65 protein-coding genes and 2 tRNA genes are annotated in these 85,789 nt (G+C 61.0%); 42 read left to right on the top strand and 25 right to left on the bottom strand.

What is annotated here, in order from left to right; all coding sequences use genetic code 11:
* Positions 1–130: 130 nt before the first annotated feature.
* From ACM64M_RS12325 to hflK, 3 genes are all read right to left on the bottom strand, one after another.
* Positions 131–1,663: a Do family serine endopeptidase gene (locus ACM64M_RS12325; protein WP_416228997.1), complete on the bottom strand. Its 1,533-nt coding sequence runs from the start codon at positions 1,661–1,663 to the stop codon at positions 131–133.
* Positions 1,664–1,815: 152 nt separating this feature from the next.
* Positions 1,816–2,658 carry a protease modulator HflC gene (gene hflC / locus ACM64M_RS12320; RefSeq protein WP_416228996.1) on the bottom strand — a complete coding sequence of 281 codons (843 nt, stop codon included), beginning with the start codon at positions 2,656–2,658 and terminating at the stop codon, positions 1,816–1,818.
* 1 nt (position 2,659) lies between these two features.
* The gene (hflK, locus tag ACM64M_RS12315; protein ID WP_416228995.1) at positions 2,660–3,820 is read right to left on the bottom strand and encodes a protease modulator HflK; all 1,161 of its coding nucleotides are present in this window, start codon (positions 3,818–3,820) and stop codon (positions 2,660–2,662) included.
* 81 nt (positions 3,821–3,901) lie between these two features.
* Here hflK and ACM64M_RS12310 point away from each other — a divergent pair, with 81 nt between their 5' ends.
* The 4 genes from ACM64M_RS12310 to ACM64M_RS12295 all read left to right on the top strand — a co-directional run bounded on the left by ACM64M_RS12310 (position 3,902) and on the right by ACM64M_RS12295 (position 9,882).
* Positions 3,902–4,903, top strand: coding sequence for an Mrp/NBP35 family ATP-binding protein (locus ACM64M_RS12310; RefSeq protein ID WP_416228994.1), 1,002 nt, complete (start codon positions 3,902–3,904; stop codon positions 4,901–4,903).
* 4 nt (positions 4,904–4,907) lie between these two features.
* The gene (locus ACM64M_RS12305) at positions 4,908–7,193 is read left to right on the top strand and encodes a molybdopterin cofactor-binding domain-containing protein (protein ID WP_416228993.1); all 2,286 of its coding nucleotides are present in this window, start codon (positions 4,908–4,910) and stop codon (positions 7,191–7,193) included.
* 79 nt (positions 7,194–7,272) lie between these two features.
* A complete protein-coding gene (hemH, locus tag ACM64M_RS12300; RefSeq protein ID WP_416228992.1) occupies positions 7,273–8,322 on the top strand; it encodes a ferrochelatase in 1,050 nt (349 codons plus the stop codon).
* A 150-nt stretch (positions 8,323–8,472) separates the two neighbouring features.
* Positions 8,473–9,882, top strand: coding sequence for a cytochrome P450 (locus tag ACM64M_RS12295; protein WP_416228999.1), 1,410 nt, complete (start codon positions 8,473–8,475; stop codon positions 9,880–9,882).
* Positions 9,883–9,922: 40 nt separating this feature from the next.
* On the opposite strand, the gene ACM64M_RS12290 is transcribed toward ACM64M_RS12295, so the two are convergent.
* A complete protein-coding gene (locus ACM64M_RS12290; protein ID WP_416228991.1) occupies positions 9,923–10,093 on the bottom strand; it encodes a DUF1674 domain-containing protein in 171 nt (56 codons plus the stop codon).
* A 61-nt stretch (positions 10,094–10,154) separates the two neighbouring features.
* On the opposite strand from ACM64M_RS12290, the gene ACM64M_RS12285 reads away from it, so the two are divergent.
* The gene (locus tag ACM64M_RS12285; protein ID WP_416228990.1) at positions 10,155–11,411 is read left to right on the top strand and encodes an RsmB/NOP family class I SAM-dependent RNA methyltransferase; all 1,257 of its coding nucleotides are present in this window, start codon (positions 10,155–10,157) and stop codon (positions 11,409–11,411) included.
* A 48-nt stretch (positions 11,412–11,459) separates the two neighbouring features.
* Positions 11,460–11,708 (top strand): hypothetical protein, encoded by a 249-nt coding sequence (locus tag ACM64M_RS12280; protein ID WP_416228989.1) that lies wholly within the window; start codon positions 11,460–11,462, stop codon positions 11,706–11,708.
* Between the two features lie 573 nt (positions 11,709–12,281).
* Here the strand turns inward: ACM64M_RS12280 and msrA are convergent.
* Entirely contained in the window at positions 12,282–12,827 is a 546-nt protein-coding gene (gene msrA, locus ACM64M_RS12275; RefSeq protein WP_416228988.1) for a peptide-methionine (S)-S-oxide reductase MsrA, read from the bottom strand.
* Positions 12,828–12,964: 137 nt separating this feature from the next.
* On the opposite strand from msrA, the gene ACM64M_RS12270 reads away from it, so the two are divergent.
* The 4 genes from ACM64M_RS12270 to ACM64M_RS12255 all read left to right on the top strand — a co-directional run bounded on the left by ACM64M_RS12270 (position 12,965) and on the right by ACM64M_RS12255 (position 15,363).
* The gene (locus ACM64M_RS12270) at positions 12,965–13,831 is read left to right on the top strand and encodes a class I SAM-dependent methyltransferase (RefSeq protein ID WP_416228987.1); all 867 of its coding nucleotides are present in this window, start codon (positions 12,965–12,967) and stop codon (positions 13,829–13,831) included.
* 17 nt (positions 13,832–13,848) lie between these two features.
* Positions 13,849–14,724: an N-carbamoylputrescine amidase gene (aguB, locus tag ACM64M_RS12265; RefSeq protein WP_416228986.1), complete on the top strand. Its 876-nt coding sequence runs from the start codon at positions 13,849–13,851 to the stop codon at positions 14,722–14,724.
* A 5-nt stretch (positions 14,725–14,729) separates the two neighbouring features.
* Positions 14,730–15,245, top strand: a complete 516-nt coding sequence (gene folK, locus ACM64M_RS12260) for a 2-amino-4-hydroxy-6-hydroxymethyldihydropteridine diphosphokinase (RefSeq protein ID WP_416228985.1) — start codon at positions 14,730–14,732, stop codon at positions 15,243–15,245.
* Between the two features lie 42 nt (positions 15,246–15,287).
* A tRNA-Lys gene (locus ACM64M_RS12255) sits at positions 15,288–15,363 on the top strand.
* A 28-nt stretch (positions 15,364–15,391) separates the two neighbouring features.
* On the opposite strand, the gene ACM64M_RS12250 is transcribed toward ACM64M_RS12255, so the two are convergent.
* Together ACM64M_RS12250 and ACM64M_RS12245 are read right to left on the bottom strand one after the other, a co-directional pair.
* On the bottom strand, positions 15,392–16,513 hold the full coding sequence (locus ACM64M_RS12250) for an endonuclease/exonuclease/phosphatase family protein (protein ID WP_416228984.1): 1,122 nt from the start codon (positions 16,511–16,513) through the stop codon (positions 15,392–15,394).
* 93 nt (positions 16,514–16,606) lie between these two features.
* Positions 16,607–17,314: a queuosine precursor transporter gene (locus ACM64M_RS12245; RefSeq protein WP_416228983.1), complete on the bottom strand. Its 708-nt coding sequence runs from the start codon at positions 17,312–17,314 to the stop codon at positions 16,607–16,609.
* Positions 17,315–17,515: 201 nt separating this feature from the next.
* Between ACM64M_RS12245 and ACM64M_RS12240 the strand changes: the two genes are divergently transcribed.
* The 3 genes from ACM64M_RS12240 to ACM64M_RS12230 all read left to right on the top strand — a co-directional run bounded on the left by ACM64M_RS12240 (position 17,516) and on the right by ACM64M_RS12230 (position 23,681).
* The gene (locus ACM64M_RS12240) at positions 17,516–18,997 is read left to right on the top strand and encodes a NupC/NupG family nucleoside CNT transporter (RefSeq protein ID WP_416228998.1); all 1,482 of its coding nucleotides are present in this window, start codon (positions 17,516–17,518) and stop codon (positions 18,995–18,997) included.
* A 42-nt stretch (positions 18,998–19,039) separates the two neighbouring features.
* The gene (locus ACM64M_RS12235; protein WP_416228982.1) at positions 19,040–19,972 is read left to right on the top strand and encodes an isopenicillin N synthase family dioxygenase; all 933 of its coding nucleotides are present in this window, start codon (positions 19,040–19,042) and stop codon (positions 19,970–19,972) included.
* A gap of 304 nt (positions 19,973–20,276) precedes the next feature.
* Positions 20,277–23,681 carry a carboxypeptidase regulatory-like domain-containing protein gene (locus ACM64M_RS12230; protein ID WP_416228981.1) on the top strand — a complete coding sequence of 1,135 codons (3,405 nt, stop codon included), beginning with the start codon at positions 20,277–20,279 and terminating at the stop codon, positions 23,679–23,681.
* An 82-nt stretch (positions 23,682–23,763) separates the two neighbouring features.
* Here the strand turns inward: ACM64M_RS12230 and ACM64M_RS12225 are convergent, their stop codons facing one another.
* Positions 23,764–26,721, bottom strand: coding sequence for an ATP-binding protein (locus ACM64M_RS12225; RefSeq protein ID WP_416228980.1), 2,958 nt, complete (start codon positions 26,719–26,721; stop codon positions 23,764–23,766).
* Positions 26,722–26,831: 110 nt separating this feature from the next.
* Between ACM64M_RS12225 and ACM64M_RS12220 the strand changes: the two genes are divergently transcribed.
* The 3 genes from ACM64M_RS12220 to ACM64M_RS12210 all read left to right on the top strand — a co-directional run bounded on the left by ACM64M_RS12220 (position 26,832) and on the right by ACM64M_RS12210 (position 29,488).
* A complete protein-coding gene (locus ACM64M_RS12220) occupies positions 26,832–27,554 on the top strand; it encodes a hypothetical protein (protein WP_416228979.1) in 723 nt (240 codons plus the stop codon).
* Positions 27,555–27,632: 78 nt separating this feature from the next.
* Positions 27,633–28,682 (top strand): mannose-1-phosphate guanylyltransferase, encoded by a 1,050-nt coding sequence (locus tag ACM64M_RS12215; protein WP_416228978.1) that lies wholly within the window; start codon positions 27,633–27,635, stop codon positions 28,680–28,682.
* Between the two features lie 29 nt (positions 28,683–28,711).
* The gene (locus tag ACM64M_RS12210; RefSeq protein WP_416228977.1) at positions 28,712–29,488 is read left to right on the top strand and encodes a class I mannose-6-phosphate isomerase; all 777 of its coding nucleotides are present in this window, start codon (positions 28,712–28,714) and stop codon (positions 29,486–29,488) included.
* Between the two features lie 3 nt (positions 29,489–29,491).
* Here ACM64M_RS12210 and ACM64M_RS12205 read toward each other — a convergent pair whose 3' ends face one another.
* The 3 genes from ACM64M_RS12205 to ACM64M_RS12195 are packed head-to-tail and all read right to left on the bottom strand — an operon-like array spanning position 29,492 to position 31,860.
* Positions 29,492–29,794 (bottom strand): polyhydroxyalkanoic acid system family protein, encoded by a 303-nt coding sequence (locus ACM64M_RS12205; protein ID WP_416228976.1) that lies wholly within the window; start codon positions 29,792–29,794, stop codon positions 29,492–29,494.
* A 2-nt stretch (positions 29,795–29,796) separates the two neighbouring features.
* Positions 29,797–30,618, bottom strand: coding sequence for a hypothetical protein (locus ACM64M_RS12200; protein WP_416228975.1), 822 nt, complete (start codon positions 30,616–30,618; stop codon positions 29,797–29,799).
* Between the two features lie 9 nt (positions 30,619–30,627).
* A complete protein-coding gene (locus ACM64M_RS12195) occupies positions 30,628–31,860 on the bottom strand; it encodes a toxic anion resistance protein (protein ID WP_416228974.1) in 1,233 nt (410 codons plus the stop codon).
* Between the two features lie 247 nt (positions 31,861–32,107).
* Here ACM64M_RS12195 and ACM64M_RS12190 point away from each other — a divergent pair, with 247 nt between their 5' ends.
* Together ACM64M_RS12190 and ACM64M_RS12185 are read left to right on the top strand one after the other, a co-directional pair.
* Positions 32,108–33,673: a DUF389 domain-containing protein gene (locus ACM64M_RS12190; protein ID WP_416228973.1), complete on the top strand. Its 1,566-nt coding sequence runs from the start codon at positions 32,108–32,110 to the stop codon at positions 33,671–33,673.
* Positions 33,674–33,697: 24 nt separating this feature from the next.
* Entirely contained in the window at positions 33,698–34,123 is a 426-nt protein-coding gene (locus ACM64M_RS12185) for a PaaI family thioesterase (protein WP_416228972.1), read from the top strand.
* Here the strand turns inward: ACM64M_RS12185 and ACM64M_RS12180 are convergent.
* Entirely contained in the window at positions 34,120–35,871 is a 1,752-nt protein-coding gene (locus tag ACM64M_RS12180) for a fatty acyl-AMP ligase (RefSeq protein ID WP_416228971.1), read from the bottom strand. The two genes, ACM64M_RS12185 and ACM64M_RS12180, sit on opposite strands and share 4 nt — an antisense overlap.
* Positions 35,872–36,002: 131 nt before the next feature.
* Here ACM64M_RS12180 and ACM64M_RS12175 point away from each other — a divergent pair, with 131 nt between their 5' ends.
* Genes ACM64M_RS12175 through ACM64M_RS12160 form a run of 4 tightly spaced genes read left to right on the top strand, consistent with a single transcriptional unit; the run spans position 36,003 to position 38,275 of the window.
* The gene (locus ACM64M_RS12175; RefSeq protein WP_416228970.1) at positions 36,003–36,737 is read left to right on the top strand and encodes a regulatory protein RecX; all 735 of its coding nucleotides are present in this window, start codon (positions 36,003–36,005) and stop codon (positions 36,735–36,737) included.
* Entirely contained in the window at positions 36,722–37,264 is a 543-nt protein-coding gene (locus tag ACM64M_RS12170; protein WP_416228969.1) for a DUF192 domain-containing protein, read from the top strand. Before ACM64M_RS12175 ends, ACM64M_RS12170 begins: the two co-directional genes overlap by 16 nt.
* A 59-nt stretch (positions 37,265–37,323) precedes the next feature.
* Positions 37,324–37,746, top strand: coding sequence for an NADH:ubiquinone oxidoreductase subunit NDUFA12 (locus ACM64M_RS12165; RefSeq protein ID WP_416228968.1), 423 nt, complete (start codon positions 37,324–37,326; stop codon positions 37,744–37,746).
* Between the two features lie 25 nt (positions 37,747–37,771).
* A complete protein-coding gene (locus ACM64M_RS12160) occupies positions 37,772–38,275 on the top strand; it encodes a DUF2155 domain-containing protein (protein ID WP_416228967.1) in 504 nt (167 codons plus the stop codon).
* Here the strand turns inward: ACM64M_RS12160 and aat are convergent.
* A complete protein-coding gene (aat, locus tag ACM64M_RS12155) occupies positions 38,224–38,928 on the bottom strand; it encodes a leucyl/phenylalanyl-tRNA--protein transferase (protein WP_416228966.1) in 705 nt (234 codons plus the stop codon). The genes ACM64M_RS12160 and aat overlap by 52 nt on opposite strands.
* 108 nt (positions 38,929–39,036) lie before the next feature.
* On the opposite strand from aat, the gene ACM64M_RS12150 reads away from it, so the two are divergent.
* A tRNA-Trp gene (locus ACM64M_RS12150) sits at positions 39,037–39,112 on the top strand.
* Positions 39,113–39,312: 200 nt separating this feature from the next.
* Positions 39,313–39,462, top strand: coding sequence for a hypothetical protein (locus ACM64M_RS12145; protein WP_416228965.1), 150 nt, complete (start codon positions 39,313–39,315; stop codon positions 39,460–39,462).
* A 42-nt stretch (positions 39,463–39,504) separates the two neighbouring features.
* Here ACM64M_RS12145 and ACM64M_RS12140 read toward each other — a convergent pair whose 3' ends face one another.
* Positions 39,505–41,043: an alanine/glycine:cation symporter family protein gene (locus tag ACM64M_RS12140; RefSeq protein WP_416228964.1), complete on the bottom strand. Its 1,539-nt coding sequence runs from the start codon at positions 41,041–41,043 to the stop codon at positions 39,505–39,507.
* Between the two features lie 265 nt (positions 41,044–41,308).
* Between ACM64M_RS12140 and secE the strand changes: the two genes are divergently transcribed.
* From secE to rplA, 5 genes are all read left to right on the top strand, one after another.
* Positions 41,309–41,533, top strand: a complete 225-nt coding sequence (secE, locus tag ACM64M_RS12135) for a preprotein translocase subunit SecE (protein ID WP_416228963.1) — start codon at positions 41,309–41,311, stop codon at positions 41,531–41,533.
* 66 nt (positions 41,534–41,599) lie between these two features.
* Complete coding sequence (gene nusG / locus ACM64M_RS12130) at positions 41,600–42,136, top strand: transcription termination/antitermination protein NusG (RefSeq protein ID WP_416228962.1); 537 nt, start codon at positions 41,600–41,602, stop codon at positions 42,134–42,136.
* Between the two features lie 76 nt (positions 42,137–42,212).
* On the top strand, positions 42,213–44,228 hold the full coding sequence (locus tag ACM64M_RS12125; RefSeq protein ID WP_416228961.1) for a tetratricopeptide repeat protein: 2,016 nt from the start codon (positions 42,213–42,215) through the stop codon (positions 44,226–44,228).
* A gap of 171 nt (positions 44,229–44,399) precedes the next feature.
* Positions 44,400–44,831, top strand: a complete 432-nt coding sequence (rplK, locus tag ACM64M_RS12120) for a 50S ribosomal protein L11 (RefSeq protein ID WP_416228960.1) — start codon at positions 44,400–44,402, stop codon at positions 44,829–44,831.
* Positions 44,832–44,835: 4 nt separating this feature from the next.
* Positions 44,836–45,528, top strand: a complete 693-nt coding sequence (gene rplA / locus ACM64M_RS12115) for a 50S ribosomal protein L1 (protein ID WP_416228959.1) — start codon at positions 44,836–44,838, stop codon at positions 45,526–45,528.
* An 83-nt stretch (positions 45,529–45,611) separates the two neighbouring features.
* On the opposite strand, the gene ACM64M_RS12110 is transcribed toward rplA, so the two are convergent.
* Both ACM64M_RS12110 and ACM64M_RS12105 read right to left on the bottom strand, forming a co-directional pair.
* Positions 45,612–46,388, bottom strand: coding sequence for a competence/damage-inducible protein A (locus ACM64M_RS12110; protein ID WP_416228958.1), 777 nt, complete (start codon positions 46,386–46,388; stop codon positions 45,612–45,614).
* 149 nt (positions 46,389–46,537) lie between these two features.
* Positions 46,538–48,046 (bottom strand): flavin-containing monooxygenase, encoded by a 1,509-nt coding sequence (locus ACM64M_RS12105; protein ID WP_416228957.1) that lies wholly within the window; start codon positions 48,044–48,046, stop codon positions 46,538–46,540.
* 115 nt (positions 48,047–48,161) lie between these two features.
* Here ACM64M_RS12105 and ACM64M_RS12100 point away from each other — a divergent pair, with 115 nt between their 5' ends.
* Together ACM64M_RS12100 and ACM64M_RS12095 are read left to right on the top strand one after the other, a co-directional pair.
* Entirely contained in the window at positions 48,162–50,207 is a 2,046-nt protein-coding gene (locus ACM64M_RS12100; RefSeq protein WP_416228956.1) for a TonB-dependent receptor plug domain-containing protein, read from the top strand.
* Between the two features lie 231 nt (positions 50,208–50,438).
* Positions 50,439–52,997 carry a TonB-dependent receptor gene (locus ACM64M_RS12095; RefSeq protein WP_416228955.1) on the top strand — a complete coding sequence of 853 codons (2,559 nt, stop codon included), beginning with the start codon at positions 50,439–50,441 and terminating at the stop codon, positions 52,995–52,997.
* 265 nt (positions 52,998–53,262) lie between these two features.
* Here ACM64M_RS12095 and ACM64M_RS12090 read toward each other — a convergent pair whose 3' ends face one another.
* Complete coding sequence (locus ACM64M_RS12090) at positions 53,263–54,426, bottom strand: acyl-CoA dehydrogenase family protein (protein WP_416228954.1); 1,164 nt, start codon at positions 54,424–54,426, stop codon at positions 53,263–53,265.
* A 1-nt stretch (position 54,427) separates the two neighbouring features.
* Complete coding sequence (locus ACM64M_RS12085; RefSeq protein WP_416228953.1) at positions 54,428–55,201, bottom strand: crotonase/enoyl-CoA hydratase family protein; 774 nt, start codon at positions 55,199–55,201, stop codon at positions 54,428–54,430.
* Between the two features lie 128 nt (positions 55,202–55,329).
* Here ACM64M_RS12085 and ACM64M_RS12080 point away from each other — a divergent pair, with 128 nt between their 5' ends.
* From ACM64M_RS12080 to ACM64M_RS12065, 4 genes are all read left to right on the top strand, one after another.
* Positions 55,330–56,598 (top strand): acetyl-CoA C-acetyltransferase, encoded by a 1,269-nt coding sequence (locus tag ACM64M_RS12080; RefSeq protein ID WP_416228952.1) that lies wholly within the window; start codon positions 55,330–55,332, stop codon positions 56,596–56,598.
* Positions 56,591–58,123: an acetyl-CoA acetyltransferase gene (locus ACM64M_RS12075; RefSeq protein WP_416228951.1), complete on the top strand. Its 1,533-nt coding sequence runs from the start codon at positions 56,591–56,593 to the stop codon at positions 58,121–58,123. The genes ACM64M_RS12080 and ACM64M_RS12075 overlap by 8 nt, the downstream gene beginning before the upstream one ends.
* Positions 58,124–58,422: 299 nt before the next feature.
* On the top strand, positions 58,423–59,541 hold the full coding sequence (gene hppD / locus ACM64M_RS12070; protein WP_416228950.1) for a 4-hydroxyphenylpyruvate dioxygenase: 1,119 nt from the start codon (positions 58,423–58,425) through the stop codon (positions 59,539–59,541).
* Positions 59,538–60,098 (top strand): VOC family protein, encoded by a 561-nt coding sequence (locus tag ACM64M_RS12065; protein ID WP_416228949.1) that lies wholly within the window; start codon positions 59,538–59,540, stop codon positions 60,096–60,098. The genes hppD and ACM64M_RS12065 overlap by 4 nt, the downstream gene beginning before the upstream one ends.
* 78 nt (positions 60,099–60,176) lie before the next feature.
* Here the strand turns inward: ACM64M_RS12065 and ACM64M_RS12060 are convergent, their stop codons facing one another.
* Positions 60,177–63,473, bottom strand: a complete 3,297-nt coding sequence (locus ACM64M_RS12060) for a TonB-dependent receptor domain-containing protein (RefSeq protein ID WP_416228948.1) — start codon at positions 63,471–63,473, stop codon at positions 60,177–60,179.
* 301 nt (positions 63,474–63,774) lie between these two features.
* Here ACM64M_RS12060 and ACM64M_RS12055 point away from each other — a divergent pair, with 301 nt between their 5' ends.
* Positions 63,775–66,411 (top strand): M14 family zinc carboxypeptidase, encoded by a 2,637-nt coding sequence (locus tag ACM64M_RS12055; protein ID WP_416228947.1) that lies wholly within the window; start codon positions 63,775–63,777, stop codon positions 66,409–66,411.
* Between the two features lie 8 nt (positions 66,412–66,419).
* Here the strand turns inward: ACM64M_RS12055 and ACM64M_RS12050 are convergent, their stop codons facing one another.
* From ACM64M_RS12050 to ACM64M_RS12025, 6 genes are all read right to left on the bottom strand, one after another.
* Positions 66,420–67,061: an isochorismatase family protein gene (locus ACM64M_RS12050; RefSeq protein WP_416228946.1), complete on the bottom strand. Its 642-nt coding sequence runs from the start codon at positions 67,059–67,061 to the stop codon at positions 66,420–66,422.
* Positions 67,061–68,242, bottom strand: coding sequence for a CaiB/BaiF CoA transferase family protein (locus tag ACM64M_RS12045; RefSeq protein WP_416228945.1), 1,182 nt, complete (start codon positions 68,240–68,242; stop codon positions 67,061–67,063). Before ACM64M_RS12045 ends, ACM64M_RS12050 begins: the two co-directional genes overlap by 1 nt.
* A complete protein-coding gene (locus tag ACM64M_RS12040) occupies positions 68,239–70,125 on the bottom strand; it encodes a hydantoinase B/oxoprolinase family protein (RefSeq protein WP_416228944.1) in 1,887 nt (628 codons plus the stop codon). Before ACM64M_RS12040 ends, ACM64M_RS12045 begins: the two co-directional genes overlap by 4 nt.
* A 4-nt stretch (positions 70,126–70,129) precedes the next feature.
* Positions 70,130–72,187 (bottom strand): hydantoinase/oxoprolinase family protein, encoded by a 2,058-nt coding sequence (locus ACM64M_RS12035; protein WP_416228943.1) that lies wholly within the window; start codon positions 72,185–72,187, stop codon positions 70,130–70,132.
* 16 nt (positions 72,188–72,203) lie between these two features.
* Positions 72,204–73,127, bottom strand: a complete 924-nt coding sequence (locus ACM64M_RS12030) for a hydroxymethylglutaryl-CoA lyase (RefSeq protein WP_416228942.1) — start codon at positions 73,125–73,127, stop codon at positions 72,204–72,206.
* 90 nt (positions 73,128–73,217) lie between these two features.
* Positions 73,218–73,880: a GntR family transcriptional regulator gene (locus tag ACM64M_RS12025; protein ID WP_416228941.1), complete on the bottom strand. Its 663-nt coding sequence runs from the start codon at positions 73,878–73,880 to the stop codon at positions 73,218–73,220.
* A 190-nt stretch (positions 73,881–74,070) separates the two neighbouring features.
* Here ACM64M_RS12025 and ACM64M_RS12020 point away from each other — a divergent pair, with 190 nt between their 5' ends.
* From ACM64M_RS12020 to ACM64M_RS11995, 6 genes are all read left to right on the top strand, one after another.
* Positions 74,071–74,823, top strand: a complete 753-nt coding sequence (locus tag ACM64M_RS12020) for an aspartate/glutamate racemase family protein (protein WP_416228940.1) — start codon at positions 74,071–74,073, stop codon at positions 74,821–74,823.
* Positions 74,823–75,269 carry a nuclear transport factor 2 family protein gene (locus ACM64M_RS12015; protein ID WP_416228939.1) on the top strand — a complete coding sequence of 149 codons (447 nt, stop codon included), beginning with the start codon at positions 74,823–74,825 and terminating at the stop codon, positions 75,267–75,269. Before ACM64M_RS12020 ends, ACM64M_RS12015 begins: the two co-directional genes overlap by 1 nt.
* Positions 75,269–75,691 carry a nuclear transport factor 2 family protein gene (locus ACM64M_RS12010; RefSeq protein ID WP_416228938.1) on the top strand — a complete coding sequence of 141 codons (423 nt, stop codon included), beginning with the start codon at positions 75,269–75,271 and terminating at the stop codon, positions 75,689–75,691. The genes ACM64M_RS12015 and ACM64M_RS12010 overlap by 1 nt, the downstream gene beginning before the upstream one ends.
* A 48-nt stretch (positions 75,692–75,739) precedes the next feature.
* The gene (locus tag ACM64M_RS12005; protein WP_416228937.1) at positions 75,740–78,268 is read left to right on the top strand and encodes a TonB-dependent receptor; all 2,529 of its coding nucleotides are present in this window, start codon (positions 75,740–75,742) and stop codon (positions 78,266–78,268) included.
* Positions 78,269–78,491: 223 nt separating this feature from the next.
* Entirely contained in the window at positions 78,492–79,829 is a 1,338-nt protein-coding gene (locus tag ACM64M_RS12000) for a tetratricopeptide repeat protein (RefSeq protein ID WP_416228936.1), read from the top strand.
* Between the two features lie 143 nt (positions 79,830–79,972).
* Positions 79,973–85,519, top strand: a complete 5,547-nt coding sequence (locus tag ACM64M_RS11995) for an autotransporter domain-containing protein (RefSeq protein WP_416228935.1) — start codon at positions 79,973–79,975, stop codon at positions 85,517–85,519.
* Positions 85,520–85,789: the final 270 nt, after the last annotated feature.

Genomic DNA, 85,789 nt, shown 5'->3' with positions numbered 1-85,789 from the left:
AAAATCCCGGCCCCCCCCCCCCCCCCCCCCCCCGCCCGCGTTTAATTTTCCGCTTTGCCTGCGGCGACAAAAAAACGCCCCCGGGCGCTGGGCGCGCGGGGGGCCTTTGCATGGCTTGGATGCTAACCGATCAGCGCAGCCGTACCGGGACAACGCGCGGCGGTGCGCCGCGCCGCTGAATCCTCAGCAGCACAGCGTCGCGGCCATCTGACTCGGCAGCGGTGATCTGTTCGCGCAGCCCTTCGATCGTGCTGACTTCCTGATAATTGGCCGACAGGATGATGTCACCGCGGCGCAGGCCCTTGCGGCCCGCGTCAGAGTTGGGATCGACCACGCCGATGACCAGCCCGGTCGTTTCTGCAGCAACGCCCAGACTCCGCGCGATCTGCGGGGTCAAGGTCAGCACCTGAAGCCCCAGTTTTTCGGCGATCATCGCGTCCGATTCTTCGGGCGCAACCGGCTCCTCGGCGTCGGGGTCAAAGGTCTGTTGTTGCTGCGCCAGTTCAGCTTCGCTCGGACGCTTGCCCAAAGTGGCGTTGAACGACACCCGGCGGCCATCGCGGATGGCGATGATCGGAACGCTTTCCCCCGGTGCGATATTGGCGACGAGGAACGAGACGGTCTGCTCGGCAGTGACATCCTGACCGTTGACGTTGACGATGATGTCGCCTGCACGCAGGCCGGCCAGCTGAGCCGCGCTGTCATCCTGAACCGATTGCACCATTTCGCCGCGATTGTGCGGCAGACCCAGCGAATCGGCGAGGTCATCATTCATCGGTTCCAGGCTCACGCCCAGAAAGCCGCGCTCGATCTCCTGACCTTCGCGCAATTGCGCCACGATGGGCGCGGCAATTTCTGCGGGGATCGCAAAGCCGATGCCGACGCTGCCGCCCGATGGCGAGAAGATCGCGTTGTTGATACCGATTACATTGCCGCGCATGTCGAACAAGGGACCGCCCGAATTGCCGCGATTGATGCTGGCGTCGGTCTGAATATAGCGGTCATAGGCGCCGCCCTGCCCGGTGTTGCGATAGACCGCCGAAACGATGCCCGAGGTTACCGTGCCGCCCAGCCCAAAGGGGTTGCCGATGGCAACCACCCATTCGCCGACGCGGGTCTGGCTCGAATCGCCAAATTCGACAAAGGGAAATGTCCGGTCCGATTTGATCTTGAGCACCGCCAGGTCCGACTGCGCATCGGCCCCGACCAGGTCGGCTTCATATTCGGTGCCATCGGGCATGGTGATGGTGATTTCTTCGAGCGTCGCGCGATTATCAGGCGACACCACGTGATTGTTGGTCACCACAAAACCATCGGCGCTGATGATAAAGCCCGAACCCAGCGACTGCGCTTCGCGGCGCTCCGGTTGATTGCTGCCGCCGCCGCGGCGGTTGAACAATTCGGCGAACGGTGTGCCCGCAAACGGGTTGCGTTCCACCTCAATCGATTGGCGCGTGGCGATGTTGACCACGGCGGGCTGCAATTGCTGGGTCAGATCGGCAAAGCTTGCCGGAGCGCCCGCGACCGGGACGACCCGGTTCATCACATTATCGTCGTTCTGTGCCACCTGCGCCCCTGCGGGATAGCCAGTCATCAGCGAAACCGCTGCGCCGCCCACCAAAAGCGCGCTCGTCAGTCCATAAACATACCGCACGTTGTTCACGTCCTCTCGTTCCTTTCCTTGCCGGACGCGGCTTTGTTCGCGCCCGAAGATGTTCCAGTTACGCCCCCACTTTGGCCCCAGACGCACTTAACGTTGATTGAACACAAGTGTAATCGGTAGCGCTGTATGGGCTGTTGGTCGGCAAAGCTGCATCATTGCCCGTTGAACTGGTTGAAATATTCATTGTCCGCATCGAGCACGAGCGAGCTTGACCCCTGCCCGTCGATGAAGGTCGAACGATAGCTTTGCATGGCGCGATAGAAATCATAAAATTGCGCGTCCTTGCCGTAAGCATCGGCATAGGTCTTGGCGGCATCGGCGTCGGCTTCGGCGCGAATGATCTGCGCGTTCTTGCGGCCCTGTGCGCGGATGGTTTCGGCCTGTTCCTGTCGGTCCGAAATCATCCGGGTAAAGGCTGCCTCCAGCGGAGTTCCTTCGGGCAGGTCTGCTGCCTTGATCCGCACATCGATGATCTGCGCCCCATATTCGCGCGCCTGCGCGTCAAGCTTGTCACGGATATTGGTCATCGCGCTCCCGCGTTCTGCGGTCAGCAAACTGGCAAAGGTGCGGCGGCCCAATTCCTGACGCAGGACCGAGGTCAGGATCGGCGATAGCTGCGATACCAGACGCTGTTCATCGCCTGCACGTTCCACCATGGTCACGGGCTGTATGATACGGAAACGGGCAAAGGCATTGACCTCCAGCCGCTGTTGATCGCTGGTCAGAACTTGCTGATTGTCCATGTCGAGATCGAGCACGCGGCGTTCGACCATCTGCACCCGGTCAACAAAGGGAATGCGCCACCAGAAACCCGCCCCGGTCGCCCCGAATGGGTCGTCGGGCGTGTAGATGTTGACGATAGAATGCGGCTCACCCGTGCGGATAATCACCGCCTGCTTGGTTTCCGGCGTCACAAACAGGGTCGAGGCAAGGCCAACCAGCAGCACACCCGCAAGCACGATGGCCAGGCGGTATTGGTTCCAGACATTCTGCATTTTACTGCCCTCCCTGTGCGGGTGCGGTTACAGGCGCGACCGGTCGGCTGCGCTCCACTTCGCGTAAGGGGATATATGGGGTCACGCCATTGGCGTCGATCACGGTCTTGTCGGTGTTGGATAGCACCGCTTCCATGGTTTCGTAATAAAGCCGTCGGCGGGTGACCTCGGGCGCAAGGCGATATTCCACGTATATCTGGTTAAACGCGGCTGCGTCCCCTTCTGCCAGAGCCAGTTTCTGCTGCGCATAGCGGCGGGCGCGGTTAAGCTCACGCTCTGCATCCTGCTGCGCGGCAAGCACGTCATTAAACGCATCGATCACGCTTTCGGGTGGGTCGGTCTTGTCGATTTCAACGCCCTCGACGTTGATTCCCGCTCCGTAACCATCAAGAATACTTTGCATTCGCGAGCGGACATTTTGTTCGATGTCGCCTCGGCCTTCACCGCCGATAACCGTATCGAGCGTCTTTTCCGCAACCGAACTGCGCATCGCGGTTTCAGCCGATTCGCGCACCGTCTCGATCGGATCAGCAAGCTGAAACTGAAACTGAGTCAGATCCTTGATGTTCCAGCGGATCGAATAGCTGAGATCGACAAGGTTCTGATCGCCGGTCAGGATGAGTTTGGTCGGCACTTCTTCGGTGCGAACCTCGATCACATTTTCTTTTTCGACGATGCTGATTGGATAGGGATAGGACCAATTGGTGCCCGGACCAAAGGTGCCGACATATTTTCCGCCAAACCGGGTCACGACCGCTTCTTCGCCCGGTTGAACGAAATGGACGCTGCTGATCAAAACCCAGACCGCGGCCAATCCGGCGAAAAACACAGGCATCCAGCTGCCGCCGCCGGGCCGTTCGGGCAGGCGGAATGTTGGACCGCCACCGCCGCCGCCCGCGCGGCGCGGGCCTTCGGGGCCGCGATTCTTGAAAATGTCTTCGATGCTGGCCGAGCGCCGCCCGCCGGGCTTTTTGCTGCTGCCTGATGAACCGCCGCCCGGCAGCCACGGATTGCGCGGTCCGTCAGAGCCGCTCCCCCCGCTGTCATCGGCATCGCCGCCGTCAGAGCCGTCCGAGCCGCCGCCTCCGCTTGCAGGTTTGCCCCAGGGATTTTTCTTGCCAGCCATCGCCAGCCCGAGATTGTGTCTAAAACCGTCCAACATTCGCATGTCATCCTTATAGGAATGCAATTTGCGGAAAAACAGGGGTTGGCGCGGGGAAATTGATGCTAGAGGCTGCGCGGCATGAACAACAGCGACAATTCCAATCCCGATCCCGCCGCCGCTGAGGCGCTGATCCGGTCCCGGCTTCCGGTCGAAATCCATGGCCGGCTGCGCTCCGCACGTATTACTGAACGGCGCGCGGTGGTGGTGGCCGAAGCGGGTGATCTGGGGGCCAAGGCGCGTCAGGAACTCGAAGGTTTGATCGAAACCGCGCTGATCGACCTTACGGAGGTCGATGAGGTGCGCGTCGCGTTGATCGCGGATCGCAGGCGGCGGATGATTATTGCGGTGGGTTCGGGCAAGGGCGGGGTGGGCAAATCGACACTCACCACCAATCTCGCCGTCGCTTTGGCGCGGTTGGGACGCAAGGTGGGAGTGATCGACGGCGATATCTATGGCCCGTCACAGCCGCGCCTGCTGGCGACCGAACGCATGAAGCCGATGAGCGAGGATGGCAAGCTGGTGCCGGTTGACAGCCCGCATGGGGTCAAGCTGCTGTCGATGGGCAATGTCGTCGCTCCCGGCAAAGCGCTGGCGTGGCGCGGACCAATGGCGGGCAAGGCGCTGGGTCAGTTGGTCGATGCGCATTGGGACGACACCGAATTGCTGCTGATCGACCTGCCGCCGGGCACAGGCGATGTGCAGATTTCCATGATGGCCGATAGCAAGCCCGATGGCGCGGTGCTGGTTTCCACGCCGCAGGATCTCGCCTTGCTTGATGCGGCGCGCGCCGGGCAATTGTTCGAAGACGGCGATGTGCCGATTATCGGGCTTGTCGAAAACATGGCCGGGTACGCCTGTCCGCACTGCGGCGAGATCAGCGATCCCTTCGGACAGGGCGGGGTGGAAAAATTCGCCGAAGCGCTTGAGATCCCGTTTCTTGGCCGCGTCCCGCTGACGATGGAAACCCGCATTGCGGGCGATGCCGGACAGCCGCCTGCTGCGGGTGATGGGGAGGCAGCCGCGCCCTTCCATGCGATTGCCGAAAAGCTTGATCGGTGGATCAAGACCGGAAAGCTCTGAAGCGATGCAGGTCACGCGCAGGGGTCTGGTCACCGGAGCGGCGCTGGGCGGCGGGTTGTTTGTCGCCTGGTGGTTTCTGCCGCGCAATTATCCCAATCCGCTGGAACCGGCCAGCGGTGAATATGCGTTTGATGCATGGATCAAGATTGCCGAAGATTCGGTGATCACAGTGGCGGTGCCGCAGCTTGAAATGGGGCAAGGGATCACAACACTGTTGCCGCAGATCATCGCGCAGGAACTGGGGGCAGACTGGCGGCAGATCGCAGTCGAGCCCGCGCCGATCGCGGCGGCCTATCCCAATGTGCCGCTGGCCCGGCGCTGGTCTGAACTGTGGGAGCCGCTGGGCAGTGGGCTGTCACAAACCACCGATGAGTTGCTGGCGCAGCGGTTTGCCACCGCCGGGCGGTTCACCGCGACCGCCGATGGAACCTCGCTGGCCGCCTATGAAGCGCCTTGCCGCGAAGCCGCCGCCGCCGCGCGCGCCATGTTGGCGGCGGAGGCGGCATCGCGCTGGAACACATCATGGGAGGAATGCGAGGTCGCAGGCGGCATCGTGAGCTGGGGCGATCAGTCGGCAACCTTTGGCGAACTGGCCGCCGGGGCTGCGGAGCGTGATCCGCCCGACCCGCCGCCGCTGCGCACCGAAACGCCCGGCGCTGATCCCAGTGCTTCTCCAGCGGTTGGTGCCAGCGATCCGCCACCCGATTTTCCGCGCATCGACCTTCCGTCAAAGGTCGATGGCAGCTTCACCTTCGCCAGCGACGTACGCCTGCCCGGGATGGTCTATGCCGCGATCCGCCACGGGCCAAGCACCGGTAGCGAACTGACCGGTTTCAACGAAGCGGGTGCAGCCAATATTCGCGGTATCGTTGGCGCGGTAAAAACCCGCCGCTGGCTAGCGGTGGCGGCCACGACATGGTGGAGCGCGGAGCGGGCATTGGATGCCATGGCCCCGCAATTCACCGCCAGCTTTCCAGTTAACAGCGACGATATCGACGCGCGGATGGATACGTTGCTGACCGCCGGGGATAGCTTCAAGATCGCCGAAACCGGCTTTGGCGAAGCGGCGATGACCCGCGTCGACATTGCCCGGCGATACGAGATTGAACCGGCCCATGCCGCGCCTCTGGAAACCGCCAGCGCGGCGGCGCGGTATTCGGACGGGCGGCTGGAATTGTGGATAGCCTCGCAGGCCCCCGAACAAGCTCGCGCCGCGGCGGCAAAGGCGGTGGGGCTGAGCACCGAGGACGTCGCGCTTTACCCCATGCCCGCAGGCGGCAGCTTTGACGCGCGGCTGGAACACGAACACGCGATCGAAATCGCGCATATCGCCAAATCTCTCGGCAAGCCGGTGCAGCTGACGTGGCGTCGGCGCGAAGAAATGATCGGGTCACGCCCGCGCCCGCCAGCCTATATGCTGCTCGGCGCGCAGCTGTCCCAAGGCGGCAATGGCGCGATCGACGCGCTCAAACTGCGTATCGCCACTCCGCCAGCGACGCATGAGTTTGGTCGCCGCCTGTTCGGCAATCTTACCCCATGGGCGGCGATCCGTGAAGCCTCAGGCCGAAGCGATGCGCTTGCCTGCGAAGGCGCGGTGCCGCCCTATGAACTTCCCAGCGTGACGGTTCGCCACATACCGGTCGAGACCGGGCAGCCCAGCGGCCGGGTACGCGGCAATGGGCATAGTCCGGCGGCCTTTGCGATCGAAAGCTTTATTGACGAGATCGCCGCGCTGGCGAACCGCGAACCCTTGTCGTTCCGGATGTCGATGCTGGGCAGCGATATTCGGCTGGCTGCCTGCCTGCAACGCGCCGCGTCGATGGCGCAGTGGGACGGCGGGGCCGATCAGAGCGGACAGGGGATCGCTTGCCACCGGATTGGCGATGCCGAATCCGGAGCGCGCATCGCTTGCGTCGCCACCGCGCGTCAGGGTGAAGGGGGTGTGCGGGTCACCCGGCTGTCGGCGGCGGTCGATATCGGGCGGATCATCAATCTCGATATTGCCCGCCAGCAGGTTGAGGGCGGCTTGCTGTTCGGGCTGGGCATCGCGCTTGGCAATGCGGTGCGGATGCGCGGCGGGCTGCCGACCAGTTTCGAATATGGCGACATGGGTTTGCCCACGCTGGCAGATTGCCCGGAAATTGAGGTCGACTTTATTCCAAGCACCGCCGCCCCCGCTGATCCCGGCGAGATCGGCGCAGTGATCGCACCGCCCGCGATTGCCAACGCGCTATTTTCCGCGACAGGCTTGCGGCTGCGGCGTCTGCCCCTACTTTCAGGCGGTCTATGACCCGGATCTCCACCTCTCGGACGGCCAATGTCCTGCGCGCCCGGGGGAGCTTCCGTGGATTTCGCGCGTTGAGCGCGCAATGACCTGGCAATCACAAAGCCTTCCAAGCGATCACCCGCCGGTAAACAGCGGATTGATTGGGGTGCTCATCATCAATCTGGGAACTCCCGATGCGCCCGACCCAGCGTCGGTGAAGCGTTACCTCAAACAATTTCTCTCCGATCGCCGGGTGATCGAGATTCCCGCGATTGCGTGGCAACCGATCCTGCGCGGGATCATCCTGAACACCCGCCCGCAGAAAAGTTCGGTCGCGTATACCAAGATCTGGACCAAACGCGGATCGCCGCTGGCGGATATCACGGCCAGTCAGGCCGAAGCGGTGGCAGCGCAAATCGGCGGCGGCGCGGCGGGAGCCAATGTGATCGTCGATTACGCCATGCGCTATGGCTCTCCGTCGATTGAGCAGCGATTGGGCGAATTGACGCAGAAAGGCTGCGACCGCATCCTGATTGCGCCGATGTATCCGCAATATTGCGCCGCCACCACAGCCACCGTGTTTGACGAGGTCGCGCGGGTGATGGGCGAAATGCGTTGGCAGCCGGCTCTGCGATTCTTGCCGCCCTATCACGACGACGATCTGTATCTCACCGCGCTTGCCGATGATTTGACCCGGCAAGTGCGCGCGCTGTCATTCCGGCCTGAGGTCCTGCTGCTCAGCTTTCATGGCATGCCGCAGCGCACGCTGGAAAAGGGCGATCCATACCATTGCCATTGCCACAAGAGCGCTCGCTTGCTGCGCGAACGGTTGATCGGGCGGAGCGAATTTGACGGAGTGCGGTTTGAAACGACCTTTCAATCGCGTTTTGGCCCTGCTCAATGGTTGGAACCTGCGACCGACGACACGCTGATTGCTGAGGGCCAGAAGGGGACCAAGCGGCTGGTGGTTGCAGCGCCTGGCTTTGCCGCCGATTGCGTAGAAACGCTGGAAGAGCTGGCGCTCGAAGGGCGCGACGAATTCCTGGAGGCAGGCGGGGAGGAATACGCCGTGCTCGATTGCCTCAATGTTTCAGACAGCGGTGTGACCATGCTGGATGCAATGATTCGGCGCGAGTTGTCCGGCTGGATCTGACCGCGCTGGCATAACGGTTCGAAAGCGGCGCGCGTTCAGAACGACGGTTCAATCCTATCGCATCGCTGTTGGCTCGCTATTTACACTGTGGTAAGTAGCATAATGCATACCGATTTTTTCAACCTGCAAGTCGACCGGAGCCGCCCAACCATGGCCACACTCGCCAAGCCGCAATTCCCCGAAAATTCTGAAGCGGCCTTTGACCATTGGAGCCAAGGCGTGCCCACACTGGCGGAAATTGCTCATATTCCCGGCGACGGTAGCTGGCCGATCATCGGCGACACTTTCAACCAATTGGCCGATCCGCACGGCTTTACGCGGGCGCGGATCGAGAAATATGGCAAGGTTTACAAGACTCATGCCTTTGGCGGCTGGAACGTCGCGCTGATTGGGGCGGATGCGAACGAGCTGGTGTTGTTCAACAAGGACAAGATTTTTTCTTCGGAACAGGGCTGGGGCCCGGTGCTCGACCAATTGTTTCCGCGCGGATTGATGCTGATGGATTTCGATCACCACCGGATCGACCGCCGCGCGCTTTCCATCGCCTTCAAGCCGGGGCCGATGCGGCATTATTCGGGCGCGCTCAATTCCGGCATCGCCCGCGAAGTTGCCGAGTGGGAAGGGCCGATGCAGTTTTATCCGGCGATCAAGAAACTGACGTTGGATCTGGCTGCGGATAGTTTTCTGGGTATTCCATGGGGGCCAGAGGCAGACCGGATCAACACCGCCTTTGTCGATATGGTGCAAGCATCGGTCGCCCCGATCCGCAAGCCGCTGCCCTTTACCAAAATGAAAAAGGGTGTCGATGGCCGCGCCTATATGGTCGAATATCTCACCCGTGAGACCGAGCGCAGGCGTGCAGAGGGGGGCGGGCAGGACATGTTCAGCCAGTTCGCCACCGCCACCCGCGAAGACGGATCATTACTGCCGGTGGATCAGGTGGTCGATCACATGAGCTTTCTGATGATGGCGGCGCATGACACGATCACTTCTTCGGCAACCTCGCTGATCTATTATCTCGCCGCCAATCCCGAATGGCAGGAAAAAGTCCGCGCAGAAATCACCGCGGTCACCGGCGGCCCCGACGCAAATGGCAATCCGCGCGCGCTTGATTACGACGATCTGGCGAAGCTGGAGTTGACCGAAATGGCTTTCAAGGAAGCGCTGCGGATGATGCCGCCGGTGCCTTCCATGCCGCGCCGGGCACTTAAGGAATTCGAATATGGCGGCTATCGCATCCCGGCTGGCCAATTGGTCGGGATCAATATCTATTGGACCCACCATTCAGAGGAATATTGGGATAATCCGTATACGTTTGACCCAATGCGTTTCACGCCAGACAAGGTAAAGGCGCGGCACAAATATGCTTGGGTTCCGTTTGGCGGCGGGGCACATATGTGCCTGGGGCTGCATTTTGCATACATGCAGGTGAAGGTGCTGCTGGCGCAGGTGTTGCAGCGTTACCGGATCGAGGTTGCTCAGGGATACGCGCCCGATTGGCAGGCGTGGCCCATTCCTCAACCCAAAGACGGCTTGAAGGTGGCGTTTGTGAAGGTGTGACTTGTTGCGAGTTCCCACCTGCGCGGGGGCTCGGGCCGCTCTAAAAATCCCAGGCGATCCCGTTTTTCTCCCAATCACCATAGCGGGTGGGGGAAAGTTCGCGCGGTTCATCTTTCAGGGGGTCAACCCGCTTTGGCGCGGGCGGGGGATCATTGGTCCAGTGAGCGGGCTTTTTGAAAGCCTTTGCCGCTTCGGGTTTTTCTTTTGTCATAGACCCTATCAATGCGCGCGCTGGCGCTTGGTTTCAAGCGCGGGTAGGGCCGAGGCCATATATGGCTGATCCAACAGGAATTCACGCGCGCCGCGCTGCGCTAAAGATGCTCGATGCGGTGCTGCGCCGGGGGGAGACGCTGGAGCAGGCCTCGCCTGCTGCCCTGCGCGACGTGCGCGACGCCAATGACAAGGCGCTGGCACGCGCGATCGCGGGCGAGACTCTGCGCTGGCTGACCGATCTCGATACGCTGATCGACAGCGCGACCAAGCAGCGCCTGCCCGACGATGCCAAGCCGCGTATGGTGCTGCGGACGATGCTGGCGCAGTCGCTGAGGCTGGGCACGCCGCCGCATGCGGTGATCGGGACCGGGCTTCCGCTGCTGGCTGGTGGACCGAGGCGATTGGCGCATGGCGTATTCTCGACCCTCGTAAAGCGCGATGTGATCCTGCCTGAGGTGCCGACCCTGCCCGATGCGGTGGTGGAGCGTTGGGGCGCGCGGGCGGCAGCGATTGCGCCGGGTCTCGTCAACCCGCCCGAGGTTGATCTGCACATCAAGACCGCCGAAGAGACTGCGCAATGGCAGGCAAAGCTGGGCGGGGTAAGCCTTGCCCCCGGCCATGTGCGGGTGCCGCGCGGCACGGCGATTGAGAAGCTGGAAGGCTACACCGAGGGCGCGTGGTGGGTGCAGGACCTTGCCGCGATGATACCCGCGATGGTGCTGGGCGCGGGCAATGGGCGAAGCGCGCTCGATCTGTGCGCTGCGCCGGGAGGAAAGACCATGGCGCTGGCTGCGGCGGGGTGGAAAGTGACTGCGCTCGACCTGTCTAAGCGGCGGCTGGACGTGCTGAAGGACAATCTGGGCCGCACCGGGCTGAAAGCGTCGTCTGTGCGCGCCGATGCGTTGACGTGGGAGCCCAAGCACCAGTTCGACGCGATCCTGATCGACGCGCCCTGCACCGCAACCGGCACCTGCCGCCGCCACCCCGATGTGCTCCACCGCATCGGCGCGCGCCAGATTACCGAGATGATCGAATTGCAACGCGCGTTGATGGTCAAGGCGGCGGGCTGGCTAAAACCGGGCGGAGCGCTGGTCTACGCCGTGTGCTCGCTGGAGCGCGAAGAGGGCGAGGCACAGGCCGCGTGGATTGATGCCGAACTTGGCCTTACCCCCGATCCAATTACGCCAGAGGAGCTCCCTGCCGGCCTCACACCGACGCCCGAAGGTTGGGTGCGAACCTATCCGGGGATGCTTGGCGCGGAAGGTGGGCTGGACGGGTTTTTTGTTGGGCGGTGGAGAGCGACCGATTGTGTTTGAACCAACCTTTTGGGTATACACGGCACGGTTATGTGAAAGGAAAACGTGATGCGGTTTATCGGGCTGCTGACTTACGTATTTTGCCTTATGCTCCCTGGCGTGCTGTCAGCGCAGCAAGACAATGGCCGCACTGGCACATGGGTGATCGAACCATATGATCCTGAGCAAGACACCATTGAAGTTGGCAGGGACCACGATCTTCAGATTAGTACCAGAGTGTTGCCGTTAAGACTGGCAAAAAATGTCGAAGACATCGTAGACAATGACGGGAAGGTGCTGGCGCTCGCTCAAACCTAGATTGTATTCGTGCCGCCCTTCAGTGGCCTCAAGAATCCCGAAGCAGTCTATTGTGCCGCCCGGAACATTCGCAATTCATCGCAGGAGCTTTGGCGGTCCGGCATCGTGAGCAACAAACTGATTTGTTTTTATGACCGCGACGGGGATCAGGCATTCGAGAGCTACATTAGCTGCTATTCCATGTATCCCAGCCTTTTGATCGACGGGAAATGCCATGATGACGAAAATGCCATCCCGTCTGCCGGGTTTACGCTTTTGCCCAGAGAAGAATTCAAGACAGACATGTCGTTATACCTCGGCCATGCAGGCGACGGGGTTTTTCGGCAATGTGTTGGCACGAGATCGAATTGTCAGAGCCTAGCAGGAACAATCACTGACTCGGGTCATGGTCTTCAATGGCTGGGCGCCGACTTTCAACTCCTCGCCTTTGATGAGCGCAATGCACAGCTAAGGATTCAAAGGCTAGACAGCCCTAGAATGCTGAACGTAGAGGCACCCTGGGTTTTGTTTAAAGTCTGGATGTAAACCGGGTAACGCTCGGGGCGGGTCAGAGGGAGAAGGGGTGAGCAGCCCTCACCCTTTCACATATTTCTGGAAGCTCTTGCGCAGCTTCATGATCTTGGGCGGGATCACTGCGAGGCAATAGGGATTGCGCTGGCCTTCGCCTTCCCAATATTCTTGATGGTAATCCTCCGCCGGATACCATTCCATGGTCAGCGTATCGCCATCGAGCCCCTCTATCGTTGTCACCGCCATGTTGCCGTTCTCGGCATTCCAGCGGCCGATTGCGGCCTTGGCTTCCTCGCCTTGCGCAGCGTTGAGCGGGAAGATCGCGCTGCGATATTGCGTGCCGACATCACCCCCCTGCCGGTTCAATTGGGTCGGATCATGCGTGCCAAGGAACACGTCGTATATTTCGGGCAGGGTGATTACGGCGGGATCGAAGGTCACGCGGATGCCCTCCGCATGACCGGTGGAGCCGGTGCAGACCTCCTTGTAGGTCGGGTTCGCCTTGGTCCCGCCGATATAGCCGCTTTCGACCGCGCTCACGCCGATCACATCGCGGAACACCGCCTCGGTGCACCAGAAACATCCGCCTGCGATGATTGCCTGTTCCATATGCCGTCTATCTCCTTGGTCGGCGCGGGACATAGGAACCGCTTGCCCCTTTCGCGAGTCCTGATTGCATGGCTTGTCATGCCTGCGTCACAGCGTAGGGAGATGACCAGTGAATTCAATCAGAGAGGACCGCCCTAATGAAACTCACCCTGCTTGCCCCACTTGCTGCGCTTGCCGCCGGAAGTGCTCTGTTCGCCGTAGCCAGCCCCGCTGCTGCCGATGGCCATATGGAAGCCGCTGCGCCCGCGCTTGCCGAAGTGCTCGCCCATGAACGCCGCGACGGTGACCGCGCACGCGATGAATATCGCAATCCCGCCGAAACGCTGGCGTTCTTTGGGGTCGAGCCGACCATGACCGTGGCCGAGTTCAGCCCCGGCGGCGGTTGGTACACCCGTGTGCTGGCACCGTATCTGATGCCCGCGGGCCAATACATCGCCTTTAACACCGATAGCGACCGCGGAACCTATCGCAGCCGCGCCGCAGAGGCGCGAGCCAAGGGCTGGACCGAAAGCTTCAAATCCAGCGTTGCCACCGCGATGGAAGTCGAAGCGGACAAGGTGATGGCGTTCGAGATAGACGAAATGCCCGAAACTGCTGCGGGCACGGTTGACCGGGTGTTGATCTTCCGTTCGATGCACGGGCTCAATATTGGCAACAATGCCGACGACGTGTTGAAAGCCGCGCGCACCATGCTGAAAGATGATGGCATGGTCGGCGTGGTCCAGCACCGTGCCCCTGATGGCGCCAGCTATGACGATTACGGCGCGCGCCAACGCGGATATATGCGGAAAGCTGACGTGATTGCTATCTTTGAGGCAAACGGCTTTGAACTTGCCGGGGAAAGTGAGGTGAACGCCAATCCTGCTGATCCCGCCAATTGGGAGAACGGTGTCTGGACGCTGCCTCCAGTGCTGGCCACAGGCGAGGATGATGCGCGCCGCAGCGAATATCTCGCCATCGGTGAAAGCGACCGCATGACGCTGCTTTTCAAGAAAGCCGACTGAGACTAAAGGGCGGCGTCATGAGCCAACTCACTGTCGCCGCCCTCCAGCTCGCGCTTGGCCGCGAGGACGAAGCCGAAAACATCGCCGCCGTTGCCGCGCTGGTCGAGCAGGCAGCCGCGCGCGGGGCGAAGCTGATCCTGCCGCCGGAATTGTTTTCCGGCCCCTATTTCTGCCGCGCCGAGGAAGAGGCGCTGTTTGCGCTCGCCCGCCCGACTGCCGAACATGCCAGCGTGATCGCAATGCAGGCGCTGGCGGCGCGGCTGAAGGTGACGATCCCCACCAGCTTCTTCGAACGCGACGGCCATCATTATTACAACACGCTGGCGATGATCGGCCCCGATGGGGAAATCATGGGCACATATCGCAAGAGCCACATTCCCGATGGGCCCGGCTATGAGGAAAAATACTATTTCCGCCCCGGCAATGACGGCTTCAAGGTGTGGGATATTCCCGGTGATGACGGCGCGCTGGTGCGCGTAGGCGTCGGGATCTGCTGGGATCAATGGTATCCCGAATGCGCGCGGGTGATGGCGCTGTTGGGGGCCGAGGTGCTGCTTTACCCCACCGCCATCGGGTCCGAGCCCTATGACGCCGACCTCGACACCAGCCGCATGTGGCGCCGCGCGATGGTGGGCCATGCAGTGTCAAATTGCATGCCGGTGGTCGCCGCCAATCGCATCGGCGCAGAGGGAGCGGAAGGCGAGCAGAGTTTCTACGGCCATTCCTTCATCACTGATGAATGGGGCGATCTTATCGAAAGCTTTGACGATGCCGCGGAAGGCGCGCTGGTGGCAGCGCTTGATCTTGCGCAGGCAGCCACGCATCGCGCGGGCATGGGCTTTTTCCGCGACCGCCGCCCGCAGCTTTACGGGCGGATTGCCGAGGATATCTGACCGCCTTGAGCAGCATCTACCTGATCGCGCTCGGATCAAACCGTCCGCACCACCAGTTTGGCCCACCGCCCAGCGTCCTTCGCGCGGCAATGGAGGAATGCGCGGTGCTTGGCACCGTTACCGCGCGTTCGGCGATTATCTCTTCGATCCCGATGGGCGCGGCGCAGCGGCACTTTGCCAATGCTGCCTGCGTGATTGATAGCGAATATGACCCGCCAGCCTTGCTTGCCGGATTGCAACGGCTGGAGCGCGAATTTGGCCGCCGCCGGGGCCGCCGCTGGGGAGACCGGGTGCTCGACCTCGACATCATTCTTTGGAGCGGGGGGCAATATTCCGCGCGCGCGCCGCGTGCCAGCCAGCGCGGCAGCTCTCTCACCATCCCGCACCGGGAATTTGGCAAGCGCCGCTTCGTGCTTGACCCAGCGGCGTCCATCGCCGCCGATTGGCGCGACCCTTCATCCGGGCGGAGCATCGCGCAGATCAATGCACGCTTGACCCACCCCCGCCCTCTGACTAGGTGAGCGCTCCGACCCGCGCCATCTGGCGCGCGGAAGACCCCATGGGGGCCCTTAGCTCAGTCGGTAGAGCAACTGACTTTTAATCAGTAGGTCGCTGGTTCGAACCCAGCAGGGCTCACCATATTGCGCTTGAACAGGTCTGCGGGCCGTTAAACGTAGCGTTCCAGATATTCGTCCGAATAATCCACTTCGAGCTCGATCCAGATCGGTAGATGGTCGGACATTTCAAACGTCGTCCACAGGCCATAGCTGCGCTCGAAATCGCTATACGGAGCTTTGCCCGCCGCGGCCCGCTGCGCGTCGCAGACCGGTTTGTAATGCGCGATCATGTCGGCATGGGCGAGGCGGCGGGACGGGCCGGCTTTTTCGCCAGCGGGCAGCATGTCAAACTCGGTCTGCGGGAACGGGCCGAACACCGACCGCCGCCAATCGAACAACCCGCTGCGGATCAGTCTGGTCTTGCGCGTCGCGGCACCCTGCACCGTGTATGCCATCTGGTCGTAATGTTTGTCGCCCAGCAGGTTGGTTGCAGGAAACACAGGTACTTCCATCTGGCTATCGCGCAGTGCCTGCATAATTGGGCCGTCGCGCTTTTCGATATTCATGTCGCCCAGCAGGATATAGACCTGATCCTCGCTCTTTGCCCGGTTGACCAGCATCCGGGTCATTTGCGTGATTTCTTCGGCGCGCAGCACCTTGTCGTCCGCCGAGGTGCCGCCATAGATGACATGGGTCGAGCACAGGCAGAACCGGAACCAGTCGGCCTGAAACGCGGCGAAGAAGGGCGAGCGGGCGAATTGGTCCGATCCGGCAAGGTCATCGGGGTCCAGCACCAGTTCCCCCACCAGTCTACGGAAGAACACACGGTTGGTGTTATAGAGAAACGCCATGCGTTCGTTGTTGCCACCCTTATGGGTCGATACATCGGATACGAAATACTCCCAGCCGGGGCCCAGCAATTTTCGCAGCCGATCCAGCGGTTCAAGATCGCCCTTGATTTCCTGCACCGCGCAAATGTCGAAATTGCCGATAATTTCCGCGATGTAATGATAGCTCTCATCCAGCCGCGGCGTGCCATCGTCGAAGGCGCGAATGTTCCAGCTGCCCACGATCAGCGATCGCGGCCTGCGGTCGCGGCCGATTGCGTCATGCAGGTCGCGGCGCAGCGCCAGCAGGCGGCCCGCGATCCAAGCCTGCTTTCCCGGATAGTGCGGAAAATCGCCCCGCGCCGGATCGTGAATGTAGGATTTGAGCCCATGGTAGAACGGCATCGCAGACCTCCCCCGAAAGAACCGTGGCAGATTAACAGGCCAAGTGTGGGGGCAATAGGATTGATCCGCCGTTGAAGCCGCAGCTCTAACGTTTTATCGGGTTTCGCGCATGTCCAGCCATTGCGCTGCCCGCACCCCGAATGTGATGAGGAACGGTACCAACACGATGCTCAGCGTGACTTTCGCCAGCACCTGTCCGATGAGTAGGTTGGTGATGTCGAACTCCCCGTAAAATGCCAGGGTGACGAAGATGATCGAATCGAGAGCTTGGCTCGACGCTGAGGCAATCGCTCCGCGGATCATCAAGCCGATCGTGCTTGCATCACCCGACCCGCGCAGGCGCGAGAAAATCCATACATTGAGCAGCAGTGAGGTGATATAGGCCGCAGGTCCCGCCATCAGGATGCGCGGGGTCTGTCCCATGACGGTTTCAAAAGCGGAAAGATCGGCGCTGCGGAATTCGAGCATTTCGGATGAGGCCGGCAGCGACAGGACCAGATAGATCAGCGCTGCCGACAGAGCCAGTGGGAGAAATCCAACCCAGATCAACCGGTTGGCGAGCCTTTGCCCGTACAGTTGAGCAATGGTGCTGGTAATCACCACCAAGAGCAGAAACGGGAAAATCCCCGCTTCGACTGCAAGCTGGCTGGGCCATAGCTGAACCTGTTTGAAAGCAACCACCCCGGCCAGAACCGTCATCCCGCCATAAAGGATGATGTATACGAACAGGCCCATCGGCGCGGCCAGTGCGCGCTCGGCTGTTTCGGTCGGCGGCGCTGGCGCCATTTCGGTATCGCTCATCGCCTGAGGGTTAGGCGAGGGCTGGACAAAAGAAAAGCCGCGCTGCGCTCGCTTTCACCCACCTGCTTTGGCGGTTGCTTTGCCGAGAGCAAAATGCCAACCCTCTTCAGCGCCGATTTGTTCTGGTCTGCGCGCAGGTCCACCTTCGGGGCCAAACGGGCAAACCATAATCAGGGGCACCGCGCGTCGGTGAGTTAGATCATAACTTCCATCCTATTCAGCCTGATCGGGATCGCAGCGATCCTTGGCATCGCCTTTGTTCTTTCCTCTGGCAAATCGCATATCAATCTGCGTGTGGTCGGCGCGGCGTTTGCCTTGCAGGCGTTCATGGCACTGCTCGTCTTGCGCACTGATTTTGGCGTTGCTGCGATCCAGTTCCTGTCGAACGGGGTGATCGCGCTGCTCGACTATTCCAAGGTCGGGATCACATCGGTGTTTGGCCCAATGGAAAGCAATCCGTTTGCCAACACCTTCGTGATCGCGGCGCTGCCGGTGATTGTGTTCTTTGCCGCGATTGTCTCGATTTTCTATCACCTTGGCATCATGCAGCGGTTGGTGCGCTGGGTTGGCGGAGCGATTGGCTGGATTACCGGCATCAGCCGGGTAGAAGCGCTGGGCAGTGCGGCGAACATCTTTGTCGGTCAGTCCGAAAGCCCACTGGTCGTTAGGCCCTATCTCGCCGCGCTGCCCCCGGCGCAATTGTTCACCTTGATGACCGTCGGCATGGCGGGTGTTGCGGGCACTATTCTCGCCGCTTATGCCAGCTTTATTGGCAACGATGCCGTGCCCTATTTGCTGGCGGCGGCGTTCATGTCGGCACCGGGCGGTATCCTGATGGCCAAGATCATCATGCCCGACCCGCCAGAGCCGGTCCTTTCGGGGGATGACCTTGCGGCTGTGGCGGCAGGGGCAGGGATCATCCAGAAATCCGGCCAGCCCACCGATCAACAGTCGCGCGTCTCCGTGGCTGACAGAAGCGGCGAGAAATTCGAATTGCCATATTCACGGATCAGCGCGGGCGGGCCAGCGGCTATGGTTGAAAGCGGCAAACCCGAGGAAGTGCGCATGGCCGAAACTTTCGAAGAAGGTCAGCGTCCCGCCAATGTGATCGAGGCCGCTGCGCAAGGCACGCAGACCGGCGTCAAACTGGCGGTTGCGGTGGGCGCGATGGTGATGGTTTTCGTGGCGCTGGTCGCGCTGGCCAATGGCCTGCTCGCCGCGTTGGGATCGGGCGCGGTTGCGCTGGCGGCGGGAATCGGCCAGCCGTTTGGCGCGGAAACCGCCGCATGGCTGAGCGCGGTCAGCTTTCAGCAATTGCTCGGTTATCTGTTTGCGCCGGTGATGTTTCTAATCGGCATTTCCGACTGGCAGCAGGCGCAGATCGCCGGCGGGTTGTTCGGGACCAAGATCGTGCTCAATGAATTTGTCGCCTTTATCGAATTGGGCGCGCTGGGAGCGGGGAGCGCGGCGGGTGAATTGACCGAACGCAGCCGGGCGATCGTCACCTTTGCGCTGTGCGGCTTCGCCAATTTTTCATCGATCGCGATTCAGATGGCGGTGACCGGCGGGCTGGCTCCGAATCAACGTCCGGTGATCGCGCGGCTGGGGCTAAAGGCGCTCGCCGCAGGCAGCCTTGCCAATTTGATGAGCGCGGCACTGGCAAGCATATTTCTGCCGCTGTGATTGCACTGGCACAGGCGCACACCGCGTATTAAGTGACGGGTTATGACCACAATCAATATTGCTTCCGTTTCGCTTGCTCAGCCGCTTGAAGAGATCGCCGATGAACTGGGCCGCAGTTTCGGCGAATATGGCTTTGCCGTGGTGCGCGACCACGGCATCCCGCAAGATCTGATCGCCCGCGCCGAGGCGGCGTCAAAAGCGTTCTTCGCGTTGCCGGACAGCGTCAAGCGCGGCTACAAGATCGAGGGCGGCGGCGGCGCGCGCGGTTACACGCCGTTCGGCACGGAAAAGGCCAAGGATGCAGAAATCTTTGACCTCAAGGAATTCTGGCACGTTGGGCGCGACTTGCCGCCGGGGCACGCGCTGGCCGAGTATATGGCTCCCAATATCTGGCCCCAAGAGGTTGAGGGGTTCAAGCCGACATTCACCGAATTGTTTGCCGCCTTTGACACTGCCGGGCTGCGGGTGCTCGAAGCGATCGCACTGCACCTGGGGCTGGCGCGCACTTTCTTCGCCGACACTGTCGAGCATGGCAATTCGGTCATGCGGCTGCTGCATTACCCGCCGCTTGGCCCCGATGCACCCGAAGGCGCAATTCGTGCCGCTGCGCATGGCGATATCAACACCATTACGTTGCTGCTCGGTGCGGAAGAGGCCGGGCTCGAGCTGCTGACCAAGGCGGGCGAGTGGCATGCGGTCGACGTGCCCGAAGGCGCACTGGTCATCAATGTTGGCGATATGCTGGAACGGCTGACCAATGGCGTCCTGCGTTCGACCACGCACCGGGTGGTGAACCCGCGCGGAGCGAGGGCCAAAAGGTCGCGTTACTCCATGCCGTTTTTCCTGCATTTCCGGCCTGATTACCTGATTGAGTCGCTCGAATGTTGCGCCGCACAGGACGCCCAAGGCAGACCCGCACCGATCACCGCGCATGATTTCCTGATGCAGCGCTTGCGCGAGATCAACCTCGCCTGACGGCGGCCGCGACTCTTGTCATAATTTAGTCAGATTCGCTTTGGCGGCGGCTGAAAACGTTCTGCCGCGGCGCGATCGCTGCGGAGAAAAAAAGCCGGATTCGTTGCGCTGGTGCAACAGTTACGCGCTGGTATGGCGGAATTCTGCGGGTTTGCAGCGGCCATTGCCCGCCCTCGATGAACTTTCAGAACCGCCTCAGGCTGCGTTTCATCGAATTGTCATAAAACAGTCGCTTTTGTGCAGTGCAACGCGCTTAGGGACGCGGGCATCACTCCTCCTTTAACGTGATCAGGGGCCTTCTTTCATGAAACTCAAATATCTTTTGGCAGCGAGCGTCGTCAGTCTCTCCGCTGCGGCAACAATCGCAACTCCGGCTGCCGCGCAGCAGATTACTTCGGGCGTCGAAGGCCAGGTGACCGATTCAAGCGGCAACAGCCTGTCGGGTGCCATGGTTACTGTCACCGACGAACGCACCAACCAGACCCGCACCACCATGACCGGCGGCAATGGCGAATTCCGCGTTCAGTCTCTGCAACCGGGAGGCCCCTACACCGTCACGATCACCGCTGACGGGTTCGAAGGCCAGACGGTTGAAAACGTCTTCACCAATATTTCGGGCAACACCGGCTTTACCTTTGCTCTGGTCGAAAGCGCAGCTGGCAACACAATCGTTGTTACCGGCGCCCGCGCCCGCGTGACGCAGGTTGCAGTCGGCCCCGGCACCGCATTCGGCACTGAAACGCTCGAAGCCTTCCCGTCGATCACCCGCGACATCCGCGACATTATCCGCATCGACCCGCGCGTCGCTCTGGACAACCAGAACGACGTTGAGCGCATTTCCTGCCTCGGCGGCAACGACCGTTCGAACACTTTCACCGTTGACGGCACCGTGCAGGCGGACGTTTTCGGCCTCAACGGCACGCCGTTTGCCGCGCGCAACGCGCTGCCGCTGCCGTTCGATGTGGTCGATCAGGTCTCGGTTGAGTTTGCACCGTTCGACGTGGAATATTCCGAATTCACCGGCTGCCTCGTCAACGTTGTGACCAAAGCGGGCGGCAACGAGTTTCACGGCTCGGCCTTTATCACCTATTTCGACGACGGTCTGGTCGGCGATCTTGACACCGGCAGCCAGGAAAAGCGCTGGGGCGCCACGCTGTCCGGCCCGATCATTCCAGATCGTCTGTTCTTTTCGCTCGGTTACGAAGAAACAGATCTGGCCGATGGCAACGAATTCGGCCCTCGCGGCGGTGGCTTCCTGAACGAAGCCAATTTCGTTTCGCAGGCTCAGTTTGATGAATTCGCCCGGATTGCGCGCGATGTCTATGGTCAGGACGTGGGTGGATACCCAACAACCCTGCCAGAATCTTCGGTGCGTTATTTCGGTCGTCTCGATGCGATCATCACCGAAGGCCAGCGGCTTGAAGCCACGTATCAGCGGCTTGAGGAAACCAATGTCGAAAGCGATACGGGTGCGCAGAACCTGACCGGACTCAATTCGTTCGAAGATGAAGGCACGATTTCCGACTACTACTCGGTCCGCCTCTATTCCGATTGGAGCGACACGATCTCGACCGAATTGCGTCTGAGCCGCGCCGAAGTGGGCGACGTGCAGGGACCGTTCGGCTTTGGCGAAGCCCAGTCGGATAACCCGACCGTTCGTCTCAATGTTGGTGTGTCGCCCGATGGCAGCGGCACCACACAAAATGGCGTGCTTAGCACCGGCCCTGGCATTTTCCGCTCGGCAAACCAGCTGGATACAAAGATTGATCAGGCTCGTTTCCAGATGAACGTGGATGCAGGCGGCGGCCACTTCTTTAAGTTTGGCGCTGAAATCAACGATCTCGAAGTGTTCAACCTGTTTGCTGTCAATGCAACCGGCTCGCTCTATTTTGCCAACCTTGCCGATTTTGAACAAGGTTTGCTGACTGGCGGCACGACATCGTTCCCGGATGCGGATGATATTGTTGCGGGCGACGCCTATGCGGGCGACATCAACGCTACCCCAAGCGGAGACATCAACGAAGCCGCTGCCTTGTTCAGCCGCCGTATTTATTCGGTCTATGCACAGGACGAATGGCAGGCAACCGATCAGCTGTCGATCAATGCTGGTATCCGGGTGCAGCTGTATGATGGCGATGCTCCGCGCCCGAACCAACAGTTCCTTGATCGCTATGGCTTCTCAAACTCGGTGTCGTTCGGTGCGCTCGATCCGTTGATCTTGCCGCGCTTCTCGGCAACCTACGAACTCGACAACGACGGGTTCTTCTCGAACAGCCGGATCACCGGCGGCGTCGGCATCTTCTCGGGCGGCGATCCGGTGGTGTATTTCTCCAATGCGTTTTCGAACAATGGCTTCTCGACGGGTCTGGGTACTGCGAACAATTGTTCAGCAACCGAATTGCCGCGCGATGCAAATGGGCAACCCGATGTGGTGGTCAATGGCCAGTTCACCGGCTTCCCAGGGTGCATCACCGCAGCCGGTTCGGCTCAGGCTGCTGCTGGTCTGGCCGACACACAGTCGACCGATCCTGAATTCGATCTGCCGAGCGTCGTGCGCGCCAATATCGGTTTCTCGACCGATTTCGGCACCGAAACAGGGTTCTTCTCGGATTGGCGCTTGAACCTCGACTACATTTACTCGCGATTCAACGACACGCTCAACTTCGTTGATCTGGCGCAGACACCCAACATCACGCGCGGCCTCAATGGCTTCACCGTGGACGGGCGTCCGATTTACGCGGCGATTGACGTGAACGATCCTGATGCTGCTGGTTGTAACGCTACGTTGACCGGCACTGGCGGCACCCCGCCGGTCTATGAAAACGTGTCGGCTATCTGTTTCAACCGCATCGGGCGGGATGACGAAATCCAGCTGACCAATGGCCCGAGCTATGAAAGCCATGTTGCCTCGATCATTCTGTCGAAGACTTTCGACGGCGGTCTGATCACAGATGGGGGATCGGTGCGCTTGAACTTCGGTTATGCTTTCACCGATTCGCAGAACAACCGCAACAACGGCTCGTCGACCGCAACCTCGTCTTACGATATTACGGCTGCGTTTGACCGTCAGAACCCTGCGGTTTCGACCTCGAACTATGAAACGCGTCACAACATCACTGCCACGATGAGCTTCCGTGAGGAGTTCTTCGAAGGCTTCGACACCAATCTCGGAATATTCTTCCGGGCGCGTTCGGGTCTGCCGTACAGCCTCACCTTTGACGGTGGCGCAGTGTTCAATGACAGCTCGTCGGGAAGCGACAACGCGCTGCTTTACGTGCCGAGCGGGGTGAGCGATCCTAACGTATCGCCTTCGTCAGATGCGGCAGCGGTTCAGTCGCTGATCAACTATGTCGCTGCGAGCGGTTGCGATTTCACTCCGGGTGCGTCGATTGAACGCAACAGCTGTAACCAGGATTGGCATTATGACCTCGACCTGCGTTTCAGCCAGGAACTGCCGTTCCTCGGCAGCCTGACCGGGCTGGTCGAAGACCGGATCGAGCTGTTTGCCGACTTCAACAACTTTCTCAACCTGATTGACGAAGACTGGAACGTGCTGCGTCGCCGTCCAGAATTCGTGGACGTGGTTGATGGCGGTGTGGATGCACAGGGCCGTTACATCATCTCCGGTTTCAACCCGGACGATCAGAATCAGATTTCGCCCGGCGGTTCGGCCTGGCGGATTCAGATCGGTGCGCGCTACGAATTCTAATTCGTCGCCTAACAGATAGAAAACAGCAGCGGCGGGGCCTTCGGGTTCCGCCGTTTGCGTTGGGTCACCTCCGCCGTGACGCTTAACCTGCGGCTGCGCCAAGGCTATCGACCGGATCATCCGCCATACTCAGCAATTGCATCGCCAGGTTCAGCTGCACATCGGCGGGCAGGTTGCGGCGCAGCGCCCGTTCGAGCGCGGCGGCCTGATCGCCCAACTCCGGCTCGCCAAAGATCGCTGCGGTCCCCGCCAACTTGTGCACCAACCGCGCCAGCGCCTCGCTCGATTCCGGCGCTGCGGCACAATTGCCGAGAGCGCCGGTTTCAAGCGCGCAGCGCACCGCCTCAACCGCGTCAAAACGGCGCTTGTTCCAACGGTGGATGAGCGCAGGCGAATGGTGCTGCGGCATGGGCCAGCCGCCGCGTTGCGCGGCCTGCGGTGCCAATCCGCCACTATGGGGCAAGGCAATCGGAGCAGCGGCATTATCTGGTCCAGTCCGATCATGACCGGCTTCCACAATCCGGGTCGGCAGCCAGCGCTGCAAAGCACGGGCGAGATCGGCAAACACCAACGGCTTGGCCAGATGCGCCTGCATCCCGGCCTTACGGGCGGCGGCTATATCTTCGGGATAGGCATTTGCGCTCAGCGCGACGATCGGCAGCACATCCGCGCCAATCCCCTCGCCCCGGAGGGTGCGGGTCGCGGTTATGCCGTCGCAGCCTGGCATCTGAATATCCATCAGCACCAGATCATAGCATTGGCCGCGCATCATGCTGTCGATCACCATGGCGATGGCTTCGTTGCCGTCATGCGCGGCGGCGACCGATTGCCCGCAGCGTTCGAGCATTTCGGTCCCCAGCAGGCGGTTCACTTCGTGATCCTCGACCAGCAGAATTCGGGCGCGCTGTGGCGGTTCGAAAGACTCGGCGGGTATCGCAGGCGTTTCCTGCTTCGCGGACGGCGGAGCAGGTTCGGCCAGATTTGCAGGCAGCGTCAAGCGAAAGCGCGAACCGGTCCCCTTCTCGCTATCGACCTTGATCCGCCCGCCCAGCAATTCGGCCAGCTGGCGGCTGATGGTCAGGCCCAGCCCGGTCCCGCCAAAACGGCGCGCGGTGTCATTCTCACCTTGGGTAAAGGGCGCAAAGATCGCCTCGATCCGGTCCGACCTAACCCCGATGCCAGTGTCGCTGACCTCAACCCAGACTTCGCCAGCAGTGATGTGACAGGCAATCTCGACACGCCCCTGCTGCGTGAATTTCACCGCATTGCCGATCAGATTGAGGATGATCTGCCTTATCCGCAGCGCGTCGCTGACCACCAGCGGTGCCTCAGATGCTGGAGCAGGCGCAAGCACCAGATCCAGTCCCTTCTTCGCCGCTGCCGGACGGTGGAGCGCGGCGCATTCGCGAATCGTCGAATACAGATCGACCGGAGCGTGATCGACACTGATCTGCCCGGCCTCAATCTTGGAAAGGTCGAGTATGTCGTTGAGCAGCAACATCATCGCACGCCCCGATTGCACGATCATTTCGGTGTGGCGGCGATGCGCATCGTCCAGATCATCTTGCAACATCATCTCTGCAAAGCCGAGCACGCCGTTCATCGGAGTGCGGATTTCGTGGCTCATATTGGCGAGAAATTCGGACTTTACCCGTGCGGCGTTTTCCGCACTGCGGCGCGCGCGGGTCAGCAGCAATTCCAGCTCGACCCGCTCAGTCACGTCGCGGGCGCAGACAGCGATGCCAGTGGGCTCTCCTGTTTCCGGGGCAAGGACGACGGCGCAGTCCGCCTCGATATAGACCGGCGTGCCGTCGCGGGCATCGAGCAACCGGCGGTAAGAAATGCGTTCCTTGTCCGCCTCTCCGCTCAGCAGCCGGTGAAACACTGCGGCAATCCGCTCATCCGCGCCGTCGCGTCCCAATCCGCAAAATTGCTGTCCGATCAAATCGCTCGGCGCAATTCCCAGCACTTCCTGCACCGATGGGGAAGCATAGCTGCATGCTCCGTGATGATCGACGCTGAACACGGCATCGGTGACGTTGTCGGCGAGCAGAGCAAGCTCGCTGCGTCCAGCGGCAAGTTCATTGCTAAGCCGCGCGCGCCCGGCGAGGATCGCGGCAATCGGCAGCCCGGTCAGGAAATTGGCGGCAATAAAGGCCTGAATAACAAACATCTTGCCGACAGCAGAGACGGGATGCAGCGCAAACGGACCCAGACCGGCATAGGTCATCGCGCTGGCCGTGATTGCAACGCAGGGGACATAGAGCGCGGTTCCCAATCCGCCTAGGCGGATGGCGACTATCAAAGTCATGGGCGGCACGATGAATTCCAGCGGGTAGCGATCCTGATTGAAGACCAGCACCATCGCCAGCAGCCCGCTGAGGATGATCATGCCGCGATCCGCAAGCTCGGCTCTGGATGGCCGTGACCCACTGCGCCGGGTGTGGGCAAGCATGAGTGCGGCGGGCACGAACAGGATCATGCCCATGGAATGCGCGAGGAACCACGATGATGCCCCCACCAAAGCCGCACCGGCACCTGCTCCCCCAAATCCAATCGCCGCCGCTGCAATTATCGCCGATACCAGCGGCCCAGCCAGCCCGCCAAACGCGAGGAAACGCCCAAGATGCGACAGGTCGTTCATGTCCGGCGCGCCATCGCAAGACCGCCGGATCAGCCAAGTGACCAGCGCAATTTCGGCAAGATTGGCAGCGCTAGGCATCAGCGCAGCCGCTGCGCCATTGCCCGACACAAAATGGGCAGCCATGCTGGCGGCCATGATCCCGGCATAGATCGGCCATTCGCACCGCAGTCGTGCAATCAGCAGCATGGCGACCACGCCGGCATTGGGAACCCACACGCTCGCCAGCACGACTTCGACCTGTGACAGCAACAGGCTTACCGCGCTAAGGACGAGGTAGGCGATCGAGCCGAACAGCGCGGCAAGCAGGCTGCGCCGGTCGATTGGCCCGCAAGCGATCATCGCACCGGCACCCGATCGCTGCGTTGCTGCGTGCGGTTTCGTTGCGCTTTCAACCATGCGCTGCGTGCGCTCCATCGCAATTTTCTCTGACGCTGGTAAGGTTGCCCAGCGTGGCTTTTGCGCGTCCGGGTAAGGACGCGCTTCAAATACGGTGTGGCACAAAGTCGATGACCAAGTTGAAAAGCGGCTATCAGGGAAAACCGATAGGGGTGCGCTGGCCGCTGCTGGTGGCGATTGCGCTGTTCCATGTGCTCGCACTGTATGGCCTGTCGCGGTTGCTCGCGCCTGAGTTCACCGCATCGGTCGAACGCAGCGTGACCAGCGCCTTTACCGTAACGGTGACAACGCCCCAGGAACTGCCGACTGATCCTCAGCCTGACGAAGGCGCGGACGGCGCAGCGGGAAAGGAGGCGGTGCCGCAGCCGGTCACCGCGCCCACGCCGCGCGTCACCCGTTCTCCGGTGCCGCGGCCGCAGGCGTCCTCCACTGGCACTGCGCCGGATTCGGGCGCGCGTGACAGCGGCGACGGCACTGGCGCAGCGGGCGACGGGATGGGCACGGGCAGTGGCAATCGCGGCGGCGGTCAGGGTAACGGCGCGGCGGTGCGGCCCAGTGTGCGTTCGGGCAGCCTTGACCCGCGGCGCGATTTTCCCATTCCCGATGGCGGGCGCGAGGCACGCTTTGGCACATCGGTCACAGTGGTTTTTACCGTGCAGGCCGATGGCACCGCGCGCGATTGTTCGGTGGCGCGCAGCACCGCCGATGCGCAGACCACAGCGCTGGTGTGCGAGCTCGTGATCGACAAGATCCGCTTCAACCCGGCGCGCAACCGGGCCGGCGATGCGGTCGAGGCGCGCTATGGTTACCGGGTCGATTTCCGCGAGCGATAGCGCCGGAATGGTGCCGTCTTGAGCCATATCGCCGGGCTCTTCACTGGCATTAAACCAAGGCGGTGGTAAGAGAAGAGCATGGTTAATCAGACCCCGATCCATCCGGTGATCCTGTGCGGCGGCAGCGGCACCCGGCTGTGGCCGGTGAGCCGCAAGTCTCTGCCCAAGCCGTTTTTGCCATTGATCGGCGAAACGACGCTGTTTCAACAGGCGGTTCGCCGTGTGACAGGTGATGCGCGTTTTGCCGCGCCGATTGTGGTCGCCGGGTCTGACCATGCCGAGTTGATCGAGGATCAGATGCGCGGTGCGGAATACCGCCTGATCATCGAACCTTCGGCTCGAAACACCGCCCCCGCCATTGCCTTGGCCGCAGCCATTCTGCCTGCCGATGACATCATGCTGGCGTGCCCCAGCGATCACCATATCGCCGACAATGCTGCCTTTTGCAGCACGGCTCTGGCCGCAGCCGAACTGGCGCGTCAGGATTATCTGGTGTCGTTCGGCATCACTCCGGACCGGCCCGAAACCGGCTATGGCTATATTCAAAAAGGCAAAGTGTTGCCAGGCGGATTTGCGGCGACCCGATTTGTCGAAAAGCCCGACCGCGCGCGGGCGGAGGCCTATCTGGCCAGCGGCGAATATTACTGGAACGGCGGCATTTTCGCGTTCCGCGCAGGCGCACTGCTGGATGAACTGGCTGCGCACCGCCCGGCGATGGCCGACGCCGTCCGGCAGGCGGCGGCGCAGGGCCATTCGGAGCGCGCGCGCTTCCATCCCGATGCCGGGATATTCGACCGGATCAAAGGCGACTCCATCGATTACGCGGTGATGGAAAACACCGCACGCGCGGCGTTGGTGCCCGCCAACATGGGGTGGTCCGATATCGGCAATTGGGCCACATTGCAGGATGCGCTGATTGCCGATTGCGGCGATGGTGCTGACAATGTCGTGCAAGGCCGCGCCGATCTGGCCGATTGCGACCGGGTGTTCGCGTCAACCGATGGACCACGCATTTCTGCCGTCGGATTGCGCGACATTTGCATCGTCGTTTCCGGGGGTGAGGTGCTGGTCACCACCCGCGAAGGCGCGCAAACTGTGGGCAAGCTGCCCGGAGCCGCGCAGCAATGATTGCGGCAGTTCGTTCGGTCTCGCCCCGCATGATTGAAAAGGTTTGGGGCCGGACTGCTTTGCCCGCGCCCTTCACCGCACCTGCGGGCAAAAAGATCGGCGAAATCTGGTTCGAACCGCCCCCCGAATTGCCGCAGGTTCTGGTCAAGTACCTCTTCACCAGCGAAAAATTGTCGGTGCAGGTGCACCCGTCCGATGCCGATGCGTTGCCGGGCGAGGCGGGCAAAGAAGAATGCTGGCTGGTGCTCGATGCGCAGCCGGGGGCGCAGCTTGCCATCGGGTTCAACCGGCAGGTTTCGCCCGAGCAGATCGCAGCCGCCGCGCGCGATGGGTCAATTGAGGCGCTGCTGAGTTGGCACAATGCGCAGGTGGGCGATGTGTTTTTCCTGCCTGCGGGCACGGTCCATGCCATCGGTCCCGGTTTGGCCTTGGTGGAGGTTCAGCAAAGCAGCGACACGACTTTTCGCCTCTACGACTATGGCCGCCCGCGCGAATTGCATCTGGAGCGGGCTTTGGCGGTGGCCAAGGGTGTGCCCTATCCGGTCTGTCACAGGAGCAGTGTGGCGGCGCGCGGCCAGACTTTGATCAACGCGGATCATTTCCGGCTCGACCGGATCGAGGGCGCGCCCGATGCGGACGTGTCAGCGACCTATTTCGGCGCGCTGCTGGCGCTGCCGCTGTCAGGTGAGGTGCGGGCGCGATCGGTTCAGGCGCGCGCCGGTCCTGGCGAGTGTCTCTTTGCCGAAAGCATCGAAGCGCTCGATTTTACCGATGCAGGGGTGACGCTGTTGACGCGGGCGAAGTAGCGCTCAGCTTTTTTCGAGCAAGCGGCCGCCGTGTTTGCGCACCGCACGTTCGAGAGTGCCGCGCAGAAAGCCGAGCATCGCTGGCAGGTCCAGTTCAATCACGACGCTGTCTTCGGCGATATCGATTCCGCCTTCGATCCGCTGCCCGGCGGCGGTGATAAGCAGGTCCATACGGTCCTCATTGGGCCAGCTGGTTTGCACATCGGCCATGCCGGGCGGAAAATAATCGGCGATTTCGTGGCCGTGCTTGTGCATCCGGGCGCGCACTTCCTCGCGCCCGAGCGTGTGGGGGAGTGAGACGCGCATCGTCAGCGGGCCTGCTTGGTGGGTTCAGGCGCAGAGGTGAGGTCTGGCAGCGGCACGCCCGATCCCTCACCGCGCATATCGGCGATCAATTCGTCCCCGCCATAGCGGTAATCGAGGTAGCGCGATTTGACCGCCAGATCGTCCAGCGCCCCTTCTGCCAGACGCCGGGTCACCCGCTCGACCTCGCCCGAAATTTTCGACAGGCTCGACACCAGCCGGTCATCGGCGGTCTGGCCTGCGTGGGCCTCGCGGCGCAAATGTTCGGGAATCTTGCGATAATTGTCGATCGTTTCGGGGATATATTCGCCCACCAGCTCGCGCACCTCGGCCATCGCTGGATGTGCGGCGTCGAGCGTCTGCAATTGCAGCCCAAGCGCATCGAGTTGAACTCCGAGCTGATCGACAATCGCCGCCGCTGGAGCGGGCAAGGCTGGCCGCTGCGATTCCAGCCAGAGTTCGCTGCGCGCGACCATTTGCTGCGGGTTGCCGAGTTTGAGTTCCGATCTTTTCGGTGGTTTCGGCGTGGGCGCAACCGCAAAAATTCCTACCGCCACCACGACCGCCAGCACCAGCGCCATCACGCCCCAGAAACCGATCCCGCCAATCACTGCACCAACAATCCCGGTTGCCACAAAAATCGCCACCAGCGCCGCCGCCAGATAGGCACCGCGTTTCAACAAATGTTGAAACTTGGCCTGAGCGCTGCCTTTGCCGATACTCTTTGCGCCAATGCCGGGGCGATGCGTCCCGCCTTCTTGCTGGGTAACCAGCGAGCGTTTGGCGGCGCCCAATATCTGATCGGATTCGCGTGTGCTGTCTGCCATCCTTGGTCCTTACCGGTCCAGCGACAACAGCGACGGGTCGGAGGCGACCTTGGCCTGCGCCTGCGCCTGACCTTCGGCGCGGGCGATGTAGCCTTTCGACTTCTCGACCTCGGTGGTCAGCACATTGACTGTCTGCTTCATGCTGTCGAGCGCGCGCAGTTTGAAACTGTCGACCTCATCCATGGTGTCATAGATATTCTGGAACGCGCGTTGCAGCGTTTCCAGCGGGATCGTCGATGACGCGGCCTGTTCGTGGATTTGCGCGGTCTGTTCGCGCAGCAATGTGCTGGTCGAATCGATGATGTCGGAGGTGGTTTTGTTCAAGGATGTGATCTGTTGCAGCACCAGTCTCTGATTGGTCATTGCCTGCGCCACCGTGACCGCCGTTCGCAGCGCGCCGACGGTGGTGGTGCTGGCGCGGTCTACGCCCTTGACCAGTTCGATGTTGTTTTTCTTCACCAGGTCAAGCGCGAGATAACCCTGCACGCTGACCGCCATCTGCGTCAGCAGATCCTGCGTGCGCTGACGCACATAGAACAGCGCGGATTCGCGCAAGGCTTTGGCCTTGGCCGGATCTGAGCTGTCGAGTTCGAGCGCCTTCGCTTCCAGCCGCGCATCCAATGTCTTGGCGATGTGGATCATCTGTTCCAATTCGCCCATCGCTTCCCATAATTTGGCGCGTTCGGTGTCGATTGCGGCATTGTCGAGATGCAGCTCTTTCTTGCCGCTATCCAGCCGCTGGAGGATCGCCTGAATATGGCCCTGCGCGCTGGTGTAGCTGTCGAAATAATTCTTGAGCTTGTTGCCGAACGGGATGATGCCAAACAGCTTGCGCGGGGACAGCAGCTTGCTCTTGCGGCCCGGATCGAGGTCTTCGACGGTGCGGCGCAATTCGGCGAGGTCGCTGCCGACGCTGCTGTCGGCATCCATTGCGCGCACCGGGCGGTCGAGGAAGCGGTTGGAATGCGCGGCGGCGGCGCGGATCTGTTCCTGCCCCATGCGCGTGATCTGATCGACTTTTTCTCCGAACGCAGGCGAATTGGCATCGACCGAAACCAGGTCGGCGACGAAGGCATCAACCTTGGTATCCAATTTCGATTTCTGTTCGGTAGAGACCGGCACCAACCCGGCGGCTTGCTCCGCTGCGACCACGGGCACGGGGTCGGGCGGGGTCAACTGAAAATCCGTGGCCGTTTTGGTCGCGGTGGCGATGGTGGTCTCTGGCTTCATTTCGGTGCTCATGCGGCGTCTTGGCTCCCTGAACTGCCGCGGCGGCGTTGTTGGCCGGGCGGCGTTCCTATCCAGTGTATTAGTGATCTAAAACACGCGTTTCAAGTTTACAGTCAAGCTAGCGCGTTTGTCTGCATCAATCCAACGCCCATTTGCCGCCCCCGCCAGAAACCTTGTCCCCTCTCGCGCCGCGTCATATCCGCTTCCGTTCGGAGGCGATTGACCGTAAGGCTTCCGGCCAATCAGGGAAGCAACACCAGTGACCGACGAAACCTCTCCGCCGCCTGCTCCATCAAGTTCGGGCTACACGCCAGTCCCGCCACGAGGCGCGGCAGCGGTGGCTGGCGATGGCATGTCGATTGCGCGGGTGCTGTTCAGCCTGCGCCGGTGGTGGCGCGAAGATGTGGTCGGCACGGTCGAACAGGCGCAGGTGATCGAGAAGCGCCGCGCCGAATGCGCTCTGTCCGAACGCTATCTGTTTATGACCGCAATGAGCGCGGGGATCGCGGTGCTCGGCCTGCTGCTGTCTTCGCCTGCGGTGGTGATCGGAGCGATGTTGCTGTCGCCGCTGATGGATCCGATCATGGGGCTGGGTTTCGCGTTGGCAATTGGCGATTACCAATGGCTTAAGAAGTCCGCGCGCAGCCTCGCCTGGGGCACGGTGATGGCGGTCGCGCTGACTGCGGCGCTGGTGTATCTGTCGCCGATCCAGACGATCACGTCAGAAATCGCCGCGCGCACCCAGCCCAATCTGTTTGACCTGTTCGTTGCACTGTTTTCCGCGCTCGCGGGTGCCTATGCGATGATCCGCGGGCGAGAGGGCACGATTGTCGGCGTCGCTATTGCGACCGCTTTGATGCCGCCGCTGGCGACCGTGGGTTTTGGCCTGGCAACGTGGAACTGGACGGTGTTTTCGGGCGCGCTGTTGCTCTATGTCACCAACCTCATCACGATTGCGCTGACCGCGCTGGCGATGGCGCGGCTTTATGGATTCCGCACCTCGCTCAGCTCGCGCAACACCTTGTTTCAGAACATCGCCGTCGCAGCGGTGTTCGTGGCGCTGGCGATTCCGCTGGCCCTGTCGCTGCAACAGATCGCGTTTCAGACCAACGCGCAGCGGGTGATTCGCGCAGAGATTTATGAACCCTTCGTCGACGGCACTGAAATATCGCGCTTCGATGTCGATTTCCGGGCCGATCCGATTGTGATTGGCGCATCGGTTTACACCCCCAATCCGCTGCCAGAGGCGGAGGCGCAAATCGAACGCGCGCTGTCGGCTCGGCTCGATCAACCGGTCGAACTGTCGCTAACGCAGTTGCAGGTTGGCACTGCGGCGAGCGCCGCGCAGCAGGCTCAGCTTTCCGCCGCCCGCGCCAATGAGGAAGAGGTCGCACGGGAGCGCGCCGCCTCGCTTGCCACCCGGCTTGCACTGGTTGCGGGCGTGACCGAAGACGAAGTGACGGTGGATCGCACCCGCCGCCGCGCCACCGTGCGGGCAGAGCGGCTCGATGGCGCAACCTTGGCGGCCTATCGGGCGCTGGAGATGCGGATTGCCGCGACTGAGCCGGACTGGACCATCGAATTGTTGCCGCCGATAGGCGATTTGCCCGATGCCATCCCTTTTGATGCAGACGGACCCACGCCCGAAGGCGCTCAGGCGCTGAGCGTGATCGAATGGGCGTCCAAGCGGATCGATCTGCCGATCGTGCTCGCCGGAAATGATGAGCAGGCGACCCAAGCGGCCGAAATCCTCGCGCGGCGCGGGGTAAGCGTCAGCGTGCGCAGCGGCGGCGGAGAATTGAGCGCGGATTGGGGCGGGAACTAGCCCATTCAATACAGGGGGCAGAGCATGACCAGAACACTTGCTGACTTCTTTCCGGTCACTGCCGAGAACGCTGCCGAAGCGTTCGACTGGATCTACGCGCCGTGGATCAAAGAGATGGGCCTCACCGATTTCGAACTGCGCGAAGGCTATTTCGCGGCGCGCCTCCCGCAATCACCCGACTTGCAGTTCTTTACCGGATCGATCTGCGGTCAAGCGCTGATGGCGGCGATCGACACTGTCGCTTCAATGGCGGTCGCGACCGGTTCGCGGGTTTCGAAAGGCACGGTCTATCAGCACACACATTTCCTGCGTCCAGCAACAGGCGAGGATCTGATGATCGCAGCCGAAGTCCGGCGCTTCGGCAAAGCCAGCGCTTATATCGATTGCACTGTCACGCTCGCCGATTCAGGCACGCTGTGCACGCATGCGGTGCTCGAATTCGCGTTTTAGGCCGCCAGTTCGAGCGGGACGATCTCGCCCGACAGATACAGTTTCTTCGCCTTGGCCCGGCTCAGCTTGCCTGAGCTGGTGCGTGGCAGGGTGCGCGGCGGGACCAGTTCGACAACACAGCGCATGCCGGTGACCGAACGCACCTTGTCGGCGATCTGCTCGCGCAGTTTCAGCCGCTCGACCGGGTCAGAAACGCGGCAATGGACCAGCACGGCGGGCGCTTCCTCGCCATTGTCCGTCTCGATCGAGAAAGCTGCAATGTCGCCGTGGTTGAAACCGGGCAATTGTTCCACCGCCCATTCGATATCCTGCGGCCAGTGGTTCTTGCCGTTGATGATAATCATGTCTTTCGCCCGGCCGACGATGAACAGATACCCGTCTGCGGTGTAGCCCATGTCGCCCGTGTCGAGCCAGACTCCCTTGCCGTCTTCGCTTGGGACGAGGCAATCCTGCGTCGCTTCCTCGTTGCGGAAATAGGAATGCATGACGCTGGGGCCCTGACACCAGACCTTGCCGATCTGGTGATCGCCGCGCGCATGGCCGTCTTCGCCGGTGATCAACACCTGCATGTCGGGCAAAGGCTTTCCGCAATTGACGATGGCGCGATACCGGGCCGGGCGCGAAATGTCGCGCGGAGTGCCCGAAAGGCGCTCTTCCTCGACCAGTTCAACCCTGATCCCTTCGCCCGGCGGCATGACGGTGACGGCCAGCACCGCTTCGGCAAGCCCATAGGAAGGGGTGAAGGCCGCCGCCTTGAACCCCGCGTCGGCAAAGGCGTTGACGAAACTCTGCATCACATCCGGGCGGATCATATCCGCGCCATTGCCCGCGATACGCCAGCGCGACAGGTCAAACCGCTCCGCCACCTGGCTCTGGCTGGAAATGCGGCGGGCGCAGATGTCATAGCCGAATGTGGGAGAATAAGAGACGGTGTTGCCCTGATTGCGGCTGATCATGTCGAGCCACGCCAGCGGACGCCGGGCAAAGGCATCGGGTTTGAGAAAATCGACCGAAAACTGATTGGCGATCAACGACAGGAAACAGCCGACCAGCCCCATGTCATGATACCACGGCAGCCAGCTGACGCAGCGGTCATTCTCACCCAGCTCCATCGAGACGGCATGGCCGTAAAGATTGTGCAACAAAGCCCGGTGCGTCACCGCGACGCCGGTGGGGAAGCGGGTCGATCCGCTGGAATATTGCAGGTAACAAATATCGTCGGGCGATGCCTCGGGCAGATCGACAACCGGAGCCGCGCGCTGGGCAAATTCCTGCCAGCTTTCCCCCGCACAGCCCTGCCGCGCGGCGGCAGCTGCGGCCATTTCGCCGATTTCCTCAGGATAGATCAGGATCGCGGGATCGGCGCTTTGCAACTGCACTGCCAGCTGGTCGATATAATTGTCCTTGCCGCCAAAGGTGGTGGGCAAAGGCAGCGGCACCGGCCATGCCCCGGCATAGACGCAGGCGCAGAACAGCGCGGCGAAATCGGGGCCGGTTTCCGCGATCAGGGCAACGCGGTCTTCCGCGCCAATGCCCGCATCGATCAGCCGGTATGCCATCGCAATCGCGTCTTCGCGCATTTCGGAATAGGGATAGACGCGTTCCAATTGCCCGCGCATATCATGAAAATTCAGGCCCTTCTTGCTGCGAGCGGCATAATCAATCGCGTCATTAAAGGTCGCAAACTGCGCGCGGATTCGCGGCAATTCGCAATCATTCGGCGTTGGGACCATGGCGGCTTCGGTCATTTTATCAGCGATACCCGTAATTTGCGGCGCGCATTTGCGTGCTCTATTGTATCCCCACAGCCACCGGCGCAATGTGCCGGTGGTCGTCCAGCTTTCCCATTTGATAAGGATAGTGGCACGAATAAGGCGAAATGGTTTCACAGGAAAGCAAAACGTCATCGCATGGTAGCGAATCAGGCGGTCTGGCACCGGACGATGAGGCACGTCCGCGCCGCCAGCAAAAGGCGCAAGGTGCAAGCAATCAGCGCAAAAAGGCCCGCCCGCTTGACCAGACCATGCTTCGGGATCTGGCGTTATCCTATGCCGCACGCTTTGCCACCACGGGTGCCAAGCTGGAGGGATACCTTGCCCGCAAGCTGCGCGAACGCGGCGTCGCAGAGGATGCAGATGGCCGCACGCCAGAGCTTGACGTGACCGGAATTGTCACCCGGATGATCGAACTCGGCTATGTCGATGACGATGCCTATGCAAGGTCGCGCAGCCGCGATCTGACCGCGCGCGGGTTTGGCGCAAGACGGGTCGAGCAGACATTATGGGCGGCGGGTGTAGCGGAGGACCTGCGCGCCGATCACGCCCCCGGAGAGGCCGAAAGCCGGCGTGCGGCGGTTCTGCTGGCAAAAAAGCGCCGGTTCGGCCTGTTCGCCCAAGGGGGCAAGGCCGACGCGGGTGAAAACGCTGGCGGCGATTCCCACGCGCGCCAGAAGCTGCGCGAAAAGCAGGTTGCCGCAATGCTGCGGGCAGGGCATTTGTATGACCACGTGCGGTTCATACTTGATGCAGCCGCAATCGCCGAAGTGGAAGAATGGCTGGCCGAGGCAGAAGCCGAAGAATCACAGGGAGAGAGCGGATTATGGGTAAATGGGTAAGCATGTTCGCAGCCTTAATTCTGGCCGCGTGTTCGGCAGCGGACGGGTCATCGGCCAATGCGCAGGTCACAAGAGCCGAGGATAAATCTGCCGGTCAGGCTGCGATCGTTACCACCGAGCGAGCGGTCCCGACCGAGCACCCTGAATCGGGCTTGCAGTTAATCACAGTCACAGTTCACACCGGCGATGAACAGATCGGTTTCCTGACCGAATTGGCCGACACCAACGAAGCGCAGGCGCGTGGATTGATGTTTCGCACCGAACTTGATGACTTTGCCGCGATGCTGTTTCCCTCTTACACCCCGCAGGTGCGCAGCTTCTGGATGAAGAACACCCCGCTGCCGCTCGACATCATCTTTATTGGGCCGGACAATCGGATCGCCAATATCGCCAAAGGCGTGCCCTATTCGACCGACAGCGTCGCATCTGATGGCCTCGCCATCGCCGTGTTCGAAATTCGCGGCGGACGATCGGAGGAACTGGGGATCAAGCCGGGCGATCTGGTCGAGTTTACCCTGCCGCAGTGACAATCAACCTTGGCGCAAGGCAGCAATTGGTTTAACCGGCCGCGCATGGGAATGGCATCATGAGCATCTTAGGAAAAATCTTCACCTGGTGGGATGGGGCAACCATCGGCACGCATTGGTGGTCGGCACGCGTAGGAGGTGAGCAGGTCGGCACCGATGCGCAGGGGAACACCTATTTCCGCGCCAAGGTAAAGCCGGGGCAGAAGCCCAACGGCTCCTACACTCAGCGCGAACGCCGCTGGGTGATCTACAACGGGCAAAACGATGCCAGCCGCGTGCCGAGCGAATGGCACGGCTGGCTGCACGGCTCGTTTGTCGATGTGCCCGAAAGCTATCTGCCTCCGGCGCATATCTGGGAGGTGGATTACACCCCCAACGCCACCGGCACGCCGCAGGCATACCGGCCGCAAGGTGCGCTTGAACGCGGCGGTCAGCGCGCCGCAGCTGACGGCGATTACGAAGCCTGGAGCCCAGAGGGCTGAGCGCGCCAGAGTGATGCGCGCGCCCTTGAACTCCCCGCTTGGCTCGCTGACCTGCGCTGCGCTGGCCGCGATTGCCTTGAGTGGTTGCGGCGAGGCGGGGCCGGACGAAGGTTCGGACACGGTCGAAGTGCCAGTGAACGAGGCTGCGGCCCCTGCCGATGGGGCCGATACCGTCGCGGCGGCTGAAGACATCGGTGCAACCCCCATGGCAGAGCGGACGGCGACGATTGGCCTGCTCAACAAACGCAACAATGTCAGCCGGGACCTTGAATTGCGCCCTGGCGAGGTTTTTGAAGATGGTCCGGTGATCGTCCGGCTGGCCGCTTGCGAACGCACCGCGCCCTATGAATTTCCGAGCGAAACCGGCGCTTTCGTGCAGGTCGATGTGCTCGAACGCGGCCAGGATCAGCACCGCCGGGTTTTTTCAGGCTGGCTGTTCAAGGAGAACCCCAGCCTCAACGTCGTCGAACATCCGGTCTATGATGTCTGGGTCAAAGACTGCGCGATGAGTTTTCCCGGCGACGAATGATCGCCGCCTGATGTGAGGTTGGCATAGGCTTCGGCGAGGCTGCAACGCGGCTTTCCGCGCGCGGCTTCGACCCGGTGCAAATATTTGGCTTGCGGCATTTCCACTGCGCCCAGCGTTTCCAGATGATCGGTGATGAACTGGCAATCGAGCAAGGTGTATCCCGCCTCGCGCAGCAGCGCCACCAGCCAACACAGCGCCACCTTGCTGGCATTGTCCGCAAGGCTGAACATGCTCTCGCCGCAAAACACCCGGTCAAAGGCGACGCCGTAAAGCCCGCCAGCCAGCACCCTCTCGCCATCTGCCTCGGCCCAGCATTCGATCGAATGGGCGTGGCCTGCACGGTGCAGCCCGGCATAGCTGGCGACGATGCGGTCGCTGATCCAGCTTTCGGGATGGCCCGGACGCGGCGCGGCGCAGGCCCGCATCACCGGCTCGAACGCGAGGTCAAGCGTGACCGCGAACCGGTCAGCGCGCAGCACTTTGCGCAGCGATTTCGACACATGCAGACCGCCCAACGGGATGATCGCCCGCTCGCGCGGCTCGACCCAGAATATATCCTGATCCTCGCGCGTGTCCGCCATCGGGAAAATCCCGCTGCGATAGGCGAGCAGCAGGGTGTCGACCGGGACAGGAGGGCGGATGGGCGAATGCATGGTGTTTCTTTAACAGCAAAGATGCGCCGCGATTGCATGGATGCGACGGGCGGTGCCAAAGACCGGTTGCGTATTGTTGGAGGCTTCGATAAAGCGCGCGGCTCGTGCAGGGGCGTAGCTCAGCTGGTAGAGCATCGGTCTCCAAAACCGAGGGCCACGGGTTCGAATCCTGTCGCCCCTGCCAATTTGCCATAAACTGCCGGTGTGCACCGGCCTGCTATGCCGGCTGACCATTGATCCCAGCACGCCGTCGATTTTGCCCAATCGTTCATCCGATACTACCGTAAGATGAATACGAACTAACCGCTCGCTCAGCTTGGCGTCAGACGAGCCGTGCAATTTCATCGTTCAACCGAGCAAATGTGCTCGAACAGGAGGATGAAAATGAGCCACCACATCTATCACTCGTCAAAACCCGATCCGTGGAGCAGCCCGCGTCCGCCGCTCAATCCGGCGATCCGCGCGCAGGCTTTTGGGCGGGTGCAGCCAATGCATCAGCCGACATGGCTCGAACGGCTTTTCGGGATGTATTGAGGACAAGAGGCGCGCGGAGCATTGCTGCGCGCGCCTTTCGCCTCAATATTCCTCAGGCTCTTCGGGTGTGTCCTCGCGGAAATCCTTGCCCGCTGTGCGGTCGCCCTGTGCCAGCTTGAACACCACACCCGATAGCAGCACCAGCGCCAGCAGGTTGGGCAGCGCCATCGCCGCATTGGCGATGTCGCCCATCCGCCACACCAGCGTCAGGTCGAGCGTCGATCCGAGGTAGATCACCACGCACCACAGCACCCGCCAGATCATATGCAGCACTTTTTCGCCCGCGCGGGTCGAACCGGGGATGCGGTCGTAGATGAAAGTGATCGCGCGTTCCCCGTAATAACTCCAGGTCAGCAGCGTGGTGAACACAAACAGGATCAGCGCAATCGACGCGATCAGCGTGCCGATTGGAACGCTGAAAACTTCAAGTGGAAACGCCGCGGCAAAGGCTCCGCTGGTCATCGCAAAGCCTTGCAGATCGGAATTCCACGCGTGGCTCACCACCTGATCCCCGGCGGTGAAATTGCCTTCGACGGTCAGCATCACCAGCGCCGTCATGGTGCAGATCACAATCGTGTCGATAAACGTGCCCAGCATCGCCATCCGGCCCTGTTGTTCCGGATCGCTGGTCTGCGCGACCGCGTGGGCGATCGGAGTCGAGCCTTGCCCCGCCTCGTTGGAGAACAGCCCGCGCGCCACACCGGCGCGGATCGCCAGCATGATCGCTGCCCCGGCAAAGCCTCCGGTTGCCGCCTGCGGGTTGAGCGCCCCGTGGAAAATCAGCCCAAAGGTTTCGGGCAGATCGCCAAAGTTCAAGATCAGCGCGATGATTGCCATCACAATATAGGCCCCCGCCATAAACGGAATGATCTTTTCCGCGACGCTGCCAATCGACTTGATCCCGCCGATGATGACGATGAACACCAGAATCGCCGTGACAAGCCCGCCGACCCATTCCTCAATCCCGAACAATTCACCCATGCCGTCGGCAATGGCATTAGCCTGAATCGAATTGCCGGTGACCAGAGCGGAGAACAGCGTGCCGAGGCAGAACACCACGGCAAGCCATGTCCATTTCTTGCCCAGACCCATCATGATGTAGGTCATCGGTCCGCCGCGATAGACGCCGTCCGATGTTTTTTCGCGGTAACGGATCGCCAGTGATCCTTCGGCAAAGGCCAGCGCCATCCCGATCAGCGCGGTGACCCACATCCAGAAAATCGCGCCGGGTCCGCCCAGCGTGATGGCAGTGGCCACCCCGGCCAGATTGCCCGTGCCGACCTGTCCCGAAAGGGCGGTGGAAAGCGCGGCAAAGGGCGAGATCTCGCCTGCCCCTTCGCCTTTGCGTCCGGCGAACAGGCCCTTGAAAGCGCTGCCCAGCTTGACGATGGGGTAAAACCGCAGACCAATCATGATCCACATGCCGATGCCCAGCAAAATCAGCGTCATCGGCGGGATTGGCTGGCCGCCAATGGAAAGCCACCACAGCGCCTCCCCGTTCCACGTGCCGCCCCAGATAAAGTCCGAAACATTGGTAACCGGCGCGATCCACGCTTCTGCGCCCGATGGTGCTGCAGCCATATCTGGCTATCCCCTTATTGCTATCCCGAAATCGGGCCGGTCCCCCCGGCCTTCAGACAAGTGGGTCACGCTAATGTGCGCCGTCGCACTTGACTAGCCCCGAAGGCGCGCTTCACCCTTGCTTTCCTGTGCACCGCGTCATATTAGCGATGGCAATCCCGACATCGGTAATTTCCCAAGCCCCTCCGCGACCTTGTCCCGGGCGGCGCGGGGCCCTACCTGAAAGCCGGACAGAAACATTACACGCGAAGGCGAAAGGCTACCCATGGCCCAAACACCCAAAGCCGAAGAGAAGAAGCGCAAGACATCGGTTCCCGAATTCGTGAATCAGGTTCGGACCGAGTTTAACAAGGTCGTGTGGCCGACCCGCGATGAGACGGTGCGCACCGCGGTTTTTGTGTTCATCTTTATGGTGGTGCTGTCGCTGTTTTTCCTTGGCATTGACAGCGTGTTCAACGCCCTCGTCAATTTCCTGCTCACGCTTGCGTGAGTGTGCGGGCCTGATTTAACCGGCGCAAACGCGCCCTATTCAAGACTTTCGATCTAAGGACCATTCATGTCTCGCTGGTATATTATTCACGCCCATTCCGGCTTTGAAAACAAGGTGAAAGACGCGATCCTCGCCGAGGCGGACCGGCTTGGCCTGGCCGAAGCGGTTGAGGAAATCGAGGTTCCGACCGAAACCATCACCGAGGTCAAGCGCGGCAAGAAAGTTCAGGTCGAACGCAAATTCATGCCCGGTTATGTGCTGGCCAAATTGCGGATGAACGACGATGTCTATCACCTCGTCAAGAACACGCCCAAGGTCACCGGCTTCCTAGGCAACAACAACAAACCGCAGCCGATCAGCGAGAAAGAGGCCGCGCGCTATTTCGGCGGTGTTGAGGCAGCCAAGGCCGCGCCCAAGCAGCAGGTCAGCGTCGATTACGAAATCGGCGATTCGGTCAAAGTGCTCGATGGGCCCTTCGCCAGCTTCAACGGCGTCGTCGAAGAGCTCGATTTCGACAAGTCCAAGGTCAAGGTCAGCGTTTCGATCTTTGGTCGTCCGACTCTGGTTGAACTTGATTTTGAACAGGTCGAACTGGCCAAGTAAACCCGCAGCGGGCAGGGCGCTTGCCGCGCTGACTGTCATGCTGGTGACCGGCCCCGGTGCTTGCTAGGCTGCGCGCATGGGCACGATGCGCCAGCCTTCGCCGGATCAGATTCGCACGCTAACCGGGCTTTACCGGGCGCAGCGTTACGCCGATGCCTTGAAATTCGCCCGCGCATTGTGCGCCGAATGTCCCGAATTTGATGGCGGGTGGAACGTGCGCGGAGCGGCGGCGCGCGCGCTGGGCTATGCGGGCGAGGCCGCCGAGAGTTTTCGCCGCGCCTGCCAGATCAACCCCCGATATTCCGGCGCACCCTATAATCTGGGGCTGGTGCTACAGGACGAAGGGCAATTGATCGAAGCCATGGCGGCCTATCGCCGCGCGCTCGATATCGATCCCGACATGGCGCAGGCGCACAACAATCTGGGCAGTGTCCTGACCCGGCTGGGAGAAATCGACGCGGCGATCCTGCATCTGCGCCGCGCCTGTGTCTTGCGCCCCGATCTGGCAGAGGTTCACAACAGCCTTGGCAATGCGCTCAAACGCGCCGGGCTACAGACCGATGCCATCACCGCCTATCGCACGGCGATTGAAGCCCGCCCGGATTTTGCCAAGGCCCATTACAATCTCGGCACAATCGCGCAGGAACGCGGCGAAGACGCGGTTGCCATTGCTGCGTTTCGCAAGGCTCTGGCGCTGGACCCGGACAATGCGCTGGCGAAAGCAAACCTGCTGTATCAATTGGCGCAGCATTGCGACTGGCCCGCGATGGACGAATTTTCAGACGCGATTGCAGATCTTGGGGTGACCGGTGAGGGCGTGCCGCCGTGGCCGTTTTTGGCGTTAGAGGACGTGCCTCATCGGCAATTGGCCCGGGCAAAAAGCTGGGCGGACCGCAATTTCAAGCTCGCGCCGGGGGCAATGGCCGGATCGGCAGATGCGGGCGGCAAGTCTGCCGCGCGGGTGGGCGAACGGCGGCTGCGGCTGCTGTATGTCAGCGCCGACTTCCACGATCATCCCGGCGCTCGGCTGCTCGGGGGGTTGCTGCGCGAACATGACCGGTCGCGGTTTGAAGTGCACGGATTCAGCATCGGGGCAAAGCGCGATGACGCCTACCGCCGCGCATCGGAACAGAGCATCGAGCATTTCCACGATGTCGCCGGGTGGTCCGACGAACGCATCGTCACCCTCGCGCGCTCGCTCGACTTTGATATCGCCATCGACCGGCAAGGTTACACGGTCGATTCGCGCAGCGGTCTGTTCAAACAGAAACTGGCCCCGTTGCAGGTCACCTATCTCGGCTATCCCAGCACCTTGGGCACCAATTTCATCGATTATCTGATCGCCGATCCACATGTGATTCCTGATCGGCACCGCGCGCATTATTCAGAGGCGCTGATCCGCCTGCCGTATTGCTATGTGCCCGCAGACAATCAGCTTCCGATCGCCAAGACACCCACCCGCCGGGCCGATCACGGCCTGCCCGAAAACGCGCTTGTGCTGTGCTGTTTCAACAGCAATTACAAAGTGACGCGCCGCGAATTCGACATCTGGATGCGGGTGCTGAAACAGATCAAAGGCAGTGTGTTGTGGCTGTTTCAATCCAATGCGCATGTGCAGGCCAATCTGGGTAAGCAGGCGCGGGCGCGCGCGGTCGATCCGGCGCGGCTGATCTTTGCGAGGCGGATTGCCAATCCCGAGCATCTGGAGCGGCACCGCCACGCTGATCTGTTTATCGACACATTTTGCATGAACGCGCATACGACCGCCAATGACGCGCTGTGGGCAGGGCTGCCGGTGGTGACGCGGGAGGGCGAGCAATTCGCCGCGCGGGTCGCCTCCAGCCTGCTTCATGCGGTGGGCCTGCCCGAACTGGTGACGCACGATGATGCGGAATATAAACGCCTGATCCTGCGATTGGCACAGGACCCGGCGGGCCTCGCTGCAATCCGTGCAAAGCTCGCCGCGAACCGGCTCAGCGCGCCGCTGTTCAACACGGCGATGTACACGCGCCATTTCGAGGCCGGCATGGAGGCGGCGCTGGCGCGCTATCGTCAGGGTCTGCCCCCGGCGGATATCACCGTCCCGCAATAGCGCGGGCGGTCCATTCGGCGCTTGCATCACGGCACAAAACCGCTATGCGGCGCGCTCTCGTCGAATAGACGCGAATCCGTGCGGGAGGCTGTCCGAAAGGGTTGCCGCTGGACCGCTTAACATGACCTTGCTGGCGAAAACCGGCAGGGAACAGTGCGAAAGGAGGCCCCAGTGGCCAAGAAAATCGAAGGCTATATTAAGCTGCAAGTGCCCGCGGGCACTGCAAATCCCTCTCCGCCAATCGGCCCGGCTCTGGGTCAGCGCGGCGTGAATATCATGGAATTCTGCAAGGCGTTCAACGCCGCGACCGACAGCCTTGAAAAAGGCATGCCGATCCCGACGACGATCACCGTCTATGCTGACCGGTCGTTCACCTTCATCACCAAAACTCCGCCCGCCAGCTTTCTGATCAAGAAGGCTGCGAAGCTGAAATCGGGTTCGAAAGAGCCGGGCAAGGTGGTCGCAGGCTCGATCACGCAATCCCAGGTGAAGGAAATCGCCGAGACCAAGATGGCTGATCTCAACGCAAACGATATCGAACAGGCCATGAAGATCATCGAAGGCTCCGTGCGTTCGATGGGCCTCGAAGTGGTGGAGGGCTGAACCAATGGCGAAGATCACCAAGAAGCAGAAAATCGTTGCCGGTCTCGACCGCGAAAAGCTGTATAGCTTTGACGAAGCCATCGCCACCTTGCGCACGCATAAGGCCAAGTTTGACGAAACCGTCGAAGTTGCCATGAACCTCGGCGTCGATCCGCGTCACGCCGACCAGATGGTGCGCGGCATGGTTTCGCTGCCTTCGGGCACGGGCAAGGACGTGAAGGTCGCCGTGTTCGCGCGCGGCGACAACGCTGACAAGGCGCTGGCTGCCGGTGCTGACAAGGTTGGCGCCGAAGACCTGATGGAAGACATGCAGAACGGCAATGTCGATTATGACCGCGTCATCGCGACACCGGACATGATGGGCGTGGTTGGCCGTCTGGGCAAGCTGCTCGGTCCCAAGGGGCTGATGCCGAACCCGAAACTGGGCACGGTCACGCCAAACGTGGAACAGGCCGTAAAGGACGCCAAGGGCGGCCAGGTCGAATTCCGCGTCGAAAAGCAGGGCATCATCCATTCGGGCATCGGCAAGCTGTCGTTTTCTGACGATGCGCTGAAAGCCAATTTCAACGCGATCACCGACGCCATCGTCAAGGCCAAGCCTTCGGGCGCAAAGGGCAAATATGTGCGCAAGGTCTCGCTGACCTCGAGCATGGGCCCCGGCCTGAAAATCGACACGGCGAATATCGAAGGCGCGTAACGCCCGAATTCGCCACAATGAACTGAAAAGGGGGCCGGGAGCGCAAGCTTCCGGCCCCCTTTTTCGTTTTGCGCAAAAGCGCTCTAAATCCCGCCGGTCACTGGCTCGTTTCCGCTGGCTATCAGCCTGCCGATCAGGTCGCTCTCGCAACCGGCAAGGTCGGTCTGGCTGGTCGAACGGATCACGAAATTCGCCCCCACGCGCCCTTCGCGGAAGAACGGGTAGGAACCGATCTGGCAATTGGCATGCGCGGTTTCGACCTCGCGCAGCGTCGCGGCAACCTCGCTTTCGGCGACCCAGCAGCCGATGGTGCTCGACAGCAGCGGCGCTCCGCCCTCCAGCTTGCCGGTCAGCGCGTCGAGCATCCCGGCGGTGATATGCGGGACCCCCGCCATCAGGATGACATTGCCGCGGCGGATGCCCGGCGCGCCGGACATGCGATTGGGGATCAGGTCTGCGCCTTCGGGCACGCGCGCCATGCGCAGCCGCCCTTCGTTCAGTCCGCCCTTGTCCGCGTAATAACGTTCAAGCAGAGCGCGCGCATCGGGGTGGATGGTAACCGGCACGCCCAGCGCCTTTGCCACCGCATCGACGGTGATGTCATCATGCGTAGGCCCGATCCCGCCGGTGGTGAAGAGGTAATCATTGGCGGCGCGCAAAGCGTTGACCGCCTCGACAATCCGGTCCTCGACATCGGGCACCACGCGCACTTCGGCAAGGCGGATGCCCTGCACCTGCAGCCACGATGCGACCTGAGCAATATTCTTGTCATGGGTGCGACCGGACAGGATTTCATCGCCAATGACGACAAGTCCGGCTGTCCATATTTTTTCAGGCCAGATTTTTTCAGGAGAGGTCATGGGGTTGGGTTAGGCGAAGCTTGGCTGAATCAAAAGTCTTTCGTCATTGCGAGCCGCAAAGCGGCGCGGCAATCCAGAGTGGGTACGCGGCGGTCTGGATGCGGCGGTCTGGATTGCTTCGCCTGCGGCTCGCAATGACGAGGCTTGGCTTACTCCGCGGCTTCGAGCTGTTCGTCCGGCGTTTTCGCATTGGCCCCGGCGCGGGTAAAGGTGAGGATGCCGTCATCGACCGGGTCTTTCGCCATAAGCTTGCGATCCGCCACATATTCCTGATTTAGCCGCCACGGATAATTGACGCCGTTCTTGGGCTGGAGGTGCTTGGCGCGCTGGATATAACCGCTGGAGAAATCGTAAATGTCATCTTCTTCGATGGCGGCCTCCATTGCGGGGGTCAGAACCGGGGTCACGGTGTCCACCCCCTGATTGCGCATTTCATTGAGCACCCGGCAGACATAGTCGGAATTGATGTCCGCGCGCAAAGTCCAACTGGCGTTGAGATAGCCGAACACCACCGCAAGATTGGGCAGGTTCGAGAACATGCAGCCCTTGTAATAGAACCTTTGCGCGAAATCGACCGCTTCGCCATTGACGCTGACCGCGATTTTCCCGGCGACCGCCATGTTCAGGCCGGTGGCGGTGATGATGATGTCGGCGTCAATCAGTTCGCCCGATTTCAGACGGATGCCGGTTTCCTCAAATGCTTCGATATGGCCGGTGACGATGCTGGCCTTGCCCGCATTGATCGCGTTGAACATATCAGCGTCGGGCACCAGACACAGCCGCTGCTCCCAAGGATTGTAGGGCGGGGTAAAGGCCGCCTTGTCGTAATCTGGCCCCATTGCCTTTTCGAGTCCCTTGCGCAGGTTCTCCTTGACCTTTTCGGGCTTGTTGCGGGCGGTCTTGAAAACGAAATCCTGCATCCAGATATTCTTGGCGCGGGTGATCCGGTAGGCGAGTTGTTCTGGCAGGATCTTGCGCAGAAAGTTGGCAAAGCCATCCTTTGCCGGACGCGAAGCCATCCAAGTTGGCGTGCGTTGCAGCATGGTGACGTGCCCAGCGGTCTCCGCCATCGACGGGACGATGGTGACGGCGGTCGCGCCCGATCCGATCACCACGACTTTCTTGCCTGCATAATCGAGGTCTTCGGGCCAGAATTGCGGGTGGAGAACCTGCCCCTTGAATGCACCGAGTTGAAAGCCGGGGTCATAGGGTTCGTCGTAATCGTAATAGCCCGAACCGAGATAAAGGAAATTTGCCGTCACTCGGCTGCGTGTGCCCTCTGCGGTTTCCAGCTCAAGATGCCAACGTGCCTCGTCCGGACGGAAGTCCGCTGCGATGACCTTTTGCCCGAAACGGATGTGTTGGCGGATGCCGCGCTCATCGACGATCCGGTTGAGATATTCGAGGATCGCGGGCGCATCGGCTATGCTTTTTTCATGGCGCCACGGCTCAAAATCAAAGCCCAGCGTGTGCATATCGCTGTCCGAACGGATGCCGGGATAGCGGAACAAGTCCCACGTCCCGCCAAGGTTCTCGCGCCGCTCGACAATGGCGAAGCTGTGGCCGGGCGCCTTCATTCGCATATGCGCGGCCATGCCGATGCCGGAAATGCCTGCGCCGACGATCAGCACATCGTAATCAGGGGGTGTTGCGAGCATGGGGCCTCTCTCTTGTGGTATTGACAGTGATGTAAACACACGTCGTCGGCAAAAGCGAGTCTTGATAGCAATTTGAAACTGACTTGTGCGTCCGGACCCGCTAGCAGTCGCGCCCATGACCTGTGTTTTTCGCTTTCTCGCTGCCGCCAGTATCATCGCAATTTGCCCGCCCGCGCAGGCGCAGGAAGAGGATAGCGGCGAAACCTCCGGGAACGCATATCCCGAAGGTGAGATTGTCGTGACCGGCGAAGGGTTGGAACCGGCGCTGTCCAACATCGTCTATTCGGTTACCGAGATTGAGCGTGAGCAGATCATCTCCAGCGGTTCGGGCCGGATTGAGGATGTGCTGTCCAATGTCGCCGGGTTTCAGCAATTCCGCCGGTCCGACAGCCGATCATCGAACCCCAGCGCGCAGGGCGTGACCTTGCGCGCGCTGGGCGGCAATGCCACCAGCCGCGCGCTGGTGCTGCTCGATGGGGTGCCGATTGCCGATCCGTTCTTTGGCTATATCCCGCTGTCCGCGATTGCGCCCGAGGGCCTGGCGCGCATCCGGGTGACGCGCGGCGGCGGGTCCGGGCCGTTTGGCGCAGGCGCGCTCGCCGGGACGATCGAGCTGGAAAGCGCGGGGGCAGACACGCTTGGCCCGCTCGCGGCCAATCTGGCGATCAACGACCGCGCAGAGACCGAGGCCAGCGCCGCCATCACGCAGCAATTGGGCGGCGGGTTCGGCGTGGTAACCGGGCGCTGGGACCGCGGACAGGGGTTCTTCACGACACCCGCCGGGGACCGCGTGCCGGCCAGCGCGCGGGCGGCGTTTGACAGTTGGCAGGTCGGCATGCGCGCGGTCGCTCCGCTGTCTGCCGACACCGAATTGCAGGCGCGCGTGAGTATCTTTGACGATAGCCGCACCCTGCGCTTTGACGGCGCGGATTCGGCGAGCGAGGGTCAGGATGCGAGCCTGCGGGTGATCGGACGAGGTGACTGGAAATTCGACGCGCTGGCCTATGTCCAGGCGCGCAATTTCTCCAATGTGGTGATCAGTTCGACCCGGTTCACGCGGGTGCTCGACCAGCGCAACACGCCCTCGACCGGGCTGGGCGGCAAGATCGAAGTGCGCCCGCCGATTGCAGAGGGGCACGATGTGCGGGTGGGCGCGGATTACCGCCGGTCTGACGGGGAATTGCAGGAAGAAGCCTATAGCGCGTTCAGCGGATTGTTGACCGAGCGGCGGCGCGCGGGGGGCGTGACCAGCAATCTTGGCCTGTTTCTGGAGGACGATTGGGAAATCGGCCCGCTGGTGGTGACCGGCGGAGTGCGCGCGGATCACACCAGGATTGCAGACGGGTTCTTTCGCGCGGTCGATGCCAATGGCGGATTGGTATCCGAAACCATCGCGCAGGACCGGTCCGACTGGGAGTTGAGCTGGCGCGCGGGGGCTTCGTTCTACGCCACCCGGCGGCTGGATTTGCGCGCGGCGGCCTATACCGGGCTGCGGGTGCCGACCCTTAACGAACTGTACCGGCCATTCGTGGTGTTCCCGGTAGTGACACAGGCCAATGCCGCGCTCAGGAATGAGCGGCTGCAAGGGTTTGAGGTCGGGCTGAGCTGGCAGCCGGTGGATGCTGCGGTCCTGTCGCTGACCGCGTTTGACAATGAGGTTGAAAACGCCATCGCCAATGTGACGATTGCGCCCAATCTTCGGCAACGTCAGAACCTGCCTGCAATCTCGGCGCAAGGGATCGAAGGCACGCTGGCCGCGCGGTTTGGCAGCGTCAGCCTCGATGCCTCGTTCAGCCTCACCGATGCAGAGATTGACGGGGAAGGCGCATCATCGCCGCTGAACGGAAATCGCCCGCCGCAGACCCCCGAGTTTGCCGCATCGGCAACGCTGGCGTGGCAACCCGCAGCAGGTTGGCGGCTTGCCGGGACTCTGCGCCATGTGGGCGCGCAATTCGAAGATGACCTTGAAACCGACATCTTGCGCTCGGCCACAACGATTGATCTGTTCGCGCAGATTCCGCTGGTGCGAAATCTATCGCTGATTGCGCGCGCCGAAAATCTGCTTGATGAGGACATCGTGACCCGCAATTCGGGCGGCTCAATCGATCTGGGCGTGCCGCGCACTGTCTGGCTGGGCCTTCGTTTCGGCCTGAAGCCGTAGCGTAATCATTGACAATGCACAGCGCGCATCAATTGCGCCGCGTGCAACATAATTAGCATATGCATTGCAAAGACGTATCTATGCTGCGCCGCAACACACATTGTTGCATTTTTACTACTATCCTTGAACAACCGCCACGCGACTCTTGGCATCGCCGAAAGCGCTGATAATCTCGGCAATTGGAGAACCGCACCGGACAATAATCCGGGCGTCCAGTGGAGAGGATATTCAATGACACGCAAGCTCGCAGCCTATGCTGCCGGCCTTATGGCCTGCAGTTCGTTCACCGCACCCGCCTTTGCTCAGGATGCCGCACCCCGTGCAGTCCCGGTTGCGGACGACAATGTCATCATCGTGACCGCCACCAGGCGCGCGCAGGACGTTCAGGATATTCCGCTCGCCGTGACCGCGATTTCGCCGCAGGCGCTCGAAAATCAGGGCGTCGACAATATTCAGGAAGTGACGACCCTTGCGCCCAGTTTCAGCAGCAGCCAGGCGCAGATTGCGTCCGGCTCGGTCGTGCTGCGTATTCGCGGCGTCGGCACCACTTCGAACAACATCGGGTTTGAAAGTGCAGTCGGGATCTTCATCGATGGCGCGTATCAATCGCGCCCCGGCGTTGCTTTGTCCGAATTTGTCGATGTCGAACGGGTTGAGGTGCTGCGCGGACCGCAGGGCACGACCTTTGGCCGCAACACATCGGCGGGCGCGCTCACCATCACCAACAACCGCCCCGACCTCAGTGAATTTGGCGGCTTTGTGAACGCCGGCTATGGCAGCTTTGACGAAATCAGCCTGCAAGGCGCGGTCAATGTGCCCATCGTTCAGGACACTCTGGCGCTGCGCGTGACGGGGGCCTACCGCGAACGCGACGGGTTCCTGACCGTGGTCAACGGCGCGGGGACAGAGATTGGCGACACCAATGATGTCGACCAATATCTGATCCGCACCCAATTGGGCTGGGATACCGAAAGCGGGCTGCGCGGCCGGTTGATCGCCGATTATTCCAAGAGCAAGTCAAGCTGCTGCGGCGCAATTGAGCTGTATCAGTCGCCGCTGGTTCCCGGCGGTGCATTTGCGGCGGTCGGATTGGGCGCAACGGGCGGCAATGGGCAAACCACCGTTTCCAACAACCCCTTTGGCCAGCCTGAATTCGAACAGGCGCTTGATGACCGGATCGTCTCCGCCAATTTCGCGCCACGGGCCGACGTCGACAATTTCGGCCTGACGGGCGAGGTCGAATTTCCAATCTCGGACAGCGCCGACGTGATCTTCATCGGGTCCTATCGCAAGTTTGAATCGCTCGAAGCTTACGATTCGGATTTTACCGCGCTCGACGTTTTCAATGTCGATGTGCTTGATCTGACAATTGAGACCTTCACCGCCGAACTCCGGCTTCAGGGTGAGGCCGCGGGCGGCCGGTTGAATTACATGATCGGTGGTTTCTATTCGGATGAAACGCTGGATCAATCGGTCTCTTTCTCGCTGGGTGAGGATTATGGCGAGCAGGTGGGGGCCTTGCTGTTCCCGGCCACCGGCGGGGCGCTGGGGCCGAACCCGCTGACCCTGTTCACCGGGGTTGACCCGGCTGGCACCACCAACACCAACCGGTTCCAGCAGGATGCGCAAAGCTATTCGATCTTTACGCATAACAGTTTTGAAATCACCGACGGGCTCGAACTGACGCTGGGTGCGCGTTACTCGTTCGAAGACAAACAGGGCGGCTTTACCCAGACTGCGGTAAACAACCAGATTTGCCCCGCCGTGCTCGGCGCGCTCGCGGGTATTCCGGCGTCGTTGCAACCGACCTTTATCGCGCTGGGCTGCTTTGGTTTCACTGCCCCTGCCGATTTGCCGCAGGCCGCAGCCCTGCCACTGGTGCGCACGTTCCAATCGCAGTTTGACGATGAGGAACTGATCTACACCGCCCGGCTCGGCTATGAATTTGCCGCGCCGGTCAATCTCTATGCCAGCTTCACCCATGGTTATAAGTCTGGCGGTATCAACCTTGATACCACGGCGGGAGTTGGCGGCGCCGACCCCCGGTTCCAGTCGGAAGAAGTCGACGCCTATGAGATTGGCCTCAAATCCCGGCTGCTGGATGATGCGCTGACGGTCAACATCGCCGCATTCCATGAGGAGTTTTCAAACTTCCAGGTGCTTGAGTTTACCGGCACCGCATTCCAGACCTTCAACGTTCCAACCGCAAAATCGACGGGGCTTGAAATCGAAGGTTTGATCCGCCCGAATGATGAATTGACCTTCAATTTCGGCGGCACCTTCCTCGATGCGCGTTATCCAGAGGATTGTGCAGGCAATCAGGCCGCCGTGGTCACGGTTGCATCCTTGTGCGGTAACCCGCTTACCAATGCGCCCGATATTGTCGCGGTGTTTGGCGGTCTTTGGGAAAAGCCGATCAACGACAGCACCGAATTCTTCCTGGCCGGGCAGATCCGGCTGGAGGACGATCAGCGCACCTCGACGCAGGCCATCGTTCCGCCCAGCGCGGCGCAGATTGCGGCTGCGGGTAGCCTGCAGGCGGCGATTGATGCAGCGCCGCTGATCATTGGCGACGTGCAGGATGGCAAGGAATTCATCAATCTGCGCGCCGGTCTGCGGTTTGCCGATGGGGCTTTCTCGCTCGAAGGCTTCGTCAACAATCTGACCGACAATGTGACGCGCGGGGTGACTTTCAACACCACGTTGCGGGGCAGCGGGGCGGCAAATTCGCGTTCGGCCTTCTCGCTCCAGCCGCGCACCTACGGCGTTGTGCTGCGCGCCAAATTCTAAGCGCGCAAGGCAAGACACAAAAGGGCGTCCCGGGAAACCGGGGCGCCCTTTTTGTATTTCGAAGGCGCATCCGCGCCTTCGTCCTCCCGGCTGTTCCCTCCGTTTCGCTTCGCTCCACTTCGCGGCCGCAGCTCTGCTGTGCAAGACAAACGGCGCGAGCCGCAAGGGCGACCGCCCGCCCGCAGGTGCGTGAGCGAAGCGAACAATAGCGCCGAGGACGAAGGCGCGGATGCGCCTTCGAAAAGCCAAGAAAGCGTTCGATGTCTTACATCGAGCGCGCGATCAGCATTTTCATGACCTCGTTCGACCCGCCAAAAATGCGCGTGATGCGCGCGTCGCGGTACATTTTCGCGATGGGATATTCGTTGATGTAGCCTGCGCCGCCATGCAGCTGCAGGCATTTGTCGACCACTTCGCTTTGCAGCTCGGTCACCCAGTATTTCGCCATGGCTGCAGTCGCCACATCCAGCTCACCCTTGAGCAGTTTGGCGATGCAATCGTTGACGAACACCCGCGCCGCCGTGCCGCGCGCCTTCAAGTCGGCGAGCACAAACTGGGTGTTCTGGAAATCCCAGATCGTCTGGCCGAATGCCTTGCGGTTCTTGACATATTCGACCGTCACATCGAGCGCTTTCTCGATCCCGCTGGCCGCGCCCATGGCGATCACCAGACGTTCCTGCGCCAGCTCGCCCATCAGCTGATAGAAGCCCTTGCCCTCTACCCCGCCAAGCACATTTTCGGCGGGCACAAAGACATTGTCGAAAAACAGCTCAGACGTGTCGGCGGCGTCCATCCCGATCTTGTCGAGTTTTTTGCCGCGTTGGAACCCTTCTGCGCCTTCGGTTTCGAGCAGCATCAACGAGATGCCCTTGGCGCGTTCGTTGGGATCGGTCTTGGCGACGACGACGATGAAGTCGGCAGTCTGGCCGTTCGAAATATAGGTTTTTGCGCCGTTGATGCGGTAACCGTTGCCGTCTTTCAGCGCGGTCGTGGTGATTGATTGCAGGTCCGATCCGACCCCCGGTTCGGTCATCGCAATTGCGCTGACCAATTCGCCGCTGACCAGCTTGGGCAGATATTTCAGTTTCTGCTCCTCGGTCCCGTGGCGCACCAGATAGGGCAGGATGATGGTGTTGTGCAGGCTCGCCGCGAACCCATCGACATCGTGTTTGGATTGCTGGTCAATCACGACGATGTCATGCCGGAAATCGCCGCCGTGGCCGCCATATTGTTCGGGCACCGACACGCCCAGCAATCCGGCTGCGCCCGCTTCGTTCCAGAATTCGCGTTCGACCTGACCATCGTCGCGCCATTTCTGCACGCGCTTTTGCGGAGCGTGCTGTTGGTAGAATTTACCCACGGCGTCGGCAAAGATCGAAATCTCCTCGTCATTCATGAATTCGGGCTGAGCTACGTCAATCACCGGCATCTTATTTACCCTTCCAGTTGGGAGCGCGTTTTTCGGCAAAGGCGGCGGCGCCTTCGCGGGCGTCTTCGGAAACAAACACCGGAGCGATCAACTTGCCCTGCCGCGCATAGCGTTCTTCCATTGCCCAGCCGCGCGATTCCTTCATCACCTGTTTCGATACGCGCACCGCCAGCGGGCCGTTGGCGGCAATCTTGGCCGCCAGCGCCTTGGCCCCGTCGAGCGCGGAGCCTTCGACCACCTGATTGATCAGGCCCAGTTGATAGGCGCGCTCGGCACCGATGAAATCGCCGGTCAGGGCAAGCTCCATCGCCACCCGTTCGGGGATTTGATCGGGCAGCATCATCACACCGCCCGCCGCCGCGACAAGCCCGCGCTTGGCTTCGGGGATGCCGAATTTCGCGCCCGCATTGGCAACCACCAGATCGCAGGCGATCATCAGTTCCAGCCCGCCGGCCAGCGCATATCCCTCAACCGCTGCAATCAACGGTTTGGCGGGCGGAGCCTGCACCACACCGCCAAATCCGCGCCCTTCGACGCTGGGGCTTTCGCCGCGCAGGAAGCCTTTGAGGTCCATGCCCGAACAGAATGTGCCGCCCGCTCCGGTCAGAATGCCGACCCGCAGGTCGTCCTCTGCGTCGAGCCGGTCCATCGCCGCTGCGATGGCTTCGGACGCCGCCTTGGTCATGGCGTTCTTGGCTTCGGGACGGTTGATGGTGACGATCAGGACTCCGTCCTCGACCTCGGTCAGGACTTCCTGCGGTGCGGTATCGGTCAAAGCGCTCTCTCCATCGCTATTAGCATTTTCAATAGAAACTGAATTCTTGTGCGAGGAGTGCAGGCGGTTTACGGACACGTCAACCGCATTTTCGATAATTCGTTTAAACAGTCAGGAAAGAGGCCATCATGGGCGAAGCTTACATCATTGACGCCGTGCGCACCCCGCGCGGCATTGGCAAGCAAGGCAAGGGCGCGCTGGCCGATCAGCATCCGCAGCATCTGGCCGCGACCGTCCTGAAAGCCATCGCGCAGCGCAACGGGCTCGACACCGCAACCGTCGACGATGTGATCTGGTCGGTTTCAACGCAGGACGGGATGCAGGCGGGCGACATGGGCCGCATGGCGGCGCTCGATGCGGGCTATGACATCACCTCGTCCGGCACCACGCTCGACCGGTTCTGCGGCGGCGGGATCACCAGCGTGAACCTTGCAGCGGCGCAGGTGATGAGCGGGATGGAAGATTGCATCGTCGCAGGCGGCACCGAAATGATGAGCCTGACCGCCGCAATGGCGAAGGAAAAGATGGGCGCCGGGATCAAGCCGCCGATGATGGGCAGTTATAACGAACGTCTGCAAAGCGTTCACCCGCAATCGCATCAGGGCATTTGCGGCGATGCGATTGCCACGATCGAAGGCTTCACCCGCGCCGAGCTGGACGAGGTCGGATATCGTTCGCAGCAACGCGCCGCCGAAGCGATGGCCGAAGGGCGGTTTGCCAAATCAATCGTTCCGGTGGTGGCCGATGATGGCACCGTGCTGCTCGATCACGATGAATATCCGCGCCCGCAGACCACGATGGAAGACCTCGCCAAGCTGGAGCCGGCCTTTACCAAGATCGCCGACGTGCCGCTGGACGCAAAGGGCACGACCTTTCGCGGGCTGATCAATCAGAAATATCCCGATGTCGAGATTCAGAATTTCCACCACGCGGGCAACAGTTCGGGCGTGGTTGACGGCGCGGCGGCGGTGCTGGTGTGCAGCAAGGCCTATGCGCAGAAACACGGGTTGAAGCCGCGCGCGCGGATCGTGGCGACCGCCAATATGGGCGATGATCCCACATTGATGCTCAACGCCCCGGTCCCGGCGGCAAAGAAGGTGCTGGCTAAGGCGGGCATGACGGTGGAGGACATCGACCTCTATGAAATCAACGAGGCCTTTGCCGTCGTTGCCGCCAAATTCGTGCGCGATCTGGGGCTCGATTGGGACAAGGTCAACGTCAATGGCGGCTCGATTGCGCTGGGCCATCCGATTGGCGCGACCGGTTCGATCCTGATCGGCACGGTGATCGACGAACTCGAACGCCGCGATCTCAAAACCGGGCTGGTGACCATGTGCGCAGCGGGCGGCATGGCCCCGGCGATCATCGTGGAGCTGGTGGACGATTTTGTTGACTGAAGTCGCTGACAACACGCCGGTCATCATCGGGGTCGGGCAATATTCCGAAAGGGTGGGTGAGCCCGGCTACGAAGCGCTTTCCTATATGGACCTCGGCGGTCGGGCGCTGGCAGCGGCGATTGCCGATTGCGCGTCCGGCGCAAATGTTGCCGGAGCCATCGACACGCTTGCCGCCATCCGCGCGTTCGAAATGTCGCGTCCCGACCGCGCGCCGCCGTTTGGCGGATCGGACAATGTCCCGCGCAGCTTTGCCAGGCGGGTCGGCGCTGACCCGGCGCGCGCGATCCTTTCGACCACCGGCGGGCAATACAATCAGAAACTGGTCGGGGAATTTGCCGAGGACATCGCCGCCGGACGCAGCCACTGCACGGCGATTGTCGGATCAGAGGCGATCTCGACCGTCCTCGCTCTGTCGGCGAAGGGGGAAAAGCCCGACTGGTCCGAGGAGGTTGGCGGGGAATTGGAAGATCGCGGATATGGCCTTGACGGGATGCTGGAACCGGCCCTGTTCGCGCATGGCGCAAGCGGGGCGATCCCGCTTTATGCCATCGCTGAAAACGCCCGGCGGGCAAAGCTGGGCAAGAGCCTTGATCAATATCGCCGCGACATTGGCGAATTGTTTGCCCCTTTCACAAAGGTCGCCGCGGCCAATCCGCACGCCGCCGCGCCGACGCAGCGCAGCGCGCAGGAACTGGCGACGATCACCGACCGCAACCGCATCGTCGCAGAACCCTATGCGCGGATGACGGTGGCGCGCGATCAGGTCAACCAGGCCGCCGCGATCATCCTGTGCAGCGCGGACAAGGCGCGCGAACTGGGCGTGCCGCAGTCCAAATGGGTGCATATCCACGCAGTCACTTCGGCAACCGAACTGGAGCTATCGCAGCGACCCGATCTGGCCGCCAACCCGGCCTCTATCGCTTCGGTCGAACGCGCGCTGGAGATTGCGGGTAAGCGCATGTCCGACATGGCGTTCCTCGATTTCTATTCGTGTTTTGCGATTCCCGTGTTCAATCAATGCGACCATTTCGGCATCGCAGTGGATGATCCGCGCGGGCTGACGCTGACGGGCGGGCTGCCGTTCTTTGGCGGGGCGGGCAACAATTACTCAGCCCACGCGATTTGCGAAGCGGTGCAGCGGGTGCGCAATGAGCGCGGCAGCTATGCTCTGGTAGGAGCCAATGGCGGCTGGATGAGCAAATATGCGACCGGAATATATTCGACAGATCCCGCCGATTGGTCAGCGGGCGAGCGGTTGACCGAACTTCCAAAGGCCAGAAATGGGGCGGGGCGCAGCACCGAACCCTTTGGCGAGGCGAGCGTCGAAAGCTACACGATCAACCACGGCAAGAACGGCAGCCTTGCGGTGTTCATCGGCCGCAATCCTGCGGGCGAACGCGTGGTGGGCAATGCTGACCTCAGCGACGAGCCAACCCGCGCTCTGTTCGAAGGCGGAGAGCCGTTCGGTGCCAAGCTTATCGTCACGCAGGGCGAAGGCGGGCGCAACATCGGGCGGGTGGGTTAGGGTCAGGACCCTTCTGACCCTAGCGGGCTTTCCTACAGCCACCGCCGTGTGGCATGGCAAGGGATGGCATTTCTCCCCCCGTTCCCAAAGGGGCGCAAAAGCCGCTTTTGTTGGAAAAGTGTCAAGCGCGCCTTTTTCGTGTTTTGTGATGTAAATCAAACAATTGCGGTAGAAAGTCCCGCTTGACAACCTGTCCAATGTGTCAAGCAGATGGGCAGATGAACTGGCTTTGACAAAATCGCCCATTTGGCGTAGATAGTTACAGGTGTAACCAGTTTGAAATATTGAGGCTCCCGTAAATGACCCTGCACCCCGGCGATATGTTCGAAAACCCCGCTGGTCTTGACGGCTTTGAATTCGTCGAATTCTGCGCCCCCGAAAAAGGCGTGCTGGAACCGGTGTTCGAAGCGATGGGCTTCACTCAGGTGGCAAAGCACCGGTCAAAGGATGTGCATCTGTGGCGGCAGGGCGGCATCAATCTGATCGCCAATTACGAACCGCGCAGCGCGGCATGGTATTTCGCCCGCGAACACGGGCCAAGCGCCTGCGGCATGGCGTTCCGGGTGCGCAACGCAGTGAAAGCCTATGACCATCTGATCGAAGCCGGGGCCGAACCGGTGGCCAATGAACCCGGCCCGATGGAACTTCGTATCCCCGCGATCCGCGGCATCGGCGGCGCGATCCTGTATCTGGTCGATCGCTATGCCGGGGCCGAGGGCAAGAGCCTGACGATCTACGACATCGATTTCGATTACCTGCCCGGCGTCGATCCCTATCCCGAAGGCGCAGGCTTTCACACGATCGATCACCTGACCCACAACGTCTACACCGGGCGGATGAAATACTGGGCGGATTATTACGAGACGCTGTTCAACTTCCGCGAGATCCGGTTTTTCGACATCAAGGGTGAATACACCGGGCTGACGTCAAAGGCGCTGACCGCGCCCGATGGCAAGATCCGCATCCCGCTCAACGAAGAAGGCGAGGGCGGAAAGGGCCAGATCGAGGAATTCCTGCGCCAGTTCAACGGTGAAGGGATTCAGCACATCGCGCTGATCTGCGATGATCTGGTGGCGTGCTGGGACCGTTTGAAAGCGCTCGGAGTGCCGTTCATGACCGCGCCGCCCGCGACCTATTATGATATGCTGTCCGAACGCCTGCCCGGCCACGGCGAGGACGAAGCCGAACTGAAAATACGCGGCATCCTGCTCGATGGGACGACTGAAGGCGGACAGCCGCGCCTGTTGCTGCAAATCTTTGCCGAGGCAAAGGTTGGCCCGGTGTTCTTCGAATTCATCCAGCGCAAGGGCGATGACGGCTTTGGCGAGGGCAATTTCAAGGCGCTGTTTGAAAGCATCGAACGCGATCAGATTGCGCGCGGTGTGCTGGATACCAAGGCCAAGGAGCCTGCCGAATGAGCCACCCCGTAAGCCTCGCCGGAATCCATCACGCCGCCTATCGCTGCAAGGATGCGAAGGAAACGGTCGAGTGGTATGGCCGCGTGCTCGGCATGACCTACACCACCGCCTTTGCCGAGGATCACGTGCCCTCGACCGGCGAATACGATCCTTACATGCACATCTTTCTCGATGCCGGGAACGGCAACATTCTGGCGTTTTTCGAACTGCCCAATCAGCCGGAAATGGGCCGCGATCCCAACACCCCGGTGTGGGTGCAGCATTTGGCGTTGCGCGTCCCCGACGAAGCCGCGCTGCTCAGCGCCAAGGCGCATATCGAGGGTGAAGGGATCGACGTGCTTGGTCCGACGCATCACGGTATCTTCAAATCGATCTATTTCTTCGATCCCAACGGCCACCGGGTCGAACTGGCTGCGGACATCGGGACGGAAGAGCAATATGCCGAACTGAAGCGCGTCGCGCCGCTGATGCTCGACGAATGGAGCAAGACCAAGACAGCCCCGCGCCATGCTGACTGGCTGCACCAGATCGCCCGCGAAGAGCACGGCAAAGGCTAAATCGGGCACGGCAAACATGAAAAAGGGGCGCTGCGGCAGATGCCCAGCGCCCCCTTTCAATTGGCTGCTGCCTTGCGGTTACATCGTAACGGTCGCTCCGAGGAAGAACAGCGTGCCGACCGGGCTGACCGGGAACGCCTGCTCGGTCACAAAGGGCTTGCGGTTGAAGACATTGTTCACGCCGCCGTAAATGTCGACCATGTCGGTCGCTTCAAAGCTGAAGGCGATATCGTGGATCATCACATCGCTGGAAATGCCATTGGCCACCGAGAATGTATCGTCACCGGAGTTGCCAACGTCCTCGATCTCGACCGAGCGGAGGCCCTGTGAATCGAGGTAGGTGGTCGACCATGTCAGGCTGAAGCGCTCATATTGCGCGTTGAGCGCGGCGCGCCCTGCCCACTCTGGTCGTTGCAGTTCGCCCAGTTCAGGATCGACCAGCGTTGGGTCCGCAGGGTCGAAGAAGTTGTTGAGTTTATCCACCCAGGTCCCGCTCGCGTTGAAGGTGAAGTCAATCGGGCCAAAACCGAATTTGTATTGCAGTGAAGCTTCAATCCCGGCGGTTTCCTGCCGCGCAAAATTGACCGAAGTCTGGCGCAGGAAGGTAAAGCCGCCGGTCGACGGATTGCGGTTGATGAGGTCGCAGAACCCGTTGTTGATGCTGGCGCTGTCGACGCAATTGTCGACGATGTCCTGCGCGCCAACCGCGTTGATCGCGTTCTCGATCTCGATGTTGTAATAATCGACGGTAAGGATCAGGCCCGAAAGGAAGCGCGGAGTGATCTGCGCGCCAAGTGTAAAGGTGGTGGCTGTTTCTTCTTCAAGGTTCGGGTTGCCGCTGATCGAACCGGAGAACCGGGCAGTGAGCGGATCGACGTAGGAATAGCCGCCGCCACCAAAGGTCGGGTCGAACCCGATCTGGTTGAAGAAAGCGGTGCAGTTTGCCTGACGCAGCGCCGGATCGTCGGCGGTGACGAGATTGCCGACATCGCAGGGATCGACCGGGCGGAAAAACGCACCTTGCGGCGGATTGAACAATTCGTTGATGTTCGGCGCGCGCACGGCCTCTGCATAAGTCCCGCGGAACAGGATGTCTTCGCTCGGTGCATAGAGCCCGCCAACGTTCCAGGTGAAGGTGCCGCCCACGGTCGAGTAATCGGAATACCGTGCAGCGCCGCTCAGTTCGAGCGTTTCGGCAAACGGCATGCCAGACAGAATCGGAATGCGCACTTCGCCAAAGATGTCATAGACGGTGAACTCCCCTCCCGCATTGGCGATCGTCGAAGCCGGGTCGAACACCAGAGAGTTTTGCACGCCGCCTGTCACATCACCGACGAAGTCCCCGGCGTTGGCGTTGGGCGTGGTTACGGGCACAATGCCGCGCACCAGCGGATCGAAGTTCGAGCTGCTCTGCTCCTCGCGGAATTCAAAGCCAGCGGCAAAGCCAATGGGGCCGCCGGGCAGTTCAAATATCGCGCCGGTGTCGCCGGTAAAGATCGCGCTGAAGACGAGCTGTTCAAGCTCAAATTCGTTGACGGTTGTCGCGGTAATGAAGTCGATTGCGTCCTGGCTGATCGCGCCGACCCCGCCAAGGATGTTTGCCGGAGCGCAGGTACCATCACCCGGGTTGAAGGTGAAAAAGCCCGGATCACCCGCCGGAATGCCAAACGGCGTGGTGGCAGGCGGAGTGGGGTCAATGTCGGAACGGCAGATAGGATTGCCGCCCGCATCGGTGGTTACATCAATTGCGGCAAAGAATCGGTCAGTAATGACGCGGTTGGCATCAAAGCTGGTCTGATTGAACTTCCCGTAATTGCCCGAAATCTCATAGGAGAAATGATCGGTGATGTCGCCGCGAATGCCGCCAACGAAACGCATGGTCTCAAATTCGTTGCGGTTCCGGTTTGCCCCCAAATCTGCAGGGTCACGCGTAATGTAGAACCCTTCGTCAGTGCCATTGCCGAAAAAGAGCGGGGCGACATATTGTGCGAGTTGCGGGGTGATGAAGGGGTTGTCGTCACGGATCGTCAGCAGATCGTAAAATGTGTTGGGCTGCGCCTGAAACTCGGCCGAATTGGAAACGAACTTGCCTTCGAAAAACAGGATCGCGTCCGGCGAAATCTCAAAGGTCAGGTTGGCGTTGGCCGACCAGCGCTCGGTTTCCGGGATCAGCGAATTGACATCGAAATTGTTGGCGATGCCTGGGCCGCCAAATTGGTTGAACAGGCCGGTGATCGCGCCGTCCTGATACACAGCGAGCGTGCCATCAGGATTGATGACGGCGCAGCCACCAGCAAGTCCAAACGCACCGTTCTGAAAGGTGCTGTTGAAACCGACCGAGCTTTCAAGGCAATCGGCCACGCCATTGCCATTGATGTCCGGACCGTCGCTCAGGCCAATATCGCCCGGCGCGATGACCCCGCCCGGAGAAGACAACGAGAAAGTTGGTTGACCCGCAATAAAGCGGCGCGGGGCGTTGGTGGCGCGGTCGATCAAGGCCTGCTCAGCTGCGCTGAACACTGGCGCGACGCCGAACTCTGCAGTGTAATCGTTGATGAAGTCCTGAACGCCGCCGCCGCTTGGGATCAGGAAGCCAGTGGGAAAACCGCCCACACCGACCGCAAAGAAATTCGCAAAGTTCGGGGTGCTTCCAGTGATGTCGCCCGCCTGAAACCGCAATGCCGGATTGGCCTGATCGTCAAAAATGCCGTTGTTCCGTGAAAAGTCGCGCTCTCCGAATTGCAATTCATTGCCGCGCGCATATTCGCCCGAAACCACGAAATTGCCCCGGCCATCGGCGAAGTTGACGCCCCATGTGAGGTCAGCATTGATGCGGAAACTGTCCCCTTCGGACGAAACGCCCGATTGAACATTGGCCTGAATTCCCTCGAAATCATCCTTGAGCACAAAGTTGACCACGCCCGTGACGGCGTCTGCACCGTAAAGCGAGGAAGCGCCGCCAGTGAGCGTTTCGACCCGGTCGATCAGCGCGGTCGGGATCGAGTTGATGTCGACCGCCTGTTCCCCCGCGACGCCGGAGACGTGGCGGCGACCATTCACCAGCACCAGCGTCCGGTTCGACCCAAGGCCGCGCAGGTTCAGGATCGATTGCCCGACCGCCTCGGAAAAGATGCCGTCAATCGATCCTTCAGATGTGGTCGACGTGGACAAAGCTGGAATGTCGCGCAGCACATCTACAACGTCAGGCGTGCCGGCCTGGGTGAGAGCTTCGGAACCGATCGAAATGATCGGAGCAGGCGCGCCAATATTGGGATCAAGCGCAATGCGCGATCCGGTGACGACAATGCGGGGTTCTTCTTCTGGCTCCGCGGCATCCTGGTCCGGCGTGGATTGTGCATAAGCAGCAAATGGCATCGCGCTAACAGCAGCCAGGAGGAGGGCGTGACCGGACAGTTTTAGAGGTTTCATTGCGTTCCCTGTTCGTGTTTTGGTGCGACGCACAAATTTCATCCACCTGTCATAAGTGTCAAGGGTGCCCCCATTGAATTGGATAAGATTGCGCTTGCCTTTGTAAGTTTGTTGCGAATTTGCCACGCATTCCGGTTACTTTGAAACACTGCCATGAAAAGCGCGGGCCAGCATGCTTGACCGCGCAGCGCGATTGACCGAACTGTTTCATCCAATCCCTTTGCTCGGGCGGAATCAGGAAATTTAGATGAAGCGTGAAATAATGTGCCGGTTCGCAAGTGTGCTGGCGACAATGGGTCTCGCGGTTTTGGCACCGCAGGGGGCCGCGCAGGCGCAATCCTTCATCGCAGCGGAATTCGATCCCGCCATTCCCACCTTATCCGATACTGTCGGCCATGCGCCGGGAGATCGGATCACTTCGCCCGGCGAAGCCGATACCTATCTGCGCGCTTTAGTCGCAGCCGCGCCGGACCGGACGAAGCTGGTGCAATATGCGATCAGTTGGGAAGGGCGACCGCTCCACTATCTGATCATCACCGCGCCGCAAAACATGGCGCGGATTGATGCAATCAGAAGCGACCTTGCCAATGTGGCGGCCGGGCGCGCCAGCACTGGTGATGCACTGCCGGTGACCTGGCTCGCCTACGGTGTGCACGGCAATGAAATCGCATCAACCGATGCGGCGTTGATGATGGCCTATCATCTGCTCGCTGCAAGGGGCGATGCGCGGGTCGAGCAGATTCTGAGCGAAAGCATCGTGGTGCTTGATCCGATGCAGAACCCGGACGGGCGCGCGCGTTTCGTCAACCATTTCCGGGGCGCGGTGGGCATCGAACCTGCAGGCGACCGGCAGGCCGCCGAACATGACGAAACCTGGCCGAGCGGGCGGGTCAATCATTACCTGTTCGATCTCAACCGCGACTGGTTTACGCTGAGCCAGCCAGAAACGCGCGGAAAGGTTGCCGCGATCCGCGAATGGAACCCGGTCGCGGTGGTCGATGTGCACGAAATGGGCGGAGACGAGACGTATTTTTTCTCCCCCGCCGCGCAGCCAATCAACCCCAACATCACCGATGCGCAGCGCCGCGCCTATGAGATTATCGGGCGCAACAACGCGGCCTATTTTGATCGCATGGGTGAGCCGTATTTCACCCGCGAAGTCTATGATCTGTTCTATCCCGGATATGGCGACACCTGGAACACGCATCAGGGCGCCATTGGCAGCACCTATGAACAGGGGTCGGCGCGCGGGCTGGTGTGGCAGCGCCGCGATGGGACCGAACTGATCTATGCCGACGGGGTGCGCAATCATTTCATCGCCAGCATCTCCACAGCCGAAGCGGTCGCGCAGAATGCCGATAGATTTCTCGGCGACTTTGCCGCCTATCGCCGCGCCAATGCGGGCGGAGCGGCAGGCACAGGCAGCTATTTAATCGACCTCAGCACGCGCCGCTGGAATGCTGAAAGTCTGGGCCGCCGATTGGCTGCGCAGGGGATCGAAGTGCACCGCAATGCGGGCGCGGCGAATGTATGCGAGCGGTCCTATCCGCAAGGCTATCTTGCCGTGCCGCAAGCCCAGCCCGCCGCGCGGCTGGTGCGCAGTCTGCTGGACCGCGACACCGCCCTGCCGCCAGACTTCGTTACCGAACAGGAGCGCCGCCGGTCGGACGATCTGCCGCATGAACTCTATGACGTGACCGCATGGTCGGTTGGGTTGATGTCGGGTGTCGAGATTGATCTGTGCGGTGGTTCGGTCGCCGGAGAGGCGCTGGATGCCGCCGCACCGATTGCGCCGCTCGTTCAGGGTTCGGGCGATTTTGCCATCGCAGTCCCATGGACTGATAGCGGTCAGGCCCGGCTGGTGACGCTGGCCTTGCGCGAAGGGATCGAGGCCCGCGCCACCGATGAGGCATTCACCAAGAACGGACGCATATTCCCTCGCGGGACGGTGATTTTTCCGGCGGGCGCGAACACTGCCGAAGGCTTGGCGCGGCTGCGCGAGCTTGCCAGCACTATCGGCGCAGAGACAGTCGGTCTCGATTCAAGCTGGGTTGAGGACGGGCCGAACCTCGGCAGCGATGCGTTTGTCCGGCTGACCCTTCCCAAGGTCGCAATCGCGTGGGACGAGGGCGTCTCGCAGCTTAGCGCGGGAGCCTTGCGGTTTGTCCTTGAACAGCGGCTCGGCCTGCCGGTTGTGCCAATTCGCACGCACCGGTTCGGGCGCGCGGATTTGACCGATTATGATGTGCTGCTGGTGCCCGACGGCGATCCGGGCGATGCTCTGGGTGAAAGCGGCAAGGCGACCATCCGCGCCTTTGTTGAACGTGGAGGGGTGCTGGTGGCCATAGAGGGCAGCCTGACGACTTTTGCCGAGGGCGACAATCCGCTCATCTCGGTGCAGCGCGAAGCGGCGCTGGGCCGCGAACCTGAAAGCGAGGATGAGGGGCAGACCGCATTGCGCGAAGCGACCGAGATCACCAGCGAGGAAGCCTATCGTGCCGCGATCGCCGATCAAGCCGCACTGCCTGACACATTGCCCGGAGCCTTGCTCAACACCGTGGCGGACCGCGAACATTTCCTTTCGGCGGGCTATGATGGCGGCGCGGTGGTTTTGGCCAGCGGATCGCAGATATTCACCCCGCTTAGCCGCGCCGATGGAGCCAATGTGCTGCGTTTTGAAGTCGCTGAACGGCTTATTGCCAGCGGTTATGTCTGGGATGAGAACCGGCGGCAGTTGGCGTTCAAGCCTTATCTGATGGCGCAGCCGAGCGGGCGCGGTCTCACGATAGGTTTTGCGCATGATCCGGCAACGCGCGCCTATCTGGACGGGCTGGACCTGCTGCTGGCAAATGCGGTTCTCATCGCCCCTTCACGGGTCCGATAAAGGGTCTGTCAGGCGGTATTGTTGTTGGCATCGATGATGGCGACCGCCTCTGCCTCGCTGATGACTTCGGCATATTTGGCCTGCAGGTCGAACAGATTGGCTTCGTGCGGGCCGGGGTGGCGGTCGGCGCAGGCTTCGCGCACGACCAGCGGGACAAAGCCATGCTGCATAGCGTCGAGCGCACTTGCCCGGACGCAGCCCGAGGTGGAAAAGCCGGTGATGAAGAGGGTATCAATGCCCTGCGCGTGCAAGGTTTCGGCAAGTCCGGTGCCGAAAAACGCCGATGGGTATTGCTTGGTGATGACCAGATCGCCTGGATGGGGCACAAGGTCAGCGGGGAATTCGCCAAGGGGCGAGCCTTCGACCCACATCCTCACCACCGGCGATTTGCGGGTGAAGACCCCACCGTCTGACCCATCGGCGCGGTATTGGACGTTGGTAAAGATCACCGACACGCCAGCCGCGCGCGCTGCGTTCGCCAGCCGTTGGCTGCTGTCCTTCGCCGCCGCTGCAGTTTCCATAAACAGCGGTGAGCCTTCTGAAAGATAGGCCGTCACCACATCGACGATCAGCAGCGCTGGGCGCTTGCCTGGTTGCAGGCGCCCTTCGAACACCCCTGCGTAATTGTCGCTTGCCGAAGGGGCAGCCATCAGACGATCCCCGCCTGTGTCAGTCGCGCAAGTTCGCCTGCATCCATGCCCAGACGTTCGCCGTAAACCTCGGCATTGTCCTGCCCCGGTGCGGCGGGAGCGGGGCGACGGATGGTTGAGGGCGTGCGCGACAGTTTGGGGAAGGTGTTCTGCATCTTTATCCGTCCGCGGTTCTGCGTTTCGACCTCGATGATCGCCTCACGCGCCTGAAAATGCGGATCGGCCAGCATATCGGGCGCGCGGTAGACGCGGCCGGCGGGGATCGAATATTCGGTCATCAGCGCGTCGACCTCGTCCACCGTGAGCGTGGCGGTCCAGTCATTGATAAGCGCATCAAGCTCGTCCTGATGATGCCCGCGCGCGATGTGGGTGGAATAGCGTTCGTCGCTCGCCAGTTCCGGACGGCCCATCGCCTGGCACAGCCGCGCGAAGATCGCATCGCCATTGCCGCCGATCATGTAGCTACCGTCACAGCAAGTATAGACGTTCGACGGCGCGATACCTTTCAGCACAGACCCCGAGCGTTCGCGGATCACGCCGTTGCGGTCATATTCGGGGACCAGCCCCTCCATCACCTGCAACACTGCTTCGTAAAGCGCGGAATCGACCACCTGCCCTTCACCGGTCTTCTCGCGGTGATGCAGCGCGGCGAGCACGCCCATGCAGCCATAGGTCGCGCAAAGTGTATCGCCAATTGAGATGCCCATGCGGGAAGGGGGACGATCCGGCTCACCCACGATGTAACGCCACCCACCCATCGCCTCACCAATCCCGCCGAAGCCAGCGCGGTCGGAATAGGGGCCATCTTGCCCGTAGCCGGACATGCGCGCGATAATCAGACCGGGGTTGACCGCGTGGAGTTCCGCTGGCGACAGGCCCCAACGTTCAAGCGTGCCGGGCTTGAAATTCTCGATCAGCACATCGGCGTCGGCGATCAGGCGCTTGGCGAGCGCCTGACCTTCTGGAACGCGCAGGTTGCAGGTGACAGAGCGTTTGTTGCGGGCGATGACTTCCCACTGCACTTTCTCGTCGCCTTGCCCCCAATTGCGCATCGGATCGCCTGCGCCCGGCGGCTCGATCTTCACCACATCCGCACCCATGTCGCCCAGCAATTGCCCGCAGAATGGACCGGCGAGCAGCTGGCCCATTTCGACGACCTTGATGTCCTGGAGAGCGCTCATTCGGCGGCCTCGCGCAAATTCCATACCGGCTGGATCGGCGCGGAAAGGCCGGTTTCGGCCTCGCAATTCGCCCTCAGCGCGTCGATTCCCGGGCCGAAATCAAAGAGCGGTAGGTCACCGCGCGATGCGGTCATGTTTGCACGCAGGGCTGCGGTGGCAGCGCTTTCAACCGTGCCGCTTGCCTCGGCGACTACGCCGTAAGCGCGCGCGCCTTTTGCGGTCACCAACCCCTGCCGGATTTCGAGGCCCACCAGTTCCGGGTCACGCGCAAGGGGGTCGCCCCAGCCGCCGCCGCCCCAGGTGATGAAGTGGAGCAGATCGCCTGCCTTAACGGCCACGTTTTCGACCTTATTGCCGACGATCTCGGACGAGCCATCGGCGCGTTCGAGCACTTTCTTCGCGCGCGCTCCCGGCAGCCCGCCATTGACACCCCACGGCGGCACGAACCAGCGGTCGTCATGGATTGCAATCTCGCCATCGACCAGAAAGCGGTAGGTCATGTGGATGCCATTGCCGCCCCGGTGCAGGCCCGCACCGCCGCTATCGGGCGCGGTTGCATAACGTTCAATCCGCAGCGGGAAATAGCGTTCGAGGAACTCGTTGGGGACATTGGTGAAGCCCGGCCACAGCGAATGTCCGTCCGGCCCGTCGCCCATCGGGCGGCCCGGAATCCCTCCGAACCCGATCTGGAACAGCTGGAACCAATCGCGCGTCCCATCCTCGCGGCTATCCCAGCCCGAATAGAACAAGTGGGGCGATGATGAGAACCCGGCGGCGTTGAGGAATTCCGGGGTCTTCTGGCCAAGCAACCCTCCGAGAATGTCGAATATGCGGCCCAAAGCATGAGTTCGGCCCGACAGCGCGGCAGGGAAGCGCGGCTTCAGCAAGGAGCCTTCCGGGATGCGCACTTCGATCAGATCGTAGAACCCGTCATTGAACAGGATTTGCGGATCGAAAACCATGATCATGTAGATGCCGAAGAACATCTTGAACATGTTTTCATTGAGGAAAAAGTTGATCGATGCCGCCGATTGCGGGTCGGTGCCGTCGAAATCGAGGATCACCTTGTCGCCATCGCGCCACATGGTGCAACGGATCTTGTATGGGCCGTAGCCTTTGCCGTCGTCGCAGATGTAATCCTCGAAACTGACCGGCTCCTCGGCCACGGCCATCGCCAACAGCGATTTCATTGCGCGGTGGTTGCGGGCCAGAAGTTCCTGCGTGGCCGAGACATAGACATCATCGCCGAACCTCTCGGCCATTTCGACCACCCGGCGCGCGGCGACGCGGCAGCTGGCGATCAACGCGTTGAGGTCAGCCTGACACCAATCGGGTTTGCGGGTCTGGTGCATCACCAGTTTCATCAAGTCTTCGTTATACTCGCCGCGCTTCCAGATTTTCACCGGCGGAATGCGCACGCCCTCTTCGAAGATTGATGACGCGCCAATCGGCATCGAGCCGGGCACCGAACCACCAATGTCGCTCTGGTGGCCGAACATGGCAGTGAAGGCGATCAACCGGCCATCCTTGAACACCGGCAGCATCACCAGCCAGTCATTCGAATGGCTGATCGCGCCCGCGCAGGAATAGGGATCGGAGAGGAAAATCATGTCCCCATCTTCGATCGTCCCATCATAGCTGATCAGGAAGCCGTCGATGAAGCTGCCGAACTGGCCGACGATCATCTTGCCGGCGGGGTCGGCAATGAGAGGGAATGCGTCACCCTGTTCGCGGATGCCGGGCGACATGGCGGTGCGCACCAGCGTCGCGTCCATTTCGATCCGGGCGTTGCGCAGCGCGTTCTCGATGATGTCGAGCGTCACCGGGTCGATCGCGACCTTTGCAATCGGGGAGGTGTTGGGTTCGATGATCTTGGCGGGCATGATCTTACCCCTTCGCTTTGAGAGTGATGAGGATGTTGCCGACCGCATCGACGACCGCGCGGCAATCATGTTCGACCAGCGTGGTCGAATCCATTTCGGTGATGATCGCCGGGCCTTCGATCACGTCGCCCTGCCGCAGCTTGGCGCGGTCATAGATCACGGCGGCGCGTTCTGCCCCGTCGATCCATACCGTGTGGTCGCGGATCTTGGCCGCTGACGGGTCGCCATCCCCTTTGGGCAGCTCGGCAGCGGGCAGGGCAGGGGCCTGTCCCTGCGCCACCGCGCGCAGGTTCACGATTTCGTGCGGCGTATCCATGTTGAAGGTGAATAGCCGCAAGTGCTCCTCGTCAAAGCGGGCGAGGATGCCTTCGATCCCGTCCGCCTCCAGCACGGCCTGAGTGATGGTGAGCGGCACTTCGAAAGCTTGGCCCGCATAGCGCACATCGATTTCAAACAGCGAGGTGATCTGATCTTCAGAGATGCCATCGGCCAACAATTCGCTGCGGGTTTGTTGCGCCATGTCGTCGAGCACGCTGACAAGATCGGATATGCTGGTATCCTTGGCGAGCCGCGAAAAGCTGCGCGCGGTCTCGGTGCGCATCCGGGTGGTGGCATCGCCGAGAGCGCACAGCACGCCGGGGGAGACGGGAGAGATCGCGGGCCAACTGCCCATCAACCGCGCGACTGCGTTAACGTGAAGCGGCCCCGCGCCGCCAAAGCCCATCAGCGCAAATTCGCGCGGGTCATAACCCTGCTGCACCGAGATCATCCGCAGCGCGCCGAACATGTTTTCATTGACGATATCGATGATCCCGCGCGCGGCCTCCATCAGGCTGATGCCCAATGCATCGGCGATGGTCTGCACCGCCACCTTTGCGCCTTCGCGGTCAAGCTTGAATGCGCCGCCGAGCAGGTCTTCGGGCAGATAGCCCAGCACCACATTGGCATCGGTCACCGTGGGCAGCGCCCCGCCCTTGTTGTAGGCGACCGGCCCCGGCACAGCGCCCGCGCTTTCCGGGCCGACGCGCAGCGCGCCAGTGAGTTGCGGCACGTGCGCAATCGACCCGCCGCCTGCGCCCACGGTCTTCACGTCGAGCGCCGAGGCGCGCACCGATAGGTGGCCGACTTCGGTGGTGCGCTGGCGGCGCGGCTCCAGCCCTTGAATCAGCGCCACATCGGTCGAGGTGCCGCCGACATCCAGCGTGAGGATGTTCTCGAACCCTGCATTCTTCGCCACCCACAGCGCGCCAGTCACCCCGCCTGCGGGGCCGGACATGAGAATATTTACCGGGTGTTCCTCGGCCTTCTGGCTCGACATCAACCCGCCATCCGAGCGCAGCAGCGACAATCGGCCCTTGAAGCCTTCATGTTCGAGCTTCGTCCGCAGGCTGGAGACATATTTGCTCACGACCGGCCGCACCGCCGCATTGGCGACGGTGGAAAGCGTGCGTTCGTATTCCTGCATCTCCGGCAGGACTTCGTGGCTGAGCGAAACTGGGATACCGGGCAGTTCTTCGGCGGCGATCTCCCCGATGCGGCTTTCATGCGCGCCGTTGAGGTAGGCGTTCATCAGGCTGACGGTCAGCGCCTCGATCCCGTCGCTCTTGAGCTTGGCGAGCGCCGCGCGCACCGCGGCTTCATCGAGCGGCGCGACTTCGCGCCCTTGCGCATCCATGCGCCCCGGGACTTCGACAGTGTGTTCCAATCGTGCGAGCGGCTGCGGTTTGGGCCATACGATCCACGCGGCGAGCCCGCCTGGGACATAGGAGCGCGCGATCTGCATAATGTCACGGTAACCCTGCGTGGTGACGAGGCCGACGCGCGCGCCCTTGCCTTCCAGCACCGCATTGGTGGCGACCGTGGTTCCGTGCAGGAAATAGGTGATCTGGTCCGCCGAGATCCCGGCATCGGCCATGATCGCCTTCACCCCGTTGAGGATGCCTTCGGAACTGTCATGTGGGGTTGACGGGGTCTTGTGCCGCCAGAACGCGCCGCTCGCCTCGTCAAACAAGAGGAGGTCGGTGAAAGTCCCGCCCACATCAACGCCCAACCTGTAAGTCATGCCGTGTCCTTTTGCTTTATGCTGCGCGGGCGACAGCAGAGGGCAATTCGCGCCCCAGCACATTCGCAAACCACTTGTTCGCCGCGATCGCAGCGTCGAGATCGATGCCCGTATCGACTCCCGAACGCGCCATCATGTAAACGAGGTCTTCGGTCGCGATATTGCCGGTGGCGCGCGGGGCGAACGGACAACCGCCCAAGCCGCCGAGCGAGGCGTCAAAGATGCGCACACCGGCTTTGTAAGCTTCCCATGCATTGGCGATACCGGTGCCGCGCGTGTTGTGGAAATGCGCACGCATCGGGATTTCGCCATCTAGCAATGTGCCAAGCTTGCCGAACAATTCGCCAGTCTCGAAGGGAGTGCCAACTCCGATCGTATCGGCGAGCGCGATTTCTTCCGGGCTTTCGGCTGCCAGTTCCTCGGCAATGGCAAGCGCGGTTTCATGCTTGACCTCGCCTTCAAATGGGCAGCCGAACGCGGCGCTGATGGTCACCTGTGCGCGCAGACCCTCGGCTTTGGCAAAGCGCAACATGGCGCGGGTTTCGGTAAGGCCCTCGGCGATGGTCTGACCCTGATTCTTCTGGCCAAAGGTATCGCTGGCGACGATCACGCAGCCAATCTGATCCACCCCGCGCCCCTTGCCGTCTTTTGCGCCATTCTTACGGGTGGCAAGCGCTCGCATCACTCCGCGTTTGTTGAGTGCGAGGCCGATGTAGGTACAGTCGCTGCGGTCAGGCAGGTCAGCGATCACGCTTTCCGCATCGGCCATCTGCGGCACGCGCTGAGGATGAACGAAGCTGGCCACCTCGATCCGCCGCGCACCATATTGGATCATCCGGTTGATCAGGTCGAGTTTGACCGCAGTAGGGACGGATTCCGGCTCGTTCTGCAAGCCGTCGCGCGGACCAACTTCGACCAGCTCGATGTTTTCGCGCACCATTGTGAATCGTCTTACCTTTGACAGGGCTTGCCCCAAGAAATACCAATTTTGTATACAAATGCAATCGCGCTTTGATGCAATCTAACCCTCTTACGACTCGCTTGCTGACGGAGCGGCACCGACTGTCCGGGCAAAAGTGTGAAAGGCGCGGCGCAGATGGCTGCTCATTACCGCGCGTGCCCAATCAGGGTCACGGGCAGCAAAAGCAGCGATCAATTCATCATGGTCGCGCGCCGATTGTCGCAGATCTTCCATTGAGTAATTGCGCGCAGTGCGCAACACCACCGGGGCCTCCACCAGCTTTGCCAGCAATTGCGCGAGCCGCGGCGAATGGGCGGCGTCGATAATCACATCGTGGAAATTGCGGTTGGCTTCGAGGAACAATGGAACGTCTGGCTGAGCGCGCTCGATCGCACCGCGCAAGGATCGATTGATCGATTCCAACTGGGCGACTTGTTCAGGTGAAAGACGGCGCGCCGCTCGTTCGGCGGCGTGACATTCGAACATTTGGCGCAGTGCGAACATCTCCTCGATGTCGTCCCGGCTCCAGTCGGCCACGAACAGCCGCTTGGATTCGCTGCGCACCAGCAAGCGCTCATCTTCAAGCCGCCTTACCGCCTCGCGCACAGGTGTGCGGCTGACGCCCGCGATCTGGGCCAGCCGGTCTTCGGTGAGTTGATCATTGGGCCGCGCTTCACCGCTCAGCAGATAGGCGCGGATCGCGGCGTAGGCCTGGTCCGAAGCGCGGCTCACGGCGCGATCGTCGTCAGGCAAAGGTGAATTTCCCGGAAAATCATAAGCATCACCTTTATGCCCCCAACTGCCACAAGCAAGGTCTGGCACCGGAAAACCACACAAGCAGAACCGATGCTGGTCGAAATGCAAAAGGACTTGACGACGATGTTTTGTATACAATAATCAGCAAGGGTCAAGCAAGAGGGGTGTGATCGTTTTGAAGCGCATCAAGGTCATCGTACCGATCGCGATGGACGCAGCCGGGGTAGCCAATCGCGCCCAGCAGCTCCCCGCGGAATTCATACGTCCCGGCTTTGCACCCGAATTCGAAGCTGTGCGGTGGGGCGCGGCATTGGGCGATTCCTACCACGACACTCTGTTGATGGATTGGACCGTGTTTCAGGCCGGGATTACCGCAGAAACTGAAGGTTTTTCAGGCGTTTTGATCGACACGGTCAGCGACAGCGGATTGTGGTCACTGCGTTCGGTGCTCACCATTCCGGTTGTCGGCCCGGGGGAGGCAAGTTTTGCCGCTGCGATGATGCTGGGCAAGTCCTTCAGTGTCATCACCATGTGGCCGCAGTGGTTCCCGCTTTACGAAAAAGTGCTGAGCCAGCACGGTTGGGACCACCGCTGCGCTTCGGTTCGATCAATCGACACAAGGCCCGACGTTACCGAACTGCTTGAAGGTAAAGAAGAAATCGTTTTCGCCAAACTCAAGGCCGAGGCCATGCGGGCGATCGAAGAGGACGGCGCAGATGTCATCGTGCTCGGTTCGACGACGATGCATCAATCGGCTGCCTACCTGCAGAGTGAGCTGCCGGTGCCGGTGATTAATCCGGGGCAGGTCGCCTACAAGCAGCTCGAAACGTGGGTCGAATTGGGGCTTACGCACTCCAAGACAGCTTTTCCTGCACCGGAAGTGCCGATGCACGCCCATATTCGCAAAGGTTGGTACTGATGAGCGAAGCGCACGCCAATGTTTGGAGTGAGGGCGGTCCGGGCCAGGTGCCGCTGCCTTACCCAGTTTTTGTCGATATCGTCACCAAACGATATTTCGATGGGGTCGATAACAAACATCTCGACAAGGTGCTCGACTGTTTCACACCTGACGCGGTTTTGACTGAAGTCACCAGCAACACAGTGCATCAGGGCCGCGAGGCGATCCGGGCAATGTTCGTCAAACTGTTCGCCGATTTTGAAGGCATCTGGCACGGCAATTTCGTCCACACTGCCGATCCGGAGACTAACGCAATCTGCAGCCAGTTCACCGTCTTGATCACGCCCAATGGCGGCGACCAATTGCGCTATGAAAACTGCAACCGTTTCTACCTCAAGGACCGGCTGTTTCACCGCGTGTATGTCTATATGTCGAGCGACAATCTGCTGAAGGAAGGGGAGGCCTGATGCAGTATGAACCCGTTTTGACCCGCGATGAATTGATCGATTTTGCGCTGAACAGATATTTTGCGCGGGTCGATGCGAAAGACATGGATGCGGTGCTCGGTTGCTTCCACGACACAGCTTTGTTCTGTGTCCAGACCGCATTTACCCGTCACAGCGGCAAGGCCGAAATCCGCCGCATGTTCGAAGATTTCTTTGGCGCATACGAAACCATCATCCACCGCGATTTCACCTGCACAGTCGATGCTGCCAACGGCCGGATTACTGCCAGTTTCACCGCCGAACTGCACGATGTGGGCGGCAAGGTAACGCTGCTGAACAACACCAATTTCTGGCGTCTGCGCCGCGGTGAAGCGGGCGGCGCTGACGGTCCAAGGTTTCAGGAAGTCTATGTTTACATGAGCGGGGCGAACGTCCTTGTTTGACGATGTTTGACCACCCCGATTGCCTATAGGATTTTAGGAGTGCCCTCGATGAAAATGCGTATCCTTCTTGCTTCCGGTGCGGCTCTTGGCGCCATGGTCGTCGCAACCCCTGCGTTTGCGCAGGATGCCCCTGCCAACCCCGGTCAGGCTGCTGAGGACGATGGCAATACCATTGTTGTCACCGCGCGGCGTCAATCGGAATCGCTTGAGGACGTGCCAGCCTCTGTCACAGTGTTCGGTGCCGAAGCGATTGCCAAGACCGGGGTGCAGCGCGCCGACGATTTCATCCAGCTAACCCCCGGTGTAACAATCGTTACCGGCACGGCAGAGGCAGGCGACACCCAGATCAACATTCGCGGCATTAACGGCGCGCGCGACGCGGAAAGCTCGGTAGCGCTGGTGGTTGATGGAATTCTCAAGACCAACACCGCGCAATTGAACCAGAATCAAGGCACGTTGCGGCAGGTCGAAATCCTCAAGGGTCCGCAGGGCGCGCTGTATGGCCGCAACGCTGCAGCAGGGGCGATTGTCATCCAGACCGTGAAACCCGGCGATACGCTGGAAGGCGGCGTGACCTTGCGCGCGGCGGAGGATCAGACCTATCTCGCTAATGGCTATGTTGCGGTGCCAGTTGGCGAAAGCGCGGGTCTGGTGCTGTCGGGCAGCTATTCGACCACCGATGGATTTTACCGCAACAGTTTCCTGAATTCGAGGACAATTGACGATCAAGAGATTTGGTCGGTCGATGGGCGTTTTGTCGTTGACATCGGTCCTGCGACCGAACTCGACGTGAAGGCCCGCTACTCCGACCTCACTGGCGCATCGATCAACTTCAACGCTGCGTTCCACCTGCCCAATTTCGCCGCTGTTGATCCTGCCTTTTTCGAGGATGTGAACGAACATCCGTTCAATTTCTATCCGAACATCCGGCCGACCAACGATCAGCAATCATTTGAAACCTCGGCCAAGGTCGAACATGATTTCGGCGGGGTTACGCTCACCGCATGGGCGCTTTACAGCGATGTCGATCAGTCACTGACAGCCGACGGCACTTCCGCTGATTTCGCGCGCTTCCTTGATTTCACCGGGACCGCGACGGGCGATCTTGCCGCCGCCAACGCCGCCTGCTTTGCGTCGACTGCGGCGCTGACTGGATTCCCGCTCAATCCGCCGACCTTTATCGGCAACAATCCCATCCCCTTCATCTTCGACCCGGCCAATGGCTCCACCTTTGGTCCTTACAGCCCGACCACCTGCGACGGCACCCAGTTCCAAATCCGCGAACAAAGCGATTTCAGCGCTGAAGTGCGGCTCGCCTCGAATGGCGATGGCGACGTCAACTGGCAGCTTGGTGCCTATTACCTCCACATCGACCGCGAAGTGGGCGTCAGTCTGGGGGCAGACCTTGGCAATGGTGTCACCCGTCAGCTGTATAATGCGCCGGGTTCGGCCAATCCAACGACGCAGCTTTATAATGATGCGTTCAAGACCGATGTCTATGCACTGTTTGCATCGGTCGATGCGACGCTGACTGACCGGTTTTCGGTGGGGCTGGCGGGCCGCTATGACATCGAAGATCGCAGCGTCAGCAGCCTTGTGCCCAATGTCAATGATCCCATCACCGGCGGGCCGATCAATCCTGGTCAGGCATTTGGTCCGATCCCCGATCAATCGCAGACTTTCCGTCAATTCCAGCCCAAGATTTCGCTCCGTTACGAGCTGTCTGACGACGTAAATCTCTACGGAAACTGGGGTATCGGTTTCAAGTCGGGCGGCTTCAACAATCAGGGCTCGGCGGCGATTGTCGATCAGGCGTTCAACCAGTTTATCGGCACCAATGTGCTGATCGAAGACCAGTATCGCAAGGAAGTGTCCAGCGCGTTTGAGGCTGGGATCAAGGGCAATCTGCTCGACAATCGGATTACTTTCGACCTCGCCGGATATTACACCAATATCGAAGACATGCAGTTCTTTGAATTCTTCGTCGGCGGCTTTGGGCTGCTGCGCGTTGTTTCAAACATTGATGAGGTCGAGATTTACGGGGCAGAAATCAACCTGACTGCCGAGATCCTCGACGGCTGGACGGTGTTCGGATCGGCCAACGTCACGGAAAGCGAGATCGAAGCCAACGCTTCGCGGCCTGTGACGGTGGGCAACAAATCGCCCTATACCGCCGATTACACCATCAATCTGGGCACTCAGCTTGACCTGCCTGTTTCAAGCACGATCGATTTCGTGACGCGGGCCGATTACCGGATCACCGGACCGACGTGGTTTCACACGCTTCAGGATGATCCCAACCCCACGCTGTTCAGCGGACTTTTGCCCGGCTCGGCGCTGGCGTTGCCGGCGTTTGTCGGCGATGCCGACTATTCGATTTCGCGCCGCGATTCATTCGGTGTGATGGATCTGCGGGTCGGAGTCGAAGGCGACCGCTGGTCAGTCACGGCCTATGCCGAGAACCTGTTCAATGAGCGCTATTTGAACGAAGTCATCACTGCGGTGGAGTTCGGCGGATCGTTCATTTCGCCCGGCGCACTGCGCCGGTTCGGGGTCGAATTGGGTTACGAATTCTGATTTTCCTGGGCTGAGATTGAAGTTGTGAAAGCCCGCGCACAAACTGCGCGGGCTTTTCGCAGTGCAAGCAAACCTGCCGGCATCAGACAACTGCAGCAAGGCCGCAAAACTTCTGCATGTCCCGACCCTTGGCGCGCACGGCCTATCGGCCTGCCGGAACGCGCTTGACTCGGTTCGGCTCGACCTTCAGCATTTTTGAAAGGGTTCCATTGCGAGTGGTGGCATGCGTCTGGATGGTTGGAAATCAATCGCGGCCCATTTCGGGCGCGACCGGACGACGGTGATCCGTTGGTCGGCGGAGCGCGCCATGCCCGTCCACCGCATACCTGGCGGCGCCAGAGGCAGTGTCTATGCCCTGACAGAAGAACTCGACGCATGGCTTAGTGCGACAGAGACTGATGATTCGGCCGTTTCAGTTGAGGAAGTGCCGAAGCTACAAAAGCGCAGGCCGTGGTCGCGGCTGCTCGATCATTATCATATCGCGCGCCCGTTGGTCGCAATTTTGGTTGCAGCCCTGCTTGGCTTTGCAGTCTATGCTTGGTCCGGTTTCGAGCCTGAAAAGACACCCGCCATAATCCCTGAAAATGCCGAGGCAGCAACGCTGTTTGTTGACGCGCGAGTCGATTGGGCCAACCGCAAACCCGAGACCATCACGCGGTCAATCACAAAGCTAAAGCGCGTGGTCGAGATCGAACCGGATTTCGTACCTGCCTATTCTGCGCTGGCCGATTGCTACCTTTTGGCTCGCGAATTTGGCTCGCTAACTGATGTCGAGGCATTTGGCCGTGCGCAAAGTGCGGTTGATACTGCGCTCAGGATTGATCCCAATCATTATGGCGCACTGCGAGCCCGCGCGTTCATCGCCTATTGGTGGGACGGTGACCGCGCCGCTGCCGCACGGGATTTTCAGCGTTCGCTGGCGATCAACGACCGATCGGCGCAAACGTTGTTCTGGTATGCCAATGCTTTGATCGACAATGGCGATTTTGAAGAGGGATTGCGGCGTTTTGCCGAAGCGAGGTTGCTGGAGGCGGCGTCCCCGGCAATCGCTGCCGATCTAGCCTGGGCACAGTGGTCCGCAGGCGAAACAGCCCGCGCAAAGACTGCTTTGGTCGAACTGCGCAGCGGGAATCCCACCCTCGCAACGGTGCCTGACTATCTCGGGGTGATTGCCATTGCCGAAGGGGACATGGTGAAATTTGTTGCAGAAATGGAAACCCTGGCGCGGTTGCGGCGTGAAAGCGGGCTGGTTGATGATGCGAGCGCTTTGCGCAAGGCGCTTGAAGCTGGCCCGGCTACCGTTTCCCGGATGCTGGTGCAACAGGGCGAGGACGAAGTTCTGGATGGGCGCCGCAAGACGCTGGTCTGGCCTGCTTTCGTTGCATCGGCGGCGGGCGACCGCGCCGCGCTTGTCCGACTACTCAATCGAGCCGAGGCGCGCAACGAGGTTTGGGGTTCCGCTGGTCTACGCCGTGATATTGCGGCGCGCTGGAAAAATGACAGAGAAGTCGCCGACTTGCTCAACCGGCGCGGCGGCGCATCAATGATAATCGGGGTCTAGCGCAGCGCCGCAAGGCAATCCGCCGGATGCAGAACAAAATGCAATCATTTTCAGCGGGATGCGACAAGTTGCGACACGTTGCATCGCGGTGATCGGGGTTAGGATCGTGGGCATTACCCCAAAGATCCAGAGGAATCCCCGAGATGACGAAATCGCAGACACTGAAGTCCTCGCCGGTCCGGTTTGCTTCTCTGCTGCTTGCAGGGACAGCGCTTGCAGCCCTCTCGCAGCCCGCGCAGGCGCAGGAAGTGTGGGATGGCAGCGAAAGCAGCGACTGGGGCGAAGACGGTAATTGGAGCACCGGTATCCTCCCGCCGTTCAACGCCTCCGTGTCGATCAACAACGGCACGGTGACGACCCAGCCGGTGATCGCCGCCGGGGATGTCTTCAATGCGCGCGTTGTGAATGTAGGTGCGCCTGACGGCACCGCGCCAGTGCTGACGGTGAACGGCGTGCTGGGGCTTGGTGACGGGCCAAATGGCGGCTCGCTCAACATCGCGAGCGCGGCGAGCGATCTGACCGGCACAGTGGTGATCAGCGGCGCGGACGCACGGATCGGCCCCTCGGCAGGGGCCACCGCAGGGGTGAGCGTCCGGGTCGGCACCACCCTCGGCAGCAACGGAACCTTGCGGATCGAGGATGGCGGCACGGGCAGTTTCCTGTCAGTCCAGATCGCCAACGGCCTGCCATCGGCGGCGGGCGTCGGTCTGGTCGAGGTGATCGGAGCCGGCTCGCTGCTGGAGATCACCAGCGGGGCCGCGGGCCTCAGCATTGGCAACATCAATGAAGGCGGCGGGGTCGGCACTGTGCGGGTTCTTGATGGTGCGGCATTCACCACGCCGGGCGGGGTCGGCTCTGTCGTGGGGCCGGGCAGCAGCATCCTTGTCAGCGGTGCCGACGCGGCGGGCAATGGCTCGCGCTTCATCGTGCCCACCCAATTGCAGGTGCGCGGCGGCAATTTCACGGTGGAGGACGGCGGTGAGGCGCAGGTTACCGGCTTGCTGATCGAAGGCGATGCCGCGTTGCGAGTGCTGGACGGCGGCACGCTCAGCAGCGTGGGCGGCGCGATCGGTTCTCGTTCCTTTCTGGAATCAGACGCCACGGCGATCATTAGCGGGGCGGGTTCACGCTGGACCTCGACCTCAACCAACGGAGTGCTGGCGATTGGCAACTCGGCCGACGGGGTGGGCACGCTCGAAGTGCTCAATGGCGGTGAGGTCGATTTCAACTCGACCCTGACCCTTGCCTCTGGCAGCAGCTTGAGGGTGGCGGGCACCGATACAGCGGGCGTGAACGCGCGGTTCTCGGTCGAGGCCGCAACCACTCTCGAAGGTGAGATTTTGATCGAAGATGGCGGCATCGCCAGCTTCCGGTCGCTTGGCCTCAACAATCCCGCAGGTCTGACCGTAACCGCTGGCGGCCTCGCGGTGGTCGAAACCACATCGACCTTCAGCGTCGCCCAGCAGGCCCAAGTGCGCATTTCGGGCGCCGGCGCGGAAATGCGCAGCACCGGCGGGCTCAGCCTGCTCAACGGCAGCGCGGGCCAGCCGAGCGCCGATTTCATCATCGAGGATGGCGCGCGGCTGGAACTGAACGGCACGGTGGGCGCGGGCGTGACCTTCGGCAGCGGAAACAGCGAACGGCGCAATCTGATCGTGCGCGATGGCAGCGAGCTTGAAATCATCAATCCGGGATTTGGCTTCCTCGGCAATAATGGCGGATTGATCATCGAGAACGGCAGCCGGGTGATCACGCAAGGCAGCTGGGATGTAAAAGGGACCTCAGAGCTGACCATCACGGGCGGCAGCCGACTGGAACTGAACGGGGCGCAAAACCCCACCTTCTCGCCCGAGACCGACATCCTGCTCTCAGGCGAGGGCAGCGCGCTCGACATTGCCGCCAACATCAGCCTTGGTGGTGGAAATCCGGGCGGCGGAACTGTGGTGATCACCGATGGCGCGACCTTGCGCGCGCGCGGGCCCAGCGACAATGGCCTCGGCTTCAACGGCGTACTGCGCACGGTCGAGATCACCAATGGCGGAAGCTGGATCATGACCGGCGGGCCGAACGCGGGCTTGCAGATCGAGACGACCGATCTTCTGGTCGATGGGGGCACGTTGTCGGCGGAGGGAGTTATCTCCATCGGGCTGCGTTTTACTGGCACCAATCTGACCCTGATCGACAGTGATTTTTCAGCACGACAACTGACGATGAACATGGTGGCCGGCAACACCGTCAATATCGGTGGCACGCGCACCAGCGCAGCAGGCGCTGCGGGGCTGTTCGATGTCGATCTGGTGGCGCTTGGCGCCGGAAATCTGCTGGTGCTCAACCATTCCGAGCAGGCTTTCGATATCGATGCGCAATTCGCTGGACCAGCCGGCGCTCGGATCGAACATCTGGCGGGCGACACGACTTTTTCGGGGACGGGCAACAACAGCACCTATGGCGGTGAACTCGCCATCAGGGGCGGAAGTGTGCGGGTGAACGGAACGCTGGGAGGCATTGGCATGCAGACCAATGTCAGCGGCGGCGCGCGGCTGAGCGGCACGGGCACCATCGGCGGCACCGTGACAATCGCCGACGCCACCATCGCGGCGGGCAATTCGCCCGGCACGCTGGCGATCAATGGCGATCTATTGCTGAGCGCTGCGTCGATTCTCGAATTTGAGCTCGGCGATCCGGCCGGGATCGCGGGGGTAGACAGCGATCTCATCACCGTCACCGGTGATCTGACGCTCGACGGCAACCTGAACATCATCGACGCAGGTGTGTTCGGCGCAGGGCTTTACCGCCTGATCAGCTTTGGCGGGGATATCACCGATAACACTTTGGAGTTCGGCAGCATCCCCGGCGGCTTTTCGATCAGCGACCTGTCGATTCAGATCACCAGCAGCAATGACGGCGATGTCAATCTGGTATTCTCTGCGCCAGCAAACCCGCTCAATTTTTGGGATGGAGCAAATGTCACCGCCAATGGAACGGTCGATGGCGGGACCGGCACCTGGACAGTGATCGGCACCAATTGGACCGCGGAGACAGGCACTCCCAACAGCTTTTACGACCCTGCGCAAATGCTGATCTTCATGGGCACAGGCGGGATCGTGACGTTGGATGACAGCGCTGGAGCCATCATCTCCCAAGGCGGGCTGCAATTTGCGGTCGATGGTTACACGCTAACTGGCAGCGATTTGGTGCTCGATGCCAACCGCGGCGTCATCCGTGTTGGCGATGGTACCAGCGCCGGGGCAGATTTCACCGCCACCATTGCGTCGGCCATCACCGGCGATCAGGCACTGGAGAAGACCGATTTGGGCACGCTTCGATTGACCGGAGCCAACAGCTATTCGGGCGGCACGATCATCACGCATGGCACGCTTTCGGGCGATACGGCCAGCCTTCAAGGAGCTATCGCCAACAATGGCACCCTGTTGTTTGATCAGAGCGCGGCGGGGACATTTGCCGGAATCATTTCAGGGACAGGCAGTCTTGCCAAGCAGGGTGCAGGGCGGCTGGCGCTGACCGGCGCAAACAGCTATTCCGGCGGCACGATTGTTTCGGACGGAACACTGGCTGGGAACGCAATCAGTCTGCAGGGTGACATCGTCGCCAACGCCACCTTGGAATTCGCCCAATCGGTTGCCGGAACCTTCGCCGGGGACATTTCGGGGACCGGTGCGCTCATAAAGACTGGGAATGGCACGCTGACCCTTACCGGGGCCAACAGCTACAGCGGCGGCACCAGCGTCAATGCGGGCGGATTGCGCGGTTCCAGCACCAGCCTACAGGGCGAGATCTCCCTGACATCAGCCGAGTTGTTGTTTGATCAGGATCTTGCCGGGACCTACTCCGGCCGGGTCTCGGGAAGCGGCGCGCTGACCAAAACCGGAACCGGCGCGCTTACATTGACCGGAGCCAGCGATTTTGGCGGCAGTATCATTGTCGAGGAAGGCGAAATCATCGCTGGACTGGCAAACCTTCCGACGACCGCTTCGCTAACAATCGAGGACATTGCGACGCTGCGATTGGTGCAGGATGCCGATGCAGTCTTTGCCCAGGCGATTGATGGTGGAGGGCGCTTCATAAAGGAAGGCAGCGCGGTATTGACGCTGACCGCAATGTCTCCGGGCGAGTTTGGCTTCACGGGCATCACAGACCTGAACGCCGGTTCGCTGGTTCTGAATGGCGATGCGCTGGGCGGCGAAGTCAATGCCGCTTTGGGAACGCAGCTTAGTGGAACCGGATCAACCGGTACAGTCAACCTTGCATCCGGCGCGACCATCGCGGCGGGCAATTCGATCGGAACGCTGACCACCACCGGCGTCAGTTTTGCCAGCGGCTCACGCTATATTGTGGAGTTGAACGATGGCGGCACTGTGACAGGGGTGAACAACGATCTGATCGCGTCGGGAGGCACCGTCACCATTGATGGGGGGACGGTGACGGTGCGCCCGGCAAATGGCACTGACAATGGCAGCACCTATGCCGCCGGGTCGATCTATACCATAATCTCCGCAACCGGATCGGGCAGCGTCACCGGCGCGTTTGACGGGGTGGAGGATGATTTTGCTTTCCTCGACTTCACGCTATCCTATGACCCTGCGAATGTGTTTCTGACGTCGCAGCTGGTGGTTTCCAGCTTCTGCGTTGCCGGATTGACCAGCAATCAATGTTCGACTGGAGAAGGGGCATTTTCGCTGGGCGGTGGCATCGTGTTCGATGCGCTGTTGCAATTGTCCGCCGCCGAAGTGCCTCAGGCGCTGGACCAACTGTCGGGTGAAGTTCACGCCTCGCTTGGCACCGCGTTTGTCGAAGACAGCCGTTTTCCACGCGAAGCGGCGCTTGTCAGGCTATCAACTGTCGCTGCGGGGGCGGGGGCGTGGGTCAAAGGTTTCGGTTCATGGGGCAACTGGGACGCGGACGGCAATACCGCCAGGCTCGACCGCGACATTGTCGGCGCGTTCTTTGGCGCGGACGCAGCGCTTGGCGAAAGCGCCAGGATCGGGGTGTTTGGCGGATACAGCCACAGCGATTTTGATATCGAAGATCGCAGTTCCAGCGCCTCTGCCGATAGCTACCATCTGGGCGTCTATGGTGGCGGGCGCTGGGCCGGTTTCGGTCTCAGCCTTGGCGGGGCAATCGCATGGCATGATGCGTCCACCGCAAGGGCAGTGGCATTCTCGGGATTTAGCGACTCCGCGCAGAGCCGGTATGATGGTCGGACCAGTCAGCTATTTGGCGAAGTCTCCTACCGCCTGGGAGATGAAAGTGACCATATCGAACCCTTCGCCAACTTTGCGCTGGTGGATTATGAAGGAGATGCGTTGATCGAGACAGGAGGTCCGGCGGCGCTATTGGTCGATGAACGCGGCGGCGACAACACTTTCACAACCCTGGGCCTTCGCGCACAAGGCGGAACTGGGACATCAGCAAATGGCCTGACGTTGCGGGGCTCAGTCGGCTGGCGCCGTGCATTTGGTGATCGCGCAGTCCAGTCGGTGCACAGTCTGACAGGAGGCGACAAATTCACCGTCGCCGGTGTCGCGGTTGCCCGCAATGCTGCGGCAATTGAAGCGGGCCTTGACTGGGCCGTGTCCGAACGGGCGGCAATTGGTTTTGACTATACGGGAATGTTGGGCTCAACGGTCAGCGACCACGGCGTGCAGGCTAGGCTGAGCGTCCGCTTTTGAGCCGTCAAGCGCGGACCCCTTCGATGACGGTTGCATTTTGATCAGTCTCAAGAGCGAAGTAGCGATGCTGTCGGCCTAATCGCGACTTGCAATTGTTCAGCGCGAGTAGATCGGAATGGCGTTGCACGCACCTTCCAACTCGCCGTCTTTCAGACGTTCACTGTGTAAGGTGGTTTGATGCCGCGCCAACGCAGTTTGAACCGCCCCGGGATTGCCGGAGGCCATTTGGTTTAAGTTATGCTGCCATGGCGGTATCGTCCAGCATGGCGT

It is taken from the genome of Qipengyuania sp. ASV99 (genome assembly GCF_047872805.1).
Classification (GTDB): Bacteria; Pseudomonadota; Alphaproteobacteria; order Sphingomonadales; family Sphingomonadaceae; genus Erythrobacter.
This window is presented reverse-complemented; position numbering and strand designations above follow the sequence as displayed.

What these genes read in the sequence shown, in the direction of transcription:
- hflC (WP_416228996.1), bottom strand. Translation starts at nt 2,658, where the DNA reads ATGCAGAATGTCTGGAACCAATACCGCCTGGCCATCGTGCTTGCGGGT.
- hflK (WP_416228995.1), bottom strand. Translation starts at nt 3,820, where the DNA reads ATGTTGGACGGTTTTAGACACAATCTCGGGCTGGCGATGGCTGGCAAG.
- ACM64M_RS12310 (WP_416228994.1), top strand. Translation starts at nt 3,902, where the DNA reads ATGAACAACAGCGACAATTCCAATCCCGATCCCGCCGCCGCTGAGGCG.
- ACM64M_RS12305 (WP_416228993.1), top strand. Translation starts at nt 4,908, where the DNA reads ATGCAGGTCACGCGCAGGGGTCTGGTCACCGGAGCGGCGCTGGGCGGC.
- hemH (WP_416228992.1), top strand. Translation starts at nt 7,273, where the DNA reads ATGACCTGGCAATCACAAAGCCTTCCAAGCGATCACCCGCCGGTAAAC.
- ACM64M_RS12295 (WP_416228999.1), top strand. Translation starts at nt 8,473, where the DNA reads ATGGCCACACTCGCCAAGCCGCAATTCCCCGAAAATTCTGAAGCGGCC.
- ACM64M_RS12290 (WP_416228991.1), bottom strand. Translation starts at nt 10,093, where the DNA reads ATGACAAAAGAAAAACCCGAAGCGGCAAAGGCTTTCAAAAAGCCCGCT.
- ACM64M_RS12285 (WP_416228990.1), top strand. Translation starts at nt 10,155, where the DNA reads ATGGCTGATCCAACAGGAATTCACGCGCGCCGCGCTGCGCTAAAGATG.
- ACM64M_RS12280 (WP_416228989.1), top strand. Translation starts at nt 11,460, where the DNA reads ATGCGGTTTATCGGGCTGCTGACTTACGTATTTTGCCTTATGCTCCCT.
- msrA (WP_416228988.1), bottom strand. Translation starts at nt 12,827, where the DNA reads ATGGAACAGGCAATCATCGCAGGCGGATGTTTCTGGTGCACCGAGGCG.
- ACM64M_RS12270 (WP_416228987.1), top strand. Translation starts at nt 12,965, where the DNA reads ATGAAACTCACCCTGCTTGCCCCACTTGCTGCGCTTGCCGCCGGAAGT.
- aguB (WP_416228986.1), top strand. Translation starts at nt 13,849, where the DNA reads ATGAGCCAACTCACTGTCGCCGCCCTCCAGCTCGCGCTTGGCCGCGAG.
- ACM64M_RS12250 (WP_416228984.1), bottom strand. Translation starts at nt 16,513, where the DNA reads ATGCCGTTCTACCATGGGCTCAAATCCTACATTCACGATCCGGCGCGG.
- ACM64M_RS12245 (WP_416228983.1), bottom strand. Translation starts at nt 17,314, where the DNA reads ATGAGCGATACCGAAATGGCGCCAGCGCCGCCGACCGAAACAGCCGAG.
- ACM64M_RS12235 (WP_416228982.1), top strand. Translation starts at nt 19,040, where the DNA reads ATGACCACAATCAATATTGCTTCCGTTTCGCTTGCTCAGCCGCTTGAA.
- ACM64M_RS12230 (WP_416228981.1), top strand. Translation starts at nt 20,277, where the DNA reads ATGAAACTCAAATATCTTTTGGCAGCGAGCGTCGTCAGTCTCTCCGCT.
- ACM64M_RS12225 (WP_416228980.1), bottom strand. Translation starts at nt 26,721, where the DNA reads ATGGTTGAAAGCGCAACGAAACCGCACGCAGCAACGCAGCGATCGGGT.
- ACM64M_RS12220 (WP_416228979.1), top strand. Translation starts at nt 26,832, where the DNA reads ATGACCAAGTTGAAAAGCGGCTATCAGGGAAAACCGATAGGGGTGCGC.
- ACM64M_RS12215 (WP_416228978.1), top strand. Translation starts at nt 27,633, where the DNA reads ATGGTTAATCAGACCCCGATCCATCCGGTGATCCTGTGCGGCGGCAGC.
- ACM64M_RS12210 (WP_416228977.1), top strand. Translation starts at nt 28,712, where the DNA reads ATGATTGAAAAGGTTTGGGGCCGGACTGCTTTGCCCGCGCCCTTCACC.
- ACM64M_RS12205 (WP_416228976.1), bottom strand. Translation starts at nt 29,794, where the DNA reads ATGCGCGTCTCACTCCCCCACACGCTCGGGCGCGAGGAAGTGCGCGCC.
- ACM64M_RS12200 (WP_416228975.1), bottom strand. Translation starts at nt 30,618, where the DNA reads ATGGCAGACAGCACACGCGAATCCGATCAGATATTGGGCGCCGCCAAA.
- ACM64M_RS12195 (WP_416228974.1), bottom strand. Translation starts at nt 31,860, where the DNA reads ATGAGCACCGAAATGAAGCCAGAGACCACCATCGCCACCGCGACCAAA.
- ACM64M_RS12185 (WP_416228972.1), top strand. Translation starts at nt 33,698, where the DNA reads ATGACCAGAACACTTGCTGACTTCTTTCCGGTCACTGCCGAGAACGCT.
- ACM64M_RS12180 (WP_416228971.1), bottom strand. Translation starts at nt 35,871, where the DNA reads ATGACCGAAGCCGCCATGGTCCCAACGCCGAATGATTGCGAATTGCCG.
- ACM64M_RS12175 (WP_416228970.1), top strand. Translation starts at nt 36,003, where the DNA reads ATGGTTTCACAGGAAAGCAAAACGTCATCGCATGGTAGCGAATCAGGC.
- ACM64M_RS12170 (WP_416228969.1), top strand. Translation starts at nt 36,722, where the DNA reads ATGGGTAAATGGGTAAGCATGTTCGCAGCCTTAATTCTGGCCGCGTGT.
- ACM64M_RS12165 (WP_416228968.1), top strand. Translation starts at nt 37,324, where the DNA reads ATGAGCATCTTAGGAAAAATCTTCACCTGGTGGGATGGGGCAACCATC.
- aat (WP_416228966.1), bottom strand. Translation starts at nt 38,928, where the DNA reads ATGCATTCGCCCATCCGCCCTCCTGTCCCGGTCGACACCCTGCTGCTC.
- ACM64M_RS12145 (WP_416228965.1), top strand. Translation starts at nt 39,313, where the DNA reads ATGAGCCACCACATCTATCACTCGTCAAAACCCGATCCGTGGAGCAGC.
- ACM64M_RS12140 (WP_416228964.1), bottom strand. Translation starts at nt 41,043, where the DNA reads ATGGCTGCAGCACCATCGGGCGCAGAAGCGTGGATCGCGCCGGTTACC.
- secE (WP_416228963.1), top strand. Translation starts at nt 41,309, where the DNA reads ATGGCCCAAACACCCAAAGCCGAAGAGAAGAAGCGCAAGACATCGGTT.
- nusG (WP_416228962.1), top strand. Translation starts at nt 41,600, where the DNA reads ATGTCTCGCTGGTATATTATTCACGCCCATTCCGGCTTTGAAAACAAG.
- ACM64M_RS12125 (WP_416228961.1), top strand. Translation starts at nt 42,213, where the DNA reads ATGGGCACGATGCGCCAGCCTTCGCCGGATCAGATTCGCACGCTAACC.
- rplA (WP_416228959.1), top strand. Translation starts at nt 44,836, where the DNA reads ATGGCGAAGATCACCAAGAAGCAGAAAATCGTTGCCGGTCTCGACCGC.
- ACM64M_RS12110 (WP_416228958.1), bottom strand. Translation starts at nt 46,388, where the DNA reads ATGACCTCTCCTGAAAAAATCTGGCCTGAAAAAATATGGACAGCCGGA.
- ACM64M_RS12105 (WP_416228957.1), bottom strand. Translation starts at nt 48,046, where the DNA reads ATGCTCGCAACACCCCCTGATTACGATGTGCTGATCGTCGGCGCAGGC.
- ACM64M_RS12100 (WP_416228956.1), top strand. Translation starts at nt 48,162, where the DNA reads ATGACCTGTGTTTTTCGCTTTCTCGCTGCCGCCAGTATCATCGCAATT.
- ACM64M_RS12095 (WP_416228955.1), top strand. Translation starts at nt 50,439, where the DNA reads ATGACACGCAAGCTCGCAGCCTATGCTGCCGGCCTTATGGCCTGCAGT.
- ACM64M_RS12090 (WP_416228954.1), bottom strand. Translation starts at nt 54,426, where the DNA reads ATGCCGGTGATTGACGTAGCTCAGCCCGAATTCATGAATGACGAGGAG.
- ACM64M_RS12080 (WP_416228952.1), top strand. Translation starts at nt 55,330, where the DNA reads ATGGGCGAAGCTTACATCATTGACGCCGTGCGCACCCCGCGCGGCATT.
- hppD (WP_416228950.1), top strand. Translation starts at nt 58,423, where the DNA reads ATGACCCTGCACCCCGGCGATATGTTCGAAAACCCCGCTGGTCTTGAC.
- ACM64M_RS12065 (WP_416228949.1), top strand. Translation starts at nt 59,538, where the DNA reads ATGAGCCACCCCGTAAGCCTCGCCGGAATCCATCACGCCGCCTATCGC.
- ACM64M_RS12060 (WP_416228948.1), bottom strand. Translation starts at nt 63,473, where the DNA reads ATGCCATTTGCTGCTTATGCACAATCCACGCCGGACCAGGATGCCGCG.
- ACM64M_RS12055 (WP_416228947.1), top strand. Translation starts at nt 63,775, where the DNA reads ATGAAGCGTGAAATAATGTGCCGGTTCGCAAGTGTGCTGGCGACAATG.
- ACM64M_RS12050 (WP_416228946.1), bottom strand. Translation starts at nt 67,061, where the DNA reads ATGGCTGCCCCTTCGGCAAGCGACAATTACGCAGGGGTGTTCGAAGGG.
- ACM64M_RS12045 (WP_416228945.1), bottom strand. Translation starts at nt 68,242, where the DNA reads ATGAGCGCTCTCCAGGACATCAAGGTCGTCGAAATGGGCCAGCTGCTC.
- ACM64M_RS12040 (WP_416228944.1), bottom strand. Translation starts at nt 70,125, where the DNA reads ATGCCCGCCAAGATCATCGAACCCAACACCTCCCCGATTGCAAAGGTC.
- ACM64M_RS12035 (WP_416228943.1), bottom strand. Translation starts at nt 72,187, where the DNA reads ATGACTTACAGGTTGGGCGTTGATGTGGGCGGGACTTTCACCGACCTC.
- ACM64M_RS12030 (WP_416228942.1), bottom strand. Translation starts at nt 73,127, where the DNA reads ATGGTGCGCGAAAACATCGAGCTGGTCGAAGTTGGTCCGCGCGACGGC.
- ACM64M_RS12015 (WP_416228939.1), top strand. Translation starts at nt 74,823, where the DNA reads ATGAGCGAAGCGCACGCCAATGTTTGGAGTGAGGGCGGTCCGGGCCAG.
- ACM64M_RS12010 (WP_416228938.1), top strand. Translation starts at nt 75,269, where the DNA reads ATGCAGTATGAACCCGTTTTGACCCGCGATGAATTGATCGATTTTGCG.
- ACM64M_RS12005 (WP_416228937.1), top strand. Translation starts at nt 75,740, where the DNA reads ATGAAAATGCGTATCCTTCTTGCTTCCGGTGCGGCTCTTGGCGCCATG.
- ACM64M_RS12000 (WP_416228936.1), top strand. Translation starts at nt 78,492, where the DNA reads ATGCGTCTGGATGGTTGGAAATCAATCGCGGCCCATTTCGGGCGCGAC.
- ACM64M_RS11995 (WP_416228935.1), top strand. Translation starts at nt 79,973, where the DNA reads ATGACGAAATCGCAGACACTGAAGTCCTCGCCGGTCCGGTTTGCTTCT.